The organism is Acinetobacter sp. V89_7 (assembly GCF_029967895.1).
GTDB lineage: Bacteria > Pseudomonadota > Gammaproteobacteria > Pseudomonadales > Moraxellaceae > Acinetobacter > Acinetobacter soli.
Genome location: NZ_JASCAJ010000030.1, coordinates 230686 through 329515, shown reverse-complemented (window position 1 = coordinate 329515; position 98830 = coordinate 230686). Strand labels below are relative to the sequence as shown.

The window sequence follows — 98830 nt, the reverse complement described above, 5'->3', positions numbered from 1 at the left end:
TATGCCGGCAAGGGCAAGATCGAGTTACAGGCACAGGGAGATGGGGCGGATCTGATTGCACGGAAGGATATTCAGATTATTTCGACGGAGGATGTAATTAATATATCTGCTCCAAAACGGATTTTGATTACCGCAGAAACGTCTCAGGTTGAAATTAATGAGCAAGGGATCATTCTTAGAACAGGTGGTAAAGCAGAATTTAAAGCGGGGCAGCATGTGTTTGTGGGTGGACAGAAAGTTTCACTAGATTTACCTCAATTGAATAAATTAGAAATTGCTCAATCGCCATATTCTGCGCAGTATCAGTTATTCAAAACCGATGGTAGAAACTTTCAAGGCTATAAGTATTTTATTGAAGATTCAAACGATAATTTAATGAAGCAAGGAGTTACAGATAATCAGGGTTTTACAGAGCAAGTAGTCACAGAGTACAGTGAGAAAATTATTGGTTATAAATCTGTAATGCGAGAAAGTGAGCGAATAACCGAAAATTGGGAGGCAAAGCTAGAGCAAGCAGTTAATAAAGTTACCAAGGGAGAAAAATAACGATGCTTCCTGTCATTATTGGAATAATTGAGTTAGCAGGATATGCCGCAACAGCTTATGAGTTATATCGTACAGCGACAAATGCTTATGGTGAGGTTAAAAACTATCAAGACAATATAAAAAAAGCAAAAGATGAAATTAAAAAAATCATGCAAAATCTTGATAAAGAAATTACTGATAAGATTGATCGACAGCGAGAGAAAGTGCTATTAACTACTTTGACTTCAGGGGATAAACAGACGAATACGACAAAGTCTGCATCTGGAAGACCACAGGTCAAAAGTAATTTAATTACTGCAGCGATAAAGCAAAAAATCCCTTTTAGGCCAATTATTAGTCAAATTTGCGAAAAAGCAGATCATTTGCCAATGATTCAGCTGAGAAAACAAAAGGGTAAAAAATTAAAAGATGTTATTCCTAAAAGTAAAGTTGATATTGTAGCGAAGCTATTGAAGATGACGGCTCAAGAGTTAGCAGGAGCAAATGTCGATGAATACATTATTATCAGACTGAAGCAGCTGGCGGTAAACTTTATGTTTGAATTTATGGATGAGCTTTTAAAATGGCGTAGCCCTTTAAAAGCAGAAGTATGTTTTGGTTACGATATAAAAACTAAAAAATATTTAGCTCCCCAGTTAGCTAGTCAGACACGCATTAAAAGAGTCGGGTCTGAACTGAACCCATTTTGGCCAATGCCCTACAAAGGTAAAGGGACAATTGGTGCAGATATTATTATTCCAGAATATCGTGGTGAAGCTTTAACTTTGACTAATATTTTTGCATTGGTTGAGATAAAGTTTCAGAATGATCGGATTGATAGCGAACAATTTGATAATTATGAAAAGTTAAAAGATCAGTGCGCTAATCTTAAACATACGAGCAAGATTACAGCAAGTGAAGGCTTTAAATTATCATTGTTTCGTTATCCTGAAGATGTTGCTTTTAAAGATGACCAAAATCATCAAAAACAGCATAAACCAAAAAGTGGAGGTAAAAAATAGTGAGTATGGATGAGTTATTTTTAAGTCAAGATGAAATTTTAGCATATATAACAGATTTTAATCATGACAGTGATCATATTTATGGTTACGAAAAAGAAGAATTTGGTATTTCTCCTTACATTACTTTTTATATTTATCATCAGGAAGATGAAGTAGAAGTAGTAGCCAATAAAATTATCGACATATATGAAAATTTTGAAAATATAATCATTGATAAACCATTTAAGTTGCGTTATCTCAAATCAAAAAGTGGTGCAAGCACATGGAAAAAATCTGAGCGATGGAGGCTAAGTCGATTAGAAATGATAGAGCAAATGCATGAGTTATATAAAAAATATTTTGTTTATTTTATTGCCGCAACAACTGGAGAATCTCCTATTCAAAGTCCACGTTGGGCTTTACAAAGTAATATTCGTGACGATGGTTCAAGATATTCTAGTCTGAAATTAAGCTTTGGGGATAAGTGGTTTCGAGAAAATAAAAATAGATGGTATACGTTTGTTAAAGAATGCTTAATAAAACTTAACCCGATTCAGGCATATACTGGTTATGAAATTGGTAGCACAGCTCAGTTCCCAATAATTTCTCCTGAATTTGAAATAGCAGAACGGATTTTTAGTGATTATTTTTATGGTTTAGATATCGATCATCCTGGGAACATGAGTCATACTCATGATAATCTAGATGGATATATTAACTCTTCAGCTCTTGGAGCTGGGTTACGAACACCGACATGGTGTTTTTTACTTTCACCTTACTGGATAGATCAATTAGGGTTAAGCGAAGAGCAAATCCGTTTAAAACTGAATGATCCACGAATCGAGATTACTAAATTATCAGACCCAACAGACTCTGAAAAATTTAGTTTATGGATACGCCTTGGAGAGTTGTCACTTTACCCAGTCGAAGAAGGAGTACCGGATTTACTGGTGATAGCGAATGAGCTGATCAAGCCAATCCGATGTAACGAATTAAAATTAACGACTTTAGATGCTTGGGAAGATGATCCAAACCCAAGATTTGATATAGAGAACTCTCCAAAATGGATTGCTCGCTTTGATGCAGATAGTGATTGGCCAGAAGGAAAACGAGTTAAAAAAACTCAAACAGGAGTATTAGATAACAATACAATAAAAGTTTTAGGTGGTGAAACTTGCCCACAAACAGGTGAATGGTATAGTCCTGCAAATAATATGGAAAAACGTTATTTCGAGCAGGGTGAAATAATGCCTGAAATTGAAAATAATAGTTGGGGAGAAACGATTTGGTATTTAGAAGTGACGAATAAGCAATGATTAGGTAATTTAAAGTTATAATAAGGCCTTAGATTGCTTTAAGGCCATCTTAGTAATGTTTAAAAAATTTTAACGATACTTTGAAAAATGCCTAGGTTCTATTTCAATTAATATTATTATTCCAGAATATCGTGGTGAAGCTTTAACGTTGACTAATATTTTTGCATTGGTTGAGATCAAGTTTCAGAATGATCGAATTGATAAAGCACAGTTTGATAATTATAATGACTTGAAAAAACAGTGCGCTAATCTTAAACATGCGAGTAAGATTACAGCAAGTGAAGGGTTTAAATTATCATTGTTTCGTTATCCGGAAGATGTTTCATCTAGCGAAGCTAAAGAATCAAAGCCAGCTGCAACGAACAAAAAGCGGAAAACGAATTAAGGCATAAAATATGAGTACATCAGAAACCTTTTTAAATAATGAAGAAATTCTTGAGTTAGTAAGGGATATTCCGAACGATACGTCGATTATTTATGGGGAGGAAGATCAGGAATTCGGTATTTGCCCTTATATTACTTTTTATATTTATCACCATGAAGATGAAGTAGAAGTAGTTGCTAATAAAATTATCGATATATATGAAGAATTCGAAAATGAAATTATTGATAAATCATTTAGACTCAGATATCGACATAAAACAAGTATATGGAAAAAGGCAGAAAAATGGCAACGTACGCGTCAAGAAATGATAGATGAAATGCATGAGAGCTATAAAAAGTATTTTGTTTATTTTATTGCCGCAACAACGGGAGACTCTGATACGCAAAGTGCACGTTGGGCTTTACAAAGCAATATTCGTGATAATGGTTCAAGATTCTCTAGTCTGAAACTAAGCTTTGGTGACAAATGGTTTCGAGAAAATAAAAATAGATGGTATACGTTTGTTAAAGAATGCTTGATAAAACTTAATCCGATTCAGGCGTATAGTGGTTATGAAATTGGTAATACAGCTCAATTCCCAATGGTATCACCAGAGTTTGAAACAACAGAACGGATTTTTAGTGATTATTTTTATGGATTAGATATTGATCATCCGAGTAATATGAGTTTTTCACATGACGACGCTGATGATTTGATTTATGCCCCCTCTTTAGCTGCTGGCATACGAACGCCAACGTGGTGTTTTTTACTTTCACCTTACTGGATAGATCAATTAGGGTTAAGCGAAGAGCAAATACGTTTAAAGCTGAATGATCCTCGAATTGAGATTACTAAATTATCAGACCCAACAGACTCTGAAAAATTTAGTTTATGGATACGCCTTGGAGAGTTGTCACTTTATCCAGTCGAAGAAGGAATACCGGATTTATTGGTGATGGCGAATGAGCTGATCAAGCCAATCCGATGTAACGAATTAAAATTAACGACTTTAGATGCTTGGGAAGATGATCCAAACCCAAGATTTGATATAGAGAACTCTCCAAAATGGATTGCACGTTTTGATGTAGATAGTCATTGGCCAGAAGGAAAACGAGTTAAAAAAACTCAAACAGGAGTATTAGATAACAATACAATAAAGGTTTTAGGTGGTGAAACTTGCCCACAAACAGGTGAGTGGTATAGTCCTGCAAACAATATGGAAAAACGTTATTTCGAACAGGGTGAGATAATGCCTCAAATTGAAAATAATAGTTGGGGAGAAACGATTTGGTATTTAGAAGTGACGAATAAGCAATGATTAGGTAATTTAAAGTTAAAATAAGGCCTTAGATTGCTTTAAGGTCATCTTAATAATGTTTAAAATATTACTAGGCAATAAGCTCAATGCAACATTGCCATTTTGTTTAGGATGAACGAACGCTTTTAAAAATTATCAATTTTCACTGCTGAAGATAAGTATTTGCATAATTTGATAAATTTTTTCGCTTTAATGTCTGACTGATATTTTGGCTCGCTAACATTAGCTTTTCTAGATTGATCCCTGTTTCGTATCCAATTTGAGACAGTAAATAATACAAATCCTCAGTTGCAACATTCCCTGATGCACCTTTGGCATATGGACAACCACCCAGTCCAGCAAGCGAAGAATCAAAGATTCGAATCCCTTGCTGTAAAGATTGATAGATATTGGCAATTGCCATGCCATAAGTATTATGAAAATGTCCAGCCAAAATGTTGCTGTCCAGTTCTGCTAAGCATGCCTGCCAAACTTTCTGCACTCGATCTGGTGTTGCAGTCCCAATGGTTTCACCCAATGAAATTTCATAACATCCCATCTCATATAAACGTTTGACGACATTTACGACCTGTTTGGGATCAATTGCACCTTCATAAGGACAATCCACCATACAAGATACGTAACCGCGTACGCGCACATGATTTGCTTGCGCGGCTTGGAAAATTTCAGAGAATCGCTCCAGACTTTCATCAATCGAGCAGTTGATATTCTTTCGGGTAAAGCTCTCAGAAACTGCGGTAAAGACTGCAACCTCTTTACATCCTACTGCTAGGGCAGCATCGAAGCCTTTAAGATTTGGCGTCAGCAAGCTCAAGTTTAAATCATCACGTTGTGGCAACAATTTAAATAACTCATCGCTCTGCGACATTTGTGGTACCCACTTAGCTGATACACATGAACCCACTTCAATAAACGTTAAACCTGCGTCAATTAAATCATTGATAAAGCTCAATCGTTGTTCAATGCTTAAAGCTTGTTTCTCGTTTTGCAAACCATCACGTGGGCCAACTTCTACTATTTTTACATAGTCATTCATGCAACTTCCCCCTCAGTAGCTTGGAAGTCCACAAGCTCATCACCAGCTTTGACTTGATCACCTACTTGGAAATAGGCATCTAAAATTACACCATCTTTAGGCGCGCGGATGGTGTATTCCATTTTCATCGCTTCAAGCGTTAAAAGCACATCATCTTTCTTCACGGTGTGATTTGCGCCTACAAGTAGTTGTGTTACTACGCCAGGCATTGGAGCTTTGAGATGTCCTTGTTCAGATTGACTATCAGTTTGATTATAATCCTGACGCAAGTAGCTGAATTTATAACTTTGTCCAGCGTTAAATAGAGTAATGCCTTGCAAACCTCGGTTAAAAGCAAGTTTTTGTTGAATTCCACCAATTTGAATATTTGCAGTATGATGATCAGTTAATTGACCTGTGATGTGATACTGCTGACTATTAAATTCTGCGTTAAATCCGTGTTCAGCAGCAGAAAACTTAATTTGAATATTTTGGTTTATAAAGTTCAATCTAATGCTGTGTTGATATGTGACATTACTACGCCATAAAGGTTGTGCCAACCACAGTTGCTTTTGAGTCGATTGGTTATTTTGCATTTTGCTGAGAAATTCAATGAATGCCGTCGCAACAACAAGCTCAGGTTTGATATTCGCTGGGCTAAACAAAAATTGTTCTTCACGCTGGATGAGGTTGGTGTCCAAATTTGCTTGTTTAAATGAATCACAACGCACAATCTTTTCCAAAAAGGCAATATTATTGCCTAAACCATCGACATGGAAATGACTAAGCGCATGTTGCATCTGAATTAAAGCAGCTTCACGGTTTTTACCACATACGATTAATTTGGCAATCATTGGGTCGTAGAAAGTGGTAATTTCATCACCTTCAACAATGCCACTATCTACACGGACATATTGGTTTTGCGTTGGATAGCGAAGATAGTCAATTTTACCGATTGCAGGTAAAAAGCCTTTGTCTGGTTCTTCGGCATAAATACGTGCTTCGAGTGCATGCCCATGAATTTGTAGCTCATGTTGTAATTTGGGTAATGGCTCACCATAGGCAACTCGTAATTGCCATTCGACTAAGTCCTCTCCGGTAATCATTTCAGTCACAGGATGTTCGACTTGTAAGCGTGTGTTCATTTCCATGAAATATGCTGTGCCGTCTTGTTCAACGATAAACTCAACCGTACCAGCGCCAACATAATCCACAGCACGCGCAGCATCAATTGCAGCTTGACGCATTGCATCGAGCTTTTCACTTGGCATTTGTGGAGCAGGCGCTTCTTCTAGTACTTTTTGATGACGACGTTGAACAGAACAATCCCGTTCAAATAAATGCACATAGTTGCCATGTGTATCACCAAACACCTGTACTTCAATGTGACGTGGTTGAGTTACATAACGTTCAATCAGTACGTCATCATTACCAAAACTCGATTTGGCTTCACGTTTGCACAGCGCGAGATAGTAGAGAAAGTCTTCACTACGTTCTACCAGACTCATGCCTTTACCACCACCGCCAGCACTGGCTTTGATGAGTACAGGATAGCCAATTTCATCTGCTTGTTTTTTTAAAAATTCAGCATCTTGATTTGTTCCGTGATAACCCGGCGTTAGAGGTACACCTGCTTTTTCCATCAAGGCCTTTGAGGTGGCTTTCAAGCCCATTGCTAAAATGGCATCGACCGGAGGACCAATAAAGCAAATATTATGCTGCTGGCAGGCCAAAGCAAATTGATCGTTTTCCGAAAGAAAACCATAACCAGGATGAATCGCTTGACTTCCTGTATCGATCGCCGCTTGAATAATGCGATCAGCTTGTAAATAACTTTGTGTTGCAGGAGATTGACCAATATAAACCGCTTCATCTGCAAGTTTAACGTGTTGTGCATGTGCATCTGCATCTGAGTAAACCGCAACCGTCGCAATACCTAATTTTTTTGCTGTTCGAATTACACGGCAAGCAATCTCACCACGGTTCGCAATTAAAATCTTTTCAAACATTTTTTGGTCATCCTTAATTGTTATTAGAACTTGAAGTCCATGCTGGAGCTTGCTTACTTAAGAAAGCGGTTAAGCCTTCTTTTGCCTCACTGCCTTGACGCACTTGCGCAATGTGGTGAGCAGTTTGTCGAAGTAATTGATTATCCATACTTTGATTGCTGACCATCTGAATCAGTTGCTTAGAAGCAGCTTGAGCATGTGGTCCGCCCAGCAATAAAGCATCAATAATCTCTTGAACTTTTTTATCTAAATCTTCCGCATCTGCAATTTCATGTGCCAAGCCAATTTGTTTTGCTGCATGCGCAGTAATACGTTCAGCAGTTAAAAAATAACGTGAAGCTTGTCGAGCGCCAATCGCACGAATCACATATGGGCTAATCGTAGAAGGGGCAAGACCCAGTCGAACTTCGGAGGTTGCGAACTTTGCATCGGTACTGGCGATGCAAATATCACATGCAGATGCCAAACCCATCCCACCACCAAAAGCAATGCCATGAACACGTGCAATCGTTGGTTGTTTTAAAGTTGCAAGTGCTTCAAGCATCTGTGCAAGTTTTAAAGCATCGGCTTCATTTTCTTCGGCACAAGCTTGACCCGCTTGTTTCATCCAGTTCAGATCTGCACCCGCTGAAAAGCTTTTACCACGACCCGCTAAAACCACAATCCGAATATCATCACGAATAGCAAGTTGCTTAAAACACCTATGCAATTCTTCAATCACCGTTGTATTAAAAGCATTGTGCAGTTCAGGGCGATTTAGCCACACATAGGCCACTAAACCATGCTGTTCCAGTTGTAGAAATTGATAGCTCATAAACACCTCTTACATGCGGAACACGCCAAATTTAGTCGGTTGAATCGGTGCATTTAAAGCTGCTGCAAGGCTTAATCCCAGTACTTGTCGAGTTTGAGCTGGATCAATTACGCCATCATCCCACAAACGGGCAGAAGCATAGTAAGGATGCCCTTGACGTTCATACTGATCACGAATTGGTTGTTTAAATTCATCTTCTTCTTGTGCTGACCATTCTGCGCCTTTTTGCTCGATCTGATCACGTTTCAAAGTCGAAAGTACGCTGGCTGCTTGCTCACCGCCCATGACGGATATACGTGAGTTTGGCCAAGTCCACAAGAAACGTGGAGAATAAGCACGTCCACACATACCATAGTTACCCGCACCAAACGAGCCACCAATGATGAGTGTGATTTTTGGCACATTTGCTGTTGCAACCGCCATCACCAGTTTGGCACCGTGCTTGGCAATTCCTTCATTTTCGTATTGGCGACCCACCATAAAGCCCGTGATATTTTGAATAAATAACAACGGAATATTGCGTTGGGTACATAACTCAATAAAGTGTGCACCCTTTTGAGCCGACTCTGAAAATAGAATGCCATTATTGGCAATAATTCCGACAGGCATCCCATAAAGTGATGAAAACCCTGTGATTAACGTGGAACCAAAACGAGCTTTAAACTCATCAAAACGAGAACCATCGACAATACGTGCAATCACTTCGCGTACATCAAATGGCTTGCGCGCATCGCTAGGGACTACTCCATATAACTCTTTGGCATCAAACAATGGTTCATCAATCTGCTTATTGAGTTCGTTTGGTTTTTTATTCAAATTGGCAACGATATTACGTGCAATCGCAATTGCATGTTCATCGTTTTCTGCCAAATGATCTGCAACACCTGAGAGACGCGTATGTACATCACCACCACCCAAATCTTCGCTACTTACGACTTCACCGGTTGCAGCTTTAACCAAAGGGGGACCACCCAAGAAAATAGTCCCTTGATTACGCACGATGATGGTTTCATCCGACATTGCAGGAACATAAGCCCCACCAGCGGTACAGCTACCCATTACAACCGCAATTTGAGCAATTCCTTGGCTCGACATACGTGCTTGATTGTAAAAGATACGCCCGAAGTGATCACGATCAGGAAATACCTGATCCTGCATAGGTAAATACGCACCACCTGAATCTACAAGATAAATACAAGGTAGGTGATTTTGTTCAGCAATTTCTTGAGCACGTAAATGCTTTTTAACCGTAAGTGGGTAATACGTGCCACCTTTAACCGTTGCATCATTGGCAACGATCATGCAAGTTACACCATTGACCTGTCCAATACCCGCAATTACACCCGCAGCAGGAATATCATCTTCATAAACTTTATACGCAGCAAGTTGTCCGATTTCTAAAAAAGCTGTACCAACATCAATCAGTTGATCTATACGTTCACGTGGAAGCAATTTTCCACGTGCTAAATGCTTTTGACGTGCATTTTCTCCGCCACCTAATGCAATATTTTGGGCAACTTGTGTTAAATCATTAACCAAAGTCTGCATAGTTTGCTGATTTGTTTTAAAGTCTTCACTTCGTACATTCACTTTGCTTTGTAATTGATTCATATGATGCATCCTGATTTATCGTTATTATTTGGTTTCATTAAACAATTCACGTCCGATCAACATACGACGAATTTCAGATGTGCCTGCACCAATTTCATAAAGTTTTGCATCACGCCATAAACGACCTGTAGGGAATTCATTGATATAGCCATTGCCACCTAAAGTTTGGATTGCTTCACCTGCCATCCATGTCGCTTTTTCGGCTGCATATAAAATGGCACTTGCGGCATCTTTACGTAAGCTACGGTCATGATCTGCTTTGTCGCAGGCTGTACCAACTGCATATACAAGCGCTTTGCAAGCCAGCCAAGTTGAATACATATCAGCAAGTTTTCCTTGCATCAGCTGGAACTCACCTAAAGCTTGTCCAAATTGTTCACGTTGATGTAAATAAGGAATCACAACATCCATGCAGGCGTCCATAATGCCAAGAGGGCCTGCGCTTAAAACTGCCCGCTCATAGTCCAAGCCACTCATCAGGACTTTGGCGCCATTACCGACACCACCCAACACGTTCTCAACCGGGACTTCTACATTATCAAAAAATAATGGATAGGTATTTGAGCCGCGCATACCAAGTTTGTCTAGATGATGACCATGACTAAAACCGTTCATGTCTTTTTCAACTAAAAAAGCAGTCATGCCTTTAGCGCCTGCATGTGAGTCAGTTTTTGCGTATACCACTAAAACATCAGCATCACCGCCATTGGTTATCCACATTTTGGAACCATTTAAAACGAAATGATCACCTTTATGTTCAGCACGTAATTTCATACTGACCACATCTGAACCCGCATTCGGTTCAGACATCGCCAAGGCACCAACATATTCACCAGAAATTAATTTCGGAAGATATTTCTGCTTTTGCTGCTCACTGCCGTTGCGATTGATTTGATTGATACATAGGTTTGAGTGTGCGCCGTATGAAAGTCCAATTGCAGCTGAAGCACGAGAAATTTCTTGCATAACAATAATATGAGCAAGATAACCGAGGTTTGTACCGCCGTATTCTTCAGAAACCGTTAGGCCTAATAAGCCCATATCACCGAACTTTTTCCATAAATGGCTCGGAAATTTATTGTCTTGATCTACTTGCTGAGCAATTGGTGCTATTTCTTTTGCACAAAATGCGGCAACTGAATCTTGAAGGGCAATCAATGTTTCATCCAGACCAAAATTCAAGCTACGTAGGTTCATTGTGTTCATCCTATTGATTATATTTGTTGTTCCATAAGCATTCTTGTTTGTGCTTAAGATGTACCATACAATGAATTTTTAAAAAAGTGAATACAGATTCATAAAATGATTTACAATTCATTTTATTTGTTAGAGAATAAATCTTATGAACTATAAACGATCATCTTTAATGCAAGAGCGGATGGAACAAAATCGTAAGTCGATTTTGAATTCAGCCAGAAAGTTAATTTCAGAAAGAGGGGTTAAAGACGCACAGATACAAACAATTGCTGAGCAAGCAGGTGTTTCGAGTGGGTTGGTTTATCGCTATTTTGATAATAAAAGTCAGGTGCTGATCGAAGTTTTGTCAGAAGCGATCAATACCGAATTATTGGTGATTGATGCGATTACAGAAAGTGATCTAACGGCGGAGCAGAAGCTACATAAAGCGGTAACCACCTTTGTAAAAAGGGCACTAAACAGCCCTCAGCTTGCATATTCACTCATGTTCGAGCCTGTCGATTCATTGGTAGAGCATGAGCGTTTTCGTGTTAAGCAGTTGATTAAACAAAGTATTATTAAAATACTCGCAGATGGAAATGCGAGTGGAGAGTTTGTGTTGGAGGATTTAAACACCACAGCACTTTGTGTGGTTGGCGCGATGACTTATGTCGCCGTAGAACCTCTAGACCCAGCTCAAAATACAAAGTTCGATCAGCAACATAAAGACTATTTTTCAAAACAGATTGCTGATTTTTGTGTGAATGCCGTGAGGAAAAAATAAGACATAAACAGTAGTAAAAATCAAAACAAGGCAGTTTGAAAAGTAGTTGCAGTAATAACAAGAGATGAAATCGGAACAGAATTAGAAAGAATCAAGGAGAATGATTCAATGCAACAACAACGGTTAAGCTATGCCTCTGGACCAAGTGCACAGCCCTTATTGGGAATGACGATTGGAGAAAAATTTGATCAAGCTTGTCAGCAATATGCCGATCAAGAAGCGATTGTAAGTGCACATCAGAACAGACGGTTGAGCTATAAAGAGCTACAGGATGAAGTGAATGCTTTTGCCTGTAGCTTGCTCCAGCTCGGTTTAAAGAAAGGCGACCGACTTGGTATCTGGTCACCAAACTGCGTGGAATGGACGATCACTCAGTTTGCAGCTTTTAAAGCAGGAATTATCCTAGTGAACTTAAATCCTGCCTACAAAAGCCATGAGTTAGAGTACGTATTGAATAAAGTTTCCTGCAAAGGATTGGTCATCGCTTCACAATTCAAAACAACTGATTATCAAGAATTTTTGACGCGAATTGCACCAGAAATTGTTGTCTGTACTGACAAAATGATTCATTCAGAGCGTCTGCCTTTCTTAAAATTTGTGATCAAAATAGATGAAAAACAGCATACAGGTATTCATCGTTTTAATGATCTAGTTGTTGCACCAACTCAACAACAACTCGATCAATTACAATTAGCGACGCAGCAATTGCAATTTGATGAAACCATTAATATTCAATTTACATCAGGTACAACGGGTAATCCGAAAGGCACAATGCTTACTCATCATAACATTTTGAATAATGGTTATTTTGTAGGAGAGGGTATTGGTTTAACGCCACAAGATAAAGTGTGTATCTCAGTACCTTTATTTCACTGTTTTGGTATGGTTATGGGAAATCTGGCCTGTATCACACATGGTTCTACTATGGTGTATCCATCAGCTGTTTTTAATCCATTAGAAACACTAAAGACCATTCACAACGAGCGTTGTACGGCAGCATACGGCGTACCCACCATGTTTATCGCCACTTTAGAGCATGAACAATTTAATGAATTTGACTTATCTAGCTTGCGCACAGGAATTATGGCGGGAAGCCCATGCCCACGTGAAATTATGCAGCGGGTGATTGATCGTATGCATATGTCAGAAATCACGATTTGCTATGGCATGACCGAGACTTCACCCGTAAGCGTACAAAGCTCCGTGAATGACACGATTGATAAACGTGTCAGTACGGTTGGACAAGTTCATCCTCATGTCGAAATCAAAATCGTAGATCCTGAAGGACAACTCGTACCACAAGGAACTTTAGGCGAATTATGCGTTAGAGGTTACTCGGTAATGGCTGGCTATTGGGGCGAAGAAGAAAAAACCCGTGAAGTCATTGATGCCGCAGGTTGGATGCATACAGGTGACATTGCGGAGATGGACGCTGAAGGGTTTGTCAAAATCAAAGGCCGTATTAAAGATGTGGTCATTCGTGGTGGAGAAAATCTATTTCCTAAAGAAATTGAGGACTTCTTATATACCCACCCTGCAATCTGTGATGTGCAAGTGATTGGTCTGCCTGATACGCGTTATGGTGAAGAACTATGCGCTTGTATTATTTTGCATGAACATCATCAGATTAATGAAGAAAGTATTCGTAGTTTCTGCAAAGAACACATTTCTCATAATAAAGTGCCACGCTATGTAAAATTCTTAAATGAATTTCCGATGACCGCATCAGGCAAAGCACAGAAGTTTAAGTTACAGGAAATCATGCGTGCTGAACTAAATTTAACTGGAAATGTATTCGACTAAATGTGTTTTACATCATATGGAAAAACAGCATTTTAAAGTTATAAGGCAAAGGATCTTCGTCAATGGCAAAAGATTTTAATAGTCCAAAGATCGTTGAAGCATATGATCAACATATCCGCAAGTTAATTCCCGGATATGAAATCATTCATCAACAAGTGGATGCCATTTTGCAGTCTGTACTTCAACCAACCGCACACATACTTATTGTTGGATGTGGAACAGGCTATGAGTTGGAATATTTACTCAATAAACATCCTGATTGGACATTTACTGCACTTGATCCTTCTTTAGCCATGCTTGAAATGGCAGAAACACGTGTTAAACACATGGGGAAGTCAGCTCAGGTACAGTTTGTACATGGCGATCATTCTACTTTAACTGAAGCTGCTGTTTTTGATGCTGCACTTTCTATTTTAGTCGCGCACTTTATTGCTGATGAACAAAAAAATGAGTTTTATAGCAGTATCCATCGTTGCTTAAAAAAGAGTGGACTGTTATTGACCTATGATTTAATGCCTTGCAGCAACCCTCAGCATTTACAAGCTTTACGTTATTTATGTATGACTCAAGGCCTAACTGAATTGCAATGCCAGAAAATGTTAGATCGCATGGAAAATGACTTTTTCACTATTTCATTCAGTGAATATCAGCAACGACTCCAAGACATTGGTTTTGAAGACGTACATTCATACAGTCAAATCTTAATGTATCAGGGTTTGATTGCCAAAAAGGCAGAAATTGCCGAGTCTGCTTAAGCCCCATAACCCAAGAGACGCATTCACAATGAAAAAATGATGAGAAGAATAATTTAGATTTTATTTTTACCAAACGTTCAATTCACAGTGCCTTTCATAGTGATTGTGAGGTTCTTTTTGTCTAAATAAATCGTTATAGAAAATAATCAAAGGAGACTAAATAAATAAAAATCAAGTGATTAGGTTTTAAAACAAGAAATGCGTTGCAGTCATCAAGTACTGCAAAGGATACAACGCAAACACAAAATGAACTTAAAAGCTAAAGTTCATGAAATAAGGAAATTGATTTTAATGAAAAGATTCATCTTCACAATTCGGCAAAGTGTTTTAGCGCTGTCTGTACTTACTGCCATGTCTGGAAGTTATGCAGGCTCAGAAAGCGCAGAAATAGAAAAACTTCGCCAAGAAGTAAAAGAGTTGCGCGCAATGCAGCAAAATTCAGAAATAGATAAACTTCGTCAAGAAGTAAAAGAATTGCGTGCAATGCAGCAAAATTATATTCAGCAAACTCCGCCTGCTCAGCCCGTTACTCAGGTCATGGTTGCACCTAAAACTGAACCCGTTCAATCCGCAACGCCGAAATTATCACTCACCAAATCTGGTGCAGAGGTGAATTTATATGGATATTTGCGTGCAGACGCATCGTATCAAGCCAAAGGCGCATCAACGATGTACAACAATATCAGCGGCGTACCACTAGAAGGAACTGCTGAAGAAGCGCAACAAAAAGATCGCTTGCATACTACTGCAAATGTTTCTCGGATCGGTCTTAATTTTAAAACACCGACTGCTATGGGTAATGTCGGTGGAAAATTAGAAATGGACTTCTTTGGTAGTGCATCACGCGATCAATTCCGTATCCGCCATGCCTACTTAACTTTTGATAAATGGTTATTAGGTCAGACATGGTCAACGTTTATCGCACCTGAATATTACCCGGAAACGGTCGATGCGGCGACCTATGTAGGCGGAGCATTACAGCGCTCACCATTGGTTCGTTATAGTGACAATATTACGGCAAATACCAGCTTTGCTTTAGCAGTAGAAGATCCTAAATATACAACAAGCTCTGACCCCGATAATGAAATGCGTTTACCTGCCTTTGTTGGACGTATAAATCATAAGTTTGCCAATGGTTCTATGCTGTCAGGACGTAGCTTTGTCGCTGAAAAGAAAACCAGTCAAGATGAACAATGGGCTTGGGGTGTCGGGATTGGTGGAAAGTATCAGTTAACACCAAAAACTTTCCTCAAAGCAGACTATAACCATATTAAAGGTGACGGACGCTTCCTGTTATGGAGCAATAGCAGCTATGTAATTGATGATCAAAAACATATTCAAAGCAATGAGTTTGATTCAATTTCAGCAGGGATTACCCATCAATTTAATACTCAATTTCGTTCAACATTGGGTTATGGCTACATGAAAGCCAAGGACAACAATGCTTTTGCACGAATCAATCAAGACAACACAGCTCAAAATAAAGAACTATGGCAAAGCTGGATCAATGGCATGTACAAACCTTACAACCCAGTTACTTTGGGGATGGAATATGTCTACGGTGAACGTGAAACCTTTGATGGTCGCACAGGGACGGATAATCGCATCAATATAATGGCGATTTATGATTTTTAATACCAATAAAGCCTTGAATAATAGTGTTTTTTTTAAGTTGCATTATGTCGTTTTAAATATTAATTAGGAATTTTTCTCATTGAGGAGATGCAGGATGACAACATCTACGGTTAATGTAAATGCAGTAATTGATCAAGCAAAATTTACACCTTTTCACTGGAGTATTTTACTTTGGTGCTTAATGATTATTATTTTTGATGGTTACGATCTCGTCATTTATGGCGTAGTTTTACCTTTACTCATGCAGGAATGGTCTCTCACTTCTGTACAAGCAGGCATGCTCGCCAGTACGGCGTTATGCGGGATGATGTTTGGTGCAATGTCGTTTGGTGCTTTGGCAGATAAAATCGGACGCAAAAATGTCATTTTAATTTGTGTGACGTTTTTTAGTGGGTTTACTTTTTTAGGTGCATTTGCATCTAATCCTTATGAATTTGGTATTTTACGGTTTTTAGCAGGTTTAGGAATAGGCGGGGTGATGCCAAATCTCGTCGCACTCACATCAGAGTACGCACCCAAACGTATTCGCAGTACTTTAGTTGGCACAATGTTTAGTGGTTATGCCATCGGTGGCATTTTATCGGCACTGATCGGAAGTTATTTAGTTGAAAGTCAGGGTTGGCAAATCATGTTCTTGATTGCCGGTGTTCCTTTGATTTTATTACCTGTGATTTGGAAATTCTTGCCTGAATCTTTAACCTTTTTGGTTAAAACTGGCAAAACGGATCAAGCACATAGGATCATTCAAAAAATTTCACCTGAACAAAGCATCGGTATCAATACACGTTTAGTGCTGAATGAAGATCATGTTCCAGCAGGTAGTTCTGTAAAAGGCTTATTTCAACAAGGACGTGCATTCAATACGCTTATGTTTTGGGTATTGTTCTTTATGTGCTTATTAATGGTGTATGCACTAAGCAGTTGGTTGCCAAAACTTATGCTTGCAGCAGGTTATTCACTCGGCAAGAGTATCTTATTCTTGTTTGCCCTAAATGTGGGTGCCATGATGGGTTCAATTGGTGGCGGCATTCTCTCAGACAAATTCCATTTAAAACCTGTAATTATGGGAATGCTGATGGCAGGTGTAGTAGCACTGATCGGCTTAGGATTTAACTCTCCAGCTTATGTTTTATATGGTTTAGTCACTGTGGCTGGTGCAGCGACGATTGGAACTTCAATCCTTCTTTATAGCTATGTTGCTCAATACTATCCATTGAGTGTTCGCTCAACTGGAATTGGCTGTGCTTCGGGTGTAGGTCGAATTGGTGCGATTGTCGGTCCGATTTTGACGGGTTTGTTATTAACCTTGAACTTACCGCATACCATGAATTTTGTGATGATTTCTATCCCTGCAATGTTAGCAATCTGCGCGATATTAACTTTAAAACGTCATAAATTTGATGATGAGCAACAAGTACAAGAAGTAAAAACAAGTTTGAACGAATCAAGTAGTGCCTAATCTACCATTACTTGATTGCTCCCCAAAACACGAAAAGCACATTAGATACGCTGATGTGCTTTTTGTGATGCAAATACTCATTGGCCAGAAGAAAAACGACTTAAAACACTTTAACTGGATTATGAACTGACAATACACCAGAGGTTTTGAGTGGTGAAACCTACCCATAAACAGGTGAGTGGTAATCGTGCTGCAAAGATGGAAAAAGCATAGCCAAAATTATTTCGATTCAATACTATATAGCGCACATTTTCCTGTATCTCCCGCTATGCAATTTAGACATGATATCCAGATTTTAAGGGGCATCGCTGTGAGCCTCGTGGTGCTGTTTCATCTTGAGTTTTCTCAATTGGCCAGTGGTTTTCTTGGTGTCGATATCTTTTTTGTGATTAGCGGTTTCTTAATGGCCGTGTTGTATAAAACCGGCAATGTACACGACTTTTTTGAGCGCCGTGCAAAGCGCTTACTACCAAGCTATTTTGCTGTGGTGATCGGTACGCTGTTGGCATCTATGCTGCTGTTGCTTCCATCAGAAATGATACAAGTCGAAAAGCAGGCTTTTTTTAGTCTCTTTTTTGCCAATAATTTAAGCTTTTGGACGCTCAATACCTATTTCGACAAAAGTAATTTTAAACCCTTACTGCATCTTTGGTCGCTGGGTGTCGAAATACAGTTTTATTTATTTGTGCCATTATTGGTTTGGTTTTTCAGTAAAAATCGGGCTTTGCTTCTCTTAACCACGCTGATCTCATTGGGCTTATGTATATACGAAGTCGGCATATCACCTAAAACCTCATTCTTTATGATGCCACTTCGGCTTTGGGAGTTCTTAATTGGTTTTATGGTTGCCAAGTACTTCACAGAGCAAGGTAACTTAAAATACAACCAATCCTGGATCGGATTAATTGGTTTATGTTTGCTAGTTGCAATTCCCTTTATGCATGTCAACGGTAACAGTTTTAACCGTATTGAAGCACATCCTAGTTTGTTTGCTTTACTCGTTTGTCTCGCAACCGCTGTTATTTTAGTGTTTGGCTTACCTAAGTTTTTAATCAATTCACCCATAGCTAAACTTTTTGTCCATCTTGGCAAATACTCTTATTCTATTTATTTGGTGCATTTTCCTGTGATTGTTTTGTACTTGTACAAGCCTTTTTCAGGGACCATCATGCACCCTGCAAATATTCAGGAGCAAGTCACGCTCTTGATTTTGATCATGCTTTTGTCTGTGCTGCTTTATAAATTGATCGAAACGCGGAAATATCATCACATCTTCAAAGTTTATATGATTGGATGTATTACAGTACTCGGGTTGATCGGTTGCTCGAAAGTCATTTACCAAACTCAGTATACACAAGTCGAAAAAAACATATTTTCTGGTCTAACCGATCGCTCTGTATATCGATGCGGTCTTTTCTTCCCGATTATTCACCCCAACACACTCACTTGCCGTATTAATACCGACGAACAAAAGCAATCTGTGGTGTTGTTAGGCAATAGCCATTCAGATTCAATCAAGAACGTCTTTGCCGATATTGCAGTACAGCATGGATTCAATACCTATTTATTCGCGGTCAATGATCCGATGACACGAGAGATTTTGCCTCCAGAGGCTATTATTCAAGAAACTTTAAGACGCCATACGAAATGGATTTTTATTCACTATAAGGTCGATACCTTAAACCCAAACAAACTAGATCGTCTTGCTGAACTAGCAGCAAAGCATCAGATTCGTTTGAGCCTGATTATGCCTGTTCCGGTGTATGAGCATGGCAATTACTATTATAAATCAATCCCGGCCACACTTTACTATGGGCGTAATTCTCATATCACTGAGCAAGATTATCTTAAACGTAATCAGGCGCTGATACAGCAGGCGAAGCAACTCGAAGCTCGATATCCTAATTTTCAAACCTTACCAGTCGTTCAGATGTTTTGTACACCTGTATGTCAGATCAGCACAGCAGACAAACGTCCGTATTATTTTGATGATGACCATCTCACGCTTACAGGAAGCCAGTTGATGGTTCCTGTCATTCGTCAAGCATTTGAATCTTCAAGGTAATAGTCGAGATAGAAGTACAAGTTAAGATGGGTACTAGATGACTAGATAGTTACTGGCATGTGCCATAGATCACAACAGGATTTTTAACGCAATATATTCTATAGTAGGATCAACGATACTACAGATATTGCTGCTATGAAATGGGAAGAAATCGGTAAACAGCCGTGTTCAATAGCCAGAACACTGTCCGTGATTGGAGATCGATGGACGCTGTTAATCTTGCGCAATGCCTTTTTGGGAATTCGTCGTTTTGAAGATTTTCAAAAAAGCTTGGGTGTCACTCGCCATTTACTTACGGAACGTTTGATAAATCTAGTAGACGCAGAGATTTTGGTTAAAGTACCGTACACCGCGTCGAATAAACGTTTTGAATATAAACTTACCGAGAAAGGACTCGATTTATACCCAATCTTGATGAGCATGGCACAATGGGGAAATACTTGGATGGATCAAGGTCACGGCGCACCTATAGATTATATTCATAAAGAATGTGGTCATGTGTTTAAACCCGTTTTGGTTTGTTCGCATTGTAAAATTCCACTTCGTGCGAAGCACGTCCAACCAGTGCCTGGAAAAGGATTTGTGCCGGTAATCAGTCGAACTGGCACATGATCAACTTAACCAACGCTTTAAAGCTTATTTTGGATGATGTCTTTCATGTATCAATTGATCTGATGCTTTGGATTGCATAGCTAGATCGCGTATACTATGCAGCCTGTTTACGTTATGTTTTGCTACACGCGATTTCATGTCATCACTTGCTTCTTATTTTCAGCAACGTCAGTTTTGTGTTTTGGTCGAATACCTAACGTCATTGACACCATATCATCCGCTTCAAACTGAAATTGCCGGTTATCCCACCGTAATGGCACTTGCAGATCGTGTTCATTCAGACCATGATCTTGCACCCTTAGACGCAAGTCGTACATATGATTCTGCTGTGGAAAAATTGCTGCATTTTTCCGGCAAAGATCGTGATATACAAGATTTCGAAGCTTTTCTTGCACAAGCAAAAGCTGCCAATATTCAAAATCTGCTGTTATTAAGTGGAGATAAGCTCAAATCGCACAGCGACGGCACCGATGGTCGACCCCGTACACGCTACTTAGAGTCTGTAAATGCCGTCGCTGCCGCTCAACATATTGGTGGTTTTCATATCGGTGTTGCGCTTAATCCATTTAAATATGTTGAGGCAGAGCGCGATGCGCAGTATTTAAAACTTCATAAAAAACTCAAAGCGGGTGCAGATTTCATCATTACCCAACTCGGCTACGACATTAAAGCACTTCAACAGGCCAAAGCATTTTTAACCAGCCATGATTACGCTCAAAAGATTGTGGCCTGTGTGATGCCTCTAACATTGGCGCGAGCCAATTACATGATCAAGCATAAAGTGGCGGGTATTGTAATTACACCGCATATGCTGAATGTACTTAAACATGAAAAACAAACAGGACAGACAGCCCATGTGTATGCACGCTGTGCATTACAGATATTAATTTGTGAGCAACTGGGTTTTGCAGGTGTTCATTTGTCTGCCTGCCATAAGCCAGATGAACAGGCACGCCTAGCTGAATATATTGAAGAGTATCGTCATTTGGATCTGGCTGCGCTAGAGCAGCATTATAAACGCTTATGGCATATTCAAACGGGGCTTGAGTTACAGCCCGAGCGCTTACCAAGTGCACGAAAGCCGAGTCGCCTTGAGGTGGTGAAGTATCGTCATTTGCAATTTATGCACGATGCCTTGTTTATGTCTAAGCCGGCTAAAAACGCTGGACGTTTTATTTTTAAGGCAGCCTTTTGGAATACGCATCTAATGACCAAGATGTTACTGAAAACTGAATCATTCAGTAAACATCGATTAATTGGCTGTGAAAGCTGTGGTCAATGTCGTCTGGCCGATACACTCTATATCTGCCCTGAAACCTGCCCTAAAGGACTGGCCAATGGCCCATGTGGGGGCACCAGTCTGGATCGCTGTGAATTTGGCGATCGGGAGTGCATACATTCAGTCAAGGCGCGCTTAGCCAAGGCAGTAGAACAAACTCAAATTTTAAAAGATAAGCTGATTCCGACTGTTCCCATTGCAACACGTGGCAGTAGCTCTTGGAAAAACTGGTACTTGGCCGTAGAGGCTTAACCATAAGACTGAATCCAAAGATGTGTAGAATACCTTATAATATTGTATAAATAGTATTGTGCAAAAAAATGCTCAAAAATTCTTAAAAGTTTTAATTATGCGCAAATATATTCACATTAAATTGTTATTGTGATATTTTTGAGAAAATAATTGCTCATTTATAAAATTGAAAATACTCACATTACAGGCCTTGCTAAATACTCAGTGGTTAGATATTGCGACGCTTACATTGCTTCAGCCACAGCTTGGTGTAGCGGGAGCCTGTGAGCTGGAATATGAACTCGACTATGCACTTCAGCATTTAGAGCAGCGCGATGAACATGCCTGTAGTCTCTCACTTCCTGTACAGTTGTTAATTAAACATGAATCTAAAAGCTGGTTTGGATTTCTAGACGATATTGTTCCATCAGGTGCAGCGCGCCGTTACTGGGTTAATTATCTCGATTTGCAACGTTTGCCCCAAGCCGAGCAAGATAGCGTCTTGCTTGAAAAAGGGGGAATTGCACCTGTTGGGAATTTACGCATTAAAGATGCGCTTGAGCCACTCAATCCAGATTCAACCTTACATCTTAGATACTTTACTGTAGCTGATGTTGCCGACCGCAATATCGACTTTTTAGAATATGCGCAGCAGATGGGTGCCATTAGTGGCGGAGCCACCGGTGCAGGTGGTGAAGCGCCCAAGCTTTTAATTCGCCTATCGCCTGAACAACAGGTCTGGATTGATACCTATCAACAAAACTTTGAGCAGCCAGATCAATACTATCTGGTTAAATTTCCAAGGAATAATCGCAATGAAATTGATTGTAATATCTTAAGGGCAGAATATTATTACTATCGCGAATTACACGATTTGGGCTTCGATACCATTGACGTTAATCGCATGAAATTGATCGAAGGTCGTCAGTATCCGTCCTTATGGTTACCACGCTTTGACACTGAATGGCAAAATGAGTGCTGGCAACGGTATGGTCTTGAGTCGGTTTATTCAATACTTAATAAATCAGCTGGTAGCCATCTCAATCACTTTGAAGTCATTGAGCAGTTGTGTTCGATCTTAACTTCGATTGATCCAAATTTTGATGGCTCCGCTTTTGTGTGTGAGTGGTTACAGCGTGATTTACTCAATATTATTTTTGGTAATTCCGACAATCACGGACGAAATACCTCATTTTTAAAGAAATTTGGCAGCATCACATTGGCACCTATTTATGATTTTGCGCCGATGAAAGCCGATCCAGAGCAAGTTATTCGCTCGACGACGTGGGGAAGCCCATACGAAGAAGGCGGAGAATATCGCTGGGCACTGATTACGCAAAAACTGGCGCCGTGGTGCCCACCTGAACTTGCCTTTGAAACATTGCAGCGTTTGGCACACAAGCTCGTACACCTTAAACAACGCTTGATCGATAAGGGCGTACCGCAGCAAATCGTGGATATGCCTGTTCTGTCATTTGACTATATTGAAGCGAAACTAAAACGTTGGGAGCTGCTATGAAGCCGAATACTCCAGCACAAGATCGTCAGCAGATCCTGATCGACCTATATACCCAGTATCTGTTGGGTAAAATTACCTTGGGGCAACTGTTAATGCATTTAAGAAAAAATGTATTGGGAGTCACCCAAGAACAATATGCCAAACTGGTGGGTATCAGCCGACGCACGCTCACCGATATCGAGCAGGATAAAGGTAAACTCACGCAGTCGGTGTTAGATAAGGTTTTTAAGCCTTTAGGATTAAAAGCAGGTTTGGTGCCTACCCATGATCATGTGGTGAAAAAGATTGTTTCATCAGCAAATGAGTAAAAGACGATACTGATCTGGATACTCCATAGGAGCACGGTGAACACAAGGCAAAGCCTGCTGCGTTGGATGATCCACTGCCAAGCGCCAAAGATGACCTAAACCCAGATGAATCGGTTGAGCATTTGGCAGTTCGGCATAGTGCAAGTCAAAAAAATATTCTTCTAAAAATTGCTCAAACTCAGACGCTGGGCCATCATGAAGCTGCTTCAGTTTTTCACGTATTTCCGGAATGCTTACTTTCTGCTGTACTTGATGATTAGATATAATATCGCTGGCCGGACCATAGTACGTGCATAAGATGGTATCGGTTTCAATAGGTGAACGATCGACATGATATGAATATACATCGGTCGCAATAAAATCTAGCTCTTCGTCGCGTTCGTAACATTTAAGCAAGTTCAAGGTAGGGGATGCGCCCGCATTAGTTAATTGTTGTAAGTCATTTAAAATAAGCGTTCTTGCCAATTTCCCCTGAGTAGACAAATTCAATGCCCAAAGATCTTTAGGTGTCACTTGGGTGATATTGTCTTTCAGTTCAAGATTTTCAACAATTTCCTGAAAGTTACCTACCAATGCTCTGTGCCAGCAAACTGCATTCATTTCACCGTGGAATCGAGTTTTCATTAGGTCTGCAAAATTGCTGACGACTTTAATTTGATCTATACCAGAAAATTCTGTGTTGATTTGAGGGTTTGGCAAGTTTTGGGCCATCTTGGATCACGTACATTTAAACTGGGATATAGTTTAAAGCATAAGTGGTAATCACGCTAAAGCTTTAACTTTTGGTCTCTATGGGTAAGCGAATGATAAATATTTTTTCTATTGGGTATCGTTAACTGAAAAGCACTAGGCAAAAGCCGATCCTTTCAGTTAAAACAATATAACTTCAATTGTTAAAATAAGGACTTTTCAATGTCTGCCTATGTTGTATTTACCCGTGAAAGCACCTCAGACGCCGAGCAAATGGCACAGTATGCAGAAAAGGCACCACTTGCACGTGAAGGTCGTGACCTTACGCCGCTTGCGTTTTATGGCAAATTCGAAGTACTTGAAGGTAGTGATATTGAAGGTGCTGTGATTTTACGTTTTCCAGATATGGCAGCAGCACGTGAATGGTATAACAGTCCAGAGTATCAAGATGCGTTACAACATCGTCTTAAAGGGGCGAATTACCGCGTGTTTATTATTGAAGGTCTCAAAGAGCTAGTCTAATTCACTCTAATGAACAAGAAGCGCCCAATTAAGGCGCTTTTTTATGAATAGGGTACGTCTGATTATACGCCCATTAAAAGTTCTTGCTGTACATCGGCCTGCTTACGTAAAAAATCCCATACCAGCTTAATTCTGGGTTCGTGCTGTAAATCGACCAGCGTAAGCATCCAAAACGTATGAGAAAAACTTAACTGATCGCCCAGCACCTCCACCAATTCAGTTTTATCACGAACCAGAAACCTTGGCAAAATGGCCAGTCCAGCACCAGCACGCACTGCAATTTCCTGTGCCAAAATACTGTTACTGCGAAAACAAGCACTCACTTGCAGAGGTAAACGTTCTAACGAATACAACGCCGTGCTATACACCAGATCATCGATATAATCGACAAAACGATGCTGTCGTAAATCATCTAGCTTTTCAATAGGCGGATGTTGCTCTAAATAGTGCCGACTACCATAGAGCTTTAAACAGTAATTGGTGAGCCGGGTAATAATATATGGTCCAGATTTAGGGCGATCGATAGAAATGACAATATCCGCTTCACGATGTGAAAGTTTAATTGTTTTTGGTACCGGTATGAGATCGATGGTCAGTAACGGATAATGTTTTGAAAACTCAGCCAGTAAACCCGCCAGAAATGCCGTACCGAAACCTTCTGGTGCTCCAATACGCACCCGGCCCTGTAGCGGGTCATGGCGTTTTTCTATCTGAATGAAAGATTGTTCCATCTGCTCCACACGTGGTACCAACGCCAAACCTTCAGAGGTAAGCTCATAACCAGTGGCTTCACGTTTAAACAGCTGTGTTCCTAAAGTGCTTTCTAGCGCCTGAATACGCCGTGCCACTGTACTGTGTTCAACCCCGATTAGACGAGCCGCATTGGTCAGTGTTTTCGCGCGTGCCAAAACCAAAAAAAAGCGTAAATGATCCCAATCTACTTTCATTTTTTATTTAACATCCTGTTAAATCCCTGTGCATATTTGCACAATCATCGTGCATCAATTTCTATTGGTGGTCAAAGTGTTCTTTGTTAGTCTGCTGAAACAGCGTAAAAAAATGCGTTAAAGAAGCCAGTAAAGGCGATTACAACGACAATAACAAACAAGCACGGAGCGATCATGAACGCGATTCATCATCCACAGCAAAGTACCGGATTCACCACAGCAAAACTACTGATCAATGGTGAATTTGTCGAGTCAACAACAAGCCATTGGCAAGATATTGTCAATCCAGCGACACAAGAAGTTTTAGGACGAGTGCCTTTTGCGACAGCCGAAGAAGTCAATGCTGCGATTGCTGCTGCACAAAATGCTTTGGCCAGTTGGCGCCAAACGCCTATTCAGGCACGTATGCGTATTATGCTCAAGCTGCAAGATCTGATTCGCAATAACTTAAAAAGTATTGCCCAAGTGTTGACAGCAGAACAAGGAAAAACTTTGGCCGATGCCGAAGGAGATATTCAGCGTGGTCTTGAAGTTGTCGAGCATGCTTGTTCGATTGGTACTTTGCAAATGGGAGAGTATATAGAGGGTGTTGCACGTGGTGTCGATACCTACACCGTACAGCAGCCGCTTGGTGTGTGTGCAGGGATTACACCATTTAATTTCCCCGCCATGATTCCACTATGGATGTTTCCAATGGCGATTGTGTGTGGAAATACCTTTGTTTTAAAGCCTTCAGAACAAGATCCGTTTTCGACCATGATGCTTGTAGAGCTGGCAATTGAAGCTGGTATTCCTGCTGGTGTACTGAATGTGGTGCATGGTGGTAAAGAAGTTGTCGATCTGCTGTGTACTCATCACGATATTAAAGCCATCTCTTTTGTGGGTTCGACTGCTGTAGGTGCACATGTCTATCAACTGGCTGGTCAGCATGGCAAACGTGTACAGTCGATGATGGGTGCAAAGAACCATGTTGTGGTCATGCCAGATGCCAATAAAGAACAAACATTAAATGCTTTAGTAGGTGCAGCGTTTGGTGCAGCAGGACAACGCTGTATGGCGCTTTCTGTGGCCATCATGGTAGGAGAAGCCCAGCATTGGGTTGACGAACTTGTCAATAAAGCTAAAACATTGAAAGTTAATGCCGGACATGAACCAAATACCGATGTGGGGCCAGTCATTTCTACCCGTGCTAAAGCGCGTGTGATTGATCTGATCAATAGTGGCGTTGAACAAGGCGCAAAACTGTTACTGGACGGGCGTGATGTGCAGGTGTCTGGATATGAGCAGGGTAATTTTGTTGGCCCAACGATTTTTAATCAAGTCACTACCGATATGCGAATTTATCAGGAAGAAGTATTTGGTCCTGTACTTGCCATTATGCATGTTGAAACGTTGGAACAGGCGATCGCACTGATCAATGCCAACCCTTTTGGTAATGGTGTTGGTCTCTTTACTCAAAATGGCCATACAGCGCGTATATTCCAACATCAGATTGATATCGGTCAGGTGGGAATTAATATTCCAATTCCTGTGCCAGTCCCTTTCTTCAGCTTTACCGGTTCACGTGGTTCAAAGCTTGGAGATTTAGGGCCTTACGGTAAACAGGCAGTACAGTTTTACACTCAAACCAAAACCATTACGAGCCGATGGTTTGAAGATGATCAAGAAACCAGTGGTGTAAATACAACAATTAGTTTGCGCTAAGGGGGAATAGTATGAAGATCGCATTTATTGGTTTGGGGAATATGGGCGGTGCCATGGCACAAAATCTGCTCAAATCAGGTCATCAAGTGTTTGGTTATGATTTAAGTCAAACAGCGCTAGATCATTTTGCAGCAGCGGGTGGCGTAGTCTGTGATCATCCGCAGGACGCTGCTCAGCATGCAGAAGTTGTAGTTACCATGTTGCCCGCAGCTAAACATGTTCGTGATGTTTATCTTGGTGAACACGGCATTTTGCAAGTACTTCAATCCGGTAGTCTATGTATCGACAGCAGTACGATCGATCCGCAAACAATTCAAGAGATTGCCGCCGCTGCTCAGGCTAAACAGATCCGAGTGTGTGATGCACCCGTATCAGGTGGTACCTTGGGCGCAAAAGATGGCACTTTGACTTTCATGATAGGTGCCGATGAAGCCACCTTTGAAGCGGTCAAGTTGCCTCTGAGCTGTATGGGTAAAAATCTAGTGCATTGTGGTGCTGTAGGAACGGGACAGGTCGCCAAAATCTGTAATAATCTGATTTTAGGCATTTCCATGACCGCCGTGGCAGAAGGGATGGCGCTCGGAGCAAAACTGGGTATGGATCCACAGGCGCTGGCCGGTGTGATCAATAGTTCAACTGGACGTTGCTGGAGCTCTGAAATCTATAATCCATGGCCAGATGTCTGCGCCAATGCGCCATCTTCACGTGGTTATACGGATGGTTTTGCCGCGCAACTGATGCTCAAAGATCTGGGCTTGGCAGTCAATGCCGCTCAACAGGCTGCACAACCTGTGGTGCTGGGTAGCATGGTACAACAACTTTATCAAAAGTTATGCCAAGACGGTCATGCTCATCTGGACTTTTCCAGCATTATGCATCAATACACCACGACACCCACTTAAAGCACACCATGATTCAATGAAGCAAGGATTCGCTTCATCAAAATAACTTGTCAGTAATAACGATAAACTCAGGCTGAGGTTGAATATGTTCGATTATCAAAAAACAATTGAAAATTTTAATTTAGAGACGGTAGCAAAGCAGTATCTATCTGGTTCTATGCAGGCTGTAAATGCGTGCTATGAATGCTGTGACCGGCATGCCGATTCCGACGCGATTGCTTTGTACTGGTATGCGAAAGATGGCCGTAAAGAACAATATAGCTTTCGTGAACTCAAAAAATACTCGACCCAATTTGCCAGCTTTTTAAAGTCACAGGGCGTGCGTAAAGGCGATCGAGTATCTGGTTTACTGCCAAGAACACCAGAGCTGATCATTACTATTTTAGCCACTTGGCGGATTGGCGCCGTATATCAGCCCTTATTTACCGCATTTGGACCCAAAGCAATTGAGCATCGCATCCAACTGGCGCAAAGCAAGTTGGTGGTAACAGATCTTACTAATCGTGAAAAATTGTCTGAGATCAGTAATTGTCCTCCGATTGTGACCGTGCAGGCAGAGTTGCACGCCCAAAATTATCCGCAAGATTTCGACTTCTGGCGTGAGTTAAATCGACAAACAGAAACCGTCGAACTTGAAATGTTGAGTATCAATGATCCATTTTTGCTCATGTTTACTTCAGGTACCACAGGGCCAGCTAAACCATTAAAAGTGCCGCTAAAAGCGCTGATCGCTTTTGGTGATTATATGAAAAATGCAATTGGCCTGAGCCAAGATGATATTTTTTGGAACATTGCAGATCCAGGTTGGGCCTATGGGTTGTATTACGCCATTACAGGGCCTTTATTGCTCGGGCACTCAACACTGTTTTTTGAAGGTGGTTTCAATGCCGAAAGTGTATGCGATGTTATTAATGAGTATGGCATCACCAATTTGGCGGGTGCCCCAACTGCCTATCGAATGATGATGGCAGCGGACCCATCACAAATGGCCCAGCTTCGCGGTAAGTTGCGTGTGGTAAGTAGTGCGGGAGAGCCTTTAAATCCAGAAGTGATTCGCTGGTTTAAAGAGGTATTAGATGTGCCGATTTATGATCATTATGGTCAAACTGAAGTCGGGATGGTGGTGTGTAACCATCATGCGCTAGCGCATCCCGTTCGTTCGGGTTCGGCAGGGTTTGCTAGCCCGGGTTATCGAATTGCGATTATAGATGAGCAGGGGAATGAACTAGCTACTGATGTTCCGGGTATTTTGGCAATTGATATCGCCCAGTCTCCAATGATGTGGTTTTCAGGCTACGAAGAAAGCCGAAAATCACCTTTTGTTGGACAATATTATTTAACAGGCGATACGGCTGAAATCCATGCCGATGGCAGTATGAGTTTTGTTGGCCGTAGCGATGATGTTATTACCACCTCAGGGTATCGGGTGGGGCCATTCGATGTCGAAAGTGCATTGCTTGAACACGACGCCGTGATTGAAGCAGCGGTAATTGGCGTACCTGATTTAGAGCGGACTGAAATTATTAAAGCATTTGTGATTTTGGCTCATCACCATACTGCATCAGCCGAATTACAACAGGAATTAAGCTTATTCGTCAAAAAACGGTTGTCTGCACATGCATATCCACGTTTGATTGAATTTGTAACTGAGCTTCCAAAAACGCCAAGTGGAAAAATTCAGCGTTTCTTGTTACGTAATCAAGAGTTGAATAAATCACATTCACAAACTGCCTAAATAGCCTAAGCAATATTAAAAATTTAAATTACAGGAAACTCTTGTATGCAATTTACGGAAGAACAGCAACTGATTCAAAACATGGCAAAAGATTTTGCTCAAGAACAGATCAAGCCATACGCAAGCGATTGGGACCAAAAAAGTATATTTCCTAAAAGTACACTAGCCCAAATGGGTGAATTGGGATTTTTAGGAATGCTTATTCCAGAACAATGGGGCGGCTCTGATACAGGCACGCTAGCGTATGTACTGGCTTTAGAAGAAATTGCAGCAGCGGACGGCGCAACGTCTACCATTATGAGTGTGCATAATTCGGTTGGTTGTGTACCGATTTATAAATTTGGAACAGAACAACAAAAGCAACAATATTTAAAGCCGTTGGCCCAAGGTGAAATGATCGGTGCGTTTGCCTTGACCGAACCACACACTGGTTCAGATGCTGCTGCAATTAAAACCCGTGCAATAAAAGACGGCGATCACTATGTGATTAATGGTGCCAAACAATTTATTACCTCTGGAAATAACGCCGGCGTAATTATTGTTTTTGCAGTAACCGATCCGGCAGCAGGCAAAAAGGGAATGAGTGCATTTTTGGTACCTCGCGATACCCCAGGTTATGAAGTGATACGAGTCGAAGAAAAATTAGGCTTACATGCGTCAGATACCTGTCAGATTGCTTTAACCGATGTGCGAATTCATGAAAGCTTAAGATTAGGGGCAGAAGGCGAAGGACTGAAAATTGCACTTGCCAATCTGGAAGGCGGTCGGATTGGTATTGCTGCACAAGCAGTCGGTTTGGCTAGAGCTGCCTTGGAAGAAGCCACACGCTATGCACATGAACGCGAAGCGTTTGGTAAAGCCATTATTGAGCAACAAGCCATTTCTTTCAGGCTCGCCAGTATGGCTACCGAGATTGAGGCGGCGCGCCAACTGGTTCATTTTGCTGCACGAAAAAAAGAAGCCGGTGAAAGCTGTTTAACAGAAGCTTCCATGGCCAAATTATTTGCATCGGAAATGGCTGAACGAGTTTGTTCTAAAGCCTTACAAATTTTTGGTGGCTATGGATATTTAAAGGATTTTCCAATAGAACGCATTTATCGTGATGCCCGAATTTGTCAGATTTATGAAGGGACAAGCGATATTCAGCGCTTGGTAATTGCACGCAGCTTATAACAAATAAAAAGGGATTTTTATCATGCAATGGCAAACGATTTTATTCGAAAAAAGAAATGGTGTCGGACTGATTACATTAAATCGGTCCAAGGCACTTAATGCACTCAATAACCAACTGATTATTGAAGTCAATCAAGCGCTGGATCAGCTTGAAAAAGACCCAATGATCGGATGTATCGTGATTACAGGTTCGGAAAAAGCCTTTGCTGCCGGTGCCGATATTAAAGAAATGGCCGATTTAACTTTTCCAGATATTTATCTCGATGATTTTTTTAGTCTGGCCGATCGAATTGCTCAGCGACGTAAGCCTCTTATTGCCGCAGTCAGTGGTTATGCCTTAGGCGGTGGTTGTGAGTTGGCACTGATGTGTGACTTTATTTACTGTGCCGATAATGCAAAATTTGGTCTGCCAGAAGTCACTTTAGGCGTATTGCCCGGTATTGGTGGTACTCAGCGCTTAACTCTGGCCATTGGCAAGGCCAAAGCCATGGAGATGTGTTTGACTGCACGGCAAATGGGCGCACAAGAGGCAGAGCAAAGCGGCTTGGTGGCGCGAGTATTTACCAGAGAAGAACTTTTACCACAAACCTTACAAGCGGCAGAAAAAATAGCTGAAAAATCTTTGCCAGCTCTGCTCATGATTAAAGAATCGATCAATCGAGCCTTTGAAGTCAGCTTGGCTGAAGGCTTACGTTTTGAACGGCGTGTTTTTCATTCCATTTTTGCCAGTAATGATCAAAAAGAAGGCATGCAGGCCTTTGTGGAAAAACGTCCTGCCAAATTTACCCATCAATAATAAATATTCGAATAGGAAAAAATAATGAATGATCATGACGATTTGGAAATTCGAAGCGAAGATGCTTTAGGCATTATAAGTTTAAACCGTAGTAGCCATTTAAATGCTTTAACTCTAGAGATGATTCGGGGTATTCAGGCGCAGCTCGATCAATGGAGAGAGGATTCGCAAGTACAAGCTGTGCTCATCAAATCCAATGCTGCGAAAGCATTTTGCGCAGGAGGTGATATACGCTATCTGTATGACAGTTATCAGGCTGGAAACACGCAATACCAAGATTTTTTTGCTACTGAATATACCATGCTCAGTACAATACGTAATTATTCAAAGCCTGTCATCGTCATGATGGATGGCTATGTGCTGGGTGGCGGCTTTGGGCTTGCTGAGGCCTGTCATATCAAAATTACCAGTGAAAAATCGCGTTTCGCTATGCCGGAAACGGCGATTGGCTTTTTCCCAGATGTTGGGGCGACTTATTTTCTATCCAGACTCGATGAAGCTGGTGTGTATATGGCGCTCACTGGAGCACAGATCAGTAGTAGTGATGCGTTATATCTGGATCTGGTGGATTATCATGTGCCAAGTGAGCATTTTGTCGCGTTAGAACACGCATTAAGTGTTGCACCCATTCTCAATCCGGTAGAAATCCGAACCATCATTAGCTCGTTTATCACTCATCCGCAAGAAAGTGAATTACAACAACATATCGATCTGATTAATCAGTATTTTTCTTATCCTGACATTAGTGAAATTGAGCAAGGCTTAGCTGATGCCAACGATACTCTTCATCAGGACTGGATCAAGAAAATGCAAGCGATTTTAGAGCAACGTCCTGAAATGGCAAAACAAATCAGTTTGAAGTTACAGCAGGTTGGTCAAAATCTTTCGCTTGAAAAATGTATGCAGTTAGAACGCGGCTTGCAGGATATCTGGTTACAGCAAGGAGATTTTATTGAAGGCGTAAGAGCATTGATTGTCGATAAAGACAAAAATCCGAAGTGGCAAACTGATAATACCGAATTTAAAAAAACACTGGAAAAATTCTGGCCAGTATGGAGTAAGCAACATAAAGATTCGCTTTGTTAAAAATAGATGGAATTTATTTTAAATAACAAAGCGAGTCACGGATGACACAGCTCAAAGAATAAGAGGGATAAATAACAATGAAACACGTACAAGAATCATCTACTCAAAGTAAAAAGCCTTCACATCGTCTGGCAGGCATATCGAGTATGGTGGGAACAACCATCGAATGGTATGACTTTTTCATTTACGGTGCTGCGGCTGCGTTAATTTTTAACAAACTGTTTTTTCCAAATCTAGATCCATTAATGGGAGTGATGGCTGCATTTGCCACTTATGCCGTCGGTTTTATTGGTCGACCTTTAGGAGGAATTGTATTTGGCCATTTTGGAGACAAAATTGGCCGTAAAGCGATGTTGTTAACTACCTTAATAATGATGGGTATTCCCACTGTGCTGATTGGTCTATTACCTACCTATGAAAGTATCGGTTACTGGGCAACAGTGTGTCTGGTGATATTGCGTTTTATTCAAGGTATGGCTATGGGAGGAGAGTGGGGTGGCGCAGTTTTAATGGCAGTTGAACACGCACCCGAAGGCGGCAAAGGATTTTGGGGAAGCTTACCTCAAGCCAGTGCAGGTGGTGGACTCATGCTTGCATCAATTGCTTTAGGACTGGTATCTATGCTACCAGAGGCTGCATTATTTAGTTGGGGCTGGAGAATCCCATTTCTGATAAGTATCGTTCTACTCGGTGTGGGTTGGTATATAAGAGTAAAAGTGCCCGAATCACCTGATTTTGAAAAAGTGAAGGAGCAGGCAAAAGAAATTAAAGTGCCGGCTTTGCAGGTTTTTAAAAATCATCCTAAAGAGCTTCTTACCATTATTTTTGCCCGCGCTGCTGAAAATGCATGGTTCTATATAGCTTCTACCTTCGCACTTGCCTATACCACCACTAAACTTGGCATTGCGCGTCAAGATATTCTATTTGCCACAATTTGTGGAGGTGGCTTGATTATGATAATGACTCCTTTATTTGGACATCTGTCTGATAAAGTAGGCCAAAGAAATATGTTTATGTCTGGCTTATTGGCACTCGCACTCTACTGTTATCCATTCTTTAGTATGTTGGATACCAAAGATCCTTTTCTGGTTTGGCTTGCAATTGTATTGGCCATTGGTGTGATTTTCCCACTCATGTACGCACCGCAATCTCAGTTATTTGCTCGACAATTTCCAACTGAAATCCGATACAGTGGTATTTCAATTTCTGTGCAGTTTGCTGGCGTCATTGGTGGAGGCTTAGCACCTTTAATTGCGACCAAACTTTTGAGTATAGGTGAGGGAAGTCCTCATTTAATTATTAACTATATTATAGGTATGGCAATATTTGCGATTTTCTGTACTTGCTTTATGAAGCGTGACAAGTTATCTATTCGTTCTACTAAAGCAACTATAAACAATACAACAAAAACTGACTTATCTCGACCTTAATACAAAACACGCACTATGTAGTTTTGAATGCTTAGCAACGTGAATGATGATTGTGGAGATTCACGTTGCTGAGACATTGTTACAAATAGATCAGTGAAGGCATTACAATTCTGATAGTTACGATTTCTGTTTGGCTTTTTGGCGTAAGACATACAAATATAAGCTTTCAACTTTTTCACGCGCCCATGGAGTAGTACGTAAAAATCGTAATGATGACTTAACACTTGGATCTATACAAAAACATCTAATTTCTATTTTACGACTCAAACCCTCAAAGCCACCATAGTAATCCAATAATTCATCCAGAATGTCAGCAAGTTTTTTGCCGTGTAGAGGGTCATTGGAGGCGTTCATAATAGATCAATCATGTTTGGGAAGGCTATTATTATAACCTGAGCGAATAGAAAAATGAGAGGTTTGAAATTTAAACGTAATTAACATAGAAAATTAGAGCTTCTCAAAAATGAGTTCATAAACTTATAGAGTTTTTGAGTACATTTACATAAAAATTAAGTTCTCCCAGAAAAGAAACAGATGCTATTTAGATAAAATTTCAATCAAATAATTTTATTGTTGATATTTCTAGTCACATAGTCTATTTTTATTTTATGAATTATTCTTCCTTACCCAAAAGACCACGTGGTCGACCAACCAAACACGGTTGTAACTATGCAGACACTAAAGAAGTGTTAATCCGCCGAGGTATCGAGTTACTAACCGAACGTGGAATGAATGCTATGAGCTTGGACGATCTCATGAAATCAGTCCAAGTTCCTAAAGGATCTTTCTATCATTATTTTGCAAATAAAGAAGCTTTTATTTTAGAAGTTCTAGATACTTATGAGCTTTATTTTGTGAAGCGGTTGAATAAGTTTTTAAGTCAAATTGATCTTTCGCCATTAGAAAGACTGCAAAATTTTGTAAAAGATGCCGGTGAAAAACTGGAAAAATATGATTTTAAACGAGGTTGTATTTTAGGTAACTTAGGACAAGAAGTTTCGTATTTGCCACCAGAGATCATCGCTCGAATTGAAAGTATCTTTAAGGTATGGGAGAAACTGGTTTCAGATTCTTTATATCGATCAAATTCACAATATAGCGTAACTGATTGTGATGAAGCTGCATATCAGTTTTGGATTGGGTGGGAAGGTGCAGTTCTAAGAGCACGTTTGGTCAAATCAACAAGTCCCTTAGATGCATTTTATCGCTTGTTTACTTTAGCTGTAAAACAACAAAATCATGTAAAAATTTAATTAAAAAATAAATGCAGACGTCTGTATTTATTTTTTAATTAATTCTAGACAAGCAGTCTAATTAAATAGAGAGGAAATTCTATGTACCAAGGTATCGTAATTAATAAAGATGATGCAGGTTACACATCAAAAATTACAGAGATTGCATCAAAGACTTTAGAAGAAGGAGAGGTTAGAGTTGAAGTTAAATATTCAACACTAAATTATAAAGATGCTTTAGCCATTACTGGGCGCTCTCCAGTAGTGCGTAGTTTTCCACTAACACCAGGGATAGATTTTTCAGGTGTTGTAATTGAATCAAAACATCCAGCATGGAAAAAAGGCGATGAAGCTCTATTAAATGGCTGGGGTGTTGGTGAAAAATATTCAGGCGGATTAGCTGAACAAGTGACTGTTTCAGGCGATTGGCTTATACAGAAACCTTCTGCTTTTTCTTTTAAAGATACCATGATTATTGGTACAGCAGGTTATACCGCAATGTTGTGTGTTATGGCTTTGCAAAAGCATGGTCTTAAACCAAGTGATGGGAAAATTTTAGTAACAGGTGCAAATGGTGGTGTCGGTAGTATTGCGATTATTATTTTGAACCATCTTGGTTATGAGATTACAGCTTCAACTGGTCGACCTCAAGAGTCAGAGTATTTAACCTATTTAGGTGCAAGTGAAATTATTGATCGCGCTGAATTATCTTCACAAGGAAAGCCATTAAACAAAGAAATTTGGGCTGGTGTAATTGATACTGTTGGAAGCCAACCTTTAGTCAATGCATGTGCTAGTACAAAATATCGTGGTGCGGTCGCTGCGTGTGGCTTGGCAGGTGGAATGGACTTTCCAGCGACAGTTGCTCCATTTATCCTGAGAGGGATTACCTTATATGGAATTGATAGTGTGATGGCACCAATTGAATTAAGAAAAGAAGCATGGGAACGCTTAGCTAAAGAATTAGATCAAACGAAATTGGAAACAGTAACGACTGAAATTCAGTTAACAGAAGCTTTAAATATTTCAAATGATATTTTAGATGGAAAAGTTCGAGGGAGAGTTGTTGTAAAACTATAATTCGAATTTATTTGTAGTTATAGATATATTAGTCTAAGGATTTCTGCATAACTCATATTATGTTCATTAGGATACTCAGCAACGTGAATCTCTACAATCATAATTCACGTTACTGAGCTGTGGCAACAAACAGGTTGTGTAGGCCACAGTCTTAGATATTCTATTTAACATAATATACATTATGCGAAATCATATGTATTTTATTATCCTAGAGTTTTCTGTGATCTATACGTTCTAATTTCCTCACGTAATTCCTTCTTTTTTGGTTTAATCTATAAATTGAAACGCTTCACAAATTGCGCTGACCAACTATAAGTATATGACTAAATACAAGGATGAAAAAAATGAGTGATGCTGAACGAAAACAAGTTAAAGCTGAAATGGAAATTGATCCTAAGCTAAGTTGGCAAGAAAAATTAGCCGTTGAGGAACAAGAAAAATTATCACCACGGCTGGTCTATGAAATTATCCGTCGTGATGGTGTTGAAGAATTGAGTCGTCCGTTAAATGCACTCATCTTCTCTGGTATCACAGCTGGATTAGTCATGAGTTTTTCCTTCGTGTTTAAAGCTGTAATTGGTTCTTATTTACCGGTAGATGCTGTTTGGAAAGATTTAGTCACGAATATTGGATATACCATCGGATTTATTATTGCAATTTTAGGACACATGCAACTTTTCACAGAGAATACCATCACAACTGTCATTCCGTTATTTAAACCCTTTAGCTTCGCAAAACTTAAAGCCGTGGGTCGGCTTTGGAGTATTGTTATTACTGCCAATGTGGTCGGAACTTTTTTATCGAGTCTATTTTTTCTCACAACAGCACTATTTACGCCTGAAGTAGATCATGTACTAAATGAGATTGCGCATCATGTTGCTTCATTTTCTGCTTGGGAAAACTTTCTTAAAGGTACAATGTCTGGTTTACTCATTGCTGCACTAGTTTGGATGTTACCTTCTGTTAACAATAAGATTTTATTGATTTTTTTATTAACCTATCTGATTGGTTTAGGTGATTTTACCCATGTAGTTGTTGGCTCTGTTGAAGTTGCGTATTTGGTTTGGCAAGGTCAGGTTTCTCTGAGTGAGTTTTGTTTTCAGTTCTTACTTCCAACCACGCTTGGTAATATTTTAGGTGGTACAGGTGTTTTCACCCTGTTAATTTATGGTCAAGTAAATGAAGAATTAGAGGAATAATAATTACTTACAATCTTAAATATCAATAAGTCAGCTTAAAATCATTAAATATTGTAATTTTAAAGTATGTATAACAATTTTAGCTGCTTATATCTAAAATAATCGATATTTCTTATAATAGTCTCATGTAACGCTAATATTTAGGAACATATATGCTGCAATGGTTTGAAAAACTCGTAGACCCCTATCCTACTCGTGGTTTAAACGAACCATTGCCTAGCAGTTTTTTTGCATTTATCTGGAAATCGACACAAGGCGTACGTCCTTTCCTATTTATTTTGATTTTGTGTACCGCCGGTGCCGCAACATTTGAAGCAATTTTATTTTCAAAAATTGGTCATCTGGTCGATTGGCTCAGTACCAGTACGCCAGGTAATTTTTTAGACCGGCACACTGAGAACCTGACTATTTTGGCCAGTGTTTTATTCGCCAATATCTTTTTTGTGTGTTTACAGTCGATTGTTAAACACCAAATTCTATACAGCAGCTTTCCTATGCGTTTGCGCTGGCAGTTTCATAATCTGTTACTTCAGCAAAGTATCGATTTTTTCCATAACGACTTTGCTGGTCGTTTGTCTGCCAAAGTGATGCAAACTGCATTGGCTATTCGTGAATTCTGGATGATTTTGGGTGATATGCTGGTTTATGTCACCATTTACTTTATTACCATCAGTGTAGTACTTGGGTCTATTTCACCAATTTTACTGATTCCTTTAGCGCTATGGTTAGGGCTTTTTATTTTGAGTGCATGGTACTTTATTCCGCGTTTATCTAAAGTATCTCAACAACAGGCGGATGCACGCGCAGTGATGACTGGCCGTGTAACCGATGCCTATACCAATATTCAAACGGTTAAACTATTTGCTCATGCGGGCCGTGAAAGCAAATACGCAAAACAGTCCATGGTCGAGTTTATGGAGACTGTATTTCGTCAGATGCGTTTGGGTACACAGTTTGAAATCAGTACCACGTTTTTAAGTGCAGTCTTGTTTATTGGTGTGATTGGAACAGCTGTCTGGCTATGGCTCAATGGTCAAGCTGCACTGGGTGTGATTGCTGCCACCACAGCCATGATTTTAAAACTCAACAGCATGTCTGAGTTTATGATGTGGCAAATGTCTATGCTATTTGAAAATGTAGGCACCATTCAAGATGGTATGCGTACTTTGGGTCGACCGGTAAGTATTCAAGACAAAGAAGATGCCAAACCATTACAGGTAAAATCAGGTGAAATTCGTTTTGAAAATGTCAGTTTTGCCTATTCAGATAAAAACGTGATCAGCCAATTTGATTTAACCATTCGTCCGGGTGAAAAAATTGGTGTGGTGGGCCGCTCTGGTGCGGGTAAATCGACTTTGATTCAATTATTACTGCATTTTTATGAGCTGAATCAAGGCCGAATCTTAATTGATGGCCAAGATATCAACGACGTTACTCAAGACAGCCTACGCGCCAACATAGCCCTAGTCACGCAAGATACTTCGTTACTGCATCGTACTGTTGCTGAAAATATTAAATACGGCAAGCCAGATGCTTCAGATGAAGAAATGTTCCATGCTGTTTCTAAAGCGCAAGCGGATGAATTTATTCCACAATTAAGTGACTTACGCGGCCGTCAGGGCTATGAGGCTTATGTCGGTGAACGTGGTGTTAAACTCTCTGGTGGACAGCGTCAGCGAATTGCAATTGCCCGTGTATTTTTAAAGGATGCACCGATTTTAATTCTAGATGAAGCCACGAGTGCTCTAGACTCGGAAGTTGAGGCAGCCATTCAATCGAGTTTAGATGCGCTCATGGAAGATAAAACAGTGATTGCAATTGCACATCGATTATCTACAATTGCCCAAATGGATCGTTTGATTGTTTTAGATCAAGGACATATTGTAGAGCAAGGAACCCACGACGAACTGATCGCCCAAAATGGTTTATACGCACATTTGTGGAAACGACAAACAGGTGGCTTCTTGGTCGATGAATTAGAAACAGAGGAAAAAGAATAATGTTGTATCTGGAAGATCTTAAAGTGGGTGATCGTTTTATTAGTCGTGATTATGAAATGACCCTTGAAGAAATCACACAATTTGCCCAGCTTTACGATCCTCAGCCCTTTCATCTCGATGAAAAAGCTGCACAGAAGCATCCAGTCTTTCAGGGGTTGGCAGCCAGTGGTTGGCACACCTCTGCGGTGGTGATGCGTTTATGGACTGAGTGCTTTCAGGTTGCAGGTGGTCTCATTGGCTCTGAAACCAGTTTGCGCTGGCCACGTCCTACGCGTGTGGGTGATCTGGTGCATGTCGAAGTTGAAATCGCCAGTATTACCCCTTCAAAATCCAAACCAGATCGTGGTATTGTGAGCTACATCACACAAGCACTTAATCAACATGGCGATGTATTACTCATTTCAACCACCAAAATTCTTGTCTTTAAACGAGATAATTCAGTCATTAGTTAAAATTTTGTCTGACAATTTTTATTTTTTAAAATAAGTTTCATGTAACTATAACAAACGGATGACTGTAGTCTATACGCATAACGGATTAGGAATGAAAATAAATTCAGCGCGTCAGGATCAAGGAATACCTGGTGTTTATGGCCTATTACTTTTAGACGTTGTGTCTCGATGGGGATACAACGATCAGACATTGTTTGCTCCTTTTCATCTCACCAGTGAGCAGCTTGCAGATCCGGAGTATCGTATTCCCATTCATATCGCCAATGAACTGGTGAAACATGCATTACGTCTTACCGGTGAAAGTACACTGGGATACCACCTTGGCCATCAGATGCGTATCTCTATTCATGGGTTTATCGGTTATGCCATCATGACTGCAAATGACATTACCGATGCACTGGCTTTGGCAACGCGATTTATCCAGCTTCGTATGCCCTTTTTACAGCTTTACTTTTCTACCTTTGGTCCAAAAGCCACTCTTCAGTTGCAATGTGATTTTGATTTAGAGCCTTTACGCACAGAAATTATTTTAAGTTTGACCATAGGTATCATGACCATGGCCAGAGCGCTCACTGGGCGTGATGATTTAACCGGTGAAGTTGATCTGGATTTTGAACAGCCCTTTGGATTTGAAAAATATTTAAATAAAATGGCCATCAACATGCGATTTGATCAACCACATCTGATTTCAAGCTTTGATAAACAATATCTTGGTTTAAAAATGGTCAATGCAGATCCGATTGCGAGTCAAATCGCGATTAATCAATGCGAAACTGAATTGTCTGCTCTGGGTGAACGTCGTCGTTTAGCGATGCGTGTACGTGATATTTTGACCAACTCTGAACAACATTATTTGAGTATTGAGAGTGTGGCCGAACTGTTGCACATGTCTGATCGTACCCTTAAAAGACAACTTGCAGCCGAAGGTACGTCATTTTCGACACTGGTTGATGAAGTACGTTATCGACACGCGACCTCGCTACTGTCTCGAACCGATTACAGTCTTGAGCAAATCGCAGATGAACTTGGATATTCAGATGTTGCCAATTTTAGCCGGGCGTTTAAACGCTGGAGTGGACGAAGTCCAAGTAACTGGCGCAAAGACCCCTATCTATAAGCTTTTCATTTGCTTAAAAAACCTGTATAACCGCTATCAAAAATATTGAACTTTAGGATTGTGAGGAGCTGTTATGAACCATCCTTCTGAATTAAAGTATGCACGTACTCATGAATGGGCCAGAATCGAAGGCGATTTGGTTGTGACAGGAATTAGCGATCACGCTCAAGATGCACTAGGTGATCTTGTATATGTTGAAGTTCCTGAAGTGGGTAGCCGTGTTACTGCTGGTGAACAGGCAGGTGTAGTTGAGTCGGTTAAAACGGCTTCTGACATTCATGCGCCGGTGTCTGGTGTTGTGGTTGAAGTCAACACCGCACTTGAAGATGATCCTGATTTTATTAATGATGAGCCCTATGCTAAAGGCTGGATTTATAAAATCAAACCAGACAACCTGTCAGATGTAGATAATCTTTTATCGAATACAGATTACGAAGCAGGTTTATAACATAAAAAACAGGCACTTCTTCTAAAGTAGTGCCTGCCTTGCATTTTATTGCTTATGCCGATTCGAGTAACTGCTGTGCATTCAATTGCTGCGCTGCGCGCAAAAGTAGGCGTTCGGTTTTGTCCCACCCCAAGCAGCCATCCGTTACTGATTGCCCATACGTCATGTCACAAGAGATTTTCTGCTGACCATCCACTAAATGACTCTCAAGCATCACGCCACGTACATTGCTTTCTAAACGCTCTAAAATAATTTGTTCCAATACCTGTGGCTGATTCAATGGATTTTTTGAACTATTGCCATGGCTACAGTCAATCACCAACGCAGGCAATGTTCCATTGTGCTTTAATTTCATTTGATCAATTGCGTCAAGATCAAAGTTTGGTCCTTTGTTTGCACCACGTAAAATCAGGTGGGGTAAACGATTTCCATTGCTCATCAACACCGCAGGTAAACCTGATTGGCTCATCCCAAAAAATTGATGTTCATTTTTTGCCGATTGAATCGCATCTAATGCAATTTGAATTGAACCATCGGTGCCATTTTTAAAACCAATTGCAAATGGCATATGGCTCGAAATTTCTCGATGAATCTGTGATTCGCTGGTACGTGCGCCAATTGCTCCCCAAGCCAACAAATCGTCAAAATATGCTGTAGCCATTGGATTTAAAATTTCACTGGCAATTGGTAGACCTTTTTCAATGATATCAAGATATAAAGCACGTGACTGCTCAATACCACGCTGCATATTAGCCGATCCATCGAGATCCGGATCGTACATAAAACCCTTCCAACCTACTGTGGTCCGCGGTTTTTCGATGTACGCACGCATCACCAGAAAAATCTGGTCTTTCACTTGTTGTTGTAATTCAATTAATCGTGATGCGTAGTCCAATGCAGAAACTGGATCATGAATCGAACAAGGCCCAGTAATCACCAATAGTCTTGGATCTTGACCCGATAAAATATTTTCAATGGTTTGACGGTGCTCGGCAATTTGCTTAACAAGTGGCGATGATAGCGGATATTGTGCTTTTATTTGTTGTGGTAAACGAAGTTCGATTTCTTTTGAAGTGGTTTTTTCAATCAGATTATTTAGCGCGTTCATTGTAACTTCCTTTGGACTGAGTCGTTCAGTCCGATCTTTTATTTGAGCGATGTGGGACTATTGGATTGAGATTGCTGGCTAAAGTAAAACCAATAAACGTTGCTAAAATAAGTCGAGTTGAAATTAAACATGATGAATTCTCCAAAAAAGTTAAATAAAACAGCCATAAAAAAACCTGATCGGGGTTGCCGATCAGGTATTAACTTGAAGGGCAACCTTTTTGTTGCCCGAATGCAAACAGGCAACTATCTATATTGCCAAAAATAAAAATAAGCAGTGTGATGTACAGGTTGTTTTAACATGTCTGTTTCAATCAGGTAAAACGTATCTTGCCTCTAACATACGCGGACTCAAAACATTTGACAAGTGTTTTAGTAAAAAATAATTAATTGACGAGCATGTTCTTAATTGATTAATATCTAGCCACACCCTTCTTTATCTCGAGTCTCTGCCGATGAATTAAGTTCTTTTTTGTTTAACGTCATTTTTATTTGATGTACAAAATAGAACGCTATATCTATTCATGGTTCACTTGGCTCTACTTTTGTACATCCTGTTTTTTTGGAGGTCTTATGACCCAACAGGCATGTATTATTCATCAACTTCACTTTGAACTTGGTTCTACAGTTCTCTTTGATCAACTTGATTTCCAATTGAATAAACACCAGCTAACAGGCTTAATTGGACGTAATGGGCAGGGAAAAAGTCAACTTTTACAATGTCTTTTAACTCAAAAAAATATTACCGGACAAGTCGCTTGGAACTGTACTTATGCTTTTTTACCTCAACAACATCAACTCACTAATCAAACGATCGCGCAAGTATTACAGATTGAAGATACCCTCAAAGCCTTAAAACGTATCGAGTGCGGGCAAGCAACATTTGAAGATTATGATCTGGCTGAAGGTAACTGGAATTTGCCTCAATACTGGCAAGAGCAATTGAGTAAAGCGGGTTTAACCACAGCATTTGACTTTCCGGTCACAGCTTTGAGTGAAGGACAAAAAACTAAACTGGCCTTATGTCGACTTTTTAATTTAAAAGATCACTATTTGCTATTGGATGAACCGAGTAATCATCTCGATGCATCTGGTCGCGATTGGTTAATTTCCAGCTTACTGGCGCATCCTATGGGAGCACTTGTAGCGAGTCATGATCGACAACTACTCAATCAAATGCAACATATATTGGCATTGGATAATTTTGGCCTGCATGCACATAGTGGAAATTATGCCCATTACAAGCAAATTACAGATACACTAGAAGCTGCACTTGAGCTTTCGATTGATCAACACAAACGAGAGCTTAAGCAGCAAACGATCAAGCAGCATGAAACATTAATGAAGCAACAAAAAAAGCAAAGCACTGCAAAGAAAAAACGTAATAGCGGCTCCCAAGCAAAAGTAATTTTAGATTTTAAACAAAATAAGGCCGATCAACAGTTAGGACAGATCACTCGACAGCAGCATCGTCAGCTTGAATTTCAGAAAGAAGCGCTACGAGACAAAACTTCTCGACTTGAAGTCATCAAAGCGCAGCAATTCGAATTTTCATCTACCCAACCCCAATCAGGAGAATTGGTACGTCTTAATGGTGTGTTACATCCATACCACTGCAATCTAACCTTTCATTTTGCATTCCTAGCACATGAAAAATTGCATCTATGTGGTGAGAACGGTGCTGGAAAATCGACCTTATTACATTTGATTGCTCGTCTTCATACTTCTGATGACTCCCTTTTTTTTAAACGGGCTCGCTGTTTGTATCTTGACCAAAGATTTAGTTTCCTCGATTCAAGATATTCTGCCGTAGAAAATTTACGTTTACTGAATTCTGAATATGACGAAGTATTCTGGCGAAACAAGTTAGGTCAGTTGCGTCTGCGGGGAGATAGCACACTCAGACCTATTGGCCAATTAAGTGGCGGAGAGCAACTCAAAGTGGCACTGACGGCTCTTGCCTATCCTGCTGAGTCAATTGATCTTTTACTATTGGATGAACCCGAAAATTATCTCGATATTGTATCAAGGGGGCTACTTGCATGTGCAATACGCGATTTTAAAGGTGCTGTTATTTTAGTCTCACATGATGTGGATTTCGTTCGTCAATGTGGTATTCACCAAGAAATTCATATGTCAGAAGTTATAAAGGCTTAAGTACATTGTGTACCTAAGCCTTGAGTTGGATTTAACAGACCAGAAGTCTTAAAAATGAATGACACTACGAATAGATTTACCTTCATGCATCAAATCGAATGCATGATTAATCTCATCGAGTGACATGGTGTGAGTGACAAAAGGTTCAAGTTGAATATCACCCTTCATCGCATCTTCAACCATTTTTGGCAGTTGACTACGACCTTTTACACCACCAAAGGCAGTTCCCATCCATTTACGGCCGGTCACTAACTGAAATGGTCGAGTTGAAATTTCCTGCCCAGATCCCGCAACACCAATAATCACAGACTGTCCCCAGCCACGATGTGCACACTCTAGAGCAGAACGCATTACGTTGACGTTGCCAATACATTCAAACGAGTGATCTACACCCCAACCTGTCATTTCAACAATCACTTGCTGAATCGGTTTGTCGTATTCTTTTGGGTTTAAAAAGTCTGTTGCACCAAATTCTTTAGCCAATTCAAATTTATCTGGGTTGGTATCGACAACAATGATTCGTCCAGCTTTGGCCTGACGTGCACCCTGAACCACAGCCAGACCAATACCGCCTAAACCAAATACGGCAACAGAATCACCTTCTTGTACTTTTGCTGTATTGTGTACGGCACCAATTCCAGTTGTGACGCCACATCCAAGTAAACACACTTGTTCATGATTGGCTTCAGGATTAATTTTCGCCAGTGAAACCTCAGCCACCACCGTATATTCACTAAAAGTTGAGCAACCCATATAATGATAGATTGGCTCTCCATTATAAGAAAAACGCGTGGTGCCATCTGGCATAACACCTTTACCTTGTGTTGCACGAACAGATACACACAGATTGGTTTTATTTGATTTACAAAATAGGCACTCACCGCATTCTGCTGTGTAAAGTGGAATTACATGGTCACCCGGTTTTACACTGGTGACACCCTCTCCCACCTCGACTACCACACCGGCACCTTCATGCCCCAAAATGGCAGGAAATACACCTTCAGGATCATCACCTGAAAGTGTAAAAGCGTCGGTATGACACACGCCTGTATGTGTCACTTTAATTAGCACTTCCCCTGCCTGAGGCGGTGCTACATCGACTTCTACAATCTGTAAAGGTTGTCCCGGTCCAAACGCTACGGCCGCACGTGATTTCATGTGTATCTCCTGATTATTTTAAATAGGATTTTAAGATCTTACTAATTTCGACAAGCTCGGTACTTCGTTCTTGCTCGGTGGTATCGCCAGCAACCAGCGTATCTTTCAAATGTACCTCGAGCATTTCATTCATTAAGCCATTCATTGCACCACGTGTCGCACAGATCTGCTGAAGAATATCGGCACAAGCCGTATCGCCTTCAAGCGCGCGCTCAATGGCCTGCACTTGGCCCTGAATTTTTTTTACACGAAGAATAATTTTTTTCTTGTCTTCAATTTGCTTTGGCATAAACAATCACTTTGCACTGATTCATATACTATACCCAAGTATAGTAATAAGTAAAATATAAAACTTGTAAGAAATTTATTTATGAAGAACGGAAATTTTTGATCCTTGATGTCTGACTTGATATGCTTAAGATGAAAATAGCGTTGAATTGACAATAAAAATATAAACTGATGTTCTAATTCTGGAAAATATCATGTGGTGGATTCATCAAACTCAAAACTTTTTAAGATATTTTTTGATTTTAAGTTTTAGCTTGATCTCGATGGGATTACAAGCTTCACAAAGCGAGAAAAATTTGATTGAACAAAGTACGTGGCTTAACGATCCATCTGCCCAGCAAAAGATTCAGCAAGGCCTCACGGCCTATGTTGCACTCGATGATGCCTTTATTAGTATTGCCTCACGTATTTATCTGATTCGAAAGGCCAAACATACGATCGATTTGCAGTATTACATTTGGCACAATGATTTTGTGGGTCAGTTAATGCTTCACGAATTACTCAAGGCAGCAGATCGTGGAGTAAAAGTTCGGCTTTTGATTGATGATCAAAACGGTACACAGCTTGATTCAACAATTCAGGCGCTGGCACAACATCCAAACATTGAGTTTAAATTTTTTAATCCCTATCGATTTCGACGTTTTAGAGCTTTAGATTTTGTCTTGCGGCCATATGAGATTAATCACCGCATGCACAACAAACTTATTGTTGCTGATGATCTGATTGCTGTAACAGGTGGACGCAATATCAGTAGTGAATATTTTGAAGCCAGCTACAAGTTTCAGTTTACAGATTTAGATATTCTGTTTTACGGCACGGCAGCAGCACAAGCAAAGCAGACTTTTGAAAATTTTTGGACGTCTTCGCGCTCCGTCAATGCAACACATATATTAAAAACGTCTACACCTCAAGATTTAATCAATTTACGTCAAACCTACCAAGAAAATGAACGTATTGATACGCCGACTGAAGATAAAATCAATGACGCGCAAGCAGAGCTAAATCAGCTCTTAAAACAAGGTTATACTGTAAATTGGGCTAAAGCACATTTTGTAGCCGACTCACCCAAGAAAATCTCACGGACGGCCAAAGGTCAAGAGCTAATTTATAATCAGATTTTTGCACTCATGGGCCATCCAAAACAGCATCTGGAGCTGGTATCGGCTTACTTTGTCCCTACTCAAGCCGGTGCAGACTATTTGGTTCAATTGAGTCAGAAGCGGGTCGATATACGCGTGCTGACCAATTCGTTTGCCGCCAACGACGTGGCGATTGTGCATGCATTTTATAGTCAGTATCGTCGGGAGTTGCTTCAAAACGGCATTAAACTTTATGAGTTTAAGCCGATTATTGAGCGTACACGCCCAACATGGTACGAAAAAATGACCGGCCGCGTCATTCCGGCAAAAGGCAAAAAAAGCTCAAGCTTGCATGCCAAATTTTTTGATGTAGATGGGAAAGTCTTTATTGGATCATTTAATTTTGATCCTCGATCTGCCTATATCAATACAGAGGTCGGACTAGTGGTTGAGTCGGAAGCACTGCAAGCCCAAATTCAACAGGTTTTAGATGAGTATTTACCCGTGATTGCCTATGAGCTTAAATTAGATGCTTCAGGTGAATTGATCTGGCTCGATCACCAAGCCAATGGTCAGACTATCGTTTATCGTCATGACCCGCAAACCACTCGCTTTCAGCGCTGGATTATGAAATGGGTGGCTTATTTACCAATTGAGTGGATGATGTAACTCTAGAGCAAGCCTGTAGCTTCAAATAGTGCTGCATAAGCGTGTGCTTTTTTTTCTAATGCCAGTGGGTATGCTCTAGAAGATGATGGCATTCGATATAAATTGAATTTACGCTGTAAAAATATCGTTTGACTGGGCGTACCAATGACAGGTTTTGTGGTAGATGGCTCAAAAGACTGCATCAAGGTGTCGGTGGCCTTGTCTCCAGTGGTCACAATGGTACTGCACACTGGAATTTGACGCAGTAACTGCTCAAGATCAGTGGATTTCACAATGTCTAAAAACTTATCCGAGGCATTGCCTTTCAATCGTTTTACTTGATAGGCCGTATCAAAAATTGCAATTCCTTTTTCTGTCAAAAAATGCCGGATTTTATCTTCATGAAAATTTTTATGTTCAAGATTTAAAAAGTAATCTTTATTATTAAAAAAGATTAGACCAAAAATACGCCACATGTCGTTTTGATAATTAGGATAATAAAAGTCCATTTTCCAACGTTCCTTTGGAGGTGGGAAGCTACCCAACATCAATAACTTTGCGTTGACGGGTAAAAATGGCGCGAGCGGATGCGTTTCAATCTGTGAAATTTCGTCTATGCTCATAAAGCTTAAGATACAAGTAAGTTATTGGGTATTTTAACTGATCATCGCCTTATTTTTCTCAAGTTCAACTCGCAATTTTCAGTACTAATTAATTAGTGATATCAGCATGAATACGTGAATATTTCTATACAATAACTTAAACGAATTAGATTTTCTTAACACACTTCATGTATTCAGTTAAAATTTTATATAAATTAATCTTAATTCAAGAAAAATAAGATAAAGTTAAATCGCATCAATACGTTAATACAAGAAAGTGAGTAACTTTAAAATGACAATTCGATTTGTTGAAGCGAATGATTTTGAGGCTTGGTTGACTCTTTGGAAAGGTTATCAAGAATTTTATCAATCATCGATTGATGATCAAGTGACACGCAGCACCTTTTCACGTTTTCTTACAGAACAAGAACCGGTGTACTGTTTAGTGATTGAAGATGAATCACAAAAGATCATTGGATTTGTACATTATATTTTTCATCGTAGTACATGGTCAGAAGGCAATTACTGTTACTTACAAGATCTATTTGTCGATCCTGCACAACGAACTTCAGGTATTGGTCGTAAACTCATCGAAGAAGTGTATAAGATTGCAGAAGAAAAGAAATGCTCACGCGTTTACTGGCTCACGCAAGAAACCAATTATCAAGCTCGAATGCTCTATGATCGAATCGCCGACAATTCTGGCTTTATTCAATACAGAAAATTATTTCATTAAACTCACCAACTACCGATCGCGTTGCATTCAATGAGCAGCGCGATCTTTTTGTATTTGCATTTATCCACTGAGTTTATTTACCACTCTAAGCGGTAATACTTTCATAGCCAATGCAATTGGTCGCCATGGCCACTCCGGTACGTAGGCTTTAACCGGTTCTTTTTCGATGGCCTTTACTAAAAGGCGTGAGCCAGTTGCTTCATCAACCTCAAATGGTAAATGTTTTGCGCCTTCATTCAGCTCTGTTCGAATATATCCCGGAAATATGGTCGAAATCTTAATAGGCGTATCAATTAACTCAGCTCGAATACCTTCTGCTAAGTGTGCAATACCCGCCTTACTGGCAGCATAAGCAGAAAGATGCTTCGGGAGCCCTCGAATGGCACTGACCGATGAAATCACCACCAAGTGTCCTGCATTTTGCTGTCTAAAAATTTCAACTGCAGCCTCGCATTGTGCCAAAGCTGAAATGAAATTGGTTTCCGCTGTGGCACGATTGACTTCAAAATGTCCTTTTCCTATACGACGTCCTTCTCCTACACCTGCATTTACAATAATTCGCTCCAAACGACCAAAGTCATGCTGGAAAGCTTTAAAGACTTCAAATACCTGCTGGTAGTCAGTTACATCGAGTGATCGGGTTTTTACGATAATGTCGTATTGTGCCTCTAACTCTGCTTTTAATACATCGAGTCGCTCAAGCCGCCGTGCGCAAATCGCAAGGTTATACCCTTTTTTTGCAAACTCTCGCGCCATGCCTGCGCCTAAGCCTGAACTCGCACCTGTAATCAGTATTGTTTTTGCCATTTAAAAAGTATCCTTTATATCCATGTGAGTAAGTCTCGATTTTTTGCTTTTATAAAATGATGCTCATTGAGACTTAAAAGTTGTGGCTCATTCCCTACTAGTCTTAAGGTTGTTATGCTGGCATTGGTAATGGCCCAATTCAGTGCAAAAGTCCGGTTGGGATTGAGTTCGAGAATTTTTCCAGCAGCAACTGATACCACACCCCCAGAGGTGAATACGACAGCATATCTGGGCTTTAAAACTGAAAGCTCATTACATAGTTGCGCTAAAGTTGTTTCAACTCGAGATTTGAAATCTGGCCACGATTCTTCGTACTCGTGATGAAACGCGCCATCTGTCCATCTGGAAACTGCATTTTCAAAAATTTGCCCTAGATAGTCTCTCGGATTAGATGCTTTGGCGACCTCTTGTTTAAGTAATTCAGGTTGTTTAAAGCGTGGGTCGTAATTTGCAAATACCTGTTGATGATTAAACTCATTCCAGCCCGCATGGGTATGAATATTCGCTTCGGGAAAACACTGCTTAAGCGCACCTTGCGCCGTTTGCATATGGCGTTTCATTGTACCTGCCACCACATAAGGCGCTTCACTTAAAATTTGTTTGAAATACTGGCCCAGTAATTCTGCTTGAGACTGCCCTGTAGGAGATAATTCATCATAATTTGCTTTACCAAAGGAAGCCTGACCATGACGAACCAGATAAATTGTGGTCATTTCTTTAAGATTCCTTGAACTTTGTGAAGATATTTGGTGTTGATCTTGCTTTGTTTGAACTTTTCGGCAGCAATTAATTTTAAAGCACGGATATGAAGTGCATGAATCACAATCCAGAAATCCTTAAAAGCCTGATTTTTTGTCTGTTTATGAAAATATCGGTAATAAATTTGCTGTGCAATCACAGCCAGGCGAAAAACACCAAATACCTCATAAAACGTCCAGTTCGTTGTATCTAAACCGGTCTGACGCATGTAGTAGTCCACCACTTGTTTGCGAGTGAACATTCCTTTTAAATGTGTGGGCTGACGACGGGTCGATTTGAAAATCATGTTGTCTGTTTCTTCTACCCAGTAAGCCAACGCATTTCCCAAATCCATGAGTGGATCACCCAGCGTCGCCATTTCCCAATCGAGTACGCCTATCACATTTGTTGGTGACTCAGGATCAAGGATCACATTATCAAATCGCCAGTCATTATGAATAATGCAAATTTTTGATTCTTTAGGTGTGTTGTCTTTTAGCCACTGTCGAACATATCCAAACGATGGCACATTGATGGTTCTTGCTTTTTCATAACGTTTATCCCATCCCTCGACCTGGCGCTGGCAATAGCCTTCACCTTTGCCCAGATCTTTTAACTCAGTCGCTTCATAAGGTACTTGGTGGAGTTCAATTAACCGATCCAGTACATTTCGACAGAGTTGATTGATTTGTTCTTCATTTAATTGAAGTTCCGGCGGAAGTTTTGCACGAGGTATAATTCCTTCGATACGCCGCATCACATAAAAGTCACAACCGATCACATGTGGATCTTGGCACAATGCAATCATCTCAGGCACTACTGGATAATAGGCTGCCAAGTGTTTTTGTACAAAAAATTCTCGTGCCATATCATGAGCAGATTTCGCTTTAGTACCGTTGGGTGGGCGCCGTAAGATCAGATCCACATTAAGGTATTTCAGCCGATAGGTCCAGTTGGATGCGCCGCCCGTGTATTGTGTCAGCTCCACCTGTCCTTCAAGTACGATTCCTTGCTGTTTTAACCATGATTCAACCGCATGGATGTCTAACTCTTCTCCCTCTTGAACCGAACCACCCAAATCAATGACTGACATAAATTTTCCTTATTCTTTATTGTGAAGGTTTAGACCGGCCATAGCCACGTTTCGCAAGCTCTAACCGAGCAATCATGCCTTTATGCACCTCATCTGGCCCATCGGCCAATCTTAGACTTCGTGCATGAATAAAAAAGGCAGATAGCATGGTATCGCGTGAAAGCCCAGCTCCGCCATGGAGCTGGATTGCCATATCTACCACTTTTTCTAGTACATTGGGTGCAACTAGCTTGATGGCTGAAATTTCTGTGAGTGCAGCCAAAGTTCCATAAGTATCCATTTTGAATGCAGCATATAAGGTAAGTAAGCGTGCTTGATCAATTGCAACGCGTGCCTCTGCGACGCGTTCGAGATTTCCGCCCAGTTTGAGCAACTCTTTACCAAATGCCGTACGTGACATACCCCGATCAATCATTAACTCGAGTGACTTTTCTGCGGCTCCAATGCATCGCATACAATGGTGAATACGCCCGGGGCCTAATCGCCCTTGTGCAATTTCAAAACCTTGACCTGCACCGCCGATAAAATTTTCTATAGGGACCCGCACCTGATCAAAAATAACTTCTCCATGACCATGCGGTGCATCATATTCCCCAAAAACAGACAACATTCGCTGGATTTTGACACCGGGTCTATCAAGCGGTACCAGCACCATCGAATGCTGATGATGTCGATCTTTACTGGTATCAGGCGTATGTGCCATAAAAATGATGAGTTTTGCATTTGGATCACCCAAACCCGATGACCACCACTTTCGGCCATTGAGTACAATTTCATTACCTTCAATAACCGCGGTTGCTTGCATATTGGTTGCATCACTTGAAGCAACATCAGGTTCAGTCATACAAAAAACGGAACGAATTTTGCCGTTTAAAAGCGGCATGAGCCAATCATTTTTTTGCTGCTCAGTACCATAGCGCCATAGCAACTCTATGTTGCCGGTGTCTGGTGCACTACAGTTAAATACAATCGGTGCCAAAAGGCTTCTACCTGTTAACTCTGCTATGTGTGCATACTCCTGAACAGATAGCCCTGCGCCAAGCTCACTGTCGGGTAAGAAAAGATTCCATAAACCCGCCGCTCTGGCTTTGGCTTTCAATACTTCAAGCTGCTCTGGCCAAACCCAAGTCGTCCAGTCGCCGTTGGGATTCATTTGATGTACATCATCCCAAAACTTTAATTCAATCGGTTCTATTTCGTTATGAATGAAGTCTCGTGTTCTATTCACAAAATCTTGAGCACGCTCTGAAAGTTTAAACATTTTTATTCCTAATTCGTTGTGTTTATCCTTTACTCACCATAAACGTAAATTTATTATGCATGAAATGATTTTATTAAATACTTCACTATGAATGAAATTCATAAGTTTGATACTGCGCAACACTACCTAGATCTAAGCTTATTTCATCGCATTGATATCAACTTATATCCACTGTTTGTTGCAATTTTTGAACAAAAAAGTATTTCGAGAGCCGCGCAAAGTTTATCCATTAGTCAATCGGCTGCCAGTCATGCTTTACAGCGTTTAAGAGTTCAACTTGAAGATGAGGTATTTATACGTCTCGGCAATAGCATGCAACCTACACCATTTGCAGAACATATCTATCCTGTCATTAAAAACGCACTGATTCTTTTTCAAAATATTAGTCAACAAAAAAAGAGTTTTGATCCGAGCCTCATTAAAACATTAAGAATTGCTATCCATGACGAGATTGAACCACTTGTTTTGCCTAAAATCATTCAGCATTTTGAGCAGATCGATCAAAATATTGAGTTTAGTAGTATCAAACTCAATCGAAATACCATTCAAAATGATCTATTAAATCAACAGCTCGATTTTATTATCGATGTAGAGTCGCCAACGCATGACAGCATTGGTTTTCAAGCTTTACTGAAAGATCATTATGTTATTTGCAGCCAAAAATCTGTCATGAATGCTGAAATTTATCAATATGGTCTGCATATTGGGGTGTCTTCACGCCGTACAGGTACATTGCTTGAAGATGTGTATCTTCATCGGCAAGGTATTCATCGTGAAATTTTTTTACGTTGCCAGCATTATTCGACAGCACTCAAAATTTTAGAATATAACCGCGATGCAATATTAACTTTACCAAGTGCAGTATTGAGCCATTTGTCTTACGCAACCAATTTGACGATTCATTCAATACCTTTTGAATTGCCCACTTTTACGATTGGTATTTATTGGTCAGATGCATTGATTGATAATTTGAGATATGAGTTTTTAAAAAAAGAAATTATTTCATTATTTGCTTAGGCTATTTTAAATGATAAATCGAGTATAGATTATTTCAACTATCTCGATTTATCATTTTGATCAGTTACTTGAAAATTTTAAAGCGTGTTTCATCGTCAATATATGACTTTTCGGCAGCTGGTGCCTCAATTGAACCAAACACCAATTGTGCACGTAGTTTCCAGCTCGATGGAACAGCCCATTCAGCATGGACTTTGTCATCGACGATAGGATTATAGTGCTGTAAAGATGCCCCCACATTTTCAGCTGCAAGTGCTGTCCATACTGCAAGTTGCGCCATAGCAGTCGAATGCTCGGACCAAACCGGAAAATTATCTGCATACAAGGCAAATTTTTCTTGAAGCTCCTGAATGACATTTTGATTTTCAAAAAATAAAATAGTTCCCACCCCTGCCGCAAAGCTATCCATTTTTTTGCTGGTTTTTTCTGCTGCGGCATCATCTGTGGCGTATTCTTTGAGTTTTTTTTTGACGAATCCCCAAAATTTTTCATGTTCTGCATCAAATAAGATAACTGCTCGAGAAGACTGAGAATTAAACGAAGATGGGCTTTGGCGTATTGCTTCTTGAATGAGTTCAGTTAATTGTTCTGGCGTTTGCTGAATATTTTTGCCAATAGCGTAAATGGTGCGACGATTTTGAAGTAAGGATATTACTGGATTGGTCATGTGCTCAAATTCCTTGCTGCAGCAATGGTAATAAATGGAAAAACCACTATTTTTATAGCATGATTTATGCCAGATCGCTGCAGAAGGTATTTGAATTTATACGATATATTTTTTACTTTTTGTTCAACGATTAAAGTTTTACAAGTAGAACATTCGAGCTCACTTCATCTTTCCAGAGTTCGCGTAATGTTGGTAAATAAAATTTTTCACCAATCTCGGATAGTTCTGCATCGATTAAAGTGTGTACTTCATGAATAAAAATGTAGTCCAGCTCGACCATATTTAGTTTTGTATGACTGGCACTCATTTGCTTACGTTTGGTTTGTGCTTGTTTAAGCACCTGATTGGTAAATTCTTTATCTTTATATGCTGTTAATGCATTAAGGCGTAATTCGATTATGCCCCATGCCTCTACAAGTTTCTTGAATGTGGTGAAATCTTTCGATGTAGATTCCCATGTAACATTTTCAAGATTATTGTCTTCGGGTAATACAGGAAGTAATAAATCAGCGGTACTTGGAAATATTTTTTTTAGATTAATTAAAAATTTAACAGGTTGATCACTCGGATAATCACGAAATTGAACATTTTTTTGAATATCTGTTAAATACACGTCAAGCATGGGAAATTTCATCAGCAGTCTTTATCAGGATGTCACATTGTACGTGTTTGCTCGTCAGATAAAAACTGCTGATGTGTGATTTCAGTGCAATTGCAAGTTATTTTGCATTAGGTGAAACCATTTTTTCTGGACGAACAATTTCATCAAACTGTTGTTCGCTCACCAATTCAAGTTCAACTGCCACTTGTTTAAGGGTTTTATTTTCTTTGTAGGCAGTTTTGGCGACCTTCGCTGCATTCTCATATCCAATTACAGGGTTTAATGCAGTGACCAGCATCAATGAATTGTGCAAGAAGTGATCGATCTTATCTCGATTTGGCTCAATACCCACCGCACAATGATCATTAAAGCTATTACATGCATCGCCTAAAAGCTGAATAGACTGTAATAAGTTAAATGCAATTACTGGCATAAATACGTTCAGCTCAAAGTTACCAGATGCACCTGCTACATTGATCGTGGTGTCATTACCAAGTACCTGAGCAACCACCATAGTCATGGCTTCACTTTGTGTCGGATTAACCTTACCCGGCATGATACTTGATCCTGGTTCGTTTTCTGGAATACGAATTTCACCAAAACCACAGCGTGGACCGCTCGCCAGCCAACGAATATCATTGGCAATTTTGTTTAAACTCACTGCCAGTGTTTTAAGCGCGCCCGATGCAAATACAGCCGCATCACGTCCTGCGAGTGCTTCAAACTTATTTGGTGCAGTGACAAAAGGTAAACCTGTTTGCTTGGCCAACTCGGCAGCAGCCTGAACTGCATAATCAGGATGAGCATTTAAGCCAGTGCCTACAGCCGTTCCACCTAAAGGTAATTCGTATAAGCCTTCCAGTGCTTGTTTTAAACGGTGCAAACCATGCTCAAGCTGAGAAACATAACCAGAAAACTCTTGCCCGAGTGTGAGTGGGGTTGCGTCTTGTAAATGAGTGCGTCCGATTTTAACAATGTCATTAAATTCATCAGACTTTTGTTGCAACGTCGCTTTTAGGCGTGTTACTGCAGGAATAAGCAATTCATTAATCTGAAGGCTTGCAGCCACATGAATCGCGGTTGGAAACGAATCATTGGTCGATTGAGCACGGTTGACGTGATCATTAGGATGTACAGGTGACTGTGATCCTAATGCATTTCCCAATTTTTGATTGGCAATATTTGCAATCACTTCGTTGCAGTTCATATTGCTTTGCGTACCAGACCCTGTCTGCCAGACCACCAGTGGAAATTGTGAGTCCCACTTCCCTTCAATTACATCATCTGCCGCATCAACAATATAAGCAGATAAATCTTGAGGTAATTGGCCCAAGCTTGCATTGGTGATGGCTGCAGATTTTTTCACTAAACCCATCGCACGAATCATGGCACGAGGTAAACGCTCTTGACCAATTTTAAAGTTTTGCAAACTACGTTGCGTTTGAGCTCCCCACATTGCATCGTTTGGGACTTCGACTTCACCCATCGTGTCGTGTTCAATTCGAGTTTGCATAAAAACCTCTATTATCCATAATGATTAATGACAAGTACGGGCTAGAGCAACCGTTACGATTACTTGGCTGGTCATGAAATACTAATAAAGCCAGCTCAATTTGTAAATAAGAATCATTTTTATTACATTTTAAGTGTATTTTGATAGAACTGCCATTGGTGCTCAAGTATTTGCTGTAGAGTACGTTTCGGTTTCCAGTTTAATGTTTTTTCAGCTTTGCTGATATCTGCACCAAGTTGTGCCAATTCGTCTACAGCAAACATGGCATCGTGTGTATTAATCTGAGTTTGAGTAATGGTACTTATTTGCTCAAGTAGAGATTGAATCGAAGTCACATGATCATGTGCAATATTAAATGCTTCACACGTATGCTCTTGATGGTTGAGCCAGTATAAACTTGCGAGTACGGCTTCACATGCATCGAGCACATGCAAAAAACTTCGTTCTACGGTTTGATCATCGGTAAGAGCTTGATGCTGTAATTCCAGATAATCCCGTTGCATGGCGGCAACCTGCATCGCGAGTGGAATAATATTTTTTGGTAATTGAGGCACCATTTCTCCGAGTACCCCATGTTCAAAGGCACCGGCAATATTGGAAAGTCTCAAGATGGCGATTTTCCATTCATGATCTGTTTTATACGTATCTCGTATGATTTCTTCAATCATTTGCTGAGATTTAATATATGGATTGGGATAAGTGGTATTAAAAGACGTATCTTCTGTAAGATTTAATCCAGAAGCGCCATACACCGCTAAGCTTGAGAGATGAACCAGTTTTCTTACACCTGTACGCTGCATAGAACGCAACAAGCTCATGATACAACTAACATTGTCATTATAATACTCAAGCGGTTTAAGCTTGGATTCTTCGAGTGCTTTAAAACCTGCGGTGTGTACGACAGCATCAATTGAATATTGCTCAAAAACTTTATTTAATGCGGGTGTGTTGCGAACGTCTACTTTCACAAATGGCACGTACATACCGGAAATATATTCTAATCGTTCTAATGTTTGTAAAGATGCATTGGCCAAGTTATCGACCAATATAACCTCTTGACCTTGAGCCAGAAGACTCAAAGCAATGTGTGACCCAAGAAAGCCTAAACCACCTGTCACTAAAATCATTGTATACTTACCTTTTTATAATGTGTAAATAGCTCATCTGTTATCAGACGCATGGCTACAGTGAAATTTCAATGAGTACATTAGTTTTAATTACTGCTGCACCGACATCGGTTCATGCATGGCATGCACTTGGTTTAGTTCAGGCACTTCAGGACAAAAATGAAGTGTTCCGAGTGTTCTTTTATCAAGATGCTGTTCATGTTGCAAACGATTTGCAGTGGGTGCCCGATGATCAGCGTCGTTTGACTCAAGAATGGCAAAAGCTCTCAATACGACTCCCTGTTTGTGTTAGTGCTGCACTAAACCGTGGAATTACAGATGAAGAAAATGCTAAACGCCATCAACTCACGCATTACAACTTGGCTCAAGGATTTGAACTGGTTGGTTTAGGTGAACTTGCAGATGCCGTAGAATCTTCTACACGTCTAATTCAATTTTAAGCAGCTTTTTATTTCTAGAGTGTTGCTTTTAAAAGGTATATTGTGTGAAATCTGTACTCGTTATTTTAACCCAGTCTAATTTAAGTCAGTTACAGGTCAACGAAAGCCTGTCTGCGACGATGGTTTTAGCCACTTTTGGCTCTAATATCAGCGTTTTACTTCAAGATGCAGCCCTAACGCTGTTAAAAGAAGACCAAAGCTTTGATCAGCTCATTCATGCCTTTAAACCCGCTTCAAGTATGCTGGAAAGTTTTGAATTTTATGACTTAACGCCCATTTTAGTTGAATCAAAATATCAGCAACATGCGTTTGTTAGAAATTCTTCACAAGACATCGAGTTTGTCGAATTCAATGCAAGCCTGATTCAATCCTTTGATTATGTTTTATATTGGTAATTTCCAAAGATGAACAACACAATTTACCTCATACAAACTTCTTTTGCATCGACTGCTTCTGCTTTAAATAAAGTACAACAGGTCTTTGTGGAAGGTGATCAAATCGTGATCATGGGCGAAGCATTGTCGGCACTCACCAGCGAGAATATGCGTTCTTTTCAGTCGTATTACTGTTTAAACAACGAACGGACTCTTTTAAATCCTGATCTTAGTTCCGCTATAATTCCCCTAGATTACAGTGCATTTGCGGACTTAGTTTTGCAATACAAACGTAGTGTATCTTTTAAATAATTTGATTTTCGCTTAGGCTATTTTATGCACTTAGATCTTGATCAAGATGGACATCTTGTCGATTACACCATTTGGAATAAAGACGTGGCTCAAGAGCTTGCTCGTTCTTTAGATCTTGAATTGACTGAATGGCACTTTAACGTTTTAAATGCAGTCCGCCAGTTTTATCAACAGTTCGGACACTCTCCTGCAACGCGTCCTCTGATCAAATATCTAATGAAAACGGTAGATGCCAATATTGATAATGCAGTGTTACAGCAAGCATTCAAAACAGGTCTTGTTGCACGCCATTTAAGCCGTTTGGCTGGTATTCCAAAACCTGCTAATTGCTTGTAATCGATTAGGCAAATTTCTTGGCAGATGCCACACAACAAATGACGCCTGCTGTGATAATAAGCATGTTGGCACTAATTGGTTCATGTAATATCACCGCTGCAAGTGCTAGGCCCATAAAGGGTTGCAATAATTGCAATTGCCCTACACTTGCAATACCGCCTTTTGATAAACCATAGTACCAGAAGAAAAATCCGATCAGCATGCTGAAGATCGAGATGTATAAAACAGCTACCAGACCAGATAAAGTCAATTTATCTAGTATTTCACTAGAATAATTATAGATCGTTACTATGAGCATTACAGGTAATGAAATAACCAGCGCCCAGCAAATGACCTGCCATCCCCCTATTTTTTTCGCTAGATTCGCCCCTTCAGCGTATCCAAATCCGCATAGTATAATTGCACAAAGCATATATAAAATCCCAAAAAAGCTTTGCGTATTCAGCGATATATCTAACAAAATATATAAAACAACCAATCCGCTTCCAAATAATGAAAACAGCCAAAATGTCAGTTGAGGTCGCTCATTTGAACGCAGGACTGCGAATATGGCAGTGCTTAAAGGAAGCAATCCTATAAATACAATCGAAAAAGCCGCACTAATATGTTGCAGTGCTAATGCTGTAAATAACGGAAATCCCACAACAACACCAACCGCGACATATACTAAATTCCCGCAATCACGTTTTGATGGTCGCTTAGCTTTTAAGATTTTTAACAAGACCATAGCAACAATACCCGCAATAACAGCACGAATTCCTGTTAAAAACCATGGATTAAAATCCATAACAGCAATACGTGTTGCAGGTAAAGATCCGGAAAAGATTACAACACCGATTAAACCACTTAACCAAGCTAAAAATTGAGAATTCATGATGACATCACATTTTATAGAATGTCTTTTTATAAACTTATGTTAAGTTGGTACAAAGATACAGTGCAGTACAATTTATAAAAACTGTACTGGATTAAAATTCAATACAGTAATTGGTTTAACATGACTAAAATTGAACACGTAATACGTTATATCGATTCTGAACTTAAAAGTCGCCGGCTCACACCAGGTATGCGACTACCATCTGTTCGACAACTGGCCAAACAGCTTGATTTTTCTGTATCTACAATTGTTTGTGCTTATGAGCGGATGTTATCTACTGGCCAGATAGAGTCTCGTGCAGGCTCTGGATTTTTTGTTAGCGCACCACTAGAACCTTTAAAGCTTTCAAATATGGAGCCGATACAGGTTAAACACCTTGATCCACTTCGGCTATCCCGCGAACTCTTAGAAGCATCTCCATCATTAATAAAGCCGGGATGCGGCTGGCTCCCAGATAACTGGATGCCTCATGAAGCTTTAAGAAAAGCAATCCGTGACGTTTCTAAAGAATCGACCTTTGAATTGATGAATTACTCCTCGCCATTAGGGTTTAATTTGCTACGTGAATTATTGGCAAGACGCTTGCAAAGTAAAAGTATATTTGTAAGTCCAGATCAAGTTTTGCTGACCGATTCAGGTTCATATTCAACCGATCTACTTTGTCGTTTTTTACTCAAACCGGGTGATACTGTTTTAGTTGATGATCCTTGTTATTTTAACTTTAAGGCGTTACTTAAGGTACATCAAGCCAAAGTCATCGGTATTCCATATACTACAGGTGGCCCAAATATTGAGGCCTTTCAGCAAGCCATCATAGAACATCAACCGCGGTTATATATTACGAATTCAGGTATTCATAATCCTACAGGCGCTATGCCTTCATCTGCGACGGTTCATCAACTGGTTTCTTTAATTACACAAGCGAATATGATTGTAATTGAAGACGATATTTTTTCAGATTTTGAAAATAAACACTCACCTCGCTTTAGCGCACTTGACGGCCTTACAAACAGTATTTACATCGGCAGCTTTTCCAAAACATTATCAGCTTCATTACGCTGCGGCTATATTGTGGCAAAACCTGAGTGGATTAATGATTTAATTGATCTCAAAATTGCTACAAGTTTCAGTCATAATAATTTTTCAGCACATGTTTTGTTTAAGGTGCTCACAGATGGAAAATACCGTAAGCATCTTGAGCAGCTGAATACACGTTTGGCAAATGCTATGGACATATCCATAAATACACTTGAACAAATGCAAATTCGCCCATGGATAAAACCACAAGCAGGAATGTTTCTATGGTGTGAGTTACCTGCTTATATTGATCTTCATCGACTACAACAGTATTGCACAGAGCAAGGTGTCGTTCTTGCTTTAGGTGAAGCGTTTAGCACATCAGGTTTATTCAAGCAATTTTTAAGATTTAATGTCGCTCAATGTGTTCATTACGATGTATTTAAAGTATTACAAGCAGGTTTACTTGCATCAAAACTTTAATCGACTTATATGAATGATTATTTGATTGACTGACTTATGTATCGCTGTACTGCAATATCCCCCGTTCCATAGTCACAATGGGCGCATTGAGATAATCCAGCTCTTCTGGATGATGTGTAACATAAATGATCGGAATATTTAATTGCTGCTTAAGCTCGAACAAAAAAGGCAAAAGCTGATTTTTTAGGTGTCGATCTAAACCTGTGAGCGGCTCATCAAGCAATAAAAGTTCTGGAGAAGCCAGTAAAGCGCGCCCAATCGAGACTCGCTGTGCCTCCCCACCAGAAAGCTGTAAAGCTTTACGGCTAAGCAATGCATCTAGGCTGAGTAACTTTACAATCTGCTCAAAACTGAATTTTTGCGGACGCTTCTTATTAAACCGCAATGCATATTCAAGATTTTGTCTTACGTTTAAATGTGGGAAAAGCTGCGCCTGTTGGAAAATCAGTCCAATATGACGTTGGTGCGTAGGTACAAATTGCTGCTCGGCTGTATTGACCAAAACACGCTCATTGAAAGAGATCTCACCGTCATGAGGCTTCAAAACTCCCACCATATTTTTTAAAAACGTACTTTTTCCAGAACCAGACGGGCCTAGAATCCCGAGTAAGGTATGCCTTAGTGTTAAATCAACATGAAGCTGAAAATCACGCTGGACGTAATTAAAGTGACAGCACAGATTCATGGCGTTAACCTTTGCTGATAACGTTTTAAAATAAGATGATTGGCCACCAGTGCAGCAAACGCCAAACCTACGGAGAGTAGTACTAAACGCATTGCCATGCTTTCGCCATCCGGTTGTTGTAGTAACGAATAAATTGCGATGGGTACAGTGCGTGTTTCATCTGGAATATTGCCCACAAAGGTAATAGTGGCACCAAACTCCCCAAGACTGCGACTAAAACACAAAATACTTCCAATGAGCACACCGGGTAAGGCAAGTGGCAAACTAATCGAAAAAAAAGCCTGAATGGGGCTTGCCCCCAAGGTCTGTGCAATTTGTTCAAGTTGCTGATTAATCAATTGAAAAGACAAACGAATCGGTTGAACCATCAGTGGGAAAGCCACCACCATCGAGGCAATGACTGCGCCTTTCCAGTTAAATGCCAGTTGAATCCCCCATTCACTTAAAAACTGCCCCAAAATGCCGCGGTTACCAAATAAAATCAGCAGTAAATACCCCAATACCACGGGTGGTAAAATCATAGGTAATTGCAAAAGAGATTCGAGTATAACTTTTAGGCGAAATTCATATCGAGCTAAGATCCACGCCACAAAAATAGCAAAAGGTAGATTCACCAAAGTGGCAAACAAGCCCACTTTGGCAGATAAATATAAGGCAGAGATTTCTTCAGGTGTGAGCATGTAGAACGACTATTTCAACTCACTAAAACCGTAACGGGTAAAAATGGCTTTTGCTTTGGGATTTTTAAGCATGAAATGTTCAAATTGGGCCGCTTCCCGATTACGTTCACCTTGTTTGGTGAGCGCCGCAGGATAAACAATTGGATCGTGTGTTTTTGAAGGGAATGTTCCAATAATCTTAACTTTTTTACTGATTAATGCATCGGTTTGGTAAACAATTCCAACATCGCATTCACCGCGTTCAACAAAGGCCAAAGCTGAACGTACATCATCTGTCCCAACAATACGTCCTTGCAAAGGTGTATACCAGCCTAAAGCCATCAAGCTTTGTTTGGCGTATTTGCCTACAGGCACAGATTCCATTTGACCAGTACATAAATGGCCTTTAAATGCATTGGCAAAGTTAAATTGTTTGGTGGGACCAAAAGGTACATCCATGTCCATCGGCGTGATGGCCACAAGCTGATTGCCGAGTGTATTTTTTACCTTACCTGACGATATAAACTGAGTCTTAACTAAATATTTCATCCAGTCTGTATCGGCAGAAAAATAAATATCTGCTTTTGCACCACTCTCGATTTGTTTAGCTAGCGCCGATGATGCACCAAAAACAGTCACGACATTGGTTGATGGATGCTGCTGTTTGTAAAGCTTGGCAATATCAGTCACTGCATTAGTCAAACTTGCCGCCGCATAGACTCTCACCTCACCTGCCGAAACGTGTAAAGCACCAAGACAGAAAAGCGAAAATACAGCGATTTTTTTTATCATGATTGGCACCTTATATTCGTATTGCAGAGACGAGCGTTCCCACTTCTGGACTTATATCCGCTGGTACACGAACCAGACAGTTCGCATCCATTAAGTTACTTAACATATGTGACTGTTGATTGGCAAGGTTTGAAGCACTTAGCTCACCAGCATGAAGCTCCAGTTTCATGCGCATAAAGCGCTCACGCTTATCGGCTTTAAGCGGTTGTGCAAGCTTAACCTCAAACCAATCGATATTTTGATTTTGACCTTGCAGCGCATCGATGAGCAGACGCGTATATACTTGCATACATACGTACACGGCGGCTGGATTGCCCGGTAGCCCGAGTAAATAACATGCATGCTGATCTTGTTGATATTTGGCAAAAAAGATCGGTTTACCGGGTTTTTGTTTGACTTTCCAAAAGATTTCTTTAAATCCAACCTCAAAAGCACAGGGCCGAACAAAATCATAATCCCCTACAGACACACCACCTGTCGTCACAATCACATCATAGTGATTTTTAAGTCGAGCAAACAATTCACTGAGTGCCTTCGCTTCATCATGAATGTGTAAAATTTCAACTTGTATATGTCGCTCTTGAAACCACGCCTTAATTAGCGGACCATTGGCATCATAGACATGTGCACTACTTAGGCTATTTTGCTCAGTAGCAACTTCATCACCTGTAATTACTACGACGACTTTAGGCTGACGATATACATCAACCTGCTGAACTCCCGCCATGCTCAACGCGGCTAAAGGCCCGGTCTTAAGATATTGATCTTTATTGGCTACCTGCTGCCCCAAAGCCAACTCTTCACCTTGGCGTCTGATGTCGATGTTGTCCTGAAGTGTTTCTGTAATCTGGATTCGATGATCATCGAGCCGATGTACAATCTCTTGACGCGCAATCGTCGTACATCCCTCTGGAAGTTTACCGCCAGTAAAAATACGCGCAGCCTGACCTGCTTTCAAAACCAGATCACTGCTTTGCCCTGCGCGTATTTCACCTATAAGCTCAAAGCATTGGTTCTTTTCAATGATATCACTCGCACACAGCGCATACCCATCAACAGCACTTTGATCAAAACTTGGTAGATTCACTGGCGAATGAATTGGCTGTGCCAGATATCTACTTAGGCTATTTTGTAGTTCAATGTTTTCCGTGCCAAGTGGCTTGACCGTATTTAAAATATGATCAATTGCCTCATCGATACTGATTAGACCTTTTTCATGGCCACATGCGGACATTATTCATAACCTCCCGGATGTGGAAGATCACGGCATACATCAAAAATATGCACAATTGCTGGCAATAAAGCAGCCATTGTTTCAGAAGCACCACCACGGCTACCCGGGAATGTCATCACCAATGAACGATCGATAAAACCTGCAACTCCACGCGACATTGCTGCATACGGTGTACGGCGCTGACCAAATGCACGTGCAGCTTCCATCAAGCCATCGAGCTTACGTTCAAGTAACGGCTCTAGGGTGTCGACTGTAATGTCTCGCTTGCCTATTCCTGTACCGCCCACTGTAATAACACATGCATAGGATTTGGTTAACTCAAGAACCAGTTCTTTAAGCTGTTCAGGCTCATCTGGCAAAATTTGGTAATGAATAGGCGTAAAGCCAGCTTCGGTTAAACTCTCAACCACAGACTTACCGGCAGTATCTGGTTTTTTGCCAGAGGCTACAGTATCTGACAATACAATTACCGCCGCAGATACAGCTTGGCGAAGTGTACGCTTGAAATGCGATTTACCGCCTTTTTTCTTTAAGAGCTTGCACTGATCTAACACCAAATCTTCTGGCTCACAGTGCGGTTTAAGCATATCGTACAGGGTTAAACCGGCAATACTTGCGGCTGTGAGTGCCTCCATCTCTACGCCCGTTGGGCCGATGGTTTCTACTGTGGTTAGAATCTCAACAAAGTTTTCATGTAACTCGTAATCGACTTCGGCACGATATATAGGCAATGGATGGCAAAGCGGAATCAGCTCATCGGTACGTTTTGCGGCCAAGATACCTGCAATGCGTCCTGTTTTTAGTGCATCACCTTTTTCGGTATTTCCCTGACGAAGTAATTCAATACAATGTGGTGGTGCATACAAAATAGCTTGAGCTTCGGCAATACGATAACTTTCCGGTTTCATGCCTACGTTTTTCATTAAAAATCCCGTTTTAAATTAGTGCTGGTGTTCGTGATGATGTGAATGATCGATTTGATCATGATGATGATCTTTACGGATACAGCATCCTTCGACAAATTGACTGCTGCCATCGGTATAAAACTCTTCTTTCCAGATTGGCACTTCATGTTTTACACGCTCTACCGCCTCTTCACAGGCCGCAAACGCTTCACGGCGATGCGGCGCATAGGCCACGGCAATAATTGCCATTCCACCGATATCTAGCTGCCCTATACGATGAATAACCCGTACATATGCAGCGCCGTGCTTATTCATGATGTCTTGTTCAATCTGACGAATCATTTTTTCTGCAACAGGCGTATAGGAGGTATATTTCAGCCCACTCACAGCACGACCATTGTGATGGTTACGTACCGTTCCCTGAAAAATACCAATACCACCACAAGCAGGAAAATCGGATATCGGATCAAAACTATCCAGTGTTAAGTCAACCGATTGCACGCGTTGAAATTCTTTCATATCAGCCTCCTGCTACAGGTGAAAGTAAGACCAAGGTACAATTTTGGCTTAAGTAGGTTTGACGCGAAATAATATCTTCACCAATTGCACAGGCACAGCGCTCAATGGCCTGTGTCGCATCTGGATATTGATGAGTAATATCATTTAAAACGTCAGAAACAAGCACTGTATCTGAATAATTCAAAACGATCTGGGAGGGTATTTTTCTTTGTATGGCACCATAACCTTCAATCGTGACGTTTAAGGCCGACATTGTTATCCTCCAATCATATGCATGGTAATTTTTCGTGTGTGTGTGTTTAAGCTATGAAAGCCTTTGGCTTTATTCCAGATATAGCTCGAGGTTTTATCATAGAGTTCTGTCAGTGTCCGATCTTGATCATACCCTTGAACCAATTCGTTTAGTAATGGCTTGAGATCAATGCCCTTAGGCGCAAATAGGCAGTTATACAGCTCACCTTGAGCTGTTAAACGAATTCGATCGCATTGTCCGCAAAAAGAGTGGGTAATAGTTGAGATGACACCCACGTCATAATTTTGATCTAAACGAAAAAGCCGTGCTGGCTCACTGTGTTGCTCTAGCGCTTCAATTGAATACGTTTTAGAGAGTACCTCTAAAATCTCTTGCTCTGACACTACAGCAGCGTTCGACCAGTGCTGATCACCATCAAGTGGCATAAACTCGATAAATCTGAGCGGAATATGTTGCGATTTGGCCCACTGGACTAAAGGTAAAATTTGATCGTCATTTTTACCCTTCATGAGCACGGTATTAATCTTAAATTTCAAACCTACGGTTTGCGCTGCCTTGATACCTTCTAAAACAGGCAAAATTGGCTTTTTGGTCAGCGTCATAAATTGCTCTGGATCGAGACTATCTAGACTAATATTGAGATCATCTAAACCTGCATGTTTAAGGTCTGATGCATATTTCTTTAAGTAATGGGCATTGGTGGTGATCGAAATACGCTTTAAACCTTTTGCCCGTAGCGATTGCAAATCACGTATAAAGTGCACCACGCCTTGGCGCATCAGTGGTTCACCGCCAGTAATCCGAATATTTTCAATTCCGTTTTGCACCATAAAGCGACAAAACTCAAAAAGTGCCTCAAAACTTAGCAAGTCATGCTTTTTGATCCACTCTGGATGTTCTGGCATACAATACAGGCATTTGAAGTTACAACGATCTGTAACGGAAATACGTAGTTTCCGTTTATGACGCCCATATTGATCTTTAAAAGGTGGCGTCATCAGATCTTGTGTTTCATGCTTCATTGTATGCACTCATAATTAAAACTTCGAGATGACCCTTACACAGCGCTATTGCACGTTGATAATTCTATAATGACTCATGATGTTGATTTTAAAAAGCAAAAATATTTCAAAAAATGATCAAAATATGCTTCCTTGCACCATTACTCATCAGTGACAATCCAATTTACTAACAAAAATCAGACCTGTCTTGCATTTTTTTGTTCGCTTCAGGATAAATGTAATAATGATTATCTAAACTCACATATATTCGTTTAAGCGAATTTACGGCGGGATTTGATTAAAACTCGCTCTGCTTTAGCGTATTCAGCTGCTGGTATTGTTGTAACTCGTCTAATGAATTGATGCTATGAAAAAATAAGCGATGTTTTCTAAAATAAGCCACCTGCGCATGTAAGTCTGTTAAGGCTCTTTTCATGCTCAATTGATTTTTGTCTAAGTGATTCTTAATGACCGATGCACTTGATCGCTTCATCAGGCAAAATGGATACAGCGCTGTGCCATTAATGGCCACATAACTCATCATCGCACGTGGATCTTGATTTAAAGCATGATGCAATAAAGACACAACCTTGCTGGGAATGTAGGTAATATCACACGGTACAAAAAGCACATAATCCGATGCCACATGATTCCAAGCACTGTATATGCCCATCATTGGTCCTAAAAAGCCATGCTGATGATCTTCATAACTACGTGTTTGTGGCAAAATCTGACGGTACAAACTGGCATCTCGATGGCTATTCACCCAGATCTGATGAATATCGTGCTTTAAGCGCTCATAAATTTTCAGCAACTGAATCTGATCATCAAAGTTTTGTAATAACTTATTGACCCCGTTCATACGACGGGCCTGTCCACCAGCCAAGATGACCAAATCGGTTTGTGGATATTTGCTCACGCTCACGCATCGATCTCCTGTTGACAAGCTTTAATTAAACCTCGTATTTCGGGTAAACATGATCCACAGTTTCCGCCTGCTTTAAGGCATGCTGTCACTTGTTTTTCATGCACTATGTTTTGCGCCTTGATGGTATCCACTATTTTGTTTTTTCCTACCTTAAAGCAACTACAGACCAATGGGCCATCATTGTTACGCACATTAATCGGCATGCCTGCAAGTAAAGCTTTACGATGCAATGCACTGAGGCGTTCACGCTTAAACAACGCTGCAACCCAGTCACGGTCGGGTAACATCTCTAACGGCGCAATATACAAGCTTGCAATCAATATACCGTCTTTTAACACCACACTGTGCGAGAGTTGTGTACTCGGATCACTTAAATTTAACCATTCGTAGGATGCATCATCAAAAGGTAAAAATGCTTTTAAGTTGTTTTGAATATCTTCTATTCGGGAACGATCCGCAATCTCGTATCGAATCACTTTGGTCATTTTGACCTTTGTCCACCATGCCAACTGTTGAAGCTGCGATACCATAAGATGCTCCATACCTTCACGTACAAACAAGCATCCTTGCCAATGCGTATAAAATGGCTGCAACATTACAGGCGTATGTTTAAACTCAGGTTCTCCTGAAATCGCATCGACCACAGGATTGACCACTTTGCCAATACGTGCATCGGAAGCATGTTGCTCGCTCCAGTGTATAGGAACAAAAATCTGACCACGGCGAATACTGTCTGAAACACTCAAGCGCAATACACAACTGCCCCACTGTGATTTCACTTCAATCAGACTGCCATGCTGTACACCGTACTTGAGTGCATCTTGAGGGTGTATTTCACAATAGGGTTCTGCACGATGTGACGTTAAATGCGCAGAAAGTGCTGTACGGGTCATGGTGTGCCATTGATCACGAATACGCCCTGTATTTAAAATCAGCGGAAACGCTTTAGATGGCGCATGCACAGCATCTATAGCAGGTGTGGCAATAAACTTCGCCTTTTGATTGCTATGGCTATACACCCCAGATTGGAATAACTGCTGCTGATTGATTGCCTTGTCATTCTCATTAGGATTATGCAAGACTGGCCATTGGATCGGTTTAAGCTCGTTATAGGCTTTTGCAGATAAACCGACTAACCCAGAAAGATTAAAGTAACGAAAGACACTATTTTCAGTTTGAATATTCGTTACTAAGTTGGCTGTGGCTGATAACCGGGCATGCTCATCAAAAATTTCAGCAGCAGATTGAAATTCAAACCCATCAAACTGCATTTTTTTTGCGACCTGACACACGGCCCACCAATCAGCTTTGGCCTGTACAGGTGCATCTAGAAAGGCGCGCTGTCTGGAAATACGGCGTTCAGAATTGGTCACTGTTCCGTCTTTTTCTCCCCAACCGAGTGCCGGCAACAAAAAATCGGCATAAGCAGTGGTATCGGTGTATTCACTGATATCCGATACCACAACCAGTTCACAGGCTTCTAATGCACGTTTGACCTGATCAGCATTGGGTAAGCTCACTACCGGATTAGTGGCCATAATCCAGATGGCTTTAATTTTGCCTTGCTCAATTGCCTGAAATAAATCGACCGCTTTTAATCCCGGCTGAGTCGCAATAGATGGACTATTCCAAAATTGCTGAGTGATTTGCCGATGTAAAGGCTGTTCAATTTCCATATGTGCGGCCAGCATATTGGCCAAACCGCCGACTTCACGCCCGCCCATGGCATTTGGCTGCCCTGTCATCGAAAACGGCGCAGCACCCGGCCGACCAATTTTTCCAGTGAGTAAATGACAGTTGATAATTGAATTGGCTTTATTCACCCCTTGTGAGGATTGGTTCACGCCCATAGAAAACAGCGTCATCACTTTATCTAAGCGAGCAAACAATGCATAAAACTGTTCGAGTTTGTCGAGTGAGATCCCGGTCTTTTCTGCCACGTCGTTTAAATTGGCTTGAGCCAGACTAGCATCTAACGCATATTGCAGCTGATCGGTATGCGCATTTACAAAAGCATGATCGGTGTGATCGTGTTGATACAAATACTGTAATAGGCCATTAAATAATGTGACATCCTGACCCGGTAATATCGGCAAATGTAAGTCTGCTTGCTCGCATGTTGCAGTATAACGTGGGTCAATTACCACAACTGTAAGGTCACGCTCTGCTTTGGCTTGCATAATCCGTTGGTACAAGACCGGATGACACCATGCAGTATTCGAACCCACCAGTACCACCAGATCGGTCTGCTCAAAATCGGTATAACTGGCAGGCACCAGATCTTCACCGAAACTGCGTTTATGCGCCGCTACTGCCGACGACATACATAAACGTGAGTTGGTATCGATATTGGCTGTGCCCAAGTAGCCTTTTACAAACTTATTCACCACATAGTAGTCTTCAGTTAAGAGTTGCCCCGACACATAGAACGCCACACTGTCTTTACCGTGTTCATCGATACAGGCTTGAAAGCGTTTTGCAATTTCATCAGTCGCATGCTCCCATGTGGTGGCATGGCGGGCTGCACCACGCCCCGACATAGGTTGTAACACACGTGTTTCCAAACCCAGTGTATCGGCCAAACGACTCCCTTTGATACATAAGCGACCAAAATTAGAAGGATGTGTTTCATCTCCAGTCACCGAGATTTTGTTACCCGATTTGGTTTCTTCAACTGTCGCGGTCACGCCACATCCTACACCACAATATGGACATGTGGTTTGGGTATGACGGATTAAGTTGGATGTATCACTCTGGAGTTGCACAAGGGGAATCGTATTCATGGCGGCTCCTTCAGATTAACCTGCTTTTCTTAGTGCAAAATCACGACCAAACAGCAATTTGTTTCGAATTGAGCCAATTGGAGTCTGATCTGCAATCAGTTCTGCATACCATGAACCATCTTCAGTATCACCAAACAAGACGGCGCCGATAATCTGGTCGTGTTGAATGATGATACGCTTGTAAATCTGACGCTTTTCGTCATTTAAAATGATGTCTTCATAATCATCTTGTGGCTGAAAATTACCGGCAGAAAATACATCCACGCCACTGACTTTTAACTGGGTGGGCACAGTCGGCGCTTTAAAGGTTAAGCTGCCATGTTCTGCTAAATGGCTGGCACAGATAAAGGCCTGCCCCCAGAGTGGCTCGACCAAACCAAAGGTTTGACCACGGTGCTCAATACATTCGCCGACGGCATAAATACTCGGATCGAAGGTTTGCATGGTGTCATTGACCAATACGCCACGATTACAACGCAGTCCGGCTCGTTGGGCCAGCTCAATATTTGGGCGGATACCTACCGCAAACACCACGAGGTCAGCATTGAGTAAAGTGCCGTCGCTCAAGCGTAGCTGCTGAACATGACCATGTTCATCGCCAATTAAGGCCTCGGTATTGGCTTGAGTAAGGATACGAATTCCCTTGTGCTCGATACTGCCTTTAAGTAGCTCGCTGGCTCGCTGATCGAGCTGTCGATCCATGATTCGATCCATCAAATGCAGCACAGTCACCTGCATTCCACGTTGCTTTAACCCATACGCAGCTTCAAGGCCCAGTAAGCCACCTCCGATCACAATGGCGTGAGTTTTGCTTGATGCGTAATCCACCATGGTGTTGACATCATAGATATCACGAAAGCTGATGACGCCTTTGAGTTGATTCCCCTGTATCGGTGGAATAAACGGTTTTGATCCTGTTGCAAGAATCAAACGGTCGTAGTCGACGATCTGGCCTTGTTGTGTTGTCACTTGTTTACGGGTTCGATCAATTTTCACAGCCGGATCGCCCGCAATAAATCGCATTTGACGCTCTTGATACCACGCATGCGAATGCAACATGATGTCTTCTACCGTTTTTTCACCCGATAAAACAGGCGAAAGCATGATGCGGTTGTAATTGCCCCATGGCTCTTCACCAATCACGGTAATTTCATAGCGCTCGGCATTCATATCCAGTAAATCTTCTAGGCAGCGCATACCTGCCAAGCCATTTCCGACCAATACCAGCTTCAGTTTTTCTTGCGCAGTTCCGTTGTTGGTAATGTACGTCTTTTGCGCTATGGGCGAAACATAAACCCGTCCTTGTTCGACTTTGGTTGGAAATACCAATAGTCGTTGGTCTTTATCTTCCAGACAGCGACCTGTGGCCAAGCTAAAATGCTGCTTATAGATTGGAGATGCGACAACACGCTCACCTTGTAAGTCGCCAATAATCCCGCGAGACATCACATTTGCGCCACTAAATGGATCGGTATTACTAAGAGCATACACTCGTTGCTCGTGTCCCACACGAAATAGTGCAATCTGCTGCTTGTGAAGAAGCGCACCCACCCCCGTATTGGGCGTAATATCATTTAATGCGCAAATCTCGATCCATTCTGCATCATTCACTCGATTTAAGGCTTTTAAACTGGTCATGTGTTTGTCTCCTTATGCTTCAACCATGGGAATACGATCTTCATGACGCTCGCTGTTTTTAAGCGGACGGATCTGACCTCGTTCTTGGGTAAACTGAATGTGTGGATCGTGTTGCTCTTTTTGGTTGATGAACGTCTGGAAACGTTTGCGTACTTCAGGATCTTCCACAGCTGTACGCCATTCGTCCTGATAAGTATTGATCACATGCGACATACGGTGCTCTAGCTCGTCTGCTACACCCAGTGAATCTTGAACAATAACCGCTTTGAGATAATCTAGACCACCTTCCATGTTGTCGCGCCATACACTGGTCCGCTGTAAACGATCTGCGGTTTGAATGTAAAACATGAAGAAACGGTCGATATAACGAATCAATGTATCGGTGTCTAAGTCCGAAGCCAGTAATTCTGCGTGACGTGGTTTCATTCCGCCATTACCGCACACATAAAGATTCCAGCCTTTTTCTGTAGCAATGACGCCGACATCTTTCCCTTGGGCCTCTGCACACTCACGAGTACATCCAGAAACTGCCATTTTTAATTTATGTGGAGAGCGCAGGCCTTTGTAACGATTTTCAAGAAAGATTGCCAAACCAACCGAATCATCCACACCATAGCGACACCATGTGCTGCCTACACACGATTTGACCGTGCGCAGCGATTTACCGTAAGCATGACCCGACTCAAAACCGGCAGCAATCAATTCTTCCCAAATCAATGGCAACTGATGTACCTGCGCTCCAAACATATCCACACGCTGACCACCGGTGATCTTGGTATAAAGATTATATTTTTTGGCGATTTGCCCGACTGCAATTAACCCATCTGGAGTAACTTCACCGCCCGCCATGCGCGGTACAATCGAATACGAGCCATCTTTTTGAATATTGCCCAAATAATAATCGTTGCTGTCTTGCAAACCTGCATGGGTCGGTTTTAAAACAAAATCGTTCCAGCATGAGGCTAAAATATTGGCAACCGTCGGTTTACAGATATCACAGCCTAATCCATGACCGTGCTGATGGATCAGATCATCGAAGGTTTTGATTTCATTGACACGAACCAAGTGATACAGCTCTTGGCGCGAATAAGCAAAATGCTCACAAATGTGGTTATTCACCGTAACGCCCTGACGCTGTAACTCTGATTTAAGTACTTGTGTCACTAAAGGGGCACAGCCACCGCAAGCTGTAGCTGCTTTTGTACATTTCTTTAATGCACCTAATGATGTCGCGCCGTCTTCAATGGCCTGACAGATATCGGCTTTAGACACATTATTACATGAGCAAATGGTTGCACTATCTGGAAGTAAGTCGACGCCACTGCCGCCTGCCTTAGCCGCACCGGATTGAGCATATCCCGGCATAATCAAGCTTTCGGGTTGATCTGGTAAATCCAGACCGTTAAGCATCATTTGTAATAAATCATTGTACTCTTTGGCATCGCCCACCAATACGGCGCCAAGCAGTTTGGTTTTTTGAGCATTGACCACAATTTTCTTATAAATGAGTGCGTCTTCATCGGCATAAAAATAGCTCAACGCATCGGGTGTCATGGCATGTGCATCACCAATCGATGCCACATCTACCCCCATCAATTTGAGTTTGGTACTCATATCAGCGCCAGCAAAGCCATGAGTACTTTCATCCAGTACATGTTTGGCAGCTATACGCGCCATATCATACCCCGGCGCAACAAGACCATAAATTTTGTTGTTCCAAAGCGCACATTCACCAATTGCATAAATATTTGGATCTGAAGTTTGGCAGTATTGATTAATCTTGATACCGCCTCGTTCACCTACAGCAAGCCCAGACGCTTTAGCTAATTCATCACGTGGACGAATACCAGCTGAAAACAAAACAATATCGGTTTCAAGTGAGCTACCGTCTGCAAACTTCATCACATGATGACTGGTTTCACCCTCTTCAATTGACTGCGTAGCCTTTTGCGTATGAACTTTTACCCCCAAGTTTTCAATTTTACGGCGTAGTACCTTGCCACCTAAGTCGTCGATTTGTACCGCCATCAACCGCGGCGCAAACTCGACCACATGTGTTTCAAGATTTAAATCGCGTAATGCCTTGGCGGCTTCAAGCCCCAATAAACCGCCACCAATCACCACACCAGATGTAGCCTTCAAGCTTGCAGCACGAAGTGCATCTAGATCTTCAATGGTGCGATACACAAAACAGTTTGAACGGTCATTTCCAGCAATTGGTGGTACAAATGCATAAGATCCGGTTGCCAAAATGAGTTTGTCATAAGCAATGACATCACCAGCAGATGTGGTCACTGTTTTTTCAACAGGATTAATTGCGGTTACGCGAGTATTTAAACGTAAATCGATACCATAAGCATCGGCAAAATCCATACGTGCAAGAGAAAGGTCTTTGGCACTTTTACCGCTAAAGTATTCGCTTAAATGCACTCGGTCATATGCGATTCTCGGCTCTTCGGCCAAAATGGTGACTTCCATTTCATCATCTGCTTTTTCCATCAAGCTTTCGATAAATTTGTGCCCGACCATACCGTGGCCAATCATGACAAGTTTCATGGGTATTCTCCGAATAGATATAAGATAGGTCAGTTCTGGTTATGCAAGGTTGTTTCGTTCAAGAACGGCTTGCTCAAAAAGACGCTGTTCTTTCACCTTATGCTCGACCGAAAAACGAATCAGCATCACAAAACCTGCTGCCACCACCACCAGACCACCTAACACCATCAAACAGGTTTGAATATCCACCATGCCTTTTAACAAGAAACCCGCTGCCACTGCGCCAACATTACCGCCAGCACCAATGATGCCTGCAACACCACCCAGCGCGTCACGATCGATAAACGGAACCAATGCATAGGTTGCACCACATGCCATGTGGGTAAACAGTGCAAATATGGTCATACTTAAAATCGCCAGCATCGGAGTATTCATTTGAGAGAATAAAACCAGAAATAAACCTTCACACAAAATCATGACAAAAAGTACTTTCGTGCGACCATCGAGGCCTTTTTTCATGGCTACTTTATCGGACACAATGCCACCGAGTGCGCGGGCAAATAAAGCCAGCAAACCAAAGATACCCGCTGCAAATCCAGCTTCCTTAAGGCCAAAGTTAAAGTTGTTGACGTAGTACATGGCTACGATGTTATGAATAAAGATTTCAATACCAAAACACGCCGCATAGGCACCAAATAAAATCCAGACGCGATAGTTACGTGCAGCATGCATCAAAATCGCCATACCGCCTTTTTTATCGCTCCCGACTGCAACTCCTTGTGCGCGAAGTTCTTTAAAATTACCTTGTGGGCAGTCTTGGGTCAGTTTCCAGTACAGCAGGCCTACAATCACCATCATCATACCCGGAACCAGTAAGGCCACACGCCAGCCCATGCTTTGCTCTACGCCAAACATCACCAGTGCAGCAAGCAAAAGCGGCATTAACGCTTGTGTAGCACCACCACCCGCATTTCCCCAGCCCGCAGTGGTGGCATTGGCCGTACCCACTACATTTGGAGCAAACATGATACTGGTGTGATATTGGGTAATAACAAAGCTTGCCCCGATGGCACCAATGAGTAATCTAAAGAATAAGAAGGATTCATAACTGTTTGCGGCAGCGACACCAAAAACAGGAATACTGCCAATCAGCAATAAAGCAGTATAGGTTTTACGTGGGCCGTATTTGTCACATAGCGGCCCGACAATAAGGCGAACCAAAATGGTAATCGCAACGGCGGCAATATTGATATTGGCAATCTGATCTTTAGTGAGGTGAAATTCACCTGCAATCACCGGCATAAGTGGTGCACATGCAAACCAAGCAAAAAAACAGACAAAAAAAGCGAGCCAACTCATATGGAAGGCTCGCATCGTTGGAACTTTAAAACTAAATAGATTTATTTTCGTCGCTTTTTTTGCTGTTAAATCTAAATTTGAAGACATGGCCTTCTCCTGAACTGAACGTAATATGGGCTAAACAGCTTGCGCTGTATTGGCAATCGATCAGAACGGACGTCGTTGGCCGTCTTACAAATTTTTTAAAACAGAGTCGTCTTTGACTCAGTAATATCTATGCAAAGCATGTGCCAGTTTTTCGTTTTATGCTTTTTTTATTTAAAAATCGTTTCTTTAAGCTCGCTTTTTGATGGCTCACCTTTTTAAACAAGAACAACAGTCGATTTTTGCTTCTTATTTAACGAATAATAGTCGGCACATGCGTCATGACGAGACGCCAATGCACCACAACAGATCACTTCATAAGATCGAAGTACAAATAACCATCAAATTTTACTCTTTTTAAGGTGGCACTTATCTTGCTATGCAATTTTTCAATTATTTTCGCTTACACTGTTTCGCAAATGCGAAAAATTATGCCCTACGACCTATGCCAAAATTAAAAATTGCATTGATTGATGACGATATTGAACGCGCTGAATTTGTTCAACAAAACTTGCGTGCGCATGATTTTGATGTGGTGGCATGTCTACCACTAGACCACATGAATACATTTAAGCTTGAAAATCTTCAGGCCGATGTCATTTTGCTGGATATGGATCATCCACATCGTGACATTATTGAAAGCTGCGTCAGTCACTTTGATTTGCCTACAGTACTCTTTACCAAAAACAGCAACAAAGAAACCATTAAACAGGCCATCGATGCCGGTGTAACTGCCTATATTGTGGATGGTATTGACCCTGCACGCTTGGAAATCATTCTTGAAATTTCGATTGAACAGTTTAAAAAGCATAAGCAGCTCGAAAGCGATTTAAAAGAAACCAAGCTCAAGCTAGCCGACCGAAAAGATATCGAAAAAGCCAAAGTGCTTCTGATGCAGCTTCACAGCCTGACCGAAGACACCGCATTTCAGTTACTACGCAAAAATGCCATGAGTCACCGTATCACGATCGGTGAAATGGCACGGCGGCTGATCGATGCCCAGCAATTACTCAATAGCCAGTTAAAAGAGGACTAACATGAGCCACTTGGAAAAAACACAACTGCATATTGGCTATATTCCTTTACTGGATTGTATTGCACTACTTTGGGCAAAACAGCGCGGTTTTTTTGATGACTTCGGACTTGATGTTACTTTGGTTAAGGAAGCCTCGTGGGCAAGTTTGCGAGATCGTCTGGCTTTTGGCATTTTAGATGCCGCACATTGTTTATCTGCCATGCTCCCTGCTGCGGCAGTAGGCGAAGACCAAATCGGTATTCAGCTCAAAACACCTTTAGTTTTAAGTATTAATCGTGCCTATATCAGCTTAAGCCAGAAGCTCAGTCATGATTTACACATTCAACCCGCAGATACGCCGTTTCAATCGGCACACAAACTGGTACAGCATCTTCATGCAGGATATCCGGTTCATCTGGCGCATGTGTTTAATCATTCGATTCACCACTATTGCTTAAGAGAATGGATTGCACTTGCAGATCCAAGTGTGGCACAAGACATTGTATTAAAAACGCTACCGCCACCGTATATGGTCGAGGCAATTTCTTCTCATGCCATAGACGGTTTTTGTGTAGGTGAACCATGGAATACCCAAGGTGAAGTCGAAGGTGTGAGCCAAATTGTAGCGCACAGCCGCGATATTGTTCCCGAAATTGCAGATAAAGTATTGGCAGTCACGCATGAATGGGCATCACATCATCCAAATACCTTATGTGCACTTACTGCTGCTATTCTCAAGGCTCAGCGTGAGCTTGAAATACTGGAGGACTTCAAACCGGTCTGGCAAATGCTCATCGACTTTAATGTAATTCGCTTTCAATGTAACGAAGAGATTCATGTACAGAAATACCATGCTCTAGAAAAAATTATTCGACATTTGGTTCTAGACCATACAGCGCCAAAACAAAGCGATATGCAATGGTTATTTGAACAAATGCAAACTTGGCAAGGTTTGAATCTAGAGCAGACAGCACTACAGCGCTTGAGCATGCAATGTATCGATTTAAAAAGTCACATGGCAGCAAGACAATTACTTGAAGACTAACGTACATTTTATTCGACACAAACAAATTAATTAACAGCAGATCAAAGGGTTAGTTTGTTGATTGTGTGTGCATTCGTTACAAATTTTAGCAACGATATGTTAAAAATGGATTTAGTATGAAAACTTAGCAAAAGCATCAGGACGAGGATATGGACAGCAGAGAAAAATTGGCAGATGAAAATAATCCAAACTATGCCCGTATTGAACCATACGATCAGCCTGCTGGTGGTTGGGGCGCATTACTCAGTGTTGCACGTAATCTGAAGCGGCAAGAAACGTTTAAAAAAGGTTCGATTTCTCTGCTCAATATTAACCAGCCGACCGGATTCGACTGTCCGGGCTGTGCATGGCCAGAAAAAAAAGATACGCAAACTTTTAACTTTTGTGAAAACGGCGCCAAAGCTGTGGCATTTGAAGCCACCAGTAAGCGCGTAACGCCTGAGTTTTTTGCAACGCATACTGTAAGCTGGCTATCTGAACAAAGTGATTTCTTTTTGGAAGACGTTGGGCGTATTACCGACCCGATGCGATACGATGCCGCAACAGACAAATATGTGCCAATCTCTTGGGATGATGCGTTTCAACTGATCGCCAAACATTTGCAAGCGCTCGACAACCCTAACGAGGCTGCCTTTTATACTTCTGGACGCGCCAGTAACGAAGCCGCCTTTTTATACCAACTTTTTGTACGTAGCTTCGGTACCAACAATTTTCCAGATTGCTCCAATATGTGTCATGAGCCGACCAGTGTGGGCTTAAAAGATGCCATTGGTTTGGGTAAAGGCACTGTAACGCTAGACGACTTTGATCTGGCCGATACGATCTTTAGTTTTGGACATAATCCGGGGACCAATCACCCGCGTATGCTCGCAACATTACGAGAAGTGTCTAAACGAGGAGGCACCATTGTTGCACTCAATCCGCTTAAAGAACGCGGACTAGAACGTTTTCAAGACCCGCAAGCCCCACTTGAAATGATGACCAACGGCAGCACGCCGATCAGTCGCTATTATTTCCAGCCGAGTATTGGGGGGGATTACGCGATTATGTTTGGTTTGTTAAAACATACCCATGAATGGAACAAACAAGCCGTGGCACAAGGAAAGCCAAGTTTATTCGATCAAGCATTTATTGAGGAGCAAACGATTGGTTTTTCAGAGATGCTTGCCGAGCTGGATCGTACCGAATGGGCAGAGATTCATCGTTATACTGGCTTGAGCCCAGACCACCTTGAAGCGCTCGCCAAGCTCTATATTCAATCTGAGCGCCCAATCTTTTGCTGGGGAATGGGCATTACCCAACATCGACATGGTACAGCCAACGTTCATTTACTTGCCAACTTGGTGTTATGCCGTGGCTTGCTGGGTAAGCCGGGTGCAGGGCTCGCACCCATTCGTGGGCATAGTAATGTACAGGGCGATCGTACGGTAGGCATTAATGAGCGTCCGGCACCTAAACTACTCGATAGCTTAGATCGCGTGTTTGGAATAAAAAGCCCACGTGAAAACGGATTGGGCGTCGTCGAAACCATCAAAGCGATGGCCGATGGCCGCGTAAAAGTCTTTATTGCCCTCGGTGGCAATTTTGCAGTTGCGACACCCGACAGTCATTTTACTCAAGATGCACTACGCAAGTGTAAACTCACCGTACATATTACCACCAAGATGAATCGAAGCCATTTGGTGTGCGGTGAAGATGCCTTGATGCTGCCTTGTTTGGGACGTACTGAAGTTGACATGCAAAAACACGGACCTCAAGCGATCAGTGTTGAAGATTCGATGAGTAATGTGCATTTATCTTCGGGGCCAAATCAGCCTATTTCATCTGATCTATTGTCTGAACCAGATATTGTGGCACGCATTGCAGAAGCGACACTCAAAGAAACACCTGTTCAATGGCGCTGGTACATTGAAAACTACGATCGTATCCGCGATGCGATTTCAGAAGTGTTTGATGAATTTCATGATTTCAATAAACGCGTTTATCAGCCGGGTGGTTTTCATCTCGAACATCCAGCAAATAGCTACACATGGAATACTGCCAGCGGTAAGGCACAGTTTATCATTTCACCACTCAGTGAAATTTATGCCGATAAAGAACACCAGTATGCCGATGCCTATCCAGATGCAAAAGTGTATACCCTGATGACTACCCGTTCTCACGATCAGTACAACACGACATTGTACGGTCTTGATGATCGTTATCGAGGTGTTTTTGGTCAGCGCCGTGTTTTGTTTATGAATGAACAGGATATTCAAGCATCTGGTTTCAAAGCAGATCAGTGGGTCGATATCGAAAGTGTGTTTTCCGATGGTCAAAAACGTATTGTGAAAAGCTTCCGTATTGTGCCATATAACGTACCTGTCGGTAGTTTGGCTGCGTATTATCCTGAAACTAACCCTTTAGTTGCCTTAAGTAGCCACGATAAACACGCCCGGATTCCTGCATCGAAAAGCATTCCAGTGATTTTACATGCGGGTCAACCACCTGAAAACTTTAATCTGGCGGCAGAAGTCGATCCCGAACATGCCAATGGATGAATCTAATCAAATCGACGCCTTGAGAGAATCCATTTTTTCTCAAGGCCATCAATCGGTTTCGGTGACACGCTATCGCCATCATGAAATTAGTACGGGTTTAGACGAAGTGGTTGAAGAATATCCCGTTGCTTTAATTTATAACGGTATATCACATGCCGTGATGATGGTGACTCCCGTCAATCTGGATCTGTTTGCAATTGGCTTTAGTCTGAGCGAAGGCATTATTCAGCATGTACGTCAGATTTATGATCTAGACATTGAGAAAAGTCCGCTGGGTTATCAAATACACATCACCATTGCTTCTGAAGCTTTTGCACAATTAAAAGCACATAGACGTTCTTTGATTGGTCAAACCGGTTGTGGACTTTGCGGTATTGAAAGTCTGCAACAAGTGGATGCGTCTTTAGCAAAAATTACCATATCTGCTCCTACAGAGTGGCTGTCATTGATTCCCGCAGCCATGATCTCGCTACAAAAACGACAGCCCATTAGTGCCGTGACTGGTGGTGCACACGCAGCAGCATGGGTGTGTGAAGGTGATGTACTTATGGTGTTTGAAGATGCTGGCCGGCATAATGCATTAGATAAACTGATTGGCTATTTGATCAAGCATAAGATTCCATTAAACCAAGGCTTTGTCGTCATGACCAGCCGTGCAAGTTATGAACTGGTTAAGAAATGCATCCAGCTTGATATCTCATTATTGGCCACTATTTCTGCACCAAGTACACTGGCTATAGAAACAGCTAAGCGTTCAGGTCTGACTTTGGCAAGCTTTTGTCGTAATGAGCGCTTTTCAGTTTATACCTAAACTTGATGCGGCTATTCGCCCTCATGTTTTAGGTCATATGCCACTATTGCGGTGTAATGATAAAAATCTTCATGGGATGCAACATAAGCATGGCTAATCGATTTAATTTCGACACGCCTGTTTTTACTGTATTCGTATTCAATCCAGTGATTGATATCGGTTTCAAGTTTACTAAACACTTTGGTTTCAAAAATTTTAACCTGTTGCATCACTGTTCACTCCTTAAACGGTTTTAATGCGTTACATGCCATTCATTTTTAGTTTCTTGTTACATGTTTATTCTTGCTGATGTTTTTAATCCATAAGAGCCTCTTTACACTATCTTAGCATGCCGATTAATGCAGTGATACTTTCACTTCATCAGATCATAAGGGAGGCAATACAATTAACATAAAACACAAAAAACGTGATTTACTTTACATTTAACATTTCATGCGTATAATTCATCAAACTTATTGATCCCTAATTAATGAGTAAACAGAAAGCCCGACTTGAGCGAGTTCGGGCTTTCTTTTTTCATATCGTATTTAATGCAGATTCTTAAAATCACATTGCGCCGGATCAATCCAGGCCAGCAGAGGCCCAAGCTGTGTAATGCGATCATTTCGTTGCTGTGCGGCCCAGTACAAACTAGAAATTGAACCATCTAAATACAACGCATTATCGATTTGTAGTTCATCTTTAAAAAGCCGAGCTAGCGCATAAAAATTGACGCGATTACGCGTGATCACAAAATAAAGTTGATTGTCTTTCACACCCGCTGCATTTCGAATCTTCAAAGAATTTGAATCTGCTAAGAATTTAGAATGAATGTTTCCATTGATGACAAGCATAGGCCCCGACTGAGTCGCATATTTTGTATGAAATGCACGCTTCGTAAACTCGGATGTTGTTTTAATAATTGCTTCGCGATCATTCCAAGCCAACACACCATTGGGTTGAAGAAAAAAATTGCCATATCCATCTTGGGTATTTAAAGCAGTTCTTTGTTGATCTGCCTCAATATAAAGCCCTACAGGTTCACGGTCGCGATGATACATACCAGCATTCATTGCAAAAACCAAATGTTGGCAGGCTGGCAAACTGTTTTGTAATGCAGAAAATGAGCCGTATTTTTTGAGCGTATCTGGATCATTTAATGCCAATGATAGCTTAGATAGATCGCTCACCTGTATGACGATGGCATCAACACCGAGCTGACTGTGTATTTCTCGATAAGTAGGTGCAAGCTTTGCAAAGGCGGGAACACTCAGACACATGAATACAAATGAAAAAATATAAATCATTTGTTTCTTTTTAAATCGCATCTAAATTAGCTCCCGATTACAACTACTATGTAGTGACTCAAATGATTTGAATATAGCGTCAAAGTATTGCAGCTTTTACAATAGTGACACATTTTTTTGGTTATAATTGGGCACACCTAAGTCTATGTACAGATTTTTGTTGGTTTAGGAGCACATGCAGCGCACAAACAAACGCTATCCAATTGGTTCGCATCTTGTGGTTTATCATTTTGGATACAGTCACCATGGTATTTATGCCGGACGTGGACGCGTGATCCATTATTCAGGCTTTGCTCACCTATTTAAAAAAAAGCCGATCGAGATCACCACTTTAAGTCATTTTTCTCATGGTAAAAAAATTCATGTCCGTCACTACGAACACGCCCGATATAAAGGCCGTATTGTCGTGAGGCGGATGCGCTCACGCATGCATGAAAATCACTATCACCTCATACTCAATAATTGCGAGCATTTATGCTCTTGGGCCATTACCGGTATTGAAGACAGTCCGCAAGTTGTAAAAATGATGAATCGACTCACCACGATTGGCTATATCAGCTCAATTATGAGTTATATGAACAGTTTTTTCTTGACCATTGCGACCACCTGCTTTGCAATCGTGCTGTATATTAAAAAGAAATTGCGTGAACGTGCAAAAATGAAAGCGCCCTATCATTTACTTTTAAAAGATGAGCAAAAAAATAAGCTACCCTAAAGTAGCTTATTTTTAATCTAAAACTGTCGCACTTTACCCTGCGGGGCCTTGCGAAAAAATAAGGCTATCGCCTTATTTTTTCTCAGGTTTAAAGCTGTCTTTTAAGTCTAAAATGCGGTTAAAGACTGGTTTTTCAGGCGTATGATCATAACGATCTACAACAAAGTAACCCTCACGTTCAAACTGGAAACGTTGCTCCGGTGCAGCCTCTGCCAGTGCGGGCTCAATATAAGCTTGCATTACTTTTAGTGATTCTGGATTCAGGTTTTCCAAGAAATCATCACCCGTTTCAGGATCTGCTTCGGTAAACAGACGGTCATAAATACGCACTTCAGCAGGAAGTCCTTTGGTTGCAGATACCCAGTGAATCACACCTTTTACCTTACGCCCTTCAGGGTTTTTACCTAAAGTATCTGGATCAATCGAGCATTTCAACTCAATCACTTCGCCGCTTGCATCTTTGATGACTTCATCGCATTTAATGACATAAGCATGGCGTAAACGCACTTCGCCCTCTGGTACCAAACGTTTAAAGCCTTTTGGTGGCACTTCTTCAAAATCTTTACGGTCAATGTAAAGCTCAGAAGTTAATGGAATCACGCGGTCCCCCATATCCACATTTGGATGGCGGGCATGCACAAGATCCAATGCTTCAGGCAAATTGGTTAAGGTCACCTTTAATGGATTGAGCACTGCCATACCGCGGCCAGCAGTATTTTCAAGTGACTGACGAATACAAAACTCGAGCATGGCCACATCAACAATACCGTCTGTTTTAGACACACCCACACGTTTACAGAAATCACGTAAGCCTTCTGGTGTAAACCCGCGACGACGCATCCCCACAACCGTTGGCATACGTGGATCATCCCAGCCATTTACAAAGCCACCTTCAACCAGACGGCGAAGCTTACGCTTAGATGTAATGGTGTAATCCACATTTAAACGCGAAGATTCATACTGACGTGGAACCGCGTTTGAGTGAACTTTTTCAATGATCCAGTCATAAAATGGGCGGTGATCTTGAAACTCAAGCGTACATAGTGAATGCGTTACACCCTCAATGGCATCTGACAACGGATGCGCATAGTCATACATTGGATAAATTTTCCATGTATTGCCTGTTTGGTGATGCTCTGAATGCAAAATTCGGTACAAGATCGGATCACGCATATGTACATTTGGGCTAGTCATATCAATCTTGGCGCGTAACACTGCATGACCTTCTGGATATGTTCCATCACGCATTTTTTCAAAACGTTCGAGATTTTCTGCAACGCTTGCATCACGATAAGGTGAGTTTTTACCAGGTTCAACAAAGTTACCGCGGTTTAGCTTGATTTCTTCAGGGGTTTGCAAGTCGACATAAGCATCGCCTTGCTCAATCAGTTGCACGGCCCACGTGTAAAGCTGATCAAAATAGCTCGATGCATAGCGTGGCTCACCTTGCCAGTCGAAACCTAACCATTTTACGTCGTTGGCAATCCCATCTACGTATTCTTGTTCTTCAGCATCTGGGTTGGTGTCGTCAAATCTAAGGTTACAATAGCCTCCAAACTCTTCTGCTACACCAAAGTTCAAGCAGATGGCTTTGACATGTCCGATATGCAAGTAGCCATTTGGCTCAGGCGGAAAACGAGTCACCACCGTTTCGGTACGACCAGCATTTAAATCCTCTGTAATGACTTGTCTTACAAAGTCTAAGCCTGCCTGTTGTTCTTGCTGCGCAGAATCGACAGGTGCATGCGTAGATGTCGGAGAGTTAGGCACAGTTGAAACAACATCATTTGGCTTCATATAGATATTTCACTTCTTACACGTTAAATTTTGAATGAATGTAAAGCAATCTTTGTTTTTTAACAAAGATTTTTACGTTTTTACTTGCCATGTAGTTTACAGTTTGCTTATGCTTCTCTCAACCAAAAAACCCATGGCTTTCGTGTCCATGATTAGGAGATTATGTAATGAGTTTTCCTCAAGTCGAATTAAACACCAATAAAGGTCGTATTGTTCTTGAGCTTAACCCTGAAAAAGCGCCTAAAACAGTTGCTAACTTCTTGGAATATGTTCGTGATGGTTTCTATGACGGCGTGATTTTTCACCGCGTCATTGATGGTTTTATGATCCAAGGCGGCGGCATGGACGAAAACTTTAAAGAAAAAGCCACTCGCGATTCTATCGAAAACGAAGCAGATAATGGTTTGAGCAATGACGAAGGCACGATTGCTATGGCACGTACCCAAGCGCCTCACTCTGCATCTGCACAATTCTTTATCAACGTTAAAAACAACTCATTCCTCAACCACACAGGTAAAACTGCGCAAGGTTGGGGTTATGCGGTGTTTGGTAAAGTTGTTGAAGGTTTAGACGTTGTAAACACAATCAAAGGTGTTCGTACTGGTAATCGTGGTTACCACGCCGACGTTCCTCTTGAAAATGTTGTGATTGAATCTGCTAAAATTATCGCTGAATAATTTTAGACGGATCTATTCGTGACCTATCTGTTTATCTCAGATTTGCATCTGTCACCTGAACACCCTCGACTCGTTCGAGGGTTTTTAGATTTATTGATACACTATCAAGACCGTAACACCCAGCTTTATATTATGGGCGACTGGTTTAATGCCTGGATTGGCGATGACTACAGCGCACCTTGGCTAGATGAAATTGTCGCTGCACTGATTGTATTTCACCAAGCTGGAAATCAGGTTTATTTTCAGGCTGGAAATCGAGACTTTGCAGTGGGTGCTGAATTTTTAAAACAATTTGCTGGTACTTTACTCCCCGATGTCTATGAATTAAACATTGCAGGGGTTCATTATCGAATTGAGCACGGCGATGCACTCTGTACCGATGATATTGCCTATCAACGCTTTAAAAAGATTATCCGTAATCCTTTACTGATCGCGATTTTAAAACGTACACCTTTAAGCTTTAGACAAAGACTCGCGAATGGATTTCGACAAAAAAGCCACGACCAAAAACAACAAAAAAGCTATGACATTATGGATGTCAACGATGCCGCCGTTCATCAGGCACTCCAATATCCCGATATACTCATTCATGGACATACACACCGTCCTCAAATCCACCATACCTATGACAAAACTCGCATTGTGCTGGGTGACTGGCGTGAAAAAGAAGGATGCGCCATGATTTTAGAAGTCCATGAAAACGGACAATATGAGTTTATCGAGTGGACAATACACTAAATTTTATTTTAGTGGTTTAAACAAAAAACTGCTTAGGCTATGCTAAAAACCTTGATTCGCTTCATATTTATTGAGTGTAACTAAAAGGTTTTAATGATGGATGTATTAAACGCCACACAAATGCGCTACACCACAAAAGCGTACGACGCTTCAAAAAAAATTCCAGACCACCAATTTCAACGCTTACTCGAAATTCTTCGTTTAACACCGTCATCGGTCAATATTCAGCCTTGGCATTTTTTAATTGCAGACAACATCGAAGCCAAAACACGAATCGCCAAAGGACTGACAGGTCGTTATGCCTATAATGCACCTAAGGTACTAGATGCTTCACATAGCATTATTTTTTGTACGCGTACCGATGTCACACAGGAACATCTAGAGCAGCTCCTCAAACAAGATGATTTGAACGGACGTTTTAAAGACGAAAAAGCCAAAGAATCTCAAGGTCAAACTCGTGCAGGCTATGTCGAATATTATCGAAACGAGCAGCAAAATCTTTATGGCTGGATGGAAAATCAAACCTTTATTGCGCTGGGTCAGCTTTTACTAGCGGCAGGTTTAGAAGGCATCGATGCCACGCCGATGGGTGGATTCGACGAAGAAATCATCAGTCAGGAATTTGCACTTGCTGAAAAAGGATTGCGCCCATCTGTCATTGTGTCACTAGGCTATCGTAGTGAAAGCGATTTCAATGCCCAATTACCTAAATCTCGCCTCGATGACGCAGTTATTTTTACCACACTTTAATGATACCTAGTGCTCATCGGGCAAAACACTCTGTCCGATGTAGCAATTTACATAGCTTTCGCTAAGCACAGAATTCCAAGAACTCCCAAGATCAGACCAAGCACAGCTTTCCAATCGGTAGGCTCTTTAAATATGATCATTCCACTTAACACACCAAATACCACAACGAGCAGATTCATGCCTGCAAATACAATCGCAGGACTGTCTTTGAGCAGCACATGTGCCTGAACATACAACGCAATATTGGCAAAATTGAAACCTCCAAGTAGCAAACCACCCAAAACATTTTTAATTTGCATGTTTTGTTTTGCAAATACATAGACATAAACAAAGGAAAATACGAATGCCATGATGAATACCAGATTCAACGTCATTGGTAATTTCAGGCCTAAACTGCTGGTATATTTAAGTAAAATATCAATTAGTGCATATCCAGCCCAGACGCCAACCAACCCTCTCCATGCTTTTCGGTGATTGACTGAAACATGCTCGGTTTTGCTCATCACAATCAAGGCAACCGCGATGAGTCCTAATCCCATACCAAGTACTTTAAAGGTACTCATGGCCTCATGAAAAATAAAAAAAGCGGCCAGCAACGACAACACCACTGAAAGACGCTGTGCAAGTTCAGTTTTTACGATACCGGCGTGCTGTAACGACTTGGCAAGTAATAAAAATACGCTCGGCAATGCCATTGCTAACACGATAATTAACCACCACGGCGTGTGTTGAATAGACAGATGCGCAATATCTGGCTGAAACCATAAAAAGCACAGCAGGCTGGCACTTACATAATTCCAGACAATCAGTTGAAGCGGTTCAAAGCCTTTCGATTTGAGCAATTTGAGTAAAACAGATACCAGCACGCTACAACATGCTGCCAACACAATTAATCCCATGGTATTACCTCATAAAAAAAGAAAAGCCCAACAAGTGGGCTTTTCAAAACGTCGAGCTAATTATTTATAACGACTTACCATCGCTTCTAAAGAAATAGGACGAATCTTGTCTGCATTGCCTGCTGTACCAAATGATTGATAGCGCTCGATACATACTTGTTTCATTGCATCAACAGTTTTTGCAAAATATTTACGCGGGTCAAATTCGGCAGGATTTTCCGCCATGAAACGACGAATTGCACCAGTTGAAGCCAAACGTAAATCGGTATCGATGTTGATTTTACGTACACCGTGCTTGATTGCTTCAACAAGTTGCTCTACTGGCACACCATAAGTTTCGCCAATTTGTCCACCGTTATCGTTGATAATTTTCAACCAGTCTTGTGGTACAGAACTTGAACCGTGCATCACAAGATGTGTATTTGGCAACGCAGCATGAATTTCTTTAATGCGGTCAATCGCCAAGATATCGCCTGTAGGTGGACGGGTAAACTTGTAAGCACCATGTGAAGTACCTACTGCAATTGCAAGAGCATCGACATTGGTATCTGCAACAAACTGAGTTGCTTCTTCAACAGAAGTCAAAAGCTGTGAATGGTCTAATACACCTTCTGCACCGACACCATCTTCTTCACCAGCAAGACCAGTTTCAAGACTGCCCAAGCATCCGATTTCGCCTTCTACAGATACGCCACACGCATGCGCGAGTTCAACAACACGACGTGTTACATCGACGTTGTAATCATAAGACGTTGGCGTTTTACCATCTGCACCAAGTGATCCATCCATCATGACCGAGCTAAAGCCCAACTGAATCGAACGCTGACATACATCAGGGCTGGTTCCATGGTCTTGATGCATTACCACCGGAATATGTGGCCATTCTTCGATTGCTGCCAAAATCAAGTGACGTAAAAATGGAGCGCCTGCATATTTGCGTGCACCTGCCGAAGCTTGAACAATTACAGGTGAGTTGGTTTCATCCGCTGCCAACATGATCGCGCGCATTTGCTCAAGATTGTTTACATTAAACGCTGGTACGCCGTAGTTATGTTCTGCAGCGTGATCCAAGAGCTGGCGCAATGAGATAAGTGCCATAATATCCTCCCAGGTAGTGGCACCTATTCTACAGTGTCATGTATTTCAATTCAGCAACAAATCACACAATTTCAAAAAAAAATCCCTGTATTTGCAGGGACTTTTATAAAATCAAAGCGTATTACTTGGCTTTTTCATGATTCTGCTCAGTTGCTCCAGCATTTTCAGCAGCAGGTGTCGCTGCATCTGCCGGCGCATTCGAAACAGACTCTGGAATATCTGTATTTTTTTCATCCATAACGGGCTTATCCAAAGCATCAATTGCAGCTTGCTGCTCTGGTGTCACTTTTTCATCTGCTGGTGCTGACTGTCCTTGCTGTGCTGCCGGTGCATCGTTCTTTTTAGAACATGCAGTCAATGTTAATGGTGCAATAATTAACGCAGCGAGTAGAATGTTTAACTTCATCAGATTGTCTCATCACGGGTGATTCGTTGGACAGATTTTATTGCAGATATATGACAGTTCGATGAATCTCATATGAAAAAAAACCAGCCTTCAGGCCGGTTTTTTTAAGCAAGTGAGCGATTAAGCGCGTTCGAGCAATACAGCTACTGCTGGTAGAGTTTTACCTTCAACGAACTCAAGGAAGGCACCGCCACCTGTTGAAATATAGCTAATCTTGTCTGCAACGTTGTATTTGTCAATTGCTGCCAATGTATCACCACCACCTGCAATCGAGAAACCTGCAGATTCAGCAATGGCTGTAGATAAAGCCTTGGTGCCTTCGCCGAATTGATCGACTTCAAATACACCCACAGGGCCATTCCATAAAATGGTTTTAGACGCTTCTAAAATTTTAGCAAATGCTTTTGCTGTGTCTGGGCCAACATCTAAAATCATGTCGTTGTCAGCAACATCACTTACTGGCTTGATCGTCGCTTGTGCTGAGGCAAGTGAGCCTAGGAAATCGTCAAAATGAATTTGTGAAGCGTCTGCTACGACCACATCAGTTGGTAATGGCACACTCACCTTAGCGGCAATACTTTTTGCCGTTTCAATCAGATCAGCTTCATATAGTGATTTGCCTACATTATAACCCGCAGCAGCAAGGAAAGTATTGGCAATACCACCACCCACAATTAACTGATCGCAGATAGTAGAGAGTGAATTGAGCACATCAAGCTTCGTCGAAACTTTCGAGCCCGCTACAATTGCGACCATTGGTTTTTCAGGGGTTTCCATTGCACGGCCCAAAGCGTCAAGTTCAGCTGCCAACAATGGCCCTGCCGCTGCAACCGGTGCAAAACGTGCAACACCTTCTGTCGACGCTTCTGCACGGTGCGCTGTACCAAAGGCATCCATTACAAATACATCGCAAAGTGCTGCATATTTTTGAGCAAGTTCAGGATTATTTTTCTTTTCACCATGATTAAAGCGCACGTTTTCAAGCAAAACCACTTGACCTGACGCGACCTCAACACCTTCGAGGTAATCTGTCAGAAGTTTAACGTCTTGACCAAGCGCCTTAGAAAGATACTCAGCGACTGGTGCCAACGATTGCTCGGCTTTAGGTTCACCTTCAACAGGACGCCCCAAATGAGAACACACCATGACTGCAGCACCTTGAGCCAACGCAGCTTGAATGGTAGGCAATGCAGCACGTAAACGGGCATCGCTGGTAATTTGACCATTTTTTACGGGTACATTTAAATCTTCACGAATTAATACTCGTTTTGTGTTTAAGTCGAGGTCCGTCATACGCTTAAAGTTCATTGAGTGCTCTCTTTTACTCTTATGAAAATTATAAATGGCGACATTTTAAATGATTATGATAAAAAAAGTGAGTTTTTTTATAGAAAAGCTGTCGAACGTCTTCATTTTCATTATGATAGATGGAGTTGTACTACGAAATTACGATGCAAAGCCTTATGTCTATTCATCCAGATCCAAAAATTAATAAGTTAAACGTACTTGGCGAACCGTTGGCAAGCTGTTGTTTCGATCCAATTACAGGGTATTTCCGAAATGGATTTTGCCATACAGCCACAACAGACCTCGGTCAACATACTGTTTGTGCAGAAATGACCTCGGAGTTTTTGAGCTTTTCACAAAAAGTTGGCAATGATTTGATTACGCCGCTTCCAGAAGTTGGTTTTCCGGGCTTAAAACCTGGTGATTTCTGGTGTATCTGTGTGTCTCGCTGGGTGGAAGCCTATCAGGCAGGCAAAGCGCCCAATGTGAAATTACATGCGTGTCATCAATCGGTGCTGAGTTATGTTCCCTTAGATATCTTGCTCGACTACGCGGTTTAAGCACCATGCAGCAAATTATTTTGGCGTCGAGCAGTCAGACCCGTAAAGCATTAATGGATCGTTTGGGCATCACCTATACTGCCCTATCTCCAGATATTGACGAAACACCACGTGGCGAAACACATGCCGATCAACTCGCATCTCGTTTGGCCTACGAGAAGGCGCAGCATATTGCAAAAGACTATCCAAATGCTGTAGTGATTGGTTCGGATCAGGTTGCATGGCGTATTCATCAGCCCGATCAATTTATTGGAAAGCCGCTGAGCGCTGAAAATGCCATTGCACAGCTCAAGCAAAATTCCGGGCAAACGGTGTGTTTTAGCACAGGTTTGAGCATACAACATAGAGCTTCAGGTTTTGAGCACACGCTTATCGAGCATTATCAGGTAAAATTCAGGGTATTGACCGATGCTGAAATCGAGCGCTATGTCGCCATCGAGCAACCTTTACATTGTGCAGGGAGTTTTCGATGTGAAGGACTAGGCATCAGCTTATTTGAATCGATGCAAGGATCAGATCAGACCACGCTGATGGGATTACCATTAATAACGCTTTGTAAATCCTTACGTCAATTGAATATTCAGTTGCCCTAAATCAGATTTAAAACCTTAAAAAAGCATTCAGAAACCATCGTTTCTGAATGCTTTTGTCTTAGATTATGATCTAGGTCTAAATATATGCTTAATAAAGCCCCATAAAATAACCTACAGCAACGACAAATAATCCGACAAGCCAGATCCAACCAAATGAATACTTAAGATGCTTCCCCATATCTGTGCCGGCAAGTCCCATCGCCAGCCATGTTGCCGGTGAAAATGGGCTTACAAATGTCCCCGCATTATTGCCAATAGCCATTGCATAAACAACAGAGTCAATAGATACACCAGCAGTCGCAGTTACTTCACCAATTACGGGTAATAGTGCGAAATAATAAGCATCTGTACTGGTAAAAATATCGAGTGGCACACCCAAAAGACCGACAGCGATATGCAAGCTTCCAACCCAAGTCGGAGGTAATATATGAATTAAATCCAAGGCAATCGCTTTGAGCATACCCGACTCTGAAAGGATTCCAAGAAATGCGCCTGCAGCGAAAATAATGGCAACCATATTTAAGGCTTGAGGTGCATGACGTGATATTACTTCAACTTGTTGTCTTGGTCTTGGGAAATTCACCAACAGCACTAAAGATAATGCAATCATAAATACATAGGGTGCTGAAAATAAACCGAAAGCCAGACAAATAATTGAAATCAAGATCAGCGCAATGTTAAACCAAAAATTTTTAGGTTTACGAGCTTCCCCATCATCTGTATCTTCTGCCAAGTCGCCTAAAGTACAATCTTGCTCAAATGGCGTGGTTCCATTTATCGCGGCCGCCTGAATACGCTTTTTCTCTCGTAGCCCCATGATTGCGGCAAAAGCCATCATTCCAATAATTCCAACAATTTGTACTGGAATAATATTTTGCCACAATATAGAGGCTTCAATTCCTGTAACCGCAGAAGCTCGTCCCAATGGTCCACCCCAAGGCACCATGTTCATAATTCCCATACTACCCGCCATAAGCAGTAGCATTAGATAAGGACTCATACCTAACTTTTTATATAAAGGTAATAAAGCTGGAATAATAATCAAAAATGTAGCAGCACCTGAGCCATCAAGATGAACAATTGCTGCAATCAGTGCCGTCATCATGGCAACTAAAACCACATTTCCACGTGTTAACTTGACTAAATGCCGAATCATCGGATCAAAAATATGCAATTCTTTTAAAATACTAAAAAATAAAATTGCGAATAAAAACATCACGGCAACTTTTGTCACCTTCATCATTCCCGCTTCAAAAAAAGTAGAAATTTCACTTATGGAAAATCCTGCAATTAAAGCTCCAATCAGTGGAATAATTGACATGGCCAAAATAGGGTTAGATTTACCCGTCATCAGTAAGGCAACAATTGTAATAATTATCAATAGTCCAATCAGCGTTAGCATATTTACATCCTATAAAACCAATATTCCCAAATCATAAAAAACTTAAAATATGCTTAAAATAGAATAAAGCAATCAAATACTAATATACGAATGGTTATTGTGATAAGCAAAAAATATCAATTTGTTTAGAAAAATGTAAATGCCTTGAGCTAATGCATAAAGTTTGTACGATTGAAAAATCTAGTTAATGTAAAATATCTATCACAGTTGCATATCTCTTCAGATTGTATTCTATAAACATTTTTATCGAGGCAATTAATGTCCAGCCCACTTCAGGTCTTAGGCGGAATCACCGCAGAACAATTTTTAAATGAGTATTGGCAAAAAAAACCATTGCTGGTTCGCAACGCCATGCCTGAAATTATCAATATTCTTGAACCTGATGATGTGAAAGAACTGGCCCTAGAGGAAACAGTCAGTGCTCGTCTCATTAAGCAAAAAGATAAAGATCCAAACCAATGGAGTGTCAAATCATCTCCACTGATTAAGGGTGATTTTCAGAAATTACCAAAGCTCTGGACACTGTTGCTTCAGGCTGTAGACCATTATTCTTTTGATCTGGCAGAACTTTGGAAAAAATTTCCATTTATTCCACAGTGGCGACGAGATGACATTATGGTGTCTTACGCACCTAAAGGTGGCTCAGTAGGCCAGCATTTCGACTTTTATGATGTTTTTCTGGTTCAGGGATACGGTCATCGCCGTTGGCAACTTGGGCAGATGTGCGATGAAAACACAGCGTTTGTCGCAGGTCAGCCCCTCAAGTTATTACCAGAAATGGATGTTCACTTTGATGAAGTTTTAGCGCCAGGCGATTTACTGTACGTACCACCTGGGCTGTCGCATTATGGCGTTGCAGAAGATGACTGCCTCACTTTTTCGTTTGGCTTTCGTATGCCAAACGTTGCGACCATGATGGATCGAGTGAGCGATCGATTTGCAGACAACGCCTTACTCAAAAATCCCGTGATTGATATTATGCGAGATCAGGTGGGCCAGATTGGAGAAATGACCAGTAACGAGCTGGCTTACTTAAAGGCTAAAGTACTCGATCAGCTTCAGCATTCAAGCGACTTTGAACACGCCTTAGTTGCGCTGATGTCTGAACCTAAGTATCCAGATAACATTCCAGAACCTGACGAAATTGAAGCCGATGACTTACGCGAAATTTTGTCAACGGGTTATGAGCTATGTCTGGAGCCTGCATCTCGATTGCTTTATACACAACAGGATGATCAGTTACTGTTTTGGGCCAATGGTGAAGCGTGTTGTATCGATGATAGGTTTGCCCCACTGCTAAAAGCACTTGCAGATGGTCAGGTATTACCGTTTGATGCGCAATTTGATCATGATGAATTTCTTGAAGATCTAGCACAGTTGTTAAATGATTCGGTCTTAATGCTGCTACCACCTGAAGAAGAATAAAATTAAAAGTGCGAAGAATTGACATAATTCTTCGCACTAACAATTCGTTACTTGAGCTTCCTGATTGTTCTTGGCAAGTTAAACATAGAACAAAAATCAAGGAAATTGCTTGAAATGGCTAGCCCGGCGCAAATCATTCGTCATAAATTACTCAATACTTTCTTCTCGCGGCACTCTGTCTGGTTTCTATGTATGCTGGTTGCAATCAGTATTTCATGGTTCCATTTCACCCACACACCCCATTATCTGTATTATTTTATTTCCGATACTGTTTTAAATGTAATCTGGGTCATCACCAGCATTTTAAGTGTAGTTGGATTATACGATGTGCTTCAAAGCAAACACTCTATTTTAAGAAATTATCCCATCATGGGTCATTTTCGTTTTTTATTTGAAGATTTTCGCCCTGAAATTCGTCAGTATTTTATTGAATCAGATCAAGATGCCTTGCCTTTTTCACGCATGCAGCGCAGTTTAGTTTACCAGCGCGCCAAAAACCAAAATGCAGATAAACCGTTTGGATCGATTATCGATGTCTATCAAAAAGATTACCGCTTTATGGTGCATTCACTGGTTCCATGCCCACCTGCGGATATCAAAAGTTTTCGTATTAACATTGGTAATGCTCAATGCACCCAACCCTACAGCGCATCGATCATGAATATTTCTGCGATGAGCTTTGGCAGCTTGAGCGCCAATGCAATTCGTGCGCTCAATAAAGGCGCTCAGATGGGTCACTTTTATCATGACACCGGTGAAGGTAGTTTAAGCCCGTATCATCTTGAATATGGGGGTGACATTGTATGGGAAATTGCCAGCGGCTACTTTGGTTGCCGTACGCCTGATGGAAAGTTTGATGCTGAAAAATTCAAACAACAGGCCGAACTTCCGCAAATTAAAATGATTGAAATCAAACTCTCTCAAGGTGCAAAGCCCGGGCATGGCGGCATTTTACCTAAGCATAAAATTACTGAAGAAATTGCACAAATTCGTGGTGTGTCTCGCGACCAAGATTGTATTTCGCCACCGAAACACTCTGCGTTTAATACACCTATTGAAATGATGCACTTTATACAGCAGTTACGTGAACTCTCTGGCGGCAAACCGGTCGGATTCAAACTATGTATTGGTCAGCCTTGGCAATTTATGGGCATCGTTAAAGCGATGCTGGAAACCAAAATTGTGCCAGACTTTATTGTGGTGGATGGCTCTGAAGGCGGTACAGGTGCGGCACCGATCGAATTTAGTGATTATATTGGTACACCGCTCAGAGAAGGCCTTTTATTTGTGCACAATACCTTGGTCGGTGCAGGATTAAGAGATCAAATTAAAATTGGCGCCAGTGGAAAAATTATCAGTGGTTTCGATATCGCCAGTACGCTTGCATTAGGAGCAGACTGGGTCAACTCTGCGCGTGGCTTTATGTTTGCCGTTGGCTGTATTCAGGCCCAAAGTTGCCATACGAATCAATGCCCCGTAGGCGTCGCAACCCAAGACAAAGATCGTCAAAAAGCCATCCATGTACCGACTAAAGCTGAACGTGTATTTAACTTTCAAAAAAATACCTTGCATGCACTGGCCGAAATTATCGCAGCTTCTGGTTTACAACATCCGTCAGAAATTAAGGCACATCATTTAGCACAGCGAGTGAATGATCGCGAGATCAAAAACTATGCTCAGTTATACTTCTTTTTCAAAGGTGGAGAACTTCTCGACTGCCATGAAAAAGATGACGAAAACTTTTACTACAGAATGTGGAATATGGCGATGGCCGATCATTTTTAAAAAGCACACCATCCATCAGGTGCAATCTAATCACTTGATTAGATTGCGCCTTACTTTTTTAGAGGTACAGACATCAAGGTATGACGACTTAAATAACACAGTACGTCTTATCGCA

Annotated in this window: 93 protein-coding genes; 51 read left to right on the top strand and 42 right to left on the bottom strand. The window is 41.1% G+C overall.

Going from position 1 to position 98830, the window contains the following annotated elements; genetic code table 11:
* The 5 genes from QLG00_RS11395 to QLG00_RS11375 all read left to right on the top strand — a co-directional run.
* The coding region (locus tag QLG00_RS11395; RefSeq protein ID WP_282471023.1) for a DUF2345 domain-containing protein at positions 1-546 on the top strand (546 nt) is incomplete at its 5' end.
* 2 nt (positions 547-548) lie between these two features.
* Positions 549-1547: a hypothetical protein gene (locus QLG00_RS11390; RefSeq protein WP_111812932.1), complete on the top strand. Its 999-nt coding sequence runs from the start codon at positions 549-551 to the stop codon at positions 1545-1547.
* Positions 1547-2842, top strand: coding sequence for a type VI immunity family protein (locus tag QLG00_RS11385; RefSeq protein ID WP_111812933.1), 1296 nt, complete (start codon positions 1547-1549; stop codon positions 2840-2842). Before QLG00_RS11390 ends, QLG00_RS11385 begins: the two co-directional genes overlap by 1 nt.
* Positions 2843-2990: 148 nt before the next feature.
* Positions 2991-3227: a hypothetical protein gene (locus QLG00_RS11380; protein ID WP_282471022.1), complete on the top strand. Its 237-nt coding sequence runs from the start codon at positions 2991-2993 to the stop codon at positions 3225-3227.
* A 10-nt stretch (positions 3228-3237) separates the two neighbouring features.
* The gene (locus QLG00_RS11375; RefSeq protein WP_282471021.1) at positions 3238-4524 is read left to right on the top strand and encodes a type VI immunity family protein; all 1287 of its coding nucleotides are present in this window, start codon (positions 3238-3240) and stop codon (positions 4522-4524) included.
* Between the two features lie 142 nt (positions 4525-4666).
* Here the strand turns inward: QLG00_RS11375 and QLG00_RS11370 are convergent, their stop codons facing one another.
* The 5 genes from QLG00_RS11370 to QLG00_RS11350 are packed head-to-tail and all read right to left on the bottom strand — an operon-like array spanning position 4667 to position 11170.
* Complete coding sequence (locus QLG00_RS11370; RefSeq protein ID WP_282471020.1) at positions 4667-5560, bottom strand: hydroxymethylglutaryl-CoA lyase; 894 nt, start codon at positions 5558-5560, stop codon at positions 4667-4669.
* Positions 5557-7548: an acetyl/propionyl/methylcrotonyl-CoA carboxylase subunit alpha gene (locus QLG00_RS11365; RefSeq protein ID WP_282471019.1), complete on the bottom strand. Its 1992-nt coding sequence runs from the start codon at positions 7546-7548 to the stop codon at positions 5557-5559. Before QLG00_RS11365 ends, QLG00_RS11370 begins: the two co-directional genes overlap by 4 nt.
* Before the next feature lie 13 nt (positions 7549-7561).
* Positions 7562-8362 (bottom strand): enoyl-CoA hydratase/isomerase family protein, encoded by an 801-nt coding sequence (locus tag QLG00_RS11360; protein WP_282471018.1) that lies wholly within the window; start codon positions 8360-8362, stop codon positions 7562-7564.
* Positions 8363-8371: 9 nt separating this feature from the next.
* Entirely contained in the window at positions 8372-9973 is a 1602-nt protein-coding gene (locus QLG00_RS11355) for a carboxyl transferase domain-containing protein (protein ID WP_076032483.1), read from the bottom strand.
* A 24-nt stretch (positions 9974-9997) separates the two neighbouring features.
* Complete coding sequence (locus tag QLG00_RS11350) at positions 9998-11170, bottom strand: isovaleryl-CoA dehydrogenase (protein ID WP_004947336.1); 1173 nt, start codon at positions 11168-11170, stop codon at positions 9998-10000.
* 145 nt (positions 11171-11315) lie between these two features.
* Between QLG00_RS11350 and QLG00_RS11345 the strand changes: the two genes are divergently transcribed.
* From QLG00_RS11345 to QLG00_RS11300, 10 genes are all read left to right on the top strand, one after another.
* Entirely contained in the window at positions 11316-11933 is a 618-nt protein-coding gene (locus tag QLG00_RS11345; RefSeq protein ID WP_282471017.1) for a TetR/AcrR family transcriptional regulator, read from the top strand.
* 108 nt (positions 11934-12041) lie between these two features.
* On the top strand, positions 12042-13736 hold the full coding sequence (locus QLG00_RS11340; RefSeq protein ID WP_282471016.1) for an AMP-binding protein: 1695 nt from the start codon (positions 12042-12044) through the stop codon (positions 13734-13736).
* Positions 13737-13798: 62 nt separating this feature from the next.
* Entirely contained in the window at positions 13799-14491 is a 693-nt protein-coding gene (locus QLG00_RS11335) for a class I SAM-dependent methyltransferase (RefSeq protein ID WP_282471015.1), read from the top strand.
* 291 nt (positions 14492-14782) lie between these two features.
* Entirely contained in the window at positions 14783-16126 is a 1344-nt protein-coding gene (locus tag QLG00_RS11330; protein ID WP_282471014.1) for a DcaP family trimeric outer membrane transporter, read from the top strand.
* Between the two features lie 94 nt (positions 16127-16220).
* A complete protein-coding gene (locus tag QLG00_RS11325; RefSeq protein WP_004937537.1) occupies positions 16221-17585 on the top strand; it encodes an MFS transporter in 1365 nt (454 codons plus the stop codon).
* Positions 17586-17853: 268 nt separating this feature from the next.
* Positions 17854-19650: an acyltransferase family protein gene (locus QLG00_RS11320; RefSeq protein ID WP_282471013.1), complete on the top strand. Its 1797-nt coding sequence runs from the start codon at positions 17854-17856 to the stop codon at positions 19648-19650.
* A 135-nt stretch (positions 19651-19785) separates the two neighbouring features.
* A complete protein-coding gene (locus tag QLG00_RS11315) occupies positions 19786-20262 on the top strand; it encodes a helix-turn-helix domain-containing protein (RefSeq protein ID WP_048764394.1) in 477 nt (158 codons plus the stop codon).
* Between the two features lie 136 nt (positions 20263-20398).
* Positions 20399-21793, top strand: a complete 1395-nt coding sequence (locus QLG00_RS11310) for a methylenetetrahydrofolate reductase C-terminal domain-containing protein (protein ID WP_282471012.1) — start codon at positions 20399-20401, stop codon at positions 21791-21793.
* 166 nt (positions 21794-21959) lie between these two features.
* Entirely contained in the window at positions 21960-23291 is a 1332-nt protein-coding gene (locus QLG00_RS11305) for a HipA domain-containing protein (protein ID WP_282471011.1), read from the top strand.
* On the top strand, positions 23288-23599 hold the full coding sequence (locus tag QLG00_RS11300; protein ID WP_004937522.1) for a helix-turn-helix transcriptional regulator: 312 nt from the start codon (positions 23288-23290) through the stop codon (positions 23597-23599). The genes QLG00_RS11305 and QLG00_RS11300 overlap by 4 nt, the downstream gene beginning before the upstream one ends.
* On the opposite strand, the gene QLG00_RS11295 is transcribed toward QLG00_RS11300, so the two are convergent.
* Positions 23585-24310, bottom strand: a complete 726-nt coding sequence (locus QLG00_RS11295; RefSeq protein ID WP_282471010.1) for a DUF1826 domain-containing protein — start codon at positions 24308-24310, stop codon at positions 23585-23587. The two genes, QLG00_RS11300 and QLG00_RS11295, sit on opposite strands and share 15 nt — an antisense overlap.
* A gap of 201 nt (positions 24311-24511) precedes the next feature.
* Here QLG00_RS11295 and QLG00_RS11290 point away from each other — a divergent pair, with 201 nt between their 5' ends.
* Entirely contained in the window at positions 24512-24811 is a 300-nt protein-coding gene (locus QLG00_RS11290; protein ID WP_282471009.1) for a DUF1330 domain-containing protein, read from the top strand.
* A gap of 62 nt (positions 24812-24873) precedes the next feature.
* On the opposite strand, the gene QLG00_RS11285 is transcribed toward QLG00_RS11290, so the two are convergent.
* The gene (locus tag QLG00_RS11285; protein WP_282471008.1) at positions 24874-25758 is read right to left on the bottom strand and encodes a LysR family transcriptional regulator; all 885 of its coding nucleotides are present in this window, start codon (positions 25756-25758) and stop codon (positions 24874-24876) included.
* A gap of 174 nt (positions 25759-25932) precedes the next feature.
* Here QLG00_RS11285 and QLG00_RS11280 point away from each other — a divergent pair, with 174 nt between their 5' ends.
* The 7 genes from QLG00_RS11280 (at position 25933) to QLG00_RS11250 (ending at position 34584) form a co-directional block, all read left to right on the top strand.
* On the top strand, positions 25933-27462 hold the full coding sequence (locus QLG00_RS11280; protein ID WP_282471007.1) for a CoA-acylating methylmalonate-semialdehyde dehydrogenase: 1530 nt from the start codon (positions 25933-25935) through the stop codon (positions 27460-27462).
* A gap of 11 nt (positions 27463-27473) precedes the next feature.
* Positions 27474-28364, top strand: a complete 891-nt coding sequence (mmsB, locus tag QLG00_RS11275; protein ID WP_282471006.1) for a 3-hydroxyisobutyrate dehydrogenase — start codon at positions 27474-27476, stop codon at positions 28362-28364.
* Positions 28365-28449: 85 nt separating this feature from the next.
* Positions 28450-30099 (top strand): AMP-binding protein, encoded by a 1650-nt coding sequence (locus tag QLG00_RS11270; RefSeq protein WP_282471005.1) that lies wholly within the window; start codon positions 28450-28452, stop codon positions 30097-30099.
* A 45-nt stretch (positions 30100-30144) separates the two neighbouring features.
* Entirely contained in the window at positions 30145-31272 is a 1128-nt protein-coding gene (locus QLG00_RS11265) for an acyl-CoA dehydrogenase family protein (protein WP_149931151.1), read from the top strand.
* Between the two features lie 22 nt (positions 31273-31294).
* The gene (locus QLG00_RS11260; RefSeq protein ID WP_282471004.1) at positions 31295-32068 is read left to right on the top strand and encodes an enoyl-CoA hydratase; all 774 of its coding nucleotides are present in this window, start codon (positions 31295-31297) and stop codon (positions 32066-32068) included.
* 24 nt (positions 32069-32092) lie between these two features.
* Positions 32093-33154, top strand: coding sequence for an enoyl-CoA hydratase/isomerase family protein (locus tag QLG00_RS11255; RefSeq protein WP_282471003.1), 1062 nt, complete (start codon positions 32093-32095; stop codon positions 33152-33154).
* A gap of 77 nt (positions 33155-33231) precedes the next feature.
* Positions 33232-34584 (top strand): MFS transporter, encoded by a 1353-nt coding sequence (locus QLG00_RS11250; RefSeq protein ID WP_282471002.1) that lies wholly within the window; start codon positions 33232-33234, stop codon positions 34582-34584.
* A 117-nt stretch (positions 34585-34701) separates the two neighbouring features.
* Here the strand turns inward: QLG00_RS11250 and QLG00_RS11245 are convergent, their stop codons facing one another.
* Positions 34702-34938, bottom strand: a complete 237-nt coding sequence (locus tag QLG00_RS11245) for a VF530 family protein (RefSeq protein ID WP_003651786.1) — start codon at positions 34936-34938, stop codon at positions 34702-34704.
* 254 nt (positions 34939-35192) lie between these two features.
* Here QLG00_RS11245 and QLG00_RS11240 point away from each other — a divergent pair, with 254 nt between their 5' ends.
* The 7 genes from QLG00_RS11240 (at position 35193) to gcvH (ending at position 42112) form a co-directional block, all read left to right on the top strand.
* Complete coding sequence (locus QLG00_RS11240) at positions 35193-35837, top strand: TetR/AcrR family transcriptional regulator (RefSeq protein WP_004937485.1); 645 nt, start codon at positions 35193-35195, stop codon at positions 35835-35837.
* An 81-nt stretch (positions 35838-35918) separates the two neighbouring features.
* Positions 35919-36896 carry an MDR family oxidoreductase gene (locus tag QLG00_RS11235; protein ID WP_282471001.1) on the top strand — a complete coding sequence of 326 codons (978 nt, stop codon included), beginning with the start codon at positions 35919-35921 and terminating at the stop codon, positions 36894-36896.
* A 344-nt stretch (positions 36897-37240) separates the two neighbouring features.
* Positions 37241-38095 carry a formate/nitrite transporter family protein gene (locus tag QLG00_RS11230; RefSeq protein ID WP_282471000.1) on the top strand — a complete coding sequence of 285 codons (855 nt, stop codon included), beginning with the start codon at positions 37241-37243 and terminating at the stop codon, positions 38093-38095.
* Positions 38096-38247: 152 nt separating this feature from the next.
* A complete protein-coding gene (locus QLG00_RS11225; RefSeq protein ID WP_004937474.1) occupies positions 38248-40095 on the top strand; it encodes an ABC transporter ATP-binding protein in 1848 nt (615 codons plus the stop codon).
* Positions 40095-40547 (top strand): MaoC family dehydratase, encoded by a 453-nt coding sequence (locus tag QLG00_RS11220; RefSeq protein ID WP_004937471.1) that lies wholly within the window; start codon positions 40095-40097, stop codon positions 40545-40547. The genes QLG00_RS11225 and QLG00_RS11220 overlap by 1 nt, the downstream gene beginning before the upstream one ends.
* A 91-nt stretch (positions 40548-40638) precedes the next feature.
* Positions 40639-41664, top strand: a complete 1026-nt coding sequence (locus QLG00_RS11215; RefSeq protein ID WP_282470999.1) for an AraC family transcriptional regulator — start codon at positions 40639-40641, stop codon at positions 41662-41664.
* Between the two features lie 73 nt (positions 41665-41737).
* On the top strand, positions 41738-42112 hold the full coding sequence (gcvH, locus tag QLG00_RS11210) for a glycine cleavage system protein GcvH (RefSeq protein ID WP_004937465.1): 375 nt from the start codon (positions 41738-41740) through the stop codon (positions 42110-42112).
* A gap of 52 nt (positions 42113-42164) precedes the next feature.
* Here the strand turns inward: gcvH and QLG00_RS11205 are convergent, their stop codons facing one another.
* The gene (locus QLG00_RS11205; protein WP_004937463.1) at positions 42165-43220 is read right to left on the bottom strand and encodes a 3-deoxy-7-phosphoheptulonate synthase; all 1056 of its coding nucleotides are present in this window, start codon (positions 43218-43220) and stop codon (positions 42165-42167) included.
* Positions 43221-43792: 572 nt separating this feature from the next.
* On the opposite strand from QLG00_RS11205, the gene QLG00_RS11200 reads away from it, so the two are divergent.
* A complete protein-coding gene (locus QLG00_RS11200) occupies positions 43793-45376 on the top strand; it encodes an ATP-binding cassette domain-containing protein (protein WP_282471029.1) in 1584 nt (527 codons plus the stop codon).
* Positions 45377-45424: 48 nt separating this feature from the next.
* On the opposite strand, the gene QLG00_RS11195 is transcribed toward QLG00_RS11200, so the two are convergent.
* Both QLG00_RS11195 and QLG00_RS11190 read right to left on the bottom strand, forming a co-directional pair.
* The gene (locus QLG00_RS11195) at positions 45425-46534 is read right to left on the bottom strand and encodes an S-(hydroxymethyl)glutathione dehydrogenase/class III alcohol dehydrogenase (RefSeq protein ID WP_025095096.1); all 1110 of its coding nucleotides are present in this window, start codon (positions 46532-46534) and stop codon (positions 45425-45427) included.
* Positions 46535-46547: 13 nt separating this feature from the next.
* A complete protein-coding gene (locus QLG00_RS11190) occupies positions 46548-46823 on the bottom strand; it encodes a metal/formaldehyde-sensitive transcriptional repressor (RefSeq protein ID WP_088458443.1) in 276 nt (91 codons plus the stop codon).
* A gap of 262 nt (positions 46824-47085) precedes the next feature.
* Here QLG00_RS11190 and QLG00_RS11185 point away from each other — a divergent pair, with 262 nt between their 5' ends.
* Complete coding sequence (locus QLG00_RS11185) at positions 47086-48570, top strand: phospholipase D family protein (RefSeq protein ID WP_282471028.1); 1485 nt, start codon at positions 47086-47088, stop codon at positions 48568-48570.
* 2 nt (positions 48571-48572) lie between these two features.
* On the opposite strand, the gene QLG00_RS11180 is transcribed toward QLG00_RS11185, so the two are convergent.
* Positions 48573-49172, bottom strand: a complete 600-nt coding sequence (locus QLG00_RS11180; RefSeq protein ID WP_076032513.1) for a uracil-DNA glycosylase family protein — start codon at positions 49170-49172, stop codon at positions 48573-48575.
* Positions 49173-49443: 271 nt separating this feature from the next.
* Between QLG00_RS11180 and QLG00_RS11175 the strand changes: the two genes are divergently transcribed.
* Positions 49444-49887, top strand: coding sequence for a GNAT family N-acetyltransferase (locus QLG00_RS11175; protein ID WP_282470998.1), 444 nt, complete (start codon positions 49444-49446; stop codon positions 49885-49887).
* Between the two features lie 60 nt (positions 49888-49947).
* Here QLG00_RS11175 and QLG00_RS11170 read toward each other — a convergent pair whose 3' ends face one another.
* From QLG00_RS11170 to QLG00_RS11155, 4 genes are read right to left on the bottom strand one after another with little or no spacing between them, the layout of a single operon-like run.
* On the bottom strand, positions 49948-50694 hold the full coding sequence (locus QLG00_RS11170; protein ID WP_282470997.1) for an SDR family oxidoreductase: 747 nt from the start codon (positions 50692-50694) through the stop codon (positions 49948-49950).
* A 14-nt stretch (positions 50695-50708) separates the two neighbouring features.
* Complete coding sequence (locus QLG00_RS11165; RefSeq protein WP_104124271.1) at positions 50709-51407, bottom strand: histidine phosphatase family protein; 699 nt, start codon at positions 51405-51407, stop codon at positions 50709-50711.
* The gene (locus QLG00_RS11160) at positions 51404-52525 is read right to left on the bottom strand and encodes a phosphotransferase family protein (protein WP_282470996.1); all 1122 of its coding nucleotides are present in this window, start codon (positions 52523-52525) and stop codon (positions 51404-51406) included. The genes QLG00_RS11165 and QLG00_RS11160 overlap by 4 nt, the downstream gene beginning before the upstream one ends.
* Positions 52526-52541: 16 nt before the next feature.
* Positions 52542-53786, bottom strand: coding sequence for an acyl-CoA dehydrogenase family protein (locus tag QLG00_RS11155; protein WP_282470995.1), 1245 nt, complete (start codon positions 53784-53786; stop codon positions 52542-52544).
* A gap of 87 nt (positions 53787-53873) precedes the next feature.
* Between QLG00_RS11155 and QLG00_RS11150 the strand changes: the two genes are divergently transcribed.
* On the top strand, positions 53874-54803 hold the full coding sequence (locus QLG00_RS11150) for a LysR family transcriptional regulator (protein ID WP_282470994.1): 930 nt from the start codon (positions 53874-53876) through the stop codon (positions 54801-54803).
* Between the two features lie 64 nt (positions 54804-54867).
* Here the strand turns inward: QLG00_RS11150 and QLG00_RS11145 are convergent, their stop codons facing one another.
* The 4 genes from QLG00_RS11145 to QLG00_RS11130 all read right to left on the bottom strand — a co-directional run bounded on the left by QLG00_RS11145 (position 54868) and on the right by QLG00_RS11130 (position 58711).
* A complete protein-coding gene (locus QLG00_RS11145; protein WP_282470993.1) occupies positions 54868-55470 on the bottom strand; it encodes a nitroreductase family protein in 603 nt (200 codons plus the stop codon).
* A 130-nt stretch (positions 55471-55600) separates the two neighbouring features.
* A complete protein-coding gene (locus QLG00_RS11140; RefSeq protein WP_151746261.1) occupies positions 55601-56092 on the bottom strand; it encodes a hypothetical protein in 492 nt (163 codons plus the stop codon).
* A gap of 97 nt (positions 56093-56189) precedes the next feature.
* Positions 56190-57584 carry a class II fumarate hydratase gene (gene fumC, locus QLG00_RS11135; RefSeq protein WP_004937423.1) on the bottom strand — a complete coding sequence of 465 codons (1395 nt, stop codon included), beginning with the start codon at positions 57582-57584 and terminating at the stop codon, positions 56190-56192.
* 122 nt (positions 57585-57706) lie between these two features.
* The gene (locus QLG00_RS11130; RefSeq protein ID WP_151795033.1) at positions 57707-58711 is read right to left on the bottom strand and encodes an SDR family NAD(P)-dependent oxidoreductase; all 1005 of its coding nucleotides are present in this window, start codon (positions 58709-58711) and stop codon (positions 57707-57709) included.
* A 71-nt stretch (positions 58712-58782) separates the two neighbouring features.
* On the opposite strand from QLG00_RS11130, the gene tusD reads away from it, so the two are divergent.
* Genes tusD through QLG00_RS11110 form a run of 4 tightly spaced genes read left to right on the top strand, consistent with a single transcriptional unit; the run spans position 58783 to position 60173 of the window.
* Positions 58783-59151: a sulfurtransferase complex subunit TusD gene (tusD, locus tag QLG00_RS11125; RefSeq protein WP_004937417.1), complete on the top strand. Its 369-nt coding sequence runs from the start codon at positions 58783-58785 to the stop codon at positions 59149-59151.
* Between the two features lie 44 nt (positions 59152-59195).
* Positions 59196-59546, top strand: coding sequence for a hypothetical protein (locus tag QLG00_RS11120; protein ID WP_004937411.1), 351 nt, complete (start codon positions 59196-59198; stop codon positions 59544-59546).
* A 9-nt stretch (positions 59547-59555) separates the two neighbouring features.
* Entirely contained in the window at positions 59556-59837 is a 282-nt protein-coding gene (locus tag QLG00_RS11115) for a hypothetical protein (RefSeq protein ID WP_004947233.1), read from the top strand.
* 24 nt (positions 59838-59861) lie between these two features.
* Positions 59862-60173 (top strand): TusE/DsrC/DsvC family sulfur relay protein, encoded by a 312-nt coding sequence (locus QLG00_RS11110; RefSeq protein WP_004937405.1) that lies wholly within the window; start codon positions 59862-59864, stop codon positions 60171-60173.
* Between the two features lie 4 nt (positions 60174-60177).
* On the opposite strand, the gene QLG00_RS11105 is transcribed toward QLG00_RS11110, so the two are convergent.
* A complete protein-coding gene (locus QLG00_RS11105) occupies positions 60178-61047 on the bottom strand; it encodes a DMT family transporter (RefSeq protein WP_004937403.1) in 870 nt (289 codons plus the stop codon).
* A gap of 123 nt (positions 61048-61170) precedes the next feature.
* Between QLG00_RS11105 and QLG00_RS11100 the strand changes: the two genes are divergently transcribed.
* Entirely contained in the window at positions 61171-62550 is a 1380-nt protein-coding gene (locus QLG00_RS11100; protein WP_282470992.1) for a PLP-dependent aminotransferase family protein, read from the top strand.
* 34 nt (positions 62551-62584) lie between these two features.
* Here QLG00_RS11100 and QLG00_RS11095 read toward each other — a convergent pair whose 3' ends face one another.
* The 13 genes from QLG00_RS11095 to QLG00_RS11035 form a co-directional block, all read right to left on the bottom strand.
* Positions 62585-63235 carry an ATP-binding cassette domain-containing protein gene (locus tag QLG00_RS11095; RefSeq protein WP_282470991.1) on the bottom strand — a complete coding sequence of 217 codons (651 nt, stop codon included), beginning with the start codon at positions 63233-63235 and terminating at the stop codon, positions 62585-62587.
* A complete protein-coding gene (gene modB / locus QLG00_RS11090) occupies positions 63232-63915 on the bottom strand; it encodes a molybdate ABC transporter permease subunit (RefSeq protein WP_004947220.1) in 684 nt (227 codons plus the stop codon). Before modB ends, QLG00_RS11095 begins: the two co-directional genes overlap by 4 nt.
* 9 nt (positions 63916-63924) lie before the next feature.
* Positions 63925-64686 carry a molybdate ABC transporter substrate-binding protein gene (gene modA / locus QLG00_RS11085; protein ID WP_282470990.1) on the bottom strand — a complete coding sequence of 254 codons (762 nt, stop codon included), beginning with the start codon at positions 64684-64686 and terminating at the stop codon, positions 63925-63927.
* A 10-nt stretch (positions 64687-64696) separates the two neighbouring features.
* Complete coding sequence (locus QLG00_RS11080) at positions 64697-65920, bottom strand: molybdopterin molybdotransferase MoeA (RefSeq protein ID WP_282470989.1); 1224 nt, start codon at positions 65918-65920, stop codon at positions 64697-64699.
* On the bottom strand, positions 65920-66843 hold the full coding sequence (gene moaCB / locus QLG00_RS11075) for a bifunctional molybdenum cofactor biosynthesis protein MoaC/MoaB (RefSeq protein WP_004937388.1): 924 nt from the start codon (positions 66841-66843) through the stop codon (positions 65920-65922). Before moaCB ends, QLG00_RS11080 begins: the two co-directional genes overlap by 1 nt.
* 18 nt (positions 66844-66861) lie before the next feature.
* On the bottom strand, positions 66862-67344 hold the full coding sequence (locus QLG00_RS11070) for a molybdenum cofactor biosynthesis protein MoaE (protein WP_004937386.1): 483 nt from the start codon (positions 67342-67344) through the stop codon (positions 66862-66864).
* Position 67345: 1 nt separating this feature from the next.
* On the bottom strand, positions 67346-67597 hold the full coding sequence (locus QLG00_RS11065) for a MoaD/ThiS family protein (protein ID WP_004937383.1): 252 nt from the start codon (positions 67595-67597) through the stop codon (positions 67346-67348).
* Between the two features lie 2 nt (positions 67598-67599).
* Positions 67600-68619: a GTP 3',8-cyclase MoaA gene (gene moaA / locus QLG00_RS11060; protein WP_282470988.1), complete on the bottom strand. Its 1020-nt coding sequence runs from the start codon at positions 68617-68619 to the stop codon at positions 67600-67602.
* A gap of 277 nt (positions 68620-68896) precedes the next feature.
* Positions 68897-69523 carry an NTP transferase domain-containing protein gene (locus QLG00_RS11055; RefSeq protein ID WP_282470987.1) on the bottom strand — a complete coding sequence of 209 codons (627 nt, stop codon included), beginning with the start codon at positions 69521-69523 and terminating at the stop codon, positions 68897-68899.
* Entirely contained in the window at positions 69520-72309 is a 2790-nt protein-coding gene (locus QLG00_RS11050; protein ID WP_282470986.1) for a nitrate reductase, read from the bottom strand. The genes QLG00_RS11055 and QLG00_RS11050 overlap by 4 nt, the downstream gene beginning before the upstream one ends.
* 15 nt (positions 72310-72324) lie before the next feature.
* On the bottom strand, positions 72325-73947 hold the full coding sequence (nirD, locus tag QLG00_RS11045; RefSeq protein ID WP_282470985.1) for a nitrite reductase small subunit NirD: 1623 nt from the start codon (positions 73945-73947) through the stop codon (positions 72325-72327).
* 12 nt (positions 73948-73959) lie between these two features.
* The gene (gene nirB, locus QLG00_RS11040) at positions 73960-76503 is read right to left on the bottom strand and encodes a nitrite reductase large subunit NirB (RefSeq protein WP_282470984.1); all 2544 of its coding nucleotides are present in this window, start codon (positions 76501-76503) and stop codon (positions 73960-73962) included.
* A 39-nt stretch (positions 76504-76542) separates the two neighbouring features.
* Complete coding sequence (locus QLG00_RS11035) at positions 76543-77889, bottom strand: MFS transporter (RefSeq protein WP_282470983.1); 1347 nt, start codon at positions 77887-77889, stop codon at positions 76543-76545.
* A gap of 442 nt (positions 77890-78331) precedes the next feature.
* On the opposite strand from QLG00_RS11035, the gene QLG00_RS11030 reads away from it, so the two are divergent.
* The 4 genes from QLG00_RS11030 to fdhD all read left to right on the top strand — a co-directional run bounded on the left by QLG00_RS11030 (position 78332) and on the right by fdhD (position 83297).
* Positions 78332-78922 carry an ANTAR domain-containing protein gene (locus tag QLG00_RS11030; RefSeq protein WP_282470982.1) on the top strand — a complete coding sequence of 197 codons (591 nt, stop codon included), beginning with the start codon at positions 78332-78334 and terminating at the stop codon, positions 78920-78922.
* A gap of 1 nt (position 78923) precedes the next feature.
* Positions 78924-79946: an ABC transporter substrate-binding protein gene (locus QLG00_RS11025; protein WP_282470981.1), complete on the top strand. Its 1023-nt coding sequence runs from the start codon at positions 78924-78926 to the stop codon at positions 79944-79946.
* 149 nt (positions 79947-80095) lie between these two features.
* A complete protein-coding gene (locus QLG00_RS11020; protein WP_282470980.1) occupies positions 80096-82486 on the top strand; it encodes an FdhF/YdeP family oxidoreductase in 2391 nt (796 codons plus the stop codon).
* Positions 82473-83297 (top strand): formate dehydrogenase accessory sulfurtransferase FdhD, encoded by an 825-nt coding sequence (gene fdhD / locus QLG00_RS11015; RefSeq protein ID WP_282470979.1) that lies wholly within the window; start codon positions 82473-82475, stop codon positions 83295-83297. The genes QLG00_RS11020 and fdhD overlap by 14 nt, the downstream gene beginning before the upstream one ends.
* 11 nt (positions 83298-83308) lie before the next feature.
* Here fdhD and QLG00_RS11010 read toward each other — a convergent pair whose 3' ends face one another.
* Together QLG00_RS11010 and QLG00_RS11005 are read right to left on the bottom strand one after the other, a co-directional pair.
* Positions 83309-83506: a DUF2536 family protein gene (locus QLG00_RS11010; protein WP_004937361.1), complete on the bottom strand. Its 198-nt coding sequence runs from the start codon at positions 83504-83506 to the stop codon at positions 83309-83311.
* A 318-nt stretch (positions 83507-83824) separates the two neighbouring features.
* Positions 83825-84604 (bottom strand): phosphodiester glycosidase family protein, encoded by a 780-nt coding sequence (locus tag QLG00_RS11005; RefSeq protein ID WP_282470978.1) that lies wholly within the window; start codon positions 84602-84604, stop codon positions 83825-83827.
* A 154-nt stretch (positions 84605-84758) separates the two neighbouring features.
* Between QLG00_RS11005 and QLG00_RS11000 the strand changes: the two genes are divergently transcribed.
* Positions 84759-85298, top strand: coding sequence for a lecithin retinol acyltransferase family protein (locus QLG00_RS11000; RefSeq protein WP_004947175.1), 540 nt, complete (start codon positions 84759-84761; stop codon positions 85296-85298).
* A 72-nt stretch (positions 85299-85370) separates the two neighbouring features.
* Here the strand turns inward: QLG00_RS11000 and QLG00_RS10995 are convergent, their stop codons facing one another.
* On the bottom strand, positions 85371-87095 hold the full coding sequence (locus tag QLG00_RS10995) for a glutamine--tRNA ligase/YqeY domain fusion protein (protein WP_282470977.1): 1725 nt from the start codon (positions 87093-87095) through the stop codon (positions 85371-85373).
* Between the two features lie 167 nt (positions 87096-87262).
* On the opposite strand from QLG00_RS10995, the gene QLG00_RS10990 reads away from it, so the two are divergent.
* From QLG00_RS10990 to nfsB, 3 genes are all read left to right on the top strand, one after another.
* Positions 87263-87772: a peptidylprolyl isomerase gene (locus QLG00_RS10990; protein ID WP_004937354.1), complete on the top strand. Its 510-nt coding sequence runs from the start codon at positions 87263-87265 to the stop codon at positions 87770-87772.
* An 18-nt stretch (positions 87773-87790) separates the two neighbouring features.
* Complete coding sequence (locus QLG00_RS10985; protein WP_004937353.1) at positions 87791-88510, top strand: UDP-2,3-diacylglucosamine diphosphatase; 720 nt, start codon at positions 87791-87793, stop codon at positions 88508-88510.
* Between the two features lie 96 nt (positions 88511-88606).
* Positions 88607-89260, top strand: coding sequence for an oxygen-insensitive NAD(P)H nitroreductase (nfsB, locus tag QLG00_RS10980; RefSeq protein WP_282470976.1), 654 nt, complete (start codon positions 88607-88609; stop codon positions 89258-89260).
* Between the two features lie 47 nt (positions 89261-89307).
* Here the strand turns inward: nfsB and QLG00_RS10975 are convergent, their stop codons facing one another.
* The 4 genes from QLG00_RS10975 to QLG00_RS10960 all read right to left on the bottom strand — a co-directional run bounded on the left by QLG00_RS10975 (position 89308) and on the right by QLG00_RS10960 (position 92971).
* On the bottom strand, positions 89308-90159 hold the full coding sequence (locus QLG00_RS10975) for a DMT family transporter (protein WP_282470975.1): 852 nt from the start codon (positions 90157-90159) through the stop codon (positions 89308-89310).
* A 60-nt stretch (positions 90160-90219) separates the two neighbouring features.
* Positions 90220-91257 (bottom strand): class II fructose-bisphosphate aldolase, encoded by a 1038-nt coding sequence (gene fba, locus QLG00_RS10970; protein WP_004937347.1) that lies wholly within the window; start codon positions 91255-91257, stop codon positions 90220-90222.
* A gap of 121 nt (positions 91258-91378) precedes the next feature.
* Complete coding sequence (locus QLG00_RS10965; protein ID WP_282470974.1) at positions 91379-91663, bottom strand: hypothetical protein; 285 nt, start codon at positions 91661-91663, stop codon at positions 91379-91381.
* 120 nt (positions 91664-91783) lie between these two features.
* The gene (locus QLG00_RS10960) at positions 91784-92971 is read right to left on the bottom strand and encodes a phosphoglycerate kinase (protein WP_004937344.1); all 1188 of its coding nucleotides are present in this window, start codon (positions 92969-92971) and stop codon (positions 91784-91786) included.
* Between the two features lie 155 nt (positions 92972-93126).
* Here QLG00_RS10960 and QLG00_RS10955 point away from each other — a divergent pair, with 155 nt between their 5' ends.
* The gene (locus tag QLG00_RS10955) at positions 93127-93510 is read left to right on the top strand and encodes a DUF2237 domain-containing protein (RefSeq protein ID WP_039909918.1); all 384 of its coding nucleotides are present in this window, start codon (positions 93127-93129) and stop codon (positions 93508-93510) included.
* A 5-nt stretch (positions 93511-93515) separates the two neighbouring features.
* Positions 93516-94103: a Maf family protein gene (locus QLG00_RS10950; RefSeq protein WP_282470973.1), complete on the top strand. Its 588-nt coding sequence runs from the start codon at positions 93516-93518 to the stop codon at positions 94101-94103.
* An 88-nt stretch (positions 94104-94191) separates the two neighbouring features.
* Here QLG00_RS10950 and QLG00_RS10945 read toward each other — a convergent pair whose 3' ends face one another.
* Positions 94192-95505 carry a citrate:proton symporter gene (locus QLG00_RS10945; RefSeq protein WP_282470972.1) on the bottom strand — a complete coding sequence of 438 codons (1314 nt, stop codon included), beginning with the start codon at positions 95503-95505 and terminating at the stop codon, positions 94192-94194.
* Between the two features lie 258 nt (positions 95506-95763).
* Here QLG00_RS10945 and QLG00_RS10940 point away from each other — a divergent pair, with 258 nt between their 5' ends.
* Entirely contained in the window at positions 95764-96930 is a 1167-nt protein-coding gene (locus QLG00_RS10940) for a cupin domain-containing protein (protein WP_282470971.1), read from the top strand.
* A 114-nt stretch (positions 96931-97044) separates the two neighbouring features.
* Positions 97045-98715: an FMN-binding glutamate synthase family protein gene (locus tag QLG00_RS10935; RefSeq protein WP_119025728.1), complete on the top strand. Its 1671-nt coding sequence runs from the start codon at positions 97045-97047 to the stop codon at positions 98713-98715.
* Positions 98716-98830 lie beyond the last annotated feature (115 nt).

Bases quoted from the DNA above. Each gene is read 5' to 3' on its own strand.
- QLG00_RS11030 (WP_282470982.1), top strand. From the start codon at position 78,332: ATGCCAAAATTAAAAATTGCATTGATTGATGACGATATTGAACGCGCT.
- modB (WP_004947220.1), bottom strand. From the start codon at position 63,915: ATGCTCACACCTGAAGAAATCTCTGCCTTATATTTATCTGCCAAAGTG.
- QLG00_RS11195 (WP_025095096.1), bottom strand. From the start codon at position 46,534: ATGAAATCACGTGCGGCCGTAGCGTTTGGACCGGGACAACCTTTACAG.
- QLG00_RS11310 (WP_282471012.1), top strand. From the start codon at position 20,399: ATGTCATCACTTGCTTCTTATTTTCAGCAACGTCAGTTTTGTGTTTTG.
- QLG00_RS11065 (WP_004937383.1), bottom strand. From the start codon at position 67,597: ATGTCGGCCTTAAACGTCACGATTGAAGGTTATGGTGCCATACAAAGA.
- QLG00_RS11320 (WP_282471013.1), top strand. From the start codon at position 17,854: ATGCAATTTAGACATGATATCCAGATTTTAAGGGGCATCGCTGTGAGC.
- QLG00_RS10995 (WP_282470977.1), bottom strand. From the start codon at position 87,095: ATGAAGCCAAATGATGTTGTTTCAACTGTGCCTAACTCTCCGACATCT.
- QLG00_RS11000 (WP_004947175.1), top strand. From the start codon at position 84,759: ATGCAGCGCACAAACAAACGCTATCCAATTGGTTCGCATCTTGTGGTT.
- QLG00_RS11340 (WP_282471016.1), top strand. From the start codon at position 12,042: ATGCAACAACAACGGTTAAGCTATGCCTCTGGACCAAGTGCACAGCCC.
- QLG00_RS11165 (WP_104124271.1), bottom strand. From the start codon at position 51,407: ATGACCACAATTTATCTGGTTCGTCATGGTCAGGCTTCCTTTGGTAAA.
- QLG00_RS11180 (WP_076032513.1), bottom strand. From the start codon at position 49,172: ATGAGCATAGACGAAATTTCACAGATTGAAACGCATCCGCTCGCGCCA.
- QLG00_RS11140 (WP_151746261.1), bottom strand. From the start codon at position 56,092: ATGCTTGACGTGTATTTAACAGATATTCAAAAAAATGTTCAATTTCGT.
- QLG00_RS11190 (WP_088458443.1), bottom strand. From the start codon at position 46,823: ATGCCAAAGCAAATTGAAGACAAGAAAAAAATTATTCTTCGTGTAAAA.
- QLG00_RS11335 (WP_282471015.1), top strand. From the start codon at position 13,799: ATGGCAAAAGATTTTAATAGTCCAAAGATCGTTGAAGCATATGATCAA.
- QLG00_RS11010 (WP_004937361.1), bottom strand. From the start codon at position 83,506: ATGCAACAGGTTAAAATTTTTGAAACCAAAGTGTTTAGTAAACTTGAA.
- QLG00_RS11285 (WP_282471008.1), bottom strand. From the start codon at position 25,758: ATGAAAGTAGATTGGGATCATTTACGCTTTTTTTTGGTTTTGGCACGC.
- QLG00_RS11375 (WP_282471021.1), top strand. From the start codon at position 3,238: ATGAGTACATCAGAAACCTTTTTAAATAATGAAGAAATTCTTGAGTTA.
- QLG00_RS11100 (WP_282470992.1), top strand. From the start codon at position 61,171: ATGACTAAAATTGAACACGTAATACGTTATATCGATTCTGAACTTAAA.
- QLG00_RS11035 (WP_282470983.1), bottom strand. From the start codon at position 77,889: ATGTCTTCAAATTTAGATTTAACAGCAAAAAAAGCGACGAAAATAAAT.
- QLG00_RS11170 (WP_282470997.1), bottom strand. From the start codon at position 50,694: ATGGCAAAAACAATACTGATTACAGGTGCGAGTTCAGGCTTAGGCGCA.
- QLG00_RS11355 (WP_076032483.1), bottom strand. From the start codon at position 9,973: ATGAATCAATTACAAAGCAAAGTGAATGTACGAAGTGAAGACTTTAAA.
- QLG00_RS11295 (WP_282471010.1), bottom strand. From the start codon at position 24,310: ATGGCCCAAAACTTGCCAAACCCTCAAATCAACACAGAATTTTCTGGT.
- QLG00_RS11270 (WP_282471005.1), top strand. From the start codon at position 28,450: ATGTTCGATTATCAAAAAACAATTGAAAATTTTAATTTAGAGACGGTA.
- moaA (WP_282470988.1), bottom strand. From the start codon at position 68,619: ATGAAGCATGAAACACAAGATCTGATGACGCCACCTTTTAAAGATCAA.
- QLG00_RS11220 (WP_004937471.1), top strand. From the start codon at position 40,095: ATGTTGTATCTGGAAGATCTTAAAGTGGGTGATCGTTTTATTAGTCGT.
- moaCB (WP_004937388.1), bottom strand. From the start codon at position 66,843: ATGAAAAACGTAGGCATGAAACCGGAAAGTTATCGTATTGCCGAAGCT.
- QLG00_RS11370 (WP_282471020.1), bottom strand. From the start codon at position 5,560: ATGAATGACTATGTAAAAATAGTAGAAGTTGGCCCACGTGATGGTTTG.
- nirD (WP_282470985.1), bottom strand. From the start codon at position 73,947: ATGACCAGTTTAAAAGCCTTAAATCGAGTGAATGATGCAGAATGGATC.
- QLG00_RS11105 (WP_004937403.1), bottom strand. From the start codon at position 61,047: ATGAATTCTCAATTTTTAGCTTGGTTAAGTGGTTTAATCGGTGTTGTA.
- QLG00_RS11200 (WP_282471029.1), top strand. From the start codon at position 43,793: ATGACCCAACAGGCATGTATTATTCATCAACTTCACTTTGAACTTGGT.
- fdhD (WP_282470979.1), top strand. From the start codon at position 82,473: ATGCCAATGGATGAATCTAATCAAATCGACGCCTTGAGAGAATCCATT.
- tusD (WP_004937417.1), top strand. From the start codon at position 58,783: ATGAGTACATTAGTTTTAATTACTGCTGCACCGACATCGGTTCATGCA.
- gcvH (WP_004937465.1), top strand. From the start codon at position 41,738: ATGAACCATCCTTCTGAATTAAAGTATGCACGTACTCATGAATGGGCC.
- mmsB (WP_282471006.1), top strand. From the start codon at position 27,474: ATGAAGATCGCATTTATTGGTTTGGGGAATATGGGCGGTGCCATGGCA.
- QLG00_RS11020 (WP_282470980.1), top strand. From the start codon at position 80,096: ATGGACAGCAGAGAAAAATTGGCAGATGAAAATAATCCAAACTATGCC.
- QLG00_RS10990 (WP_004937354.1), top strand. From the start codon at position 87,263: ATGAGTTTTCCTCAAGTCGAATTAAACACCAATAAAGGTCGTATTGTT.
- QLG00_RS11110 (WP_004937405.1), top strand. From the start codon at position 59,862: ATGCACTTAGATCTTGATCAAGATGGACATCTTGTCGATTACACCATT.
- QLG00_RS10955 (WP_039909918.1), top strand. From the start codon at position 93,127: ATGTCTATTCATCCAGATCCAAAAATTAATAAGTTAAACGTACTTGGC.
- QLG00_RS10945 (WP_282470972.1), bottom strand. From the start codon at position 95,505: ATGCTAACGCTGATTGGACTATTGATAATTATTACAATTGTTGCCTTA.
- QLG00_RS11070 (WP_004937386.1), bottom strand. From the start codon at position 67,344: ATGAAAGAATTTCAACGCGTGCAATCGGTTGACTTAACACTGGATAGT.
- QLG00_RS10975 (WP_282470975.1), bottom strand. From the start codon at position 90,159: ATGGGATTAATTGTGTTGGCAGCATGTTGTAGCGTGCTGGTATCTGTT.
- QLG00_RS11160 (WP_282470996.1), bottom strand. From the start codon at position 52,525: ATGTCAGTCATTGATTTGGGTGGTTCGGTTCAAGAGGGAGAAGAGTTA.
- QLG00_RS11080 (WP_282470989.1), bottom strand. From the start codon at position 65,920: ATGTCCGCATGTGGCCATGAAAAAGGTCTAATCAGTATCGATGAGGCA.
- QLG00_RS11235 (WP_282471001.1), top strand. From the start codon at position 35,919: ATGTACCAAGGTATCGTAATTAATAAAGATGATGCAGGTTACACATCA.
- QLG00_RS11250 (WP_282471002.1), top strand. From the start codon at position 33,232: ATGAAACACGTACAAGAATCATCTACTCAAAGTAAAAAGCCTTCACAT.
- fumC (WP_004937423.1), bottom strand. From the start codon at position 57,584: ATGCAAACTCGAATTGAACACGACACGATGGGTGAAGTCGAAGTCCCA.
- QLG00_RS10965 (WP_282470974.1), bottom strand. From the start codon at position 91,663: ATGAAGTTAAACATTCTACTCGCTGCGTTAATTATTGCACCATTAACA.
- QLG00_RS11095 (WP_282470991.1), bottom strand. From the start codon at position 63,235: ATGAATCTGTGCTGTCACTTTAATTACGTCCAGCGTGATTTTCAGCTT.
- QLG00_RS11345 (WP_282471017.1), top strand. From the start codon at position 11,316: ATGAACTATAAACGATCATCTTTAATGCAAGAGCGGATGGAACAAAAT.
- QLG00_RS11365 (WP_282471019.1), bottom strand. From the start codon at position 7,548: ATGTTTGAAAAGATTTTAATTGCGAACCGTGGTGAGATTGCTTGCCGT.
- QLG00_RS11240 (WP_004937485.1), top strand. From the start codon at position 35,193: ATGAATTATTCTTCCTTACCCAAAAGACCACGTGGTCGACCAACCAAA.
- QLG00_RS10960 (WP_004937344.1), bottom strand. From the start codon at position 92,971: ATGAACTTTAAGCGTATGACGGACCTCGACTTAAACACAAAACGAGTA.
- QLG00_RS11330 (WP_282471014.1), top strand. From the start codon at position 14,783: ATGAAAAGATTCATCTTCACAATTCGGCAAAGTGTTTTAGCGCTGTCT.
- QLG00_RS11230 (WP_282471000.1), top strand. From the start codon at position 37,241: ATGAGTGATGCTGAACGAAAACAAGTTAAAGCTGAAATGGAAATTGAT.
- QLG00_RS11005 (WP_282470978.1), bottom strand. From the start codon at position 84,604: ATGCGATTTAAAAAGAAACAAATGATTTATATTTTTTCATTTGTATTC.
- fba (WP_004937347.1), bottom strand. From the start codon at position 91,257: ATGGCACTTATCTCATTGCGCCAGCTCTTGGATCACGCTGCAGAACAT.
- QLG00_RS11280 (WP_282471007.1), top strand. From the start codon at position 25,933: ATGAACGCGATTCATCATCCACAGCAAAGTACCGGATTCACCACAGCA.
- QLG00_RS11115 (WP_004947233.1), top strand. From the start codon at position 59,556: ATGAACAACACAATTTACCTCATACAAACTTCTTTTGCATCGACTGCT.
- QLG00_RS11390 (WP_111812932.1), top strand. From the start codon at position 549: ATGCTTCCTGTCATTATTGGAATAATTGAGTTAGCAGGATATGCCGCA.
- QLG00_RS11050 (WP_282470986.1), bottom strand. From the start codon at position 72,309: ATGAATACGATTCCCCTTGTGCAACTCCAGAGTGATACATCCAACTTA.
- QLG00_RS11315 (WP_048764394.1), top strand. From the start codon at position 19,786: ATGAAATGGGAAGAAATCGGTAAACAGCCGTGTTCAATAGCCAGAACA.
- QLG00_RS11185 (WP_282471028.1), top strand. From the start codon at position 47,086: ATGGGATTACAAGCTTCACAAAGCGAGAAAAATTTGATTGAACAAAGT.
- QLG00_RS11290 (WP_282471009.1), top strand. From the start codon at position 24,512: ATGTCTGCCTATGTTGTATTTACCCGTGAAAGCACCTCAGACGCCGAG.
- QLG00_RS10940 (WP_282470971.1), top strand. From the start codon at position 95,764: ATGTCCAGCCCACTTCAGGTCTTAGGCGGAATCACCGCAGAACAATTT.
- QLG00_RS10950 (WP_282470973.1), top strand. From the start codon at position 93,516: ATGCAGCAAATTATTTTGGCGTCGAGCAGTCAGACCCGTAAAGCATTA.
- QLG00_RS11300 (WP_004937522.1), top strand. From the start codon at position 23,288: ATGAAGCCGAATACTCCAGCACAAGATCGTCAGCAGATCCTGATCGAC.
- QLG00_RS11360 (WP_282471018.1), bottom strand. From the start codon at position 8,362: ATGAGCTATCAATTTCTACAACTGGAACAGCATGGTTTAGTGGCCTAT.
- QLG00_RS11265 (WP_149931151.1), top strand. From the start codon at position 30,145: ATGCAATTTACGGAAGAACAGCAACTGATTCAAAACATGGCAAAAGAT.
- QLG00_RS11260 (WP_282471004.1), top strand. From the start codon at position 31,295: ATGCAATGGCAAACGATTTTATTCGAAAAAAGAAATGGTGTCGGACTG.
- QLG00_RS11145 (WP_282470993.1), bottom strand. From the start codon at position 55,470: ATGACCAATCCAGTAATATCCTTACTTCAAAATCGTCGCACCATTTAC.
- QLG00_RS11350 (WP_004947336.1), bottom strand. From the start codon at position 11,170: ATGAACCTACGTAGCTTGAATTTTGGTCTGGATGAAACATTGATTGCC.
- nfsB (WP_282470976.1), top strand. From the start codon at position 88,607: ATGGATGTATTAAACGCCACACAAATGCGCTACACCACAAAAGCGTAC.
- QLG00_RS11175 (WP_282470998.1), top strand. From the start codon at position 49,444: ATGACAATTCGATTTGTTGAAGCGAATGATTTTGAGGCTTGGTTGACT.
- QLG00_RS11255 (WP_282471003.1), top strand. From the start codon at position 32,093: ATGAATGATCATGACGATTTGGAAATTCGAAGCGAAGATGCTTTAGGC.
- QLG00_RS11155 (WP_282470995.1), bottom strand. From the start codon at position 53,786: ATGTTTAAACTTTCAGAGCGTGCTCAAGATTTTGTGAATAGAACACGA.
- QLG00_RS11205 (WP_004937463.1), bottom strand. From the start codon at position 43,220: ATGAACGCGCTAAATAATCTGATTGAAAAAACCACTTCAAAAGAAATC.
- QLG00_RS11325 (WP_004937537.1), top strand. From the start codon at position 16,221: ATGACAACATCTACGGTTAATGTAAATGCAGTAATTGATCAAGCAAAA.
- QLG00_RS11150 (WP_282470994.1), top strand. From the start codon at position 53,874: ATGAATGAAATTCATAAGTTTGATACTGCGCAACACTACCTAGATCTA.
- modA (WP_282470990.1), bottom strand. From the start codon at position 64,686: ATGATAAAAAAAATCGCTGTATTTTCGCTTTTCTGTCTTGGTGCTTTA.
- QLG00_RS11225 (WP_004937474.1), top strand. From the start codon at position 38,248: ATGCTGCAATGGTTTGAAAAACTCGTAGACCCCTATCCTACTCGTGGT.
- QLG00_RS11215 (WP_282470999.1), top strand. From the start codon at position 40,639: ATGAAAATAAATTCAGCGCGTCAGGATCAAGGAATACCTGGTGTTTAT.
- QLG00_RS11245 (WP_003651786.1), bottom strand. From the start codon at position 34,938: ATGAACGCCTCCAATGACCCTCTACACGGCAAAAAACTTGCTGACATT.
- nirB (WP_282470984.1), bottom strand. From the start codon at position 76,503: ATGAAACTTGTCATGATTGGCCACGGTATGGTCGGGCACAAATTTATC.
- QLG00_RS11025 (WP_282470981.1), top strand. From the start codon at position 78,924: ATGAGCCACTTGGAAAAAACACAACTGCATATTGGCTATATTCCTTTA.
- QLG00_RS10935 (WP_119025728.1), top strand. From the start codon at position 97,045: ATGGCTAGCCCGGCGCAAATCATTCGTCATAAATTACTCAATACTTTC.
- QLG00_RS11130 (WP_151795033.1), bottom strand. From the start codon at position 58,711: ATGATTTTAGTGACAGGTGGTTTAGGCTTTCTTGGGTCACACATTGCT.